This is a genomic window from Xanthomonas sp. SS (assembly GCF_014236835.1).
In the GTDB taxonomy this organism is placed as follows: domain Bacteria; phylum Pseudomonadota; class Gammaproteobacteria; order Xanthomonadales; family Xanthomonadaceae; genus Xanthomonas_A.
In genome coordinates, this window is sequence record NZ_CP051190.1 from 113,108 (window position 1) to 228,450 (window position 115,343).

Here is a 115,343-nt window from a genome sequence, read left to right on the forward strand (position 1 = left end):
GCGGCCCCACCGACCACGGCCGCCAGTCGAACAGGCCCTGGCTGGCGAACACCGCCACCAGCACCGCGATCAGGGCGAGGCTGGCGTTGAAGGCGCGCAGGATCCGGGCCCGGTCGAAGCGGTCCTGCGCCTGCGCATCGTCGGCAGGCGGGGACGGGGAGAGCGGAGAAGTGTCCATGGTCCCTGGATGGCGGCGCCCATCGCCCAAGGCAAGGCGCCGCCGGTGGGAGGGACTGGCCGCGGCCGCGGGACAATCCCGCGGCCGCGGCGCGCCTCAGTGCGCCGGCTTGGCCGGGCGCAGCAGGCTCAGCGCCACCGTCGCGCCGATGATCAGCGCCACCGCCAGCAGCGAGACCAGCACCGGGATCTTGTACAGGTCGATGATCAGCATCTTGGTGCCGATGAAGACCAGCACGATCGCGAGCCCGTACGGCAGCAGGTGGAAGCGGTCGGCCATGCCCGCCAGCAGGAAGAACATCGCGCGCAGGCCCAGCACCGCGAACACGTTGGAGGTCAGCACCAGGAACGGATCGGTGGTGATCGCGAAGATCGCCGGGATGCTGTCCACCGCGAAGATCACGTCGGTGATGGCGATCAGCATCAGCACCGCGAACAGCGGCGTGTACCAGCGCTTGCCTTCCTGGGTCACGCTCAGCGCGTTGCCGTGGTACTGCGGGGTCAGGCGCAGGTGCTTGCGCATGAAACGCAGCACCGGGTTGGCTTCCAGGTCCGGCTCCTTGCCCGCTGAGAACCACATCTTGATGCCGGTCAGCAGCAGGAACGCGCCGAACACGTACAGCAGCCAGTGGAACTTGGTCAGCAGCACCGAGCCGGCGAAGATCATGATCGCGCGCAGCACGATCGCGCCGAGTACGCCGATCACCAGCACGCGCTGGCGCTGCTCCTCCGGCACCGCGAAGTAGCTCATGATCATCAGGAACACGAAGATGTTGTCGACCGCCAGCGACTTCTCCACCAGGTAGCCGGTCAGGAACTCCAGTCCGTACTGGTTGCCGGTGGCCACGTCGATGGTCTCGCGCAGGTACCACCACAGGCCGGCATTGAACGCCAGCGCCAGCCCGATCCAGCCCAGGCTCCACCACAGCGCTTCCTTGAAGGTGACCTTGTGCGGACCGCCGTGGCGCATCAGCACCAGATCCGCCAGCAGCGCCGCGATCACCACGATCGCGAAACCGCTCCACAACCACACGTTGCCTATCGTTTGCATGGGGAATTCCCGTCAGTGAAGGTTGAACCTCGGGCCGCGGCGGCGAGGCGTCCTGGACGGAAACGATGGGGTTCGTTCCAGGGAATGCCTTCGCCACTGCGGCGAAGGTCTCGCTCGCAGCCGATGGTCTGGCTGCCGTTGCACCGGAGCCTGCTGGCTCGAATTGACGGCGACAACGTTGGGAGCTACTCCCCTTCTGCGCCCATTCTTGCGGCTGGCGGCGGTGGCGTCAATCGGGGCGGATACAATGGCGTTCATGAATACTCCCCTGCCCGTAGTCCGCCTCAAGAACGCCTGGCGCTCCAGCCATCCGTGGATCTTCCAGAAACTGGTCGAAAAACCCGCCGCCAAGCCCAAGCCGGGTAGCCTCGTCGACGTGGTCGGGGTGGACGGGGAGTGGATCGGCCGCGGTTTCTACAACGGCCATTCGCGCATCGCCGTGCGCATCCTGGAGATCGATCGCGACGTGCCCGTCGACGAAGCCTGGTTCGCCGGCAAGATCGCCGAGGCGGTGTCGCTGCGCCGCGACGTGCTGAAGCTGGACGCGGTGTCCGATGCCTGGCGCGTGGTGCATGCCGAAGGCGACGGCCTGTCCGGGCTGGTGGTGGACCGCTATGGCGATCTGCTGGTGGTGGAGTTCTTCAGCGCCGGCATGTTCCGCTACCGCGACTGGATCTACGCCGCGCTGCGCACCCAGTTCCCCGGCGCGCGCTTCTACAGCTTCGCCGAGGAGCACGTGCAGAAGCAGGAGAGCTTCGACTATCGCCCGGTATCCAGCAGCGGCGAGCGCCCGGAGCCGGCGATCATCAGCGAATACGGCGTGCGTTTCCGCGCCGATCCGGCCGGCGCGCACAAGACCGGCTTCTTCGCCGATCAGCGCGAGAACCGGCAGTGGCTGAGCCAGCAGGTGGCCGGCAAGCGCGTGCTCGACCTGTGCTGCAACACCGGCGGCTTCGCCGTCTACGCCAAGGTGCGCGGTGCCGAGGAGGTGGTCGGCGTGGACATCGACGAGGACGTGATCGAGATCGCCAAGGGCAACGCCAAGCTCAACGACGTGCGGCTCAAGTTCGTGCAGGCCGACATCTTCCCGTACCTGCGCGATGCCGCGGTGCGCGGCGACCGCTACGACGTGGTGATCCTGGACCCGGCCAAGATGACCCGCGACCGCGACCAGGTGATCCCGGCGCTGAAGAAATACCTGGACATGAACAAGTTGGCTTTGGGCGTGGTCGCGCCCGGCGGCCTGTTCGCCACGTTCTCCTGCACCGGCCTGGTCGCCGAGCAGGAGTTCCTGGACATGCTGCGCCGCGCCGCGTATTTCTCCGGCCGCACGATCCAGATCCTGAAGGTGGCCGGTGCCGGCGCCGACCACCCGTTCATGGCCCACGTGCAGGAATCGCGTTATCTGAAAGCGGTGTTCTGCCGCGTGCTGAACTGAGCCGCCGCGGCGCGCCGGCATTCGCCGCGCGCTGCGAGATCGCGTTACCACGGACATGCCGGGCGGGCTGCCGACGCAGCGCTGGCGCTGTTGCGGGCTGACCAGCGCCCGCACAGTCGCGTGCGCCGGGTCGGCCACGTATTCATGCCACTGCGCTTACCGCAGTGCATCGCATCCATCACGTCATCCCGCTTCGGCGACGCGCTGCAAGCACACGCCTGCGGCGCGCATCAACATGCGCAACGGCAACTGCGTTCGCCCATCGCACACCGCGCGAATTGCGCAACGTCGGCGCTGATAACGCTTACATCGTGGTCTGCATCTCAGCAGATGTACGCATAACGTAGCTTTGTTGCGCCGCACGGTGACAAACGCCGGCACACGGGATTAGGTTTGCGCCGTCGGGTGATAGCGCTATCACTCTCGGCCAGGTGCCGGGAAATGCGGTTGTCGCGTCACCCGCCGCGGCGCCAGCGCCGCACGGCTTTCGATTCGGGTTCGTATCGGCATTCGCTGTAGCGGGCGGCTTGGTCAGCGTCTGGGTTGGAAACGGGTGTGCGATGGCACCCGGCGCCCTTCGGGGGAAGGCGCGATCCATCCATCGATCGAGAAGTAGGGGATCACATGCAGGCATGCAGCGATGCGTGTCACGTACCAGGGACCGCTTCGACGTCGGCATTCGCCGCGTCGTACGCCGCAGACGGCGTTGCCCGTCCGACTCCAGCACCGAGGACATTCTGATGCGTCAGCAGTTGAAGAAGTTCCGCTCCAAGGCCATGTTCACCTTCGTCGGCGGGGTGCTGGTGATCAATCCGGCGTTCGCCCAGCAGGCGCCGCAGACCCAGGCGCAGGCCCAGACCAGCCAGCAGCAGTCCTCTGCCGATGCGACCACGCTGGACACGGTCAGCGTCACCGGCATCCGCAACAGCCTCAACCAGTCGATGGGGATCAAGCGCGACAACGCCGGCGTGGTCGATGCGATCAGCGCCGAGGACATCGGCAAGTTTCCCGACACCAATCTGGCCGAGTCGCTGCAGCGCATCACCGGCATCTCGATCGAGCGCCGCGACGGCGAAGGCGCGCAGGTCACCGCGCGCGGCTTCGGCCCGCAGTTCAATGCGGTCACCCTCAACGGCCGGGTGATTCCCGGCGCCGACGCATTCGGCGCGCCGGGCGCGGTACCGATCGGCGGCGTGGACGGCGGCACCCGCGCGTTCAACTTCGCCCAGCTCGCTTCCGAGGCGATCACCGGCCTGGAGGTGTACAAGACCAGCCGCGCCAATGCGCCCAGCGGCGGCATCGGCGCCACCATCAACATCGTCACCGACCGCCCGTTCAATCACAAAGGCCTGGTCGCCAGCGCCGGCGCCAAGGCCGCATACGACGACTCGCAGCCGTTCGACAACAAGGTCACGCCGGAAGTGTCCGGCATCTTCAGCTACACCAACCCGGACAAGACCTGGGGCATCGGCCTGAGCGGCAGCTACCAGAAGCGCCGCGGCGGTTCGGTGCAGGCGACCGAGAACGGCTGGAACATCCAGCGCTGGACCGGGACCGATCCGGCGCTGCGTCCGGACGCCACCGTGCAGAACGCGCCGGCGATCGGCCAGCTCTACGGCATGCCCAACGACCTGCGCTACGCCTTCGCCGATTTCGAACGCGAGCGGCTCAACGGCCAGGCGGTGGTGCAGTTCGCGCCGACCGACAGCCTGACCCTGACCCTGGACTACACCTACTCCAGCAACGAGATCCGCGAGGACCGCGGCGAGCAGGGCATCTGGCTGCAGCGCGCCAACAGCTTCACCGACCTGGTGTTCGACACCGGGCAGGCGGTGGCCACGCCGGTGTACCTGCGCGACGTGCCCAACGGCGCCAAGGACTTCGGCATGGAGCAGCAGCGCAACATGCAGAAGTACAAGCTCGGCTCGCTGGGCTTCAACGCCGACTGGCAAGCCACCGACCGCCTGCGCCTGACCTTCGATGCGCACAACTCCAAGACCCAGAGCCTGCCCAACGATCCGGTCACCGGCGGCAGCGCCACCTATTTCAGCTATGCCGGCACCAACAACTGCACCACCGGCACGCAATGCGGCGGCCAGTGGGCGCAGGAACTGTTCTTCAACAACGGCCTGCCGATCGGTGCGCGCACCTGGTATCCGACCGCGGCCGATTCGGTCGCCGGGACCAACGGCCTGGTCAACCAGGACTTCTCCCCGGCCGAAATCGGCTCGCAGGTGCTGCGCATCTATTACCAGAGCCAGGTGACGGAGGTGAAGGAAGGGCGCGTCGACGGCCAGTTCGACTTCGACAACGGCCGCTTCCAGTTCGGCGTGGACAGCGCCAAGACCACGATGCACCGGCGCATCAGCGACACCAACTCGACGCTGGGCGACTGGAGCGTGGCCAATGCCGGCAACGAGCCGGGCATGATCGATCTGCTGCAGCCGGTCAGCATCACCGGCATGTTCAACGACTTCAACGCCTCCGGCGCCGCGCCGAATGCCTGGCGCGGCAATGCCGACCAGCTGGCGCTGTGGGGAGGCAGTGCCTACGGCGCGACCACGCGCTACAACCCGCAGTTCAGCTCCGACAACTTGGTCGAGGAGAAGACCCGCGCCGCCTACATGCAGCTGGAGTTCGACGGCGAGCTCGGCGGCATGACTACCAATACCCGCATCGGCGTGCGCTACGAGAAGACCGACGTGGTCTCCACCTCGCAGGTGGCGCTCCCGACCGCGCTGGAATGGCAGGCCAACAACGACTTCCAGCTGCTGCGCTCCGCCGAGCTGCAACCGTTCAGCGAAAAGCACAGCTATAGCCACGTCCTGCCGAACCTGGATTTCAGCATCAACCTCACCGACACGCTGAAAGCCCGGGCCTCGTTCGGGCAGAGCATCGCGCGGGCGCCGTATACCAACCTGATCGCCGGGCCGACCCCGGGCACGCCGAGCGGCTCGATCCTGGTCAATCCGTCCACGCGCGCGGCCGGCAATTCGGAGAACCCGAGCCTGGATCCGCTGGAATCGAACAACCTGGACCTGGCGCTGGAGTGGTACTTCGCCGACGCCAGCTACGTGTCGCTGACGTTCTGGGACAAGCGCGTGTCCAACTTCATCGGCACCAGCGTCACCCGCGAAAACCTGTACGGCCTGCGCGATCCCACCTCCGGACCGGACGCGCAGGCGGCGCTGGCGTTCCTGCAGAGCGCGGCCTGCGCCGCGCAGGTCGGTGCCGCCGGCAACGACGTGGCGGGGGCCTGCTCGGCCAACGACACCTCGCTGTTCTCGGCGGTGGCGATGCTGCGCAACGCCGCGGCGACCGGTGGGCTGGGCGCCTACAACGGCAGCTCGGCGCAGACCCTGGCGCTGGAAAACGCCTACGACCTGGTCGGCGAGGCGGACGATCCGCTGTACGAGTTCGACGTGTCGCGTCCGATCAACCAGAACAACGCCAAGATCCACGGCTGGGAACTCGGTGGTCAGTACTTCCTCGGCGACACCGGCTTCGGCGTCTACGCCAACTACACCATCGTCAAGGGCGACGTCGGCTTCGACAACACGGTGCTGGACCGCGACCAGTTCGCGCTGCTCGGCCTCAGCGACACCGCCAACGTCATGCTGATGTACGAGAAGTACGGGTGGAGCGCGCGCCTGGCCTGGAACTGGCGCGACGAATACCTGATCGCGGCCAACCAGAACGGGGCCAGCCGCAATCCGTACTACGTCGAGCCGTACCAGCAGCTGGACCTGAGCGTGAGCTACGCCATCACCGACAACCTGTCGATCGGCTTCGAAGCGATCAACCTCACCAGCGAGGACGTGCGCTGGCACGGGCGCTCGGAGAAGCAGGTGATCAAGGTGATCGACCAGAGCCCGCGCTACACCCTGGGCGTGCGCTACAACTTCTGAGCCCGGCAGGCCGCGCGCGGCAATGGCCGCGTGCGGCAACGGCGCCCACGCCGCAGCGCGTCTTGCGGGCGCGGCGCTTTGCTGCAATGGTCGCGTGGCGTCCCACCCAGTTCCGCCACCGATCCGCTGGAGTCCAGATGGCCCGATACGAATTGCTCAACAACGTGGCCCACCAGGACCTGCGGGTGATCCTGCGCTTCGGCCCGGAGTTCGGCGACGCCGCCGGCGTGGTGCAGGCGTTCCCGACCGAATACGCCGAGTTGCAGCGCGAGTATCCGATCCTGCTGCGCAAGGACCCGGACGGCGGCGGTTTCCAGTCGGTGGCGCTGCTGGGCTTCGAGCAGCAGGAAAACCTGTTCCTGCAGGACGCGCGCTGGAATGCGGCATACCTGCCGGGCATCGTCGCCAAGGGGCCGTTCCTGATCGGGTTCCAGGAGCAGCAGGAGGACGGCGTGCTGCGCCGCGAACCGGTGATCCACGTCGATCTGGACCACCCGCGGGTGAGTTTCGACGAAGGCGAACGGGTGTTCCTGCCGCAGGGCGGGAACAGTCCGTATCTGGAGCACATCATCACCGTGCTGCGCGGCATCCGCGACGGCGTGGAAGGCGGCGACGCGATGTTCGCCGCCTTCGATGCGTTGGGCCTGATCCAGCCGCTGCGCATCGACGTGCAGCTTGGGCAGGCGCACAACGTGCATCTGGCCGGGCTGTACGGCATCGACCGCGAACGGCTGGCGGCGCTGGATGCGCCGTCGCTGCATGGGCTGCACCGCGCCGGTTACCTGGAAGGGGTCTATCTGCTGCTGGCGTCGCTGCACAACATGCGCCGGCTGATGGCCGAGAAGCAGCGCCGCCTGCAGCATGTCGGCGTGGACGCGGTCGCCTCCGGGCAGGCCGCCTGAGCGACGTGGACGCGTTGGCGGCGATTGCCGAGCGTAACGATTGCCGGGCCGGCGCATTGCCGCTGGCCGACCTGCTCGCCGCAGGCGAGCCGGTGGTGCTGCGTGGCGTGGCGCGCGACTGGGCGCTGGTCCAGGCCGGCCTGCGCGACACCCGCGAGGCGATGGACCTGTTGCGCGGGCACAGCAACGGCCGCGCGCTGCAATATTCCTACGGCGCGCCGGAGATCGCCGGCCGGCCGTTCTACAACGACGACTTCACCGCGTTGAACTTCGAGGTGCGGCGCAGCGACCTGCACGGCCTGCTGGAGGCGATCGCCACGCACCTGGACGATCCGCGGCCGCCGGCCTACTACCTGGCCTCGCTGCCGGTGGACGACAACCTGCCGGGATTCCGCGACGGCAACGATGTGGACTTCGCCGCGCATGGCCTGCAGGTGCGGCCGAGCATCTGGATCGGCAACCGCATCACCGCGTCCTGCCACTACGACGCGCCGAACAACCTGGCCTGCTGCGCGGTCGGCCGGCGCCGCTTCACCGTGTTCCCGCCGGAGCAGATCGGCAATCTCTATCCCGGTCCGCTGGAGCCGACCCCGGGCGGGCAGGCGATCAGCGTGGTGGATTTCGCCGCGCCCGACGTCGCGCGCTACCCACGCTTTGCCGAGGCGCTGGCGCACGGCCGCAGCGCGGTGCTGGAACCGGGCGATGCGCTGTTCCTGCCCAGCCTGTGGTGGCATCACGTGGAAGGGCTGGAGCCGTTCAACGTGCTGGTCAACTACTGGTGGAGCAGCGCGCCGGCCCATCTGCCGGCACCGATGCAGGCGCTGTATCACGCGCTGTGGGCGATCCGCGACCGGCCCGAGGCGGAGAAGGAGGCGTGGCGCGCCATCTTCGACTACTACGTGTTCGGCCCGGCCGAGCGCGCCGGCGCGCACCTGCCGGCGCCGGCGCGGCAACTGCTCGGGCCGATCGACGACATGCAGGCGCGGCAGCTGCGCGCGATGCTGCTGGCCAAGCTCAACCGCTGACCGCGGCCCATCCAAGGCTGCGCGCCGCCGCGCGCGCCACCATCCATCACTGCAGGAGAGACGACGCAATGGCCCAGATACGCAAGGTGGTGATCGCGGGTGGCGGCACGGCAGGCTGGATCGCCGCCTGCGCGCTGGCGCACCAGTTCCGCGACCTGCTGGACATCACCCTGATCGAATCCGAGCAGATCGGCACGGTCGGCGTCGGCGAATCCACGGTGCCGCCGATCCGCAGCTTCCATCGGTTCCTGCAGATCGACGAACAGGAGTTCCTGCGCAGCGTCGCGGGCACCTTCAAGCTCTCCATTTCCTTCGAGAACTGGCCACGGCACGGCGCGCGCTACATCCACCCGTTCGGCCTCACCGGACAAAGCACTTTGGTTTGCGCGTTCCACCATTTCTGGCTGGAGGCGCAGCGGCGCGGGATGGTCTCCGAACTGGGCGACTACTGCCTGGAAACCGTGGCCTCGCGCGTGGACCGCTTCGCGCTGCAGCAGTCGCCGCCGGTCAACTACGCCTATCACCTGGATGCCGGGTTGTACGCGCGGCTGCTGCGCCGTCACGCCGAGCGCCACGGCCTCAAGCGCGTGGAAGGCAAGATCCAGCAGGTGCGGCAGCACGCCGAGAGCGGATTCGTCGAGGCGCTGCTGCTGGAAGACGGCACGCTGGTCGAAGGCGACCTGTTCATCGACTGCACCGGGTTCCGCGGCCTGTTGATCGAGCAGACCCTGCACACCGGCTACGAAGACTGGAAGCAGTGGCTGCCATGCGATCGCGCGGTGGCGGTACAGACCGAAGCGGTGGCGGCGCCGGTGCCGTACACCCGGGCCATCGCCCACGCCGCGGGCTGGCGCTGGCATATCCCGCTGCAGCACCGCGTCGGCTGCGGGCTGGTGTTTTCCAGCGCGCATCTGTCCGACGACGAAGCGCGCGCCAAGTTGCTGCACGACGCCGCCGCGCCGCCGATCAAGGACCCGTGGCTGGTGCCGTTCCGCACCGGCCGCCGGCTCAAGGCCTGGAACAAGAACGTGGTTTCTTTGGGCCTGGCCAGCGGCTTCATCGAACCGCTGGAATCGACCAGCATCCACCTGACCATCGCCGCGGTGATGCGGCTGATCACGCTGTTCCCCACCGACGGCATCGCGCCGTCGATGGCCGACCTCTACAACGAGGTCAGCCGCGCCGAGATGGAGCACGTGCGCGATTTCATCATCCTGCACTACCACGCCAACCAGCGCGACGAACCGATGTGGCAGGCCTGCCGCGAGATGACGTTGCCCGATTCGCTGCAGCAGCGGTTGCGCGCCTGGCGCGAGCGAGCGCATGCCTGGCAAGGCAGCGACGAACTGTTCCGGGTGGATTCGTGGATCCACGTGCTGCTCGGCCAGGGCATCGTGCCGGCGCAGCACCACCTGCTGGCGCGTGCGCTGCCGGACCAGCAGCTGCAGCAGTTCCTCGACACGATCCGCCAGCCCATCGACCGCGCGGTGGCGCAGATGCCGTCGCAGCAGGACTTCATCGCGCGTTATTGCCAGGCCGGTCCGGAAGTATGGGCGGGGCAGACCCCCGTTGCGGCATCGGCATCGGCATGACGCGGAGTGGAGTGCGTAGCGGTGCGCAGGTCGCGCCGGTCGCGTCACGCAAGCGCGGGATCGATCGGTAGCGCCGTAAGCGTTGCGCGGCCTTTCCACGCAATGCACTCGCGCTCTGCCGCAGACTGGTGTGTCCGACCCGCGGGCGCTACGCTTTCGCGGCGCGCGGCAGGGCAGGGTTCGGAGTCCCTGTCCAAGCATTGTTCCCCGCTGCGGCGATCCCTGGGAGGCTGCCGTGCACACGCCAACGACTACCGCTTGTCCCGATCCGGCGTCGCCGTTGCGCTACCCGTCCAGCTATCCGCCGACCAGCGCGCGCCAGCGATTCTTCATCGGCGTCAGGTGGCTCGGCCCGGACCTGTCGTTCTTCGGGCGACTCCGCGCCCAGCAGAAGGCGCGCAGCACCGCGTTGCTGGATCTGTGGGGCGGCGGCGCGCGGCAGCGGGCGGCGCGCGTGATCGGTGCGATCCTGGCGCGGCGCCTGCGCTGGCCCGGTCCCTGTTTCCTGCCCGAGGACGCGTTCGCCGTCGTCTGCGGCGGACCGCGCTTCGGTGCGCTCGACATCGACTACGACGTCGAGGACGCTATCGGCGAAATCGAGGAGCAGCTCGGGATCGCGATGCCTGCCTGTTTCTGGGAGGGGACGGCGACGCAGACCCTGGGCGAGATGGTCGATGCGCTGCTGGCGGCGGGGGCGCTGCATGGCGAAGCATGCACGCCGCATGCATCCGGCTGACCGGCATCGCTCGCAGCAGCCCGGACCGATCTGACCGAGCGGCGGGCGCCACCACCCCGATGCGCGCACCTACCCGCCGTGGCGGGTCGCGGCAGACGCGGCATGGCTATCATCGAATCGTCGCTCTCTCCGAGAATTCCTGCGTATGAACCTGCACGCCCTATGCCTTTCCGTATCGTTGGCGCTGACCGCGGCGTTGCCGGCGCATGCCGTCGACTTCACCAAGGCGGAGCTGGCGCGCGCCACCGCGCTGCAGCAGCGCCTGCTGACGCTGGATTCGCATCTGGATACGCCGGCCAATTTCGAGCGCGGCGATTTCGACATGATGGCTGCGCATGCCGGCAATCGCCTGGCGCAGGTGGACTATCCGCGCATGCTGGACGGCGCGCTGGACGGCGGCTTCTGGGCGATCTACACCGGCCAGGGCGATCGCAGTAAGCAAGCGCACCTGGACGATCGCGACGCCGGGCTGCAGCGCCTGATGGCGATCCACGCGCTGCTCGCGGCCTATCCAAAGCAGTTCGGCTTGGCCACCACGCCGGCCGATGCGGCGCGGATCAAGGCCGCCGGCAAGCGCGTGGTGTACCTGAGCATGGAGAACGCCAGCCCGCTGGTCGCCGATCCCACGCTGCTGCGCTTCTATTACGCGCAAGGCCTGCGGCTGATGAGCACGGCGCATTTCCTCAACAACGAGTTCGCCGATTCGGCCACCGATCCGAAGGGACCGGAATGGCAGGGCTTGAGTCCCGCAGGTCGGGAGCTGGTGCAGCAGGCGCAGAAGCTGGGCATCGTCATCGACCAGTCGCATGCCTCCGATGCGGTGTTCGATCAGCTGATCGCGCTGTCGCCGGTGCCGATCCTGCTTTCGCACAGCGGCGCGCGCGCGGTGCATGCGCATCCGCGCAACATCGACGATGCGCGGCTGAAGGTGCTGGCGGCGCACGGCGGGGTGATCCAGATGAATTCCTACGGCGGCTACCTGATCGACAACGGTGCCGGCCCCGAGCGCAAGGCCGCCGAGGAAGCATTGATGGCCAAATACGGCGGCTGGGAGCATCTGCAGCTGGCCGACGGGCTCAAGCTCGGCGAAGAGATGAAGGCGCTGGACGCCAAGTATCCGGTGCGGCAGGCGACGCTGGACGACTTCTTCGCGCACCTGGAGCATGTGTTGACGCTGATCGGTCCCGAGCACGTGGGCATCGGCATGGACTGGGATGGCGGTGGCGGCGTGGTCGGCATGGAGGACGTGACCGACCTGCCCAAGATCACCGCCTGGTTGCTGCGCAAGGGCTACAGCGAGCAGCAGATCGCCGCCATCTGGGGCGGCAACGTGCTGCGGGTGATGCAGCAGGCGCAGGACTGGGCGGCGGCGCAGGCGCACGCCGGGTCTACTGGGACCTAGGCAGGCGGCCGGTTCACGCGATCGCCCCTGGTGGTGGCGCTCGCCGATGACCGAAGACCGGCTCAGGCCCGGCATCGGCGTACGCAGTGCCGCACGCGCCAAACCGTCGCCGTCGCATCGGCTAGCATCGGGGCGACCATGAAGATCGTCATCGCCCCGGATTCGTTCAAGGAAAGCCTGTCGGCGCTGGAGGCGGCCACGCAGATCGAGGCGGGGTTTCGCGAAGTGTTTCCGGCGTGGAGCTACGTCAAGGTGCCGGTCGCCGACGGCGGCGAGGGCACGGTCGCGGCGCTGGTCGCGGCCACCGGCGGCCGCGTCGTCGGGCGCACGGTGACCGGGCCGCTGGGCGCGCCGGTCGAAGCCTTCTTCGGCATCACCGGCGATGGCCGCACCGGCATCGTCGAAATGGCCGCGGCGAGCGGGCTGGCGCTGGTGCCGGCGGGCCGCCGCGACCCGCTCGCCGCCACCAGCTACGGCGTCGGCGAACTGCTCTTGGCAGCGCTGGATGCCGGCGCGCGCAAGCTCATCGTCGGTGTCGGCGGTAGCGCCAGCAACGACGGTGGCGCCGGCATGGCGCAGGCGCTGGGCGTGCGCCTGCTCGACGCGCACGGCCGTGCGCTGGACGCCGGCGTGGGCGGTGGCGCACTGGCGAGGCTGGCGCGGATCGATGCCAGCGGCCTGGATCCGCGCTTGCGACAGTGCGCGATCGAGGTCGCCTGCGATGTCGACAATCCGCTGACCGGGCCGGCGGGCGCTTCGGCGGTGTTCGGGCCGCAGAAGGGCGCCACCCCGGCGCTGGTCGCCCAGCTCGACGCCAACCTGCAGCACTACGCCACGGTGATCGAAACCGACCTCGGCATCGCGCTCGCCGGGTTGCCCGGTGGCGGGGCCGGCGGCGGTCTGGGCGCCGCGCTGGTCGCGTTTCTGGGCGCGCAGCTGCGCCCGGGCGCGGACATCGTCGCCGAGGCGCTGGGGCTGGACGCGCTGGTGGCCGATGCCGACCTTGTGATCACCGGCGAGGGCCGCCTCGACCGCCAGAGCGTCCACGGCAAGACCCCGCTCGGCGTGGCCCGCATCGCCAAACGCCACGGCAAGCCGGTGGTCGCGATCGCCGGCGGTCTGGGGGCCGGTGCCGAGCTTCTGCATGCGCACGGCATCGACGCGATGTTCGGCGCGGTGCAGCGTGCTTGCACGCTGGAGCAGGCGCTGGCCGAGGCCGCGGCGAACCTGCGCCTGGCGGCCAGGAACGTGGCCGAGGCGATCAGGATCGGGCGCGGCCTGGGACGCTGATTGGAGCTTGGCGTCGCGCGCGCCAGCGGCGCATGCATGCGGCGTCTGCGGCGTTCGCAGGCCGAGTTCCTGACGCCTATACCGCCCCGCTGTGGATCCGGTGCCTGGCTCCTATGCAGCCCACTGCATCGACGGACCATGCGCACCAGATTGGTGCCAAATCTGGGCCGCGTATGGTGCGCAGCAGCCTATTCAGCTACAATGAAAACGATTACATAAAAGGAATTGCGTCTCCATGAGTACCCAGAACCTCCCCGAGCGCGCGCCGCTCAGCCCGAAGTGGCAGTTCCGCTTCGACTTCTTCGACCGCCACGGCGGGCCTGCCTCGCCCGGCTTCAAGCCGGCGTTCAAGGCGCTGCCGTCGTTCGGCGACCGCCTGAAGATCAACATGAACTTCTTCGCGTTCTTCTTCGGCTGGATCTACTTCTTCATCCTCGGCCTGTGGCGCAAGGCGATCGTGCTGATCGGCATCTCGCTGCTGATCGGCGTGCTGTCGTTCTTCCTGCCGCGGATGGTCGTCAACGGCCTGGGCGTGGCGTATTCGGTGCTGGTCGGCATGATCGCCAACTACGCCTACTACCTGGAAGTGAAGAAGGGCAGCACCAGCTGGAACCCCTTCGAAGGCATGCGCTGGTGGTAACCCGCCGGTCGCGCCGCGCCGGCTGAGTCCGCACGGCGCGACCAGGCGTGCCGCCACTTCCCGCGCGGATCGCGCGGGGGCTGGGCACGCGGCCTAGCCACGACGCAACGCTGTGTCGTGGCGGGACGGCTTGAGTCCGCCGGCGTCGGCGCCTACCGTGGCGCCTTCGCTGCCAGGCTCCCCCATGTCCCCACACGCTTCCCAGGCCGATGCGGCACCCGCCGGTCTGTCCTCCGGCCTGATCGCGCTGTTCGCCGCCGCTTGCGGTCTGGCGGTGGCCAACATCTATTTCTCGCAACCGCTGATCGGCATCATCGCGCCGGAGCTGCGCCTGCACGCGGGCCTGGCCGGGCTGATCGTGGCGCTGACCCAACTCGGCTACGGCGCCGGCCTGTTGTTGCTGGTGCCGCTGGCCGACGTGGCCGAGAACCGGCGCCTGGCGATCCTGCTGCTGGGCGGGGTGGTGCTGGGCCTGCTCGGCATCGGCCTGTCGCAGTCGGCGGCCGGTTTCCTGATCGGCTCGTTCGTGGTCGGCGTGTGTGCGGTGGCCACGCAGATCCTGGTGCCGTTCGCCTCGCACCTGGCGCCGGAGGCCAGCCGCGGCCGCGTGGTCGGCACGGTGATGGGCGGGCTGCTGGCCGGGATCATGCTGGCGCGTCCGTTCTCCAGCTTCGTCGCCGCCAGCCTGGGCTGGCGCGCGGTGTTCTTCCTGTCCGCGGGCATGATGCTGTTGCTGATGGCGGTGCTGCGCTGGCGCCTGCCGCAGCGCCGGCCCGCGCAGCGCGCGTCCTACGCCGCGGTGCTGGCCTCGCTGCCACGGCTGTATGCCGCCACGCCGCTGCTGCGCCGGCGCGCGTTCTACCAGGGCATGATGTTCGCCGCGTTCAACGTGTTCTGGACCGGCTCGCCGCTGCTGCTGGCGCAGTCCTTCGGCATGGACCAGCGGCATATCGCGCTGTTCGCGCTGGCCGGCGCCGCCGGCGCCCTGGTCGCGCCGCTGGCCGGGCGCATGGCCGACCGCGGCTGGACCCGCCCGGCCACCGGCTGGGCGCTGGCCGCGGCGGCGTTGTCGTTCGGCATCGGCGCCTGGGCCGCGCACGCGCATGCGCTGCTGTGGCTGGTGGTCGCCGCGCTGGTGCTGGATGCGGCGGTGCAGGTATGCCAGGTGCTGAGCCTGCGCAGCATCTACATGCTGGCCCCGGAGCAGCGCGGCCGCCTCAACGGCCTGTTCATGACCTCGGTGTTCGTGTGCGGCGCCACCGGTTCGTTGCTGGCCGCGGCGGTCTTCGCCTATGCCGGCTGGCCGGGGCTGTCGTTGCTCGGCGCCGGCTTCGGCACGGCGGCGCTGCTGTTCTACTTCAGCGAATTTCGGCGGGCGGCGGTGGCGGCGCGTTGAGCGCGTCCCGGTGCGTTGCCTTCTGCTTGGATCGGGTGATGCTCGCATCCGTTTCAAGGCATGCATTTATGGCAATCGGCAGGACCCGGCGCCGCGCAATTTGTCCCTCTCCCGTTGAGAGAAGGCCACCGTAGGGCGGACGAGGGGGCGGGCGTAGCCTCGTGCATCCAAACTCGGCGAGACGCTTTCGCGCCGTACCCTCACCCCAACCCCTCTCCCGGTGGGAGAGGGGCTATGGCTGTTCCCTTCTCCCCTCGGGAGAAGGTGCCCCGTAGGGGCGGATGAGGGTACGGGCGCAGCCTCGTGTACCCAAACTCGGCGAGACGCTTTCGCGCCGTACCCTCACCCCAACTCCTCTCCCGGTGGGAGAGGGGCTAGCGGCTGTTCCTTCTCCCATCGGGAGAAGGTGGCCCGCAGGGGCGGATGAGGGTACGGGCGCAGCCTCGTGTACCCAAACTCTGCGAGACGCTTTCGCGCCTTACCCTTACCCCAACCCCTCTCCCGAGGGGAGAGGGGCTATGCGTGGCGGTCGTTACTTTTTCCAGAACTGCCACTTCGGCGCCGGCTTGCTTGCCGCTGCCGTGGGGGTCGATTGCGGCGCGAGGCTGCCTTGCAATTGGGTCAACCGATCCAGCGCATCGAAGCCAAGCGTGATCCGGCTGCCGCTGCGCGTGGCGACGGTCTGCCCGGGTTCGCGCTGCAGCGCATACCCCTGGTCGTCGAGAAAACCCTCGGTCATCGCGCGGTGGTCGAGCGGGAACTGCGCGACCAATTGTCCGAGCAGGCTGAGCACGCGCGGGTCGTCGCACGGCGCGAACACCGTGGCCGGAACGTCGTCGACCAGGAAGAACAGCGCGCCGCCGCGGTACGGGCCGCGGTAGTAGCAGCGCGCGCTCAGCGCGGCGGCGAGCAGGGCCAGCATGTGGCCGTCGTCTTCGAGCGGCAGCGACGCCGTGGCCAGTTCGGCCGGACCATCGCGCTCGCCACGCTCGCGCAGCGCAGTCGCCGCGACCAGCAGATGCTCAGGCAGGTTGCTGGCGGTGTTGGCCCAGGCCCACAGCCAGCTGGCGCTGTCCTCGGCGGCGCTGCCCAGCAATTGCACCGGGAAGTGCAGGTCGTCGCCGAAGTGCGCAACGCCCTCGGCCAGATCCAGGCGCCAGCCGCGTTCGCCGAGCAGGTCGGCCAGCGCCATCTGCCGGGCGAAGGCGCTGCCGATGTGGCGCGCCAGCAGTGTCTGGAAGGACGGCGTCACGGGCGCTGCTCCCCACGCTGCAGCAGGCTGTGGCGGCGCCCGTAGAGCAGGTAGGCGACCACGCCGATCCCGTTCCACAGCGCGAACCATTTCTGCGTGGTGTGCGGCAGGCTCCAGAACAGGTACAGGCAACCGCCGATCGCCAGCGGCGCGACCACCCACGCCAGCGGCGTGCGGAACTTGCGCACCCGGTTTGGCTCGCGCACGCGCAGTACCAGCAGGCAGGCGGCCACCGCGATGAACGCGGCCAGGGTGCCGGCGTTGGCCAGCGCGGCGATTTCGTCCAGCCGCGCCACGCCGGCCAGCGCCGCCACCAGGATCGCGGTGAACAGCGTGGTCGCCACCGGCGTGCCGGTGCGCGCGCTGACCTTGGACAGGCCACGCGGCAGCAGGCCGTCGCGCGACATCACGAAGAAGATCCGGCTCTGCCCGTACAGGAACGCCAGCAGTACCGTCGGCAGCGCGATCACCGCGGCCGCGGCGATCAGCGTCGCCGCCTTGCCCTGGCCGAGTTCGCGCAGGATCAGCGCCAGCGGTTCGGCGCTCTGGCCGAACACGGTGTAGCTCATTGCGCCGACCGCGGACAGCGCCACCAGGACGTAAATCAGGGTGCAGCCGACCATCGAGCCGAGGATGCCGATCGCCAGGTCGCGCTCGGGCTTCTTGGTTTCCTCGGCCGCGGTGGAGATCGCGTCGAAGCCGTAGAAGGCGAAGAAGATGATCGCCGCGGCCGCCATCACCCCGCGCTCGACGCCGTCGGCGCCCATCGACTTGGCGAAGCCGAACGGCATGAACGGCTCCATCCGCGCGCTGTCGAAATGCGGCAGCGCGATCACCACGAACACGGTCAGGGCGGCGATCTTCACCGCCACCAGCACCGCGTTGACCGTCGCGCTGGCCTGGGTGCCGAGCATCAGCATGCCGGCGACGACGAAGGTGATCAGCACCGCCGGCAGGTTGACGAAGCCGCCCGGCACATGCGGCCCGGCGGTCAGCCACTGCGGCAGGTCCACGCCCACGCCCTTGAGGAAGCCGACCGCATAGCCCGACCACCCCACCGCCACCGTGCTGACCACCAGCGAGTATTCCAGGATCAGGCTCCAGCCGACCACCCAGGCGATGCTTTCGCCGAGCGCGATGTAGCTGTAGGTGTAGGCGCTGCCGGCGGCCGGCATCATCGTCGCCATCTCCGCGTAGGCCAGCGCGGCGCAGGCGCAGATCGCCCCGGCCACCGCGAACGACAGCAGCACCGCGGGCCCGGCCTTGTCGGCGCCGACCCCGATCAGGGTGTAGATGCCGGTGCCGACGATCGCGCCGATGCCCAGCGCCACCAGGTGCGGCCAGCTCAGCGTGGGCACCAGCCGGCGCCCGGCCTCGTGGACGGTGACCAGATCGAGCGACTTGCGCCGGAACAGGAACGACATGCGGGCCTCGGGGAGCGACAGGACAAGCCCGCGAGTGTCGCCGAATGCGGTGCAGCAATGCTATGCCCGGCCGCCTTGTCCGCCGACGGGGCTGCGGCTAAGGAGGACGCCATCGCGCCGCGCGGCAACCGTCGCCGTCGCGCGCGTTACAGCCCGATCCGCTCGGCCAGCCGCACCAGTTCGGCGAGCGACCCGGCTTTCATCTTGCGCATCGCCTGGCCGCGCCGCACCTTGACTGTGATCTCGCTGAGCTGCAGCCGCGCGGCGACCTGCTTGTTCAACAGCCCCTGTACCACCAGCCGGGTCACCTCCTGCTCGCCCGCGGTCAGCGTCGCCCAGCGGCCGCGCAGTTCGGCCAGCGCGGCCTCGCGCTGGCGGCGCTCGCGGTCGCGGGCGATGCCGTGCTGGATCGCGTCGAGCAGGTCCTGGTCGCGGAACGGCTTGGTCAGGAATTCGATCGCGCCGTTCTTCATCGCTTCCACGCCCATCGCGATGTCGCCGTGGCCAGTGATAAAGATGGTCGGCAGGTTGAGCCCGGCCTCCAGCAGCTGCCGGTGGAATTCCATGCCGCTCTGCCCGGGCATGCGGATGTCCAGCACCATGCAGCTGGGCGCGTCGGCCAGCGCGTGCAGCAGGAACTCGCGGCTGGACCCGAACGCGTGCACCTGCAGGTCCACCGAGGCGAACAGGTCTTCCAGCGCGGCGCGGATCGAGGCGTCGTCGTCGATCAGATACACCACCGGGCGCTGTTCGGACAGCGGCAGGTTCATGGGCGTGCTCCTGGTTTTGCGATCGGCAGGCAGACGCCGAACAGCGCGCCGCAGGGGCTGCGCGGTGCAGCCCACAGACGCCCGCCGCTGGCCTCGACGATGCTGCGGCTGATGCTCAGGCCGATCCCGATGCCGTCGGGCTTGGTGGTCCAGAAAGCGTCGAACAGGCGCGCCTGCGTCTCGGTCGACAGGCCGACGCCGGCATCGGCCACGGTCAGCCGCAGCGACCCCGCATCCTCCTGCGCGGTGCCGACCCAGATCGACCGCGCATCGGCCGGCGTGTGCGCCATCGCTTCCATCGCGTTCAACAACAGATTCACCACCACCTGCTGGATCTGCACCCGATCGGCCAGCACCGGCGGCAGCGCCGGCGCCAGTTCCACCCGCACCGCGATGGCGTTGCGCTCCAGCTCGCCGCGCGACAGCGCCAGCACGTCCAGCACCGCGGCGTTGAGGTCGAACGCGCTCTTGCGCGGCGCCTCGCCCTTGCTGAGGCTGCGGATCCGCGCGATCACCTCGCTGGCGCGGTTGGCGTCGTCGAGGATCCGCTGCAATGCCGCCTGCGCCCGCTCCAGGTTCGGCGGCTGCTGGCCGAGCCAGCGCTGGCAGGCATTGCCGCTGGTGACGATCGCGGCCAGCGGCTGGTTGACCTCGTGCGCGATGGAGGCGGTCAGGCTGCCCAGGCTGCGCGCGCGCGCCAGACGCAGCAGTTGCGCCTGCGCTTCATGCGCGGCCGCCTTGGCGCGCTCCATCTGCACCGCGATGGACGTGGTCACCGCCACCACCACGATGCTGATGGCCGAGTTGATCACGCCCACCCGGTACGCGCCGGCGGAGCTGAGCTGGAAGCTGAGCACGATCAGCACGATGCAGGCGCCGGCGAGCAGCAGCATGCCCGCGCGGGTGAGCAGCCGCACCGCGAACAGGATCACCACCGTGTAGAACAACGCGGCGGCCACCCCGTAATCGGTCAGCGTATCGGCGGCGAAGATCGCGCCCAGCGCCAGCAGCAGCGCCGCCAGCGCGAGCAGGCGGCGATGCGGCGAGGGCGAAGTGAAGCAGCGGGTCATCGGCGTCATGGCGGTGGGCGATTGCTGGTGCGGGGCCGAGCGATCAGCCTTCGGCCCCGGCGTTCCAGAACGCCTGTTGTACACCGGGTTCGCCTTCCAGGTGCTGGATCACCGTATCCAGCTCTTCGGCGCGCACCGCGGTCGCGTACAGCGTCGCGGCGATCTCCACGTCGTGCTGGCCGAACGGATGCTGGTCCACCTCGCGCGCCGGGTAGTGGGCGGCTTCCAGCAGCTCGAGCAGCCGCTCGCGCACCGCGCCGTGCACGCCGCGGGCGCAGATCACGTAGAACACGTAGGTCGCCTCGATCGAGGATTCCTCCAGCGGCCGGCGGTTGATCCGGTTCACCACCGGGCGCAGCAAGGTGTTGCTGAGCAGCACGAACACCGCCGCCAGCACCGCTTCGGCGACCAGCCCGGCGCCGGCGCAGGCGCCGACCGCGCCCGACCCCCACAGCGTGGCCGCGGTGTTCAGGCCGGTGACGTTGGCGCCTTCCTTCATGATCGCGCCGGCACCGAGGAAGCCGATGCCGGAGACCACGTAGGCCACCACCTGCACCGCGCCCTGGGTGCCGCCATGGATCTCGAACAGGCGGTCGCCGAGCGAGACGAAGATGGCCGCGCCGACCGCGACCAGGGTGTTGGTGCGCAGGCCCGCGGTGCGTTGCCGCACCTGCCGTTCGAAGCCGATGAGCGCGCCCAGCGCGAAGGCGGTGGACAGGCTCACCACGGTGTCGAGCAGCGAGGCGAGATTGAACAGGCGCAGCGCTTCCATCAGCGCGGCGACCGGTGGCGGAGCGGATGGGTCATCGCAATACCTGCGGAGATGTCGGGCGACAGGGACCGGGCATGATGCGGCAGATGCGTGGCAATCGCGCGTCGCAGCGCCGCCGCCGAATCCGACCACCAGCCCAGCGCCCGCTGCCGCCAGCCCGGCACCGCCGCCATGGCGGGACCGGGCTGGCGCAGGCGCCGCCGCGCCGACCGCGACAGACGCACCAGCACGCGGATGCGGTCCTCGCCCGGCAGCAGCGACAGCGCATCGGCGAGCACGCGCGCGGGGAAGCCGGACAGGGCCTTGCCGAACGCACGCACGCCATGCGCGGCGAGCAGCTGGCACAGGATGTCGGCGCGGTGCATGGCCACCGCCGCGCGCAGGGCGCGGTGCAGGGCGCGTTGGAAACGGGACGTGTACAGCAGCATGAGAACCTCCTTCCGGCGCGCTGCCGGAAGGAACGCCTCACCCTTGCGGATGGGCGGACGTCTCCGGGGCGGGACCGGGCAAGCGTGGAAAGGACAGCGCAGGCGGGAGCGTGGCGATGGCGCCACGCGGATGCGGGTCGGGGTCCATGGCGGTCTCCTGATGAGGGCGGAACAGGCGCGGTTGCGGCGTCGGCGACGGGCGCAGGCCCCGCGGGCATGGACGCAGCGGCGGCGTCGGCGCTGCGGCAAGACATGGCATCCGCAGGCCGCCAACGCGGGCGGCAGTGGGGATGCACGGGGTCTAGCCGCGGCGGCCGGGATGCAGCTTCGCGACGCGGCAAAGCTTGGCATACGTGGCATGGCGCCGGCCACCGCGCATGCGGCGCTTTTTCATGGCCATGCGCATCGCCGGCCTATACCAACGTATCGCCGCGGGCAAAGCCAGTACCTGCTGCGGCGCGCGCTGCGCCAAGAGCGGCTACGGGATGCCGTTGCGCCCGTGCACCAGAAAGCCCGGGCGCGCCGACAGGCGTTCGTAGTACGCCGCCACCGCCGGCAACGGTGGTCGCTGCATCGGTGTGGCCATCCAGCGCTGGGTGGACAGGCCGAGCACGATGTCGGCCAGGGTGAAGTCCGCGCCCGCCGCGTAGGCACCGGTGCGCTGCAGCTGCGCGTCGAGGATGCCCATGTGCCGATGCCAGCCGGCCATGCCCTGCGCCAGCGCCTGCGCATCGCGATGCGCGGGGCTGTCGCGGACCAGCGCCATGAACGCGTAGCGCCATGCGTTGTTGAGTTCGGTGGCCTGCCAGTCCATCCACTGCTCGACCGTTGCCCGCGCCTGCGGCGCGGTCGGCAGCAGGTCCGCGCGCTGCTGGCGCGCCGCCAGGTAGCGGCAGATGCTGTTGGATTCCCACAGTACGAAGTCGCCATCGCGCAGCACCGGTACCATTGCGTTCGGGTTCAACGCGCGGAATTCCGGCGTGTCCACCTCAGCGAAGCCGGCGCCGTAGGGCAGCTGCTCGATCGCCAGGTCCAGTTCCGCGCACAGCCACAGCACCTTGCGCACGTTGATCGAAGAGGATTTGCCGTACAGGGTGAGCATGGAATCCGGCCGGGTGCGGGCGACGCAGCGTGCATCGGCGCGGGTGCCAGCGCAAGACGGCCGCGCCGGCGGTGGCTGCGCCGTGCGCTGGCCTCGGCTGCGGTTGCGTGTCCACGTGGCGCAGCGCCTGAGACGCGGCCGGCTACACTGGCGGCATGCAAACCGATCCCCATTTCCTGATCCTGGCCGGCCTGCTGTGCGCCGTCATCGTGCTGCTGCTGATGGTGCTGCTGCGCCGGACCGACCACACGGCGCTGGAGCAGGTCCTGCGCGAAGAACAGCGCAGCGGCCGCGGCGAACTGCGCGAGCAGCTCGACAGCCTGGCGCGGCAGCAGGACGCGCGCAGCGAAGGCTTCGCCCGCCATCTGTCCGACCTGTCCACCCGCACCGACCAGCGCCTGGACCTGCTGCGCGAAGCGTTGACCGAGGACGCGCGGCGCGGCCGCGCCGAGGCCGGCGAGGCGCAGCAGCGCGTCGCCGAACTGCTCAACCAACGCCTGGTCGAAATGCGCAGCCAGCTCGACGCATTCGGCCAGCAGCAGGACGCGCGCATGCTGCAGTTCGGCCAGCAGCAGAGCGAGCTGATCGCGCGCATCGACGCGCACCTGACCGGGCTGCGCGAGACTCTGGTCGAAGACGCGCGCAAGGGCCGCCTGGAAGGCGCCGAGTCGCAGCAGCGCTTCGCCGACACGCTCGGCCAGCGCCTCAACGAACTGATTCAGCGCAACGAGCAGCGCATCGGCGAGATGCGCGCCACCCTGGAAGAGCGCTTGAAGGAATTGCAGGCCGACAACGCGGCCAAGCTCGAGCAGATGCGCGGCACCGTCGACGAAAAGCTGCAGACCACCCTCAACACGCGCCTGGACGCCTCGTTCAAGCTGGTCTCCGAGCGACTCGAGCAAGTGCAGCGCGGGCTGGGCGAAATGCAGCAGCTGGCCACCGGCGTCGGCGATCTCAAGCGCGTGCTGAGCAACGTCAAGAACCGCGGCGGCTGGGGCGAAGTGCAGCTGGAGAACATCCTCGAGCAGACCCTGACCCAGGAGCAGTACGCGCGCGGCGTGCGGGTGCGCCCGGAGCGCAACGAGGCGGTCGATTTCGCGGTGCGCCTGCCCGGCCGCGGCCACGAGGACACGCCGGTATGGCTGCCGATCGATGCCAAGTTCCCACGTGAGGACTACGAGCGGCTGCTCGACGCGCAGGAACAGGGCGATGCGGAGCAGGTGCTGGCGATGGGTGCGCAGTTGGAGCGCGCGATCCGGGTGCAGGCCAAGTCGATCAGCGACAAGTACATCGCGCCACCGCACACCACCGATTTCGCGGTGATGTTCCTGCCCACCGAAGGCCTGTACGCCGAGACGCTGCGTCGACCCGGCCTGGCCGACCTGCTGCAGCGCGAGCACCGCATCGTCATCGCCGGCCCCACCACCGTCACCGCGCTGCTCAACAGCCTGCAGATGGGCTTCCGCACCCTGGCGATCGAAAAGCGCTCCAGCGAAGTGTGGGGCGTGCTGGCGGCGGTCAAGAGCGAGTTCGGCAAGTTCGCCGGCATTCTGGAAAGGGCCGAGAAGCAGATCGGCACCGTCGGTAAAAGCCTGGGGGATGCCAGCCGCAAGACCCGCACCATCGAGCGCCGCCTGCGCGGAGTGGAGACGCTGGCCGATGCGCAGTTCACCCCGCTGCTCGATCTCGAGTTGCCCATCGCCGATGCCGATACGGACGAAGATCCGGCACGCGACGAGCAGGAATAGGCAACACGGCGCACCCGTGCGCCTCGCTGTACGGACGTCAAGGCTGGCGCGTACGCAGCGCTTGCCGCTTTGAGTTGCCCATCGCGCTGCCGGCCGGCATGACGATCACGTGCGATGACCAGCAATAGGCGGCATCGCGCACGTCCATGCACCTTCTGGCGACAGGCGCATTGCGATACTGCGCGCCGGAACCGGCCGAATGGAAAGAGCGATGTCGATGCGATGGTGCATACCCCTGTTGTCCTGCCTGCTGCTGGCTGCCTGCAGTAGCGGTCCACGCCCGCAGGCGGGTCCCACGCCATCCGCGCCCCAGGCGGGCACCGATGGCGCCGCTGCGGCCGACGCCGCGGCGTGCACGGCACAAGGCGGCAGCCTGCGCCCGCTCGGCCGGCGCGGACTGCTCAAGTGCGTGATCCCGTTCGCCGATGCCGGCAAGGACTGCAGCGACAAAAGCCAGTGTCACGGCGACTGCCTGGCGGTCGCGCCGGTGCCCACCGGCACTGCCGCACAAGGCGTATGTCAGCGCGACATCAGCGAGAACTACGGCTGCCGGCAGACCGTGCAAGGCGGCGTGGGCGGATCGCAGATCTGTATCGACTGAGTGCGTGTGCTCCCGTTCCGAGCGGGGCGCACTGGGTCTGCCATCGCCAACCCGCGCCGCTCCTCCGCGTGTGCGGGACGGCGTCATGATTCGGGCATGGGCGCATGTCCGCTTTCTGCTCCGTGCACGGCCAGGAGCGGCGCGGCTTGTTCGGGATAATGGACACGCCCAGGTCGCCGCGCGATAGCCGTTGCGCGGCCATGCGCCTATGCTTGCGCTCCATCTTGTTGCAGGAGTTGCACGTGAGCCAATCGATCTACGACATCCCGTTGACCACCATCGACGGCCAGCCCGCTTCGCTGGCCGCGCATCGCGGCAAGGTGCTGCTGGTCGTCAACGTCGCCTCCAAGTGCGGTCTGACCAAGCAGTACGAAGGGCTGGAAGCGCTGTATCGCGAAAAGCAGGCCGACGGGCTGGACGTGCTCGGTTTCCCGGCCAACGACTTCAAGGCTCAGGAGCCGGGCAGCGAGGCGGAGATCCAGCAGTTCTGCCAGCTCACCTACGACGTGACGTTCCCGATGTTCGCCAAGATCGCGGTCACCGGCGAGGCCACGCATCCGCTGTACGGCGCTCTGATCGAGGCGCAGCCGAACACCGAGGGCGAAGGCCCGATGCGCGAGAAGCTGGTCGGCTATGGCATCGAACCCAATCCGGCACCGGGCGTGCTGTGGAACTTCGAGAAGTTCCTGGTCGGCCGCGACGGCCAGGTGCTGGGCCGCTTCGCTCCGGACGTGACCGCCGAGGACCCGCGCCTGCGCACGGCGATCGAGGCGGCGCTGGCGTAAACGGTTTGCGGCGTTCGCTGCCGCAAGGGATGCCTGGGTTGTCTGGATGCGTGTAGGAGGGGCTCCGCTGGCATCGAGCCATGAGCCCCGACAGGTCGCCGGAAGCTTTGGAAATCCCCGCTCCGCTCGTCGCGGCTGAAGCCGCTCCTACAGTCGCTATGCGGCTGGCTTGCTGAGCCGCGATTGCGCGAGTCCACTGCGTTGCCGTTGCCGTTGCCGTTGCTTTGGCTGTCGCTTTTGACTTACCGGGTTCCCTTCCGCAGCGGCGGATGGACCGGGGAAAAACCCGAAGGGCGGCGCACATGGATGTGCGCCGTTCGCGGCAGGGGCAGGATGCCCCTTCCGCGAATCCCCGGTGCATCCGCGGACCCGGAGCGCGCAGCGCGGAGGGCGCGAGGCAGGGCGCGCTTTCTTTTGGTTACTTTTCTTTGCGCGAGCAAAGAAAAGTGACTCGCCTTAAGGCGAAAGCCTTTGCCTTTGCCTTGGTTCTGGCATTGAGATTTTGAAGCTTGAAGCTTGAAGCTTTGAAGCAAGAGCAACAGCTTCCGCTGGCGCGGGTCACTTTTCTTTGCTTGTGCAAAGAAAAGTAACCAAAAGAAAGCACACCCCGCAGCGCGCCCTCCGCGCTGCGCGCTACGGGTCCGCAGGCACGACGGGCATTTTTCGATGGCACATCCATGTGCCAACGAAAAACGTCGCGCATCCTGCGCGACGCCCTTCGGGTTTTCGCCCGCCGAGCCTGCCGCGCTGAGGGGGCCCGGTAAATCAAAGACGAAGCAAAAGCACGAGCAACAGCAACAACAACGGCAACGGCACTAGCAATGGCAGGAGCAATGGCAGGAGCAATGGCAGGAGCAATGGCAGGAGCAATGCCTGCTGCTGGCATGTGCCTACCGGACTGCCTGCCGGACACGCCGCTGTAAGTCGCACGGCGATATTTGCTCAGAATCACGCTGCTCCCGCAGCGGTAATGGCAGAAAGGATTCACCCATAAAAAAACCCGGCCGAAGCCGGGGTTTTTGTGTGCCGCCGGAAATGCGCGCGGCTCAGCGGCTGCCGCCGCGCCACTCCGGGATCGGCATCGCGTCCACCGGTACGGTCGGATTGGTCTCTTCCTCGCGCAGATAGTCGGGCAGATCGTTGTCCTGGCGCTTGTTGTGGCTGCGCAGGTCGCCTTCGATCTGGTAACTGCGGCGCTGCATCCACGCGTCGCGGGTCAGCTGGTACTCGTCCGGCGCGTTGTCGCGCATGCTGTCCAGCGACAGCAGCTGCGCGCGCGTATCCACCAGCTGCAGGCCCTGCAGGCCGATGCGCACCGTGTCCTCCCCGATCTGCCGCAGCGGCGACAGCGGCGCGTCGCCGGCCAGGCCGAACACGTCGCGTACCGTGCGCGGCCCGAACAGCGGCAGCTCCACGTAGCGCGAACGGCGCCAGCCCCAGGCGCCCAGAGTCTGGCCGAAGTCCTCGCTGCGCCGCGGCAGCTTGGCGTCGCTGGCCGGGTCGAAGATGCCGCCGATGCCCAGCGTACTGTTCATCACGAACCGGCCCAACGTCTGCCCGGCCTGCAGCGGACGGCCCTGCAGCAACTGGTTGACCATGGTCAGCGGCGAACTGAGGTTGTCGAAGAAGTTGGTCACGCCCAGTCGCACCGGCCGCGGCACCACGTTGACGTAGGCGCGCGCCAGCGGCCGCGCCACAGTGCGGTCGACCACGTTGTTGAACTTGTGCACCTTGCGGTTGAACTTCTCCCACGGATCGTAGCTCTGCGGCACGGCGACGCCGGCCGGCAGGGTCGGATCGGCGACCGGGTTGTACGGGTCGCCGCCGTACAGCGCGGCGTAGTCGTCCTCGGCGGCGGTCGCCGCGCCCCCGGTCGGCGGCACGCTCGCCGGTGCGGCCATCGCGTCGCCGGCGACGGGGGCCGGCGCGGAGGCCTGCGCATCGGCCGCTGGCGCCGCGTCCATGGCACCGCTATCGGCAACGGCGGTGTCGGCAGGTGTCGCCTGCACCGCGGTCGCGGCTGGCGGCGGCGGGGGGCGCTTGGGGGCGCCGGCACAGGCGCCCAGGGCGGCGGCCAGGGCCAGGGAAGTGAGGATACGCAGCACGTTCATGGGGTCAGCTCGCCGCCAGGGGAGATTGGAAATCCAGGGTCGGCGCCAGCCGGTAGGCGGCGCTCAATTCGGTCAGGCCGGCCGGGGCGCCATGGATGGCGACCTCGGCCTGGCCCTGCGCACGCAGGCGTGCGGCCAGTTCGGCGAGCAGCGCCAGGCCGGCGCTGTCCACCTGCGCCACCTCGCGCAGATCCAGCGCCCGCGCGCCGGCCAGCAGCGGCAGCGCCGCCGGCCACAGCGCGGTGGCCGCGGCACGGTCGAGCACGCCGCTCAGCGCGAGCGTGTCGCCGTCGCGACGCAGGCGTGGCTCACTTGCCACTGTTGCTCGCCGGTGCCACTTGCATCGCGCCGTTGCGCAGATCGGCCGCGACCTGCGGAATCGACTTGGTGCGCAGCGGCGTGTCGAACTGGTTGCGGAAGGTCTGCACGTACGACACGCCTTCCACCATCACGTCGAAGATCTTCCAGCTGCCGCCGTTGTTGCGCAGCAGGTAGTCGACCGGGATCGGGTCGCCGCCGCTGCGCAGCAGTTCGGTGGAGACCTTGGCGCCGCGGCCGCCCGGCAGCGGGGTTTCCGACTTCACCCGTACCTGCGGCTTGCCTTCGAAGGTCAGCAGCGAGGTGCCGTAGCGCTGCATCAGGTTGTCGGCCATCGCGTCGGCGAACAGCTTGACGTCGGCATCGGAGGCACCGCGGCCGTGCACGCCGAGCACCAGGCGCGCGGCGTAGTCGCGGTCGAAGGACTTGTTCATCTCGCTGTCGATGAACTGCTTGAGCGCGGCGTTGTTGTTCTTGAACTCGGCCCGACGCTGTTCCAGCGTGGTCAGGATGCGGGTGCTGTTGTCGAGCACGACCTTGCTGGCCGAACCCTGCTGGGTGGCGGCAGCGGCAGGCGCGGCCTGGGCCAGCGCGATGGCGGGTGCGGCGGCGGCCAGGACGGCGGCGAGCGCGGCGGAAAGCAGTTTGTTGGTCATGGCTTGGGTTCCGTTTCCGTAGAGGGAGTGGCGGTGTTCGCGGAGGATGCGGCAGCGGGCGTCGCGCCGGCGTTACCGCTGCTGCTGCCGCCGCCGAACATGTACTTGCCGACCAGCTGGATCAGGTCCACCGCTGGCTGGGTGAAGGCGATCTCCTGGCCGGGCTTGAGCGTGTCGGGGTCGCCGCCGGGCTGCAGGCCGACATAGCTCTCGCCGAGCAGGCCGCTGGTCAGGATGCCGGCCGAGGTGTCCGCCGGCAGGTCCTTGTAGCGGTCGTCGATGGCCAGGGTCACCACCGAGTCGAACTTGGCCGGATCCAGCTCGATCTTCGCCACCTGGCCGATGATCACCCCGCCGATCTTCACCGGCGCCTGCTGGCGCAGCTGGCCGATCTGCGAGAAGCGCGCGGTCAGCTCGTAACGGCCGCCGCCGAAGCCCCACTGGCGGTTGGTGGAGGCGAGCGCCAGCACCAGCAGCGAGGCCAGGCCCAGCAGCAGGAAGGCGCCGACGGCGAACTCGAGACGGGGACCACGGATAGCCATAACGTGTCTACCTTGTTGATTCATCTGAGCCGCGGCGACAGTGCCGCGGCCGGTGTTGCGAAAAGCGCCCGCCGCCGAGGGCGGGCTTTGGCGCGCGGTCCCTTACTGGAACAGCAGCGCCGACAGGACGAAATTGAACATCAGCACCAGCAGCGAGGCGTTCACCACCGCGCGGGTGGTGGCCACCGAGGTGCCCTCGATGGTCGGCTCGGCGTGGAAGCCGACATACGAGGCCACCAGCGCCGCGGTGCCGCCGAACACCGCCGACTTCAGCATCGCCACGCCGAAGTCGTCCCAGAAATCCACGCTGCTCGACAGCGCCGACCAGAACGTGCCCTTGTCCAAGCCCAGCACGTGCACCGCTTCGAAGTAGCTGGCGCTGATCGCCAGCGAGCAGAAAATGCCGGTCAGCAGCGGCACGGTCAGCACCGCCGCCCAGAAGCGCGGCGCCACCGCCTTGGCCACCGGGTCGATCGCCATCAGCTCCAGCGCCTTGATCTGGTCGGTGGCGCGCATCAGCCCCAGTTCGGCGGCGATCGAGCTGCCGGCGCGGCCGATGAACAGCAGCGCGGTCAGCACCGGCGCCAGCTCGCGGTACAGCGACAGCCCCAGCAGCGTGGACAGTGCATCGGAGGCGCCGTAGGTCTGCAGCGTGCGGTAGCCCTGCAGGGTCAGCACCAGGCCGACGAAGGCGCCGCCGACGGCGATGATCGGCAGCGAGCGCGCGCCGACCTTGTAGATCTCGCGGACCAGTTCGGCCAGGAAATCGCGGGTCGGCAGCGAGCCGCGCAGCACGGTGATCGAGAACAGCCCGGCGCGGCCCAGCGCGCGGATCGAGGCGACGGCGCCCATCAGGCGGCACTCCGCGCGCGCGGCGGCGCATCGAACGGGATCGGGCCGTCCGGGCGGCCGTGCAGGAACTGCTGCAACAGCGGGTCGGCGCTGGCCTGCAGCGCGTCCGGCGTGCCGGCGAAAACCACCCCGCCGTTGGCGATCGCCACCGCCTGGTCGCAGATCGGCAGGGTCTCGTGGACGTGGTGGCTGACGATGATGCTGGTCAGGCCCAGGGTGTCGTTGAGACGCTGGATCAGGCTCATGATCACCCCGGAGGCGATCGGGTCCAGGCCGGTCAGCGGTTCGTCGTAGATCATCAGCGGCGGGTCCAGGGCCAGCGCGCGGGCCAGCGCCACGCGCCGCGCCATGCCGCCGGACAGCTCGCGCGGCCAGGCGTCGGCGGCGGCCAGCAGGCCCACCGCGTGCAGCTTCAGCGCCACCAGCCGTTGCAGCACCGGCTCGGGCAGGCGGGTGTGGGCGCGCAGCGGCAGCGCCACGTTCTCGGCCACGCTCAGGTCGGTGAGCAGGCCGTTGCCCTGCAGCAGCACGCCGATGCTCTTGCGTGTCTCGCGCAGCGCGCGGCTGCCGCGCGGCAAGGGCTGGCCGAACACCTCGACCGTGCCTGCGACCGGCACCAGTTCGCCGGTCAGCGCCGCCAACAGGGTCGATTTGCCGCTGCCCGACGGGCCGAGCACGGCGGTGATGCTGCCGCGCGGCACCGCCAGCGAGACATCGCGCAGGATCGCGCGGCCGCCACGGTCGATGCGCACGCCCGACAGCTGCACCACATTGGATTCGGAAGACGCCATCGCGGCCTTTAACGAAAAATCAACACAGGATTGAGCCAGTCCGCTGAACTTAACCGAACTGGGCCGTGCAGTATTGTCGCATCCGTGACGCCTGCGTGCGCATGTCCGGGGATGCCGTACATGCAACAGCGTGTCTTGGGCCTGGGGGCTGGCCGGTTTGCTGGTGCGGGTGACAGGTTGCCGGCTGCCTGCGGTGGGATGTCCGCGGGCCGTGCGGTCCTGCGTCGCGGCAGGAACCGCATGGCCGTCGCCGCTACTGTTGCGCGCGGTCCCGTGCCGCTAAGCGGGTCGCTGCCATCGCCGCCATCGCCAGCTCCGTGTGCCGTTGCGGTGCCGGTCTTGTATGCAGTGCCGGGTCGCGCCACGATGCAGGGCGGCGATGGCGCCGCGACAGGGAGTCGTGCATGGAATTGCTGACGTTGGAACATTTCGCCGGAAGCGTGAACGAGACCTTCGCGGCGGAGTTGAACGAGGGCGAGATCTCCTTCGTGCTGGTCGAGGCCCGGCCTCTGCCGATCAAGACCGCCGCGCCGCGCGCGCCGTTCTCGCTGCTGTTCCGCAACACCTCCTCGTTCCTGTTCCCGCAACAGATCTACCGGATGCGCCATGCGCGCCTAGGCGAGGTGGGGATCTTCCTGGTACCGGTGGCGCGCGAGCGCGACGGCTTCCTGTACCAGGCCGTCTTCAACTGACAGCCGGCGCCGTGCAGGCGGTGCGCCAGTGCATTTGCAGATGGGTGGCGCTGGCATCGCCGGCGACGAAGCCCAGGCGCGCGTACAGGCGCCGCGCTTCGGGATTGGCATGCAGCACATGCAGCGACAGCGCGCAGCCGGCGGCCTGCGCCAGTGCCTGCGCGTGCGTGATCAGCGCGGTGCCGATGCCCTGGCCGCGCAGCTCCGGCAACAGGCTGATATCCACCAGTACATGCTGCGCCGCACTGCGGTCCAGGTAGAGCCGGCCGAGCGGCGCCTGCGCGGTTTCCACGATCAGGAAGTCGGCATCGGCGAAGTGGCTCAGGTAGTGTGCGTGCTGCAGCGCGAACTGCTGGTCGAGGAACGCGCGCTTGGCGGCCTCCGGCCATGGCACCGCGGCCAGCTCTGCGCCGCGGGTGCTTGCGTACAGGTCGCGCAGCCAGGGCAGGTCGGCATCGCGTGCGGCGCGCAGGCCGATGCCGCGCGCGCGCAAGGCGCCCGGCTGGGCGACGGGCTCGCGCCCAGCCGGAAAAGTCGGCGCCGGCGTACCGGCGGCGGCGGGCATGCGGGCCGCCTCAGTCGAACGATGGGTAGACGCCCGACAGCGCGATGCAGAAGTTCACCGCCAGATAGGGCTGCTGGTTCTCGTGCGCCAGGCCGGTGCCGGTGGGCAGCAGTGCCGTCGGCGAGAATTGGGCCTCAGGCTGCGCCACCGTCGCGAACGGACGCGCCGCAGCGCTGCCCAGCGACGACAGCGCCGCGCCGTTGGCGGGCGTGCCGGTTCTCTTGGCCGGGTCCGGTTGCGAGAACGCGGTGATGCCGTGCTGGTGCGGCGGGATCTGCGTAGTCGACAGACTCACTCCGGCCGAGCCGAAGCTGTCGCCGCGCTGCCGGCTACTCAATCCCGGCCCCTGGCCCTGTTCGCAGCTGGCACGCCCGCAGAAATTCGGCAGTTGGAACGTCGTGCTGCCGTTGCCGCCGTAGGCGGTGCCGAGCAGCGAGTACAGCGTGGTGTTCTGCTGCAGCGGCAGCATGGCACCGTTGCACAGCGCCCAGCCGACGGGATTGAAGTCGAAGCCGAACAGCTGGATTTCGCCGATATAGGGTTCGGTCATGAACGCGGTCCTCCGGTGGAACGGGCAGGCACCACGGCGAGCGCGGCGCGGCGAATGGGGTCAGCTCTGCTGCGGAAAGATGCCGGCGGTGGAGATGCAGTACTGCACCGTCAACGTTGGCATGACGTTGTCGTGCGGCAGGCTGCCACCCGTGATCGTGGTCGACTGCGTCGCCATTGGCAACGCAACGACGCCGCTGATGTCGGTCGCATAGAACATGTCGCCGGCGACCGTGCCGGGCAGCAGGCCGGTCGGTGCGGTGGCAGTGGCGGCGGCGGTCGTGGCCACCAGCGTATGCGTGTGCGCGGGCATCTGCAGGCCGGTCAGCGTGACCGTCTCGGTGCCAGAGGTTTGCGCGATGACATAGTTGCTCAGGCCCGGTCCCTGTCCCTGGTGCAGCGGCAGGCGCCCACGCAGGTCCGGGACCGCGAATGTGTTCTGCCCGTCACCGCCGTAGGTGGTGCCGATCAGCATGAACAGGACTTCGTATTCGGAGATCGACAACAGGCTGCCGTCGCACGCCTGCCAGTTCTGCGGGGTGCGGCCGAAGCCGAACATGCGGATCTCGCCGATGAAGGGAGTGGCCATGGTGTCCTTCCTGGTCGTGGTGCGCCGCGCGCCGCTGTCGGCACGCCGCGTGTATGAAGTGCCGGCGCTAGCTGCGCGAGGGGAAGATGCCGTTCAGCGCGATGCAGAAATTGATCGTGGTGTACGGCTGCAGGTTTGGATGCGGCTGGCTGCCGCCGGCCGGACCCACCGTCGCCGGATTCATCGCCACCAGCGTCCCGGGCGCCGCATACAACGCGGTGGCCGGACCGGTGGTGCTGGCGTTGTTGGCGAACGAGCGGCCGGAGGGATTGCGGTTGTTGCCTGTGGTGTTCGAGCACTCCAGCAAATGATTGTGCGCGGGCAGATTGCTGGGCAGCAGCGAAACGTTCTCGGCGCCGGCGCTCTGGCCCATCGGCAGCGGCGACGGTTGCCAGGCCGGATCGGCCGATGGCGAGGAGCCGACCGGGGTGCGCCCGCGCATGTCCGGCAGCGCGAAGGTGGTGCTGCCATTACCGCCGAAACGGTTGCCGAGCAGGCTGAAAAGCACCTGGTTCTGGTTGATTGGCAGCACCTGCCCGTTGCACTGCGCAAAATACTTGGGCGCGAAAACGAAGCCGGTCATCATGATCTGACCAACGAAGAACTCGCTCATGCGGATCTCCCCCCGAATGGTTTGACGCCGACATCGTGCCTGGCGCAGCCGTACTTAAACACGTCCCTTGCGCGATACAAGTCTTGATAATGCTGAACTAGACAGTTTCAGCGCATTTGTTGCTTTACGAATATGTGAATTTACTGTTCAAATGTCGCTGCAGCGTGGAGGGGAATATGCCTTTTAAGGCCTATAACCATGCTGTCCGAGGCACCAGGAGCGTTGCCGGCGCCAGTGGGATGGCGTGATCTTCCGGGGAAGTGGAATATGTCTACGAATTGCACCGCTGCGCACGCAAGTGCGCGTGCCTTTGTGCGCTTGCCGCTGATTTTTGCGCTGCTGCTGCTGACGATGTCGTATTCCGGCCTGGCCGCCGCAGCGGCCTCGCAGTACTGCCCGACAGTAAGCAGGACCGTTGTGCAGGGCAACTCCGTCGTCATCGACGTCAGCAATTGCGACGGGCCGTCTGATCTCGGACTCGGTGAGGACAGTAGTCAGCCGACAAACGGCACCAGCGTGCTTAGTGGCCTCGGCGCAGGCGGGGCGCAGACCGTCACCTATACCCACAACGGCAATGCGGCAACTTCCGACAGCTTCTATTACTTCGACGGAGACGGCGACACCATCACCTTCAACATCACCATCACCCCGGCGCTGTCGGCCAGCATCGCCGTCTCGCCGGCCAGCCGCAACGAAGACAGCGGCGCGGCCTTCACCTACACGGTGACGTTGAGCCAGACCAGCAATTCGGCGACGACGGTGAACATCGCGTCCAGCGGCACCGCCACCAGCGGCGGGGACTACACCGGCGCGGTTGGCAGCGTCGTGGTCCCGGCCAATACCACCACCGCCACCTTCGCCATCACCCCGGTCGCCGACGGCACCGTGGAAGCGAACGAGACGGTGATCATGAGCGTGGCCAGCGGCAGCGGCTACGGCATCGGCAGCCCGTCCAGCGCCACCGCCACCATCCTTGACGACGACGTGCCCAGCGCGTCGATCGCGGTGTCCCCGGCCAGCGTGTCCGAGGACGGCGCCACCAATCTGGTCTACACCGTCACGCTCGACCAGGCACCGGTGAACGCGACATCGGTCGCCTTCAACGTCGGCGGCAGCGCGACCTCGGGCAACGACTACGCGGCCGTGAGTTCGCCGCTGGTGATCGGCGCCGGTCAGACCAGCGGCACCATCACCATCAACCCGACCGCCGACAGCACCGTCGAACCCGACGAAACCGTGGTGATCAGCCTGGCCTCGGGCAGCGGCTACAGCGTGGGTTCGCCCGATAGCGCCACCGGCACCATCGCCAACGACGATGTGCCTTCGCTAAGCATCAACAATGTGAGCCTCAACGAAGGCGATGCCGGCACCAGCAACGCGACCTTCACCGTCTCGCTGAGCCAACCGGCCGGCGCCGGTGGCGTCAGCTTCGACATCGCCACGGCCGATGGCTCCGCCACTGCGGGCGTGGACTACGTCGCCTCGAGCCTGACCGGGCAGACCATCCCCGCCGGCAGCAGCAGCGCCACCTTCACCGTGCTGGTCAACGGCGACACGCTCAACGAGGCCAACGAGAACTTCTTCGTCAACGTCAGCAACGTCAGCGGCGCCAGCGTCAGCGACCCCCAGGGCCAGGGCACCATCGTCAACGACGATGCGCAGCCGACGCTGTCGATCGACGATGTCAGCGTCAACGAAGGCAACAGCGGCACCACCACGGCCACCTTCACGGTGAGCCTGAGCGCGGCCAGCGGCCAGACCGTATCGGTCGACTACGCCACCGCCGACGGTACCGCCACCGCCGGCAGCGACTATGTCGCGCGCGTCGGTACGCTGACCTTCGCGCCGGGGACCACCGCGCAAGGCGTTGCGATCACCGTCAACGGCGATACCGCGGTCGAGCCGAACGAGACCTTCAGCGTCGATTTGTCCGGCGCCAGCAACGCGGGCATCGCCCGCGCCACCGGCACCGGCACCATCACCAACGACGACGCGGTGGTGACGGTCGGTCCGGCGTCGCTGCCATCGGCGACGGCGGGCACCGCCTACAACCAGACCCTGAGCGCCAGCGGCGGCACCGCGCCGTACACCTTCGCGGTCAGTGCCGGTACGTTGCCGACCGGTTTGACCTTGAGCGCCGCCGGCGTGCTGTCCGGCACGCCCACTGCAAGCGGCAGCTTCAACTTCATGGCGACCGCCACCGACAGCGGCGGCAGCCCCACCAGCGGCAACCGCGCCTACGCGCTGGTCGTGGCCAGCCCGACGCTCAGCCTGCCGGCCACCACCCTGGCGGGCGGTACCGCAGGCCAGGCGTACACGGCCGCCATCAACCCGGCGACCGGCGGCATCGCGCCGTACACCTATGCGCTCAGCGCCGGCGCGTTGCCGGCCGGCGTCACGGTCAACAGCGCGACCGGTGCACTCAGCGGCACGCCGACCGTGGCCGGCAATTTCAACTTCAGCCTGACCGCGACCGACAGCACCACCGGCAGCGCCGGGCAGGCGAGCCAGAGCTACAGCCTGAACATCGTGTCGCCGACGCTGACCATCGCGCCGCCGACCTTGCCGGCCGGTACGGCCGGCAGCGCCTACAGCCAGACCCTGACCGCAAGCGGCGGCACCGCACCGTACAGCTACGCGGTCAGCGCCGGCGCGTTGCCGACCGGGCTGAGCCTTGCGGCCGGTGGCGCGCTGGCGGGCACCCCGACGGTTGCCGGTAGTTTCGCCTTCACCGTGACCGTCACCGATGCAGGCGGCTTCACCGCGGCGCAGGCTTACATGCTGTCGATCGTCGCGCCGACGCTGGTCATCGCGCCGCCGACGCTGCCGTCAGGCAAGGTCGGCACCGCCTACAGCCAGACCCTGAGCGCCAGCGGCGGCACCGCGCCTTACAGCTATGCGGTCAGCGCCGGTACCTTGCCGGCCGGTCTGACCCTGGCTGCGGGCGGCGCGCTCTCGGGAACCCCGACCGCCATCGGCAGTTCCGCCTTCACCGTCAGCGTCACCGACGCGCACGGCTTCACCGCGGCACAGGCCTATACCGTGGCGATCGTCGCGGCGGTGCCGGCACCGGTGGCGGTGGACGATACCGGCGCCACGCTGGTCGAGACCGCGCTGACCCTGGCGGTGACCGGCAACGACACCGGCAGCATCGACACGATCGCGGTGACGACGGCGCCGACCCACGGCACCGCAGTGGTGACTGGCGTGCAGCTGGTGTACACGCCGGCCGCCGGCTATGTCGGCGCCGACACCCTGAGCTATACCGCCACCGGCGCCGGCGGCACCTCGGCGCCGGCCACGGTCACCCTCACCGTCAATGCGCGCCCGGTCGCGGCGTCGGTGACGATGCAGGCGGTGTCCGGCGAAGCGCAGACGGTGGACCTGACCCGCAACGCGACCGGCGGGCCGTTCGTGGCCGCCGCGCTGGTGGCGATCATGCCGGCCAATGCCGGTACCGCGACCATCACCCGCAGCGGCGGCGCAGCGGCGGCTGGTGTTCCGACCGCAGCCGCGGCCGATGGCCCCAGCTTCATGATGACCTTCACCCCGAACCCGGCCTTCTCCGGCCAGGCCACGGTGCGCTTCACCCTGTCCAACGCCTATGCGACGTCGGCCGAAGCGGCCATCGTGTTCGTGGTCGCGCCGCGTCCGGATCCGACCCTGGATGCGGAAGTGCGCGGCCTGATCGATGCGCAGGCCGAATCGACCCGGCGTTTCGCCAAGGCGCAGATCGACAACTTCCAGCGCCGGCTGGAGGCGACCCACCGCGGCGATCGCAGCTTCGACAACAGCCTGAGCTTCCAGTCCACCTCGCACTGCCGCCAGGCCGAGCGTGGCATGCCCGCGCAGCCGTGCAGCCAGGCTACCTGGGACAAGGATGCGGATCTGGATGCCGACGACGCGGCGGCGACACCGACCGCCAGGACCGCGGTCAACGGCGAACTCGGCCTGTGGGTGGGCGGTGCGATCCGCTCCGGCAGCCTGGACAAGCAGGCCCAGCGCGCCGGTGTGGACTTCCAGTCCGACGGCCTGAGCATGGGTGCCGATTACCGTGCCGCGGATGCGCTGGCGCTGGGTGCCGGTGTGGGCTGGGGCCGCGACGACAGCGACGTCGGCAACAACGGCAGCCGCAGCAAGGCGACTGCCTACACGCTGGCGGTGTATGCCAGCTTCCATCCGGGCCGGCATTTCTTCTTCGACACCCTGGTCGGCTACCAGTTGCTGTCCTACGACCTGCGCCGCTACGTGACCGGCAACGGCGAACTGGCCGAAGGCCGCCGCGACGGCAGCCAGTGGATCGCCTCGCTGTCCACCGGTGCCGACCTGCAGCACGGCGACTGGCAGATCACGCCGTACGCTCGCGTGGACATGGCCCGCGCCACGTTGGATGCTTACAGCGAAGAGGCGATGGTGCCGTACGCGCTGCACTACGCGGACATGGACGTGTCCACCACCACCGGCAACCTCGGCCTGCGCCTGGAGTGGCGCCGCGAGATGAGCTGGGGCCAGTTCACCCCGCAGCTGCGCGTGGAGTACCAGCGCGACTTCCAGGGCCGCGGCGACGCCACGCTGAGCTATGCCGACCTGACCGACGGCGGCCCGCTGTACCGCACCGGGCTGAGCGTGTTCGATCGCAACCGGCTGATGCTGGGGCTGGGCGCGGTGTTCACCACCGAGCAAGGCCTGTCCACCCGTGTCGAATACCGCGGCGTGACCGACGGCGACAGCGGCAACGACCAGACCTGGATGTTCAACGTCGAAAAGAAGTACTGACGCGATAAGCCCCTCTCCCGTCGGGAGAGGGGTTGGGCTGAGGGTCCGGCGCGAAAGCGTCTCGCGGAGTTTGGGGTGCACGAGGCTTCGTCCGGACCCTCATCCGCCCCTGCGGGGCACCTTCTCCCGATGGGAGAAGGGCACAGCCGTAGCCCCTCTCCCACCGGGAGAGGGGTTGGGGTGAGGGTACGGCGCGAAGCGTCTCGCGAAGTTTGGATGTGCGAGGCTCCGCCCGTACCCTCATCCGCCCCTTCGGGCCACCTTCTCCCGATGGGAGAAGGGAGCAGCCTAAGCCCCTCTCCCGTCGGGAGAGGGGTTGGGGTGAGGGTCCGGCGCGAAGCGTCTCGCGGAGTTTGGGTACACGAGGCTGCGCCCGTACCCTCATCCGCCCCTGCGGGGCACCTTCTCCCGACGGGAGAAGGGAGCAGCCGTAGCCCCTCTCCCCTCGGGAGAGGGGTTGGGGTGAGGGTACGGCGCGCAGCGTCTCGCGGAGTTGGGGGTGCACGAGGCGTCGCTACCCTCATCCGGCGCTACGCGCCACCTTCTCCCGACGGGAGAAGGAACAGCCACCCAGCCACCACCACCGCGCAACGCCACCGCACCCGCGCATCCGGCACAATGCCGCACGCATGTACGCCCCTTCCGCGCCCGATTTCCGCCTGTACCCGTCCAACGCGCTGGATACCCTGGCCGCCCTGCTCGCCGAGGAACTGCGCCGGCCGGTGCCGGAGCAGCCGTTGCTGGCGCCGGAGGTAGTGCTGATCCCGCAGGTGGCGATGCGGCGCTGGCTGCAGTCCACGCTGGCCGCCGCGCACGGCGTCGCCGCGAATCTGGAATTTCTCACGCCCGGCGAATTCGTCGCGCGCGCGCTGGACGCCAATCTCGGCCCGGCCGCCGACGATCTGGACATGGCCACCACCCAGTGGCGGCTGTACGCGGCGTTGCAGGCCGATCTCGGCAGCGATGCGGCCCTCGCACCGCTGGCCGGCTATCTGGCCGACGGCGATGCGCTCAAGCCCTGGGCGCTGGCCGGCGAGCTGGGCAACGTATTCGAGAAATACCAGGCCTGGCGCCGCGACTGGCTGCTGCGCTGGGAAAGCGGCGCCGACGCCGACGACCCACAGGCGCGCCTCTGGCGCCGGATCGCCAGCGGCCGCCAGTACCGCGCGCGCCGCATCGGCCAGTACCTGGACCGCTACGCGCGGCCCGACGGCCCGCTGCCGCAAGGCCTGCCGAAGCGGCTGTTCGCCTTCGCCATCCTCAACATCTCGCCCGACGTGCTGCGCGTGCTGGCCACGCAGGCGCGCGTGGGCACGCTGCACTTCTACCTGCCCACGCCGACCCAGGGCTACTGGGGCGATCTGCAGACGCTGTGGCAGCGCCGCCGCGAGGACGGCGCGGTCGACCTGTTCGCCGCGCAGGTGCAGGAAAACCCGCTGCTGCAGGCCTGGGGCGCGGCCGGGCGCGACTTCATGGCGCTGGTCGGCGACTACGAAGTGGTGCACCCGCTGGCCGAGATCGCGGTCTACGCCGATCCTTTGGCATCCGGCCATCGCCCGCTCGCCGACGGCGGCCTCGGCGACAGCCTGCTGCGGCGCATGCAGAGCGACCTGTTCCACCGCCGCGCGCCGGCCGTGCCCGCGCCGATGCCGCAGGTAGACCTGGCCGATCCCAGCCTGCAGGTGCATGCCTGCCACACCCGCCTGCGCGAACTGCAGGTGCTGCACGATCAACTGCGCGCGCTGCTCGACGACCTACGCTTCGACCCACCGCTGCAGCCGCGCGAGATCGCGGTGCTGTCGCCGGACATCGATCCCTACGTGCCGTATCTGGACGCGGTGTTCGGCGGCCACGGCCGCGACGACGCGCTGCCCTACGCGCTGGCCGACGCCAGCCCGCTGGCCAGCGAGCCGCTGGCCGAAGTGTTCCTGACCCTGCTCGGCCTGCCGCTGTCGCGCTTCGGCCTGCACGAAATCCTCGACCTGCTGGCCAGCGCGCCGATCGCCGAGGCCGCCGGGCTGGACGAGACCGGGCTGGAGCGCCTGCGCGGCTGGCTGCATGCTGCCGGCGTGCGCTGGGGCCTGGATGCGGCGCACCGGCACCGCCACCAGGCGCCGACCGACGATGCCTATACCTGGCGCTTCGCGCTGGACCGGCTGCTGCTCGGCCACGCCAGTGGGGCCGAGGACGATATCGCCGGCGTCGCGCCATGGCCGCAGCTGGAAGGCAGCGCACTGGTCGCGCTGGACACGCTGCTGCGGTTGCTGCGCGTGCTCGACCGCCACCAGGCCATGCTGGCCGAGCCGATGCCACCGGCCGACTGGCGCGAATGCCTGCTCGGCTTGCTCGATGCGCTGATCCCGCAGGCACCGTCGGCGCCGCGTGCGCAACGCGCGCTGGAACGGCTGCGCAGCGTGATCGACCAGTTCGCCCGCGACGCCGCCCGCGCCGAGTACGCCGGCAAGGTTCCGGCCGAGGTGGTGCGCGCGCATTTCGCCGCGGTGCTGGGCGAATCGGACACGCGCGCGCCGCTGCTCACCGGCGGCATCAGTTTCGGCCGCATGGTGCCGATGCGCCTGCTGCCGTTCCGCGTCATCTGCCTGCTCGGCATGAACGACGGCGACTTCCCGCGCCGCGACCCGGCCGCCGGCCTCAACCGCCTCACCGCCGAACTGGGCAGCGAGCGCCGCCGCCACGGCGACCGCTCCACCCGCGAGGACGACCGCTTCCTGTTCCTGCAGCTGTTCGCCTCGGCGCAGGACGTGTTCTACCTCAGCTACCTCGGCGCCGATGCGCGCGACGGCAGCGTGCGCGAGCCGTCGGTGCTGGTCAGCGAACTGCTGGCCAGCGCCGCGCAGTACCACGCCGAACCGAAGGCCAGCGAACACCTCGTGGTGCGCCACCCGCTGCAACCATTCGCCGCCGCCGCGTTCGGTGCGCTCGGCGAAGACGGCGCCGATCCGCGCCGCTTCAGCTATCGCCGGCAGTGGCGGCCGGCGGTGGACAGCCTGGCCGGACAGCGCCAGGCGCTGCTGCCGTGGGTCGCCGCGGCATTGCCCGCGGACGCCATGGCCGTGCCGACCAGCGTGGCGATCGACGACCTGCGCCGCCTGTTCGCCGATCCGGCCGGGCAGTTCCTACGCCATCGCTTGGGGATGCGCCTGCCCGACCCGGCCGGCGAGGACAGCGACCTGGAGCCGTTGCTGGCGCCGGGCAGCGGCCTGGACCAGTACGGCTTGCAGCAACAGGTGCTGGAGGCCGCACTGAGCGACAACACGGAGGGACTGTACGCGCGATTGCGCGCGCGCGCGCTGCTGCCGTCCGGGCCGTTGGGCCGGCGCCTGCTCGACGAGCGCCTGCGCCAGCTGCGCCCGTACGCGCAGGCGTTCGCGCAGTGGCGCGGCGAAGCGCCGGCGCAGTCGCAACGGTTGCAGGTGCAGATCGACGGCATCGAGCTGCACGGCCGCCTGCCCGGCTGGTACGCGAGCGGGGTAGGGCGGGTGCAGGTCGGTGCGCTCAGCGGCCGCGCGACGATCCGCCACGGCCTGGAATGGCTGCTGCTGCGCGCCGCCGGCGAACGCGTGCCGTTCGTGCGCTTTTTCGAAGACGACGACGGCCTCGGCCCGCATCCCATGCAGGGGGAAGCAGCCGAACCGCTGGCGCAGGCGCAGGCGCAGGCGGCGTTGGCCGAGCTGCTGCGGATGTATCGGCAGGGCCTGCAGGCGCCGCTGGCGTTCGCCCCGTACAGCGGCTGGAAATACCACCAGGCCGCGCGCAACGACGACCTCGACAAGGCGATCAAGGACGCCGCCGCGCAATGGCAGGCCAGCTTCGGCTGGAGCGAAGCGGACACGCCGGAACTGCGCCTGGTCCACCGCGGCCGCGACCCGTTCGCCGACGCGCAGCGCTTCGCCGAATTCGCCGCCACCAGCCACACGCTGTACTCCCTGCTCGAACGCGGCAGCGCCGACAGTGCGCTCGATCCAGCAAGGCTGGCCGAAAGCTGGCGGCAGTGGCGCAGCGCGCAGGAGGATGCCGAATGAGCGTCCCATCCGCCACCGACCCGTACCTGACCTTGCCGCTGCACGGCGTACGCCTGATCGAGGCCAGCGCCGGCACCGGCAAGACCTTCACCCTGGCCACGCTATTCACCCGGCTGGTGGTCGAGCGCGGCCTTCGCATCGGCCAGATCCTGGCAGTCACCTTCACCGAGGCCGCCACCCAGGAACTGCGCCGGCGCATCCGCGAGCGCCTGGCGCTGGCGGCGACGTTGGTGCCCACGGCTGCTCCTGTAGGAGCGGCTTCAGCCGCGACAGAAATCGCAGGCGACCTGGCGCCGACAGAAATCGCAGACGACCTGTCGCGGCTGAAGCCGCTCCTACAGGACGCGCCGGACGCCGCGCTCACCCGCGCCATCCTCGACGCGCACCTGGCCGCCAGCGACGAAACCCCCGCCGCCCTGCGCCGCCGCCTGCAACAAGCGGTGGAGGAAATCGACCTCGCCGCCATCTTCACCATCCACGGCTTCTGCGCGCGGGTGCTGCGCGAGCACGCGCTGGAGAGCGGCCAGACCTTCGCTGCGCCGGAACTGTTGGCCAACGACCGCGACCTGCTCGGCGAAGTCGCCGCCGACCTGTGGCGCCAGCGCGCCGCCGACGCGGCGATGGCCGATGACCTGGTCGCGCTATGGCCGGGTGGCCCCGACGCGCTGGCCAGCGACCTGCGCCAACTGGTGCGACATCCGCAACTGCTGCCGGCGGCACCGGCGTTGGCCGACGATGTTGCCGCGGCCACGCAGCAGGTGCAGGACGCGGCCGCCGCGCTCGCCGCCGCCTTCCACGCGCACGGCACCGCGTTCTTCGAAGCGATCGCCGCCGCCATCGAAGACGGCGCGCTGAGCAAGGTCAGCTACAAGCCGGAATGGCTGGCATCGCTGTGGCATTGGTGCGAAGGCTTCGCCGCCGCGCCTGCGGCCGGCCTCCCGCCGCACGCCAAGCTGATCAAGCTCACCGCGACGGAACTGACGTCCGGCACCAACAAGAAATTCGTCGGGCGCACGCCGACCTCGCCGATGAGTCACGAAGTCGACGGCTACCTGGCCGCGCTGGCGCGGTTGGAGGAAGCGCGCGCCAGGCGCCGTATCCGCCTGCTGCACGCGCTGCGCGGCGACGCGGTCGCGCGGCTGGCCCTGCTCAAGCGCCAGCGCCGCGTGCAGACCTACGACGATCTGGTCGATGGCGTCGCGCACGCATTGCGGTCCGACGGTCCGCAGGCCGAAGCGCTGGCGCGGCGGCTGCGCGCGCAATACGCCATCGCCCTGGTGGACGAATTCCAGGATACCGACGACCGCCAATGGTCGATCTTCTCCAACGTGTTCGGCGAAGGCGAGTTGGCGTGCGCGGCGGCGCTGGAACCGGCGCTGTTCGTGATCGGCGATCCCAAGCAGGCGATCTACGGCTTCCGCGGCGGCGATGTGCAGACCTACCTGGCCGCGGCCGCCGATGCCGAACCGGCGCCGCCGCTCGGCCACAACTTCCGCTCGCGCCCCGCGCTGCTGGCGGCGATCGACGCGCTGTACGCGCAGGCCGGCTACGCGCAGGCGTTCCTGACCGAGGGCATCGCCTTCCATCCGGTGCAGCCCGGCAGCAAGCGCCACGACGCGGAGCTGCAGCGCAACGGCGCCACCGCGCCGGCGCTGACCCTGTGGCGCGCGCCGGAGCCGCCACCGCCACCGGCCGCGTCTGCGGCCAAAAGCACATCCGCAGGCAAGCCCAAACCCTGGAGCGCCGGCCGCGCGCGCGCGCTGTGCACCGCCGCCTGCGTCGCCGCGATCCGCGAATGGCTGGCCGGCGGCCGCGCCGGCACCGCGACGCTTGGCGGCCGCGCGGTGCAGGCCGGCGACATCGCGGTGCTGGTGCGCAGCCATGGCGAGGCCACCCGCATCCAGCAAGCGCTCGGCGCGGTCGGCATTCCCGCGGTGGCCGCCGGCAAGCAGAGCCTGTTCGCGACCGACGAAGCGCTGGAACTGCTGACCCTGCTGCAGGCGCTGCTCGATCCGGGCGACGACAGCCGCCTGCGCGCGGCGCTGGCGACGGTGCTGATCGGCGAAGACGCCGCCGCGATCGCCGCGCTCGAACACAACGGCGATCGTCACCGCAGTTGGCAGCAACAGGCACTGGACTGGCGCGAGCGCTGGCAGCGCGGCGGGCCGCTGGCCTTGATCGGCGACCTCGGCGCCGCGCACGCGCAGCGCCTGCTGGCGCTGGTCGATGGCGAGCGCCGCCTGACCAACTACCTGCAGCTGGCCGAGGTGCTACAGGAAGCCGACACCCGCGCGCTCGGCGCACACGGACTGGTCGATTGGCTGTCGCGGCGCATCGCCAACGCAGACGACAACGACGAGACCCAGCAACTGCGCCTGGAATCGGACGCGCGCCGGGTGCAGATCGTGACCCTGCACAAGAGCAAGGGCCTGGAATATCCGCTGGTGTTCCTGCCTTACGTCGGCATCGGCCGCAGCGACCGCGGCGCCGGCCGCCACTGCGTCGTGCACGCGCCGCCGCTCGGCCGCCAGCTACACTGGAACACAGGCAAGGACGACCCGGCCTGGAGCGCCGCCGAGGCGGCATGGAAACAGGAACAGCGCGCCGAGGACGCGCGCCTGCTCTACGTCGGCCTGACCCGCGCCGAGCACGCGCTGTGGATCGCCACCGGCCCGTTCCACCAGCACGAGCGCACCGCGCTGGCGGCGATGGTCCGCGACCCGGATGCATTGCAGGCGGCCGCAGGCGAGGGCGCGATCGCCATCGATACCACGCCGCCGCCAGCCAGCCTGCCGCGCCTGCCGTTGGCCGACGAGATCCAGGTGCCGCCGGCGCGGGTGCCGCAGCGGCATGTCGTGCCGGAGTGGTGGGTGTACAGCTTCACCCAGCTGGCCAACGCCGATGCCGGCGCCGCTACCGACCCGATGGCCAGCGCCACCGTGGTCGGCAGCGGCGGCAGCGACGAACCGTCCACCAGTGAGGCGGTGGCGACGACGCTGGACGTGGAAGCCTTCGACCGCCGCTTCACCGGCAACCGCTTCGGCGTGGCCATGCACGACGTGTTCGAACGCTGCGACTTCGCCGCCTGGCGCGATTGGATCCCCGGCCAACCGACACCCGACGGGCAGACCGCGGCGATCATCGAAGCCCTGCAACGCGGCGGCTACGCCCAGGACGAACTGGAGGACGGCGCCGCCATGCTCACCGCCCTGGTCGGCCACACCCTCACCGTCGCCCTGCCCGAAGGCACCCGCCTGGCCGCGGTACCCGAACCGCAGCGCCGCAACGAAATGGAATTCCACTTCGCCATGCGGCCCACCCGCGTCGATGCGCTGCTGGCCCTGCTGCACCGTTTCGGCGTGGTCGGCGAACGCCAGGCCTTCGGCGCGCGCCAGCGCCTGGAAGGGCTGATGACCGGCCTGATCGATCTCACCTACCAGCACGACGGGCGCTGGTACGTGCTCGACTACAAATCCAACCGCCTGCCCAGCTACGACCCCGACGCGCTGGTGCGGGCGATGGCGCACAGCGAATACGAACTGCAGGCGCTGATCTATACCGTCGCGCTGCACCGCTGGCTGCGTTTCCGCCTGGGCGAAAACTACGACTACGCCCGCGACTTCGGCGGCGTGCGTTACCTGTTCTGCCGTGGCCTCGACGCCACCCGCGACCCCTCGCCCGGCGTCCACGCCTGGCGCTTCGACCCCGATCTGGTCGAGTCCGTCGACGCCCTTTTCGCCGGTGCCCCGCTTCAGCCCCTCTCCCATCGGGAGAGGGGTTGGGGTGAGGGTACGTCCACTCACGGAGCCCCCACCCCGTGAACCAGCCCAACCTCCTAGCCGCCCTCCACCGCAGCGGCGCGCTACGCACCCTGGACGACGCCTTCGACCCCGCGCTGGTCGAAGCCGTCGACGCCCTGTCCGCCGGCGCCCCACTCAAGCCCCTCTCCCCTCGGCGACCGCAGGAAGTCCCCGTGGGAGAGAAGGGTTGGGTTGAGGGTACGTCCGCCCACGGAGCCCCCACCCGGTGAACCAACCCAACCTCCTGGCCGCCCTCCACCGCAGCGGCACCCTGCGCACGCTCGACCACGCCCTTGCCCAAACCCTGAGCCGTCTGGGCCCGGACACGCCCGACCTGGTCCTGTCCGCCGCCGCCCTGGCCTCGCTCGCCGTCGCCAGCGGCCACGCCGGCCTGGATCCCGCTCGCGCCAACGTCCTGCTGGATCCACGCGACGGCCCACCGCCACAACTCCCGGACCCCACCGACTGGCAACGCGCCCTGGCCGCCTCGCGCTGGATCGCCCAGCCCGCGCCCGAAGAACCGGCGGCCGCCGATTGCCCGCTGGTGCTGGAACACGGCCTGCTCTACCTGCGTCGCTACCGCGAATACGAGCGCCGCCTGGCGCAAGGCCTGCGCCGCCTTGCCGCGCAATCGCTACCGGTCTTCGACGTCGCTACGCTCGCTCCGCTATTCGCGCAGCTGTTTCCAAACGCAGCCGCGTCCCCTCTCCCATCGGAAGAGGGTGCCCGAAGGGCGGGTGAGGGTACGTCCGCCGCCGACCACCCCACCGACCACCAAGCCCAAGCCGCCGCACTCGCCCTGCGCCGCGCCCTGCTGCTGGTCACCGGCGGTCCCGGCACCGGCAAGACCACCACCATCGCCCGCCTGCTGCTGCTGCGCATCGCGCAGGCGCAGGCCACGGGCGCCGCCGCCCCGCGCATCGCCCTGGCCGCCCCCACCGGTCGCGCCGCCGAACGCATGGCCGAGAGCCTGCGCGCGGCGGTGACACGCGCGCTCGACAACGGCATCGACCCAGCCCTGGCCGCCGCGCTACCCACAGGCGCCAGCACCCTGCACCGCCTGCTCGGCGTCATCCCCGACCTGCCGCGTTTCCGCCATGACGCCGACAACCCGCTGCCGTTCGACCTGATCGTGGTCGACGAAGCTTCGATGGTCGACCTGCCGCTGATGTGCAAACTGGTCGAAGCGGTCGCCGACGGCACCCAACTGATCCTGCTCGGCGACGCCGACCAACTGCCTTCGGTCGAAGCCGGCGACGTGCTCGCCGCGATCCTGCAGGCCGCCGGCCCCGGCGACGCCCTGCAGCCGGACGATGCGCAAGCACTGCAGCCGCTGCTCGGCCACACCCACAGCGCCACCCACGTCGGCGGCCTCGCCGGCCACCGCGTGCACCTGCTGCGCGGCTACCGCCAGGCGCAGGGCTTCGCACTGGCGCCGCTGGCCGACGCCGTGCGCGCCGGCGATGCCGACACCGCGTTGGCCCTGTTGCACAGCGGCGAGCTGGCTGGCGTGCACTTCCACGAAGACAGCGAGGACCCGCTCGCCACCCGCCGCGACGCCCTGCTCGCGCACTGGCGCGCCCTGGCCGACGCCGAAGATCCCGCGGCCGCCCTGCGCGACGCCGCCCGCCTGCGCCTGCTCACCGCCGTACGCGCCGGCGCGCAAGGCGCACGCGGCCTCAACGCCCGCATCGAACAACTGCTGGCCGACAGCGGCGCCGGCGCGCGCCGCCTGGGCGCCGCCTCGCCCTGGTTCCACGGCCGCCTGCTGCTGATCACCGAAAACAGCTACCGCCACGGCCTGTTCAACGGCGACGTCGGCATCTGCTTGCGGGATGCGCAAGGTGCCCTGGTGGCCTGGTTCGAAGGCGAGGGCGACGGCCAGGTCCGCGGCTTCCACCCCGCCGCGTTGCCCGCGCACGAAAGTGCCTTCGCCATGACCGTGCACAAGGCGCAAGGCAGCGAGTTCGACGAAGTCTGGCTGCAACTGCCCACCCGCGACGCTCGCGTGCTCAGCCGCGAGCTGGTCTACACCGGCATCACCCGCGCGCGGCAGAGCCTGCATCTGGCCGCCAGCGAAGCCGTGCTGCGTGGCGCGCTTGCACGGCATGCCGCGCGGATCTCAGGGTTGGCGTGGCGCTTGGGTGGGGTGGAACAGGTTTCTGCACCGCCGTCGTCAATACTTCAAACAGAAGGCCAGCCGTTCCCTGTCCAACGCGCATTGTTCTAACCTATTCGGGCGAGCCGCAACGTCGATCTGATCCGCGTGCCGCAAGAGTCCTGGGCCACTCTCATGGCACAGATCAGCCGGCTTCCCACGGCGGGCGGGGCATCAGCGACAGGTCGCGCGCGCCATGCACGATGGCGAGAATTTCGACAACTGCCCCGTGCGAGCGATAGATGATGTGGTAACTCTGGAAAAGCAACTCGCGTACTGCAGGATTGCCGGCCTCAGGCACTTCTCGGCCGCGCTCGGGGAACGCCTGCAGCGACTCCGCTGCGTCGATGAGGCGATTGACGAAGAGGGCGGCGTAGAAAACGCTGTCGTGGGCGACATAGTCGCGGATGGCTTGCAGGGAATCGACCGCAGGCTCGGTCCAGACGATGTTCATCGGTCGAGAGCGAAGCGCCTTCTGACTTCATCATGCGGTACTACACGACCTTCTTCGGCTGCACGCAAGCCTTGTTCGATCTTCTGGCGAACGTAGATTTCGTACATCAGGTCGTCCCAACTGGCCTGTTCTGGCAGGCTACGCACTAGCTGTTCGGCTTCGGTTTTCATGCTGTTGGGCATGGGTGTGCTCCGTTACAGGGACAGGCCTACTTTAGCGAAGAACGGGGAGGGTAGAAATGGAGCCCCGGCGCAGCTAGCTGCGTTACCCGAGGCAGGCCCGTTGCACGGCGCTCCATCGCCACGCGTGGAGACGCCGCGCCGGCCCGAGAGGCAGCGGCGCGGCGTTCCTTCCAGGCCTAGCGCCCGGGCGACGCGCTCACTTGGCCGGAACGCGCTGGTACTCGTCGCTGCCGGTGCGCAGGTGGCCATTGGCCTGGTCGATGGCGAAGTTCACCGTTTCGCCGTCGTTGGAGACCTGCAGCACGTCGTCCTTGTAGATGGCCGGGTAGCTCTCGGTCTTGGGCTTGCGGCTGAAGAACCGCGGCGTGGTGTTGCGCACCATGAAGGACTCGCCATTGCGTTCGATGTCCATCACGTCGTCCTGCGACTGCACGTTGACCCAGTGGCCGACGAACTTTTCGCCCTCCACCTTGGCGCAGCCGGCCAGCAGCATCGCCGCGGCCAGCGCGGCACCCATCCACTTCGTCATTTACAGCGCTCCGGTGTTGAAATCGCGGCAAGGATGAGGCGTTGCGGCTGTATGGAAAGTCAAGAGTGCAGGGGGGGCGTCAGGCACCCATCGTGCCGAAAGGGCAGCCCCGCCAAGGGTTCCGCTGGGCCTTGCCCGGTGCTTGCGTCTCAGAGCTATGCACGGGGCCACAGCCAGGCAGGGGATGCAGGCAGTTCCAGGAGAGCACGCTTACGGCAGCGCAGCCCGAAGACGGGCGGCCAGCGCAATGCGCTCCTCGTTGGCGTAGCGCACTTTCTGCCCCCCATACAGCCCGTCGTTCGCGTAGCGCGGGAACACGTGCAGGTGGTAGTGCCACACATCCTGATTGCCGGCCGGCCCGTTGTGTTGGCGCGTGGAGATGCCTTCGCAGCCGAAGGCCGCCAGCATCGCGTGCGCCAGGCGCCGCGTGGCGCGAAAGACCTCGCGGCCCAGCTCGTCCGGCATGTCCAATACGTTCTCGTAGTGGCCACGCGGGATCACCAGGCAGTTGCCGTGGATGCCGCCGTAGTGGTGCGTCGGCACCAAGGCGTAAACGTTGGCATCCACCAGGACAACGGCCGATTCCGGTGCAGGCGAGGGCAGCGTGGCGGCGATACCGCAGAACGGACAGTCGTACCCGGGGGGAGCGTGCTGCATGAGGCGCAACGGCGAAGAGAACCCACTGTGGGGCGGGAGCGGATTCTGTGGTGCGTTCCGGCGACTCGTCAATCGGGCAACCCGGTCGGTGGGCTGGAGCTGACATCCACGCCGTCAGGTGATGGTGGCCGGGGAGGAGTGCACACTGACCCCGGTTTCCAGTAGGAAGTGAACCTGACCCCGTTTTTCGGTATCTAGCTTGGAAACCTCAGTCCAAATAGTAAATTAAGAACTTTCTCTACAACTTTACGATAATCATTTATTTGTGTATCGGTGATCTGTTGAGTAGCTCGCTCATGGATCAGTGAGTTTCTCAAGGAGTAGTAATGATCAATTTTTGCTATTAAGGTGGGCTCTAGTGAAATGTGCGACTGCACCTCTTTTACCACCGCCTTGCGTCCTTGTTCAAATAAAGTGGCAATGTTGCTATTCTTATATTTGTTGACTGGGAAAAGATCTTGTCGTGATACGATAAATTCTTTGATCGCAATTTCAAAGTTGCTATCAAGAAGAATTAGGGCAATACGGTTGCGTGTATCTATCTTTTGGCGAGATATTAGATCGACCATCCCCATTGCTTCTATCAAGCCTATCGTCCAAGGCTGTGCATTTATTTTGCGATGGTTGCGCTCCTTAAGCTCTTGGATTCGAGGCATTTTACGAATGCGTGGCAAGTCAGGAAGCACCATGCGTCGTTTTGTAGCTACATCCTCAGGCTGTACATCTTGTACTGATCCAGTTCGATATGCGTAAACTTCTTCTTCCCATTGTTTTTTAAGGCGGCGTGAGAGCGAAGAGTAATAGCTAACTAGGTTGATTAAGGTGGGGCGTAATTGTATGAATGTTTCATGGCTATAGTTTATTCCGCTTTTACTGCTAGTCCATGGCATAAGTTCTGCAGGGCCATGAATATTAACGATAACTCGACAAAGGGACGCGTCAGGGTGAGGTACGCCAGCTTCACCAGAAACAAAGTAACCCACATCGCGGGTTTTTAAGTCCTTAACTATAAGTCTATTGTTGCAGTAAAAATAAACCCCGTAATTTTCGGTCTCTGGATCTCGGTCATGAATTAAGCCCGCCTCTATTTTAACGGCTAGCTTTTTATTTTCGACAGGATGGACGTTAAATGTTGTTCGACGAGGGCCGAACTCTGGAGGGAATGCCCAACAGTCAAAGGTAATCGGATGAATTTGATCTTCATTTAGTTCTATAGAGCATCCGTTTTGGATGAACCATCCATATGTAGCCCGTAGATAATTATGTAGTTTGCTGATATCAGTATCGCTCATCTGTTGGCGAAGCTGAGATATCGTCACGCTCGTAGTATTTGGAGTGATATCAGGAATTTCATAAGCAGCAAGAGACCAATCATCATTTGCTAACCATTCCCGTGTAATATCGAGCTGAAGGCTCTTGCCTTTCTTATGGCGAGTTTGGATTTCAACTAATTCCCCCAAAGCGACCCCCGCACGCTTGCCGCCGACGCCAAAGGTGCCAATTATATTTTTTGAAGATTTATTTCGTGAGGCGCCTGGGGCTATTAGCAGCCTCAGCTGACTTTCTTGTACACCTCCAGCATCATCTATAACTCGAATAATCTGACGTGAATCATTTAAAATCACTTTAATGTTGAGTTGTGTTTTGCATCCGTTATCGATCCATAAGTCAATGGCGTTATCAATAAGTTCGCATATTCCTGTCAGAAGATCGTAGTCGCTGATAATTGATAAAAAAAGTCGCTTTTCTGGTGTTCCATCGATGACATCGAGTTGTTGTTTATGAGATACCCCTGCCATTGTCGATTCCTGTAATATAAAATAATTTTATATTGGTCCGTTCTGGACTGAAAAGAGCTTTAGCTCATTTGTGGCCAAGAATATTTCGAAAAGTTATCGTCCCAGCCATAACGCATGGCGAAATAAGTATGAATTTACATTCACCTACCCGGTTCCTCGGCATCCCGGGAACTGACTGCAGCCAAAGAAGACTTCACGTGTGAGCCTGTTGGTCCGCTGCACCAATGTGCTCCCACACTGTCGGCACGTGGGCGATTGAGTGGCACGTCGATCCTTGGGACAAGTGCTGGCTTGATCCGGGAATTGAGAGATGCCCCAGCCGCACCGCCGCGTTGTGTCGCCTGGATCATCTCTAGCAAGCGCTCGGCACCGATCAGCTCTATTGGTTTTCCCTGTGCAAACCGTGCCGCATCTTTCGTATAGCTGCCGATGCAAACAATCTTCACCGCGTGTGCCTGGTGATGCGCCAGCAGCCCATACATCTCGCGCACGACGCTGACGCCGACCTGCTGCCGTTTCCATTGCTTGCACTGCACCAGCGTGCGGCGGCCGTCCTTGTGCAGGATCAGGTCGATGCCGCCGTCAGCGCCACCCAAACCGGTTTCTTCCACGCTGTAGCCATGGCGGCGGAAGGCTTCGCCGACCAGCAATTCGAATTGGCGCCAACCGCCGGCGGCAATGCTTTCCAGGGTAGTACGGGTATCCAGTAGGCGGCCGCGATGGCGTGCGCCGAGGAAGGAGAAGAGCGCAGCGATCCAACAGACGATCAGCACGATCCACGCAAGCGGTGCGAGCGTGCTGTCCGAGTGCTGCGCGATGCCTTGCGCCAACATGCCGCCGTGCTGGGAGAGCCACAACGCGAGTCCATAGCGCACGGCAAGAAAGCCGGCGATGCCCACCGCTAGCCCAAGCGGCCACGGCAACGCAGCCAGCGCATCAAAACCGGTATTTCCCCGTTTACGTCCCATGCGACCCCCGTCCCAGAACCAACCATAGCGCCAGAATCAGCGGTTGTCCGCTTTGTACTGGCCCCGTCTACGAATCGAGACATGAGGGCTTCAAGGTAACGGTCTAGTCCACCGTCCGAAGGATATACGGGCCAGAGGAAATATGTTCCTCAAACAGGTATTTCTTCTGGTCTCATGGATCGAGGCGATGTCTTATCCATGGCTAATGGAATAGGATTTGAGCCTGTCACTCAGCATTGGATAGAAGGCGTATGGAACCCATAAAAAGATATCTAATTGCTCCGCCGTCTGGCCACGCAATTCTGCTAAACGGCCCTTGGGGTAGCGGCAAGTCGTATCAATGGGAGCAGTTCTCGCAAACATTAGAGGAGATCGGTCGAGAGCCGATAACCTTGTCTGTTGCAGGGCTCAAATCACAAGAGCAACTCGAGTCAGCGCTTCTCCAAGCCTCTTTGAGTGGCCTGGGAAATGAAGCAATGAGGGAAGCTGTCACCGTTATCGGTCGGGCATTGCTGCGAGCGGTGAAGATTGAGCCGGATGACATCAAACTGAAGTCCGATTTCTCTTCGGGAAAAACCGTAGTCTGCCTCGATGACGTGGAGAGGTTTGCAGGAGATTTCCCAGTACTTTTTGGATTCATCATTAACTTGCTTGATAGAGCGCGGATACATTGCGTTCTATTAGCCGATGAAAAGAGGGCGGTAGAGAAATTCGGGAAGGATTTTAGAGTATCCAAAGAAAGAATAATTGGTCGCACGGTTGCTGTCACTCCAAACTTCGTTTCTTTCAGTGCGGAAGTGGTCAGGGGACTGGCGGACCAAGTGACGCGCGATTTGCTGATGCGGCATATCGACTACATCGAGATATTGCTAAGCCTCTGTGGCGCGTCAAACCTACGAACGGTGCGGTACTTCATCATTGAAGCCGCATCGATGATTACGGAGATCCGTCCTGTGGAGCAGAGCGATATCCGCCCACTTCTGAGTGCCGTGTGCTTCTGGACCTTCTCTGCAAGCCGTGACGCCGCCGAGCTTGAAGTCGCTGCCAATGTCTTCCGCATCGGTGGTATGGATGTGGCGATTCAGATGAATATGAATCGAAACAACGCATCAGACGCGGCCGATGACATCGTGACACGCGCCGCGCTCTTGCTACAGGACAGCGGGTTAGAAGGAGAGGGGGCAACGTGGCCGAAGTCGCCAGCATTCGCGGCGCTGATTGGTGGTGGTGAGGCGGACGTTGCAATGATTGCTGAGGACTTTGCTCTTCACGCCGTGGAATCCAGCTCACAGGCACGCGCGCTACAAGCGACCTTAAATGGTTATAGCCAGATGTCAGATGTGGAGCTTCAGTCGGCAATTGTAGAGGCGAGAGCTCTTATTCAACGTGGAATGGACGGCGACTTGGTCGAGCTGTTCGAACTTTACCGTACTCTCAGGCACTTTCGTGAACTGGGCTTTATTGCAGAGACGGAGGAAGATTTCGATCGGCAGATGCATGCGGCCTTCTCGAACTACGATGCCTCTCGAATCACTTGTGATGAGGCCGGTTTGGATTTCCTATTGGAGCATCAAGGTGCGAGCGGCTTGCCCGTTTGGGATGTAATCAGGACCCTTGCTGACCGAATCGAGGCGCAGAGCGTTGATGATCGAAAGCGGGAGCTGCTCGCTCAGCTAGCCGATCCATCAAAAGAGGTGCCAGGCCTGATCGAATCCGAAGGGATGTTCACAGGCTTGGACCCGAATGCGTATGCTATCGAGCTGATTGCTGGGGCTCCGATGACCACTGACCGGCTCTCCAAGGCCATCCGTAAGGCCTATCGAGTATCCAATGTCAAATCATATCTCCAGTCCGAAGCACCGTTCTACGATGCTTTGGCGTTGGCACTGGAGGCAGAGCTAAAGCTCGATACACCACGGACGATTGCTCAAGTTTCTGTGCTCGCCATAGTGGATCAGCTCACTGCCCTCGCAGACCGTGTCAGGTAAGGGCTGTAACCTGAGGAGTGGATGATCTCGCCTTGGGTAGCGCTCTGGAAGCAGGGTTGGCGGAAGTGGATGGGTCGTGTTCGCTTGTGGTCGGAAGCGAACACGTGCTGCAGAAGAACTGAAGCAGCGAATCCGTTGCGATAAATATGCGCGCTCTGGTCGTCACTTTAGTTCCCGCTCAAACTCAGCGACGAACGTAGTGAGCGTAGACCCGCAGGCATTGCAGAAATCCCGAAGCTGCAGAAGATCCATTCGGCGCTCTCCTCGCTCGACGTCACTGACATAGGATTGCGGGCGTCCTAAAGCCGCACTCAGGCCGGCTTGGGTTAGCCCAGCAGCGAGACGAAGCTCGCGTAGCTGCCGCAGCAGAATTGTGTAGTCCTTCTTGTGGATCGACTTGGTCGGCATGTCTGCAAGCTCGGAGGCCCGCAGCAAAGCTATATCCCCTTTTCAAATATCCGAAAAAGGGATATTATGAAGCTGCGGACAAGCCGTCCGCCCACGTCGAGGACGGATGCCATGACGACTTCGAAAGCCCGCACCACCGCCGCACTGCCGCAAACGGCCCCAGCGGCCACGCTGCCCACGCAGGAAGAACACTTCACCTTCGGCGTCACCCTGCAGCAACTCGATCAGTTCCACGCGCTGTTGCGCACCATCACCGCGCAGAGCGACATGGTGGCGGTGTGTAGCGGGGCGCCGCTGGACGACAAGAGCGTGTCGATCCTGGGCGAGAGCATCTTCACTGCCGCCCGCGCGGTGCGCGGGATCGTGGACGAGATCCACGCACAGCGGCTGGGCGGCGATGGCCTGGCGCCGGTGTCGCACGGGGAGCCTCGCCATGCGTAAGCCGCCTTCCCCTACCGCCGCCGCCTCGCGCAAGCGTGCGCCGCGCCATACAGCGCAATGCCGCGACTGGACCATCGTCGAGCCGACGCTCACGCCGATGCTGACGCCCGAGCAGATCGCCGCCGAACTTGCCGCCGAGGAGGCCCGCACGCCGCGCGCACCCCGCCGCCCGCGCCCGCCGCAGCGCTGCAAGATGGGCTACGGCTATTACCCGGCCAGCAACCAGGTGGTGCCGTCGCTGCGCCTGCGTGGGCGCTGGCTGGAACAGTTGGGCTTTGCCATCGGTAGCACCTTGCGGATCGAGGTGCGCGATGGCGCGTTGGTGGTGCGCATAGCCGGGGAGGAGTGACGCGCGTGCGTCCATGCGCAGGCGTGCGCATGGACGGTTGAACACCGGCCCGGCCGGCCGCTGCGGTGTGCTCCGCTGTGCGTGGGGTCGGTCCGATGATGGTCTGGCGCTGCGGCTGCCGGGTGAGCGCCGCCGTGCTAGCGTGCCGCTGCCGAGGGTTCGGCAGTGCGAAGGGGCAGGCATGGGCATTGAGTCAGTGCCAGTGGAGCGTCGCGTGGTGGCGCCGCGCACCAAGCCAGGCGTGCGCCTGGCCTGGTGGCTGTTGTGGCTGGCCTTGGCGGTGTTCGCCGGGGAGTTCGTGCACTCGGTGTACGAGAAGTACGCATCGCTGCAGTCGCCGGCCTACGCCATGTTCCTGACCCGCCGCGGCTGGCTGTGGTGCCACCTGGGTGGCGGCGCGGTCGGCCTGTTGCTCGGCGCGCTGCAGTTCGCGACGCAGCGTTGGCGGCGGTGGCCGCGGCTGCACCGCTGGGTGGGGCGGGTCTACTTCGCCGGTATGGCGGTGGCGATGGTCGGGGCGGTCGGCTTGATCGCCACGTCGCCGGCGCCGCTGTCGATCCGGCTGGCGTTTTCCGTGACGGCGCTGGTGTGGCTGGTCACCGCGTCGATGGGGTTGCTGGCGATCTTGCGCGGCCAGGTGCTGCGCCACCAGCGCTGGATGGTGCGCGCCTATCTGGCGACGCTGGCCCCTGTGCTGTTCCGGCTGGCGCTTCCCACGGCGATCGGGTTGGGCATGACGCCATCGCCTGGCCTGATCGCGCTGTTGCTGTGGGCCAGTTGGATGGTGCCGTTGCTGTTGTATGCGGTTGGTCGTGCGGTGGTGCATGCGCTGCGCGGTGGTATGCAGGCAGCGCCAGTTGCGGGAGCTGCCCGCATCGGGGGCGATGCAGGTTGATCGAGGAGCGCGTGCCGGGAGTGCGGTGCTGCGTCGCGCTTGCGCGGAAGGTCCGCGCCTTGTTGGTCCGCTTTCGCGACATGCTGGTTCGGCCACACCCGCTAGTCGCGATGCGCGATCGGCGCATTCCGCGCGGCCATTGCCCCTGACGCTGCCGCGCCGATGGTCAGGCGCGGCAGCGTTCGCTCGCTGGCGATCGCAAGGGCATGGGGGAGGAGGCTGCTCCTGCGATCCTCTGCGGCGAACTCAGCGGCGCTTGTCGAACAACTGCTGGCGCACGGCGACGGTGCAGGCTTCCTTGGTCAGCAGGTGCTCGAAGGCGCTGTTGTCGCTGGGCTTGCCGCTGCCCAGGTCGAGCACGGACGCCTGGTTGCTGCCGCGGGCCTTGAACGCGGCGACGGCGGTGGTGGCGTTCTTCAGCGGCACGGTGGCGTCGTTGTCCGAGCCGCACAGCAGGGTCGGGGTGCGCGGCGCCCAGTCGAGCAGGTCGTTGCGCTCCAGGTCGCGCAGGAACGGGTCGTTGGCGTTGCTGGCGAAGTCCTTGTAGAAGCCGGGCTGGAAGTACTGGCGGATCTTGTCGACGCCGGGCAGGGTGTCGCCGAGCACCAGGTCGGTCAGGCTGTGCGTGCCGGGGAACAGCGCTTCGACCTGTTTGGCCCACGGATCCTGGAACACCTGCGCCGGGTCGAGGTAGAGGTTGTGGTAGGTGTGCTGCATGCCGACGATGGCGTAGCTGGCCAGCACGATGCCGAAGGTGTTCTCGCCCACGACGCTGTGGCCGCTCCAGCCGTCGCGGAAGGTCTGGCTGAGCGCGTACGGGCCGGAGATCGGCGCGCTGGCGACCAGGTGGAATTCGTTGGACAGGTGCGCTTCGATCTCGCGCTGGGTGGCCATGGCGGCATGCCCGCCCTGCGAGTAGCCGGTCAGCATGACCTTGCCCGACAGGGGGGTGTTGAGCCGCTGCAGCACCTGGCGCGCGGCACGCAGGGCGTCGATGCTGGCGCTGGCCTCGGACGCGGCGTGCAGGTAGGGATGGAACGGATAGTTGGACTGGCCGATGCCGAGGTAGTCGCTGCTGACCACCACGTAGCCCTGGGTGGCGAGGTGGGTGACCATGGTGTCGTCGCCCTTGGCGTCGCGGATTTCCTTGGCCTGCTCGGCGCGGCGCAGCGACTCGGTCCCCTGGCTGTAGCTCACCAGCGGGAACGGCCCGGTGCATTGGCTGCCGCCCGGCACCAGCAGCGCTGCGGAGGCGGTGGCGGGCTCGCCGTCGACGCCGATGGTGGCGTAGGTGAACTCGGCGACGCGCACATCGCACTTGGCCTGGTCGGTGGACTGGTCGTTGGCCAGCAGGGTGCCGATCGCCTGGTGGGTGTAGCTGGTCAGCACATTGCTCTTGAGCAGCGTGCCGCGCGCCGGTGCGGCCGACGCGGCCAGGGGCAGCAGCGCGCCCGCAACGCCGATGGTGGACAGGACGCGCAGCGCCAGCCGATTCCGCAGTGTGGCCATGAAAAACGTCCTCGCAAGTAAATCCCGGTGGCACGGGAGGGTGGGGTGGGGGGCAACCCTACTACGGTGCTTCGACTGTTCTTCTGACAATTCGCGGCAATGTTTATCTGCAGTATGGATTCGCGCGGCAATCGGGCGAATATCGAGACACGCAGCGAAAATAAATCCTGTAGCGCGTCTGTGTGGCAGCGTGCGGAGCGGCACGCCGGTGCAGAAATTCGCCTGAAATCCACATGCTTTCGATGGATTTATGCCTGTTTCGCCGATAGCGAAAAATTAGATGGCGCCGCGCGTCATTCGAAAATGGATCTTTCAGTATTCGATTATCTCGCATTAAAGGTGATCGCCGCGCATTGAAAGATAATCCGGCATGCAGTGCATGTCGGGTATGGGCGATCACATCGATTGGGTGGCGCGAAGCGGCGAGGCCGCGGCGTCGGGTGGCCGCCTGGTTTCGCCGTAGGTCATGGCGCATGCCGCGCTCGCGTATGCGTCCAGCAGTGCGCGCGGCGTAGAAGACAAAAAAGCCGGCTACCCATCAGGGCATGCCGGCCGGATGTAGCTGCCTGCGCGGCTGCGCAGGCAGGACGAAGCGGATTAGCGCACCTTGTACAGCACCGCAGCACCGGGCTTCGGTTCGAACATGGGCACGGTCTGCTGCTTGAGTGCGTTGCCGTTGGCGTCCCACACCAGGGTCTCGGCGGGGTATTCCTCGTTGCGGGTCATGGCGCCGATCTGCTTGACGATCACCGTGGAGCCGGCCTTCACCTCGGGATTCCAGGCGAACACGCCGAGCCTGCCGTAGAACACGGCCGGCGCTTCGGCATCCAGGCGGCGGTCGGGGCACATGACCAGGCCGCGGTCGAGCATCACGCGCAACGCGCCGACGGGCACGGCTTTCACGGTGGGCGCGGTGCGGTCGGTGCTGTGGCCGGGGCAGACATTGGCCGAGCGGAGCAGCATGTCCTCGACCACTTGCCGGTCGGGCTGGGCGAAGGCCGGCAGGGCGGCGGCGGACAGGGCGAGCATTGCGACAGTGGACTTCCAGTGCACGTGACACCTCCTATTGATTGAATTGCTCCAAGCGTCGCGGTCGGCCACGTGGCACAAGTGGGCTGCCGCCGAGGACGCGCGGCGACTCTATCAACAAGGCCAATGGGCAATTGCAAATGAAGCGTGATGGCGCGTGAGGTTGTGCACGCTTCTATTCACGTTGGGTGTGTCGATCGATGGCGGTGGCCAGGTGATTGCACAGTGGCGGTAGGCGCGCGGGGAGTGCGGCGATGCGTTCTTGCACATTGCATGGCGCGCACTCACGTGTCGGCATCGCTGCGGAAGGTGAGCGAACATTTCTCCCGAGGGGAGAGGGGCTAGCGGCTGTTCCTTCTCCCGTCGGGAGAAGGTGCCACGCAGGGGCGGATGAGGGTACGGGCGAAGCCTCGCGCGCCCGAACTCAGCGAGACGCTTTCGCGCCGGACTCTCACCCCAACCCCTCTCCCGGGGGGAGAGGGGCTTTGGTCGATCGCGCGGACTCTTGTCCCAGCCCTCGCCCGAGGGGAGGTGGACTATTTGTACGGCCCCGGCCCGCGCCAGACCAGTTCGCCCTGCTTGTAGACCTGCAGCATGGTGATGACGTCGCGGGCGTCGCCGATGGCTTTCAGTTCCGGGGAGTCCGGCGGCAGCGCGCGGCATTTGCCGGAGCCGCGCTTCATCGCGATCTCCAGCGGGCAGGCCATGCGGTACTGGGTACCGGGCAGCAGGATGAAGAATTCCTTCATGCCCTGGTCCATCCAGGCGCGCAGCAGGGTTTCGCTGCGCAGGTCGTAATAGACCAGGTAGCCGCCCAGTTCCATGCTGGGGCCGGCGTCGCTGGGGTCGCCGCGGCGCCCGCCACGACCGCCGCCGTCGCGCACCAGCCCCGCTTCGTTGGGGCCCAGATCCTGGTCGATCGCGCCCGGCGGCCGCCCGGTCCAGGTCTCGCGGCGCTGGGTCGGTTCGGGTGCGCTGGCGGGGGCCTGGGCCTGCTGCTGGGTGGCGGGGTCCGGCTGCGGGGGCGCCGGTTGCTCGGCCGGCGTGGGCGCGGGCGGTGCCGGCGTGCTGGCGGTGGCTGCCGGATCGGGCGGCGGCACCGGGTGGTCGGACTGCGCGACCAGCGTGGACTGCACCGGCGAGGTGGCGCGCCGTTTCTTGGCCGCGACCGGCTTTTGCGCGGGGGTGGGCGAGGGCGGCGTCTTGGCTGGATGCACCGGCTGGCGCGTGGCGCCGATGAAGTCCACCTTGGTCCGGCCACCACTGGCCGCGCCTTGCGGCGTGCTCATGGTGGGCGGGTCGGCCAGCAGCAACAGCAGCAACATCAGCAGATGCAGCACTGCGCTGACGATGGCGGCAATCCAGGGGTCCAGGCGTTCGACCCAGGATTTGGCCCGGGGGTCCGCGCGATGCGACGCGTTGCTCATGCCGCCGCGGCTGCGTCGGGAGTGCGGGCCTTCATGGGGGGTCTGCAGGGTGCGGCCGTGGGGGCGCCATCGTAACGCGTGCGAGGCTCCGTTCATTTGTCGGGCCGCAGCACGCTTAGGGTCTGTTGCTGTTGGCGGGACATGGCGATCCGGCCAGGCCACGCCTGCACGTGGTCGGCGTGGGCGGCGTCCGCAACACCGCACGGCGGTCCGCGGCCAGCGCCATGAGGCGCTCCAGCGTGGGGCTGCGGGCTCCCGGCCGCTGCCAGATCACCCGCCGGCACGCAGTGCTATCTTCCGCGCCATGTCCAAGGGCAACGCCACCATTCGCTTCAAGGCGAGGCTGCTGCGGCCGGCCGCGCCGAAGGATGCGGCCTGGACCTTCCTGGTCCTGCCCGTCGAAGCCAGCGCCAGGCTGCCGACGCGCAGCATGGTCAGCGTGGACGGCACGCTCGCCGGGCAGCCGTTCCAGGCCACGCTGGAGCCGGATGGGCAGGGCAGCCATTGGCTGAAGGTCGAAGAAGCGCTGCGGGCGGCGGCCGGGGTCACCGTGGGCGAGACGGTGGCGCTGGAGATCGCGCCGGTGGCGGTGGAGCCGGAACCGGCGGTGCCGCCGGACCTGGCCGCCGCGCTCGCCGCGGAGCCGGCTGCGCGTGCGACCTGGGACGACATCACCGCGCTGGCGCGGCGCGACTGGATCTTCTGGATCGTCTCGGGCAAGAAGGCCGAGACGCGGGTCAAGCGCATCGCCAGCGCCTGCGACATGCTCGCCTCGGGCAAGCGCCGCGCCTGCTGCTTCGATCGCTCGGGCATGTACAGCAAGTCGCTCGGCGCGCCGCAGGCGGTGGAATGATGCACGGTGGCAACGCGCCGCGCGCGCGTGCCGCTCGGGTTGGCTGAGGCCGTTCGCGACAGCGCCCTCGCACATCGCCACCTATACTCCGGCGATGTCCAGCTGAAGGGTCTCATCGCATGAGCACACCCGCATCTTCGACCGCCGCCGCTTCCGGCGCCGCGCCCGGCAGCCTTCGCCGCTCGGTGTCCAATACGCTCAAGGGCTCGGCCGGCAACCTGGTCGAGTGGTACGACGTCTACGTCTATTCGGTGTTCGCCACCTATTTCGAATCGCAGTTCTTCTCCAAGGAAGACAAGAACGCCACGATGTTCGTGTGGGCGATCTTCGCGATGACCTTCCTGATGCGGCCGATCGGCGCGTGGTACTTCGGCCGCTTCGCCGACCGCTACGGCCGCCGCCTGGCGCTGACCATCTCGGTGTCGCTGATGGCGCTGTGTTCGTTCGCGATCGCGGTCACGCCGACGGTGGCCACGATCGGCATCGCCGCGCCGATCGTGCTGCTGCTGGCGCGGCTGCTGCAGGGCTTCGCCACCGGCGGCGAGTACGGCACCAGTGCCACCTACATGTCCGAGGCGGCGATCCCGGGCCGGCGCGGCTTCCTGTCCTCGTTTCACTACGTGACCCTGGTCGGCGGCCATGTGCTGGCGCAGACCACGCTGCTGCTGATGCTGCATTTCGCCGACAAGGGCTGGGTGTCAGAATGGGGCTGGCGCCTGGCGTTCGGCCTGGGCGGCATCGGCGCGCTGGTGGTGTTCTGGCTGCGCCGCACGATGGACGAGTCGTTGGGTTCGGACTCCATCGCCGAGGCCAAGAAGGGCGGGGCGCGCTCGGCCGGTTCGCTGCACGAGCTGTTCGTGCACCAGTGGCGCCCGCTGCTGCTGTGCTTCCTGGTCACCGCGGGCGGCACCATCGCCTTCTACACCTATTCGGTCACCGGGCCGAAGATGATCCAGACCGCGTTCGCCGGCGACGACGTGATGGCCGGCACCATCATCAACCTGGTGGCGCTGACCGTGCTGATGCTGATGCAGCCGGTCGGCGGCTGGCTGTCGGACATCATCGGGCGCAAGACGCTGCTGGTGTTCTTCGGCATCGGCGGCGTGCTCTACACCTGGTTCCTGGTGCTGGAGCTGCCCAAGCAGAGCGATTGGCTGACCGCGTTCGCGATCCTGACCGGCGGCTTCGTGATCCTGACCGGCTATACCTCGATCAACGCGGTGGTCAAGGCCGAACTGTTCCCCACCCACATCCGCGCGCTGGGCGTGGGCCTGGGCTATGCGCTGGCGAACTCGGCGTTCGGCGGCACCGCGCCGCTGCTGTACCAGGCCTCGCTGAAGACCGGCCACGTGACCACCTTCGTCTGGTACGCCACGGCGGTGATCGCGGTGTCGCTGGTGGTGTACATGTTCTTCCTGAGCAACAAGGGCGCGAACTGGCTGGACGACGAGCGCGCGATGCGCGAGCGCCGGGCGGCGAAGGCGGCGGCCGGACGCGGCTGAAGCCGGCGGCGGCATGGGCGCGACCACCGCGCCCGTGCCGCGGCGAGCGCCGCGATCCCGGCGGGACGTTGGCCTCCGGTTTCGGCGGCACGCGTGCGACTCGGGTACCATGCAGCCCCCCTCACGGGCGTTTTCGCTCATGGCCGATTCCAAGAAGACCCCCGACTCCCCCGTTACCCAGGACCAGGCCGAAGCCGCCGTGCGCACCTTGCTGCGCTGGGCCGGCGAGGACCCGGACCGCGAGGGCCTGCTGGACACGCCGCGGCGCGTGGCCGAGGCCTATGGCGACTGGTTCAGCGGCTACAAGGCCGACCCGCGCGAGTACATGCTGCGTACCTTCGAGGAAGTGGCCGGCTACGACGAACTGATCGTGCTGCGCGACATCGAATACGAAAGCCATTGCGAGCACCACATGGCGCCGATCATCGGCAAGGTCCATGTCGGCTATCTGCCGCGCGGCAAGGTGGTGGGCATCAGCAAGCTGGCACGCGTGGTCGAGGCCTATGCGCGGCGCTTCCAGGTGCAGGAGAAGATGACCGCGCAGATCGCGCAGTGCATCCAGGACGTGCTGCAGCCGCTGGGCGTTGGCGTGGTGGTGGAAGGCGCGCACGAGTGCATGACCACCCGCGGCATCCACAAGCGCGGCGTCAGCATGGTCACTTCGAAGATGCTCGGCACCTTCCGCGAGGACGCGCGCACCCGCGCCGAGTTCCTGCGCTTCATCGACGGCGGCGTGCGCTGAGCGTGCCGCATGCGGTGCCGCGCTAGCCTTTCCGCGTCTTCGTCACGTTCGTTGCGCCCGGCAGCATCGGCATGAAACACCGCGCCCGCATCGCCCGCTACCGCGCCATGCGCGAGCAGCCGCTGTGGAAGCTGCTCGCCGCCGACCAGGCGCCGGAAGTGATCGGCCTGCTGCAGTCGCTGCTGCTGGACAGCGAACGCCGGCTGCCGGCGGCGGTGCTGCACGAGCGCCTGCAGCGCATGCTCGACGAACTCAATGCCGACCAGCTGTCGCGCGAGTTGCCGCGCACCGCGCAAGCCTATGTCGCGCACTGGCTGGCGCAGGGCTGGCTGGAGCGGCGGCTGCCGGAAGGCGCGCAGCAGGAGGAATACGAACTCTCCACCCAGGCCACGCAGGCGATCCGTTTCGCCGACGGCCTGGAGCATGCGCGCGGCGCGGCCACCGAGAGCCGCCTGGCCTTGGTGATGCAGCAGCTGGCGCAGCTGGCGGCGCTGACCGAGACCAATCCGGACGCGCGGCTGTCGGCGCTGCGCGACGAGCGCGACCGCATCGACGCGGAGATCGCGCGGGTGTCCAAGGGCAAGGTGGCGGCGCTGGACGGCAAGCGCGCGCTGGAACGCGCGCGCCAGGTGATCGCGCTGGCCGACGAATTGACCGAGGATTTCCGCCGCGTCCGCGACGATTTCGAGCAGCTCAACCGCGATTTCCGCGAGCGCATCATCGACGACGAGGGCGAGCGCGGCGAGATCCTGGGCAAGCTGTTCGAAGGCGTGGACGTGATCGGCGACAGCGATGCCGGGCGCAGTTTCCAGGCGTTCTGGGCCTTGCTCAACGATGCCGAGCAGAGCGCGCAGCTCGACGCGGCGCTGGAGACGGTGCTGGCGCGCGGTTTCGCGCGCAAGCTCGACCGGCGCGAACGCGGCTTCCTGCGCGGGCTGACCGGCACCATGCTCGAGCGTGGCGGCCAGGTGCACGACGTGATGCAGCATTTCGCGCGCAGCCTGCGCGGTTTCGTGCAGAGCCGCGGCTATCTGGAGCAGCGCCGGCTCAACCAGCTGCTCAAGCAGGCGCAGGCCGAGGCGCTGGCCTTGCGCGACCACATTCCCGCGCAGCGCGGCATCGGCCGCGATCTCAACCTGACCACCAGCCGGCTGCGCTCGCTGGCGCAATGGCGCCTGCACGACCCGCGCCAGCAACAGGTCGAGGGCGGCATCCAGCGCAACGAGGCGGCGGCGATTTCGCTGGACAGCGTCGGCGACCTGGTGGCGCAGTCGGAAATCGACTTCCGCAGCCTGCGCCGCGATCTATTCGACTTGCTCGCCGAGCAGCCGCAACTGTCCATCGCCCAGGTGCTGACGCAGCGTGAGGCCAGCCAGGGTCTGGGCAGCGTGATCGGTTATCTGTCGCTGGGCACCCGCCATGGCGTGATCGCTGCCGGGCAGCACGAGATCGCGCAATGGCGCGGCGGCGACGGCCAGTGGCGCCGCGCGCGCATTCCGTTGGTGTGGTTCACCCAGGAGAAACGCCATGAACTGGCATGAGCACGAGTTGGATGCCGAGCAGGAACGCCTGCCGGACGCGGCCGACAGCGCGGCGCCCGACGCCGGCACCGGCCTGTTCCCCGGCGACAGCGGGCGCCTGCCGGTGGAGGCGCGGCGCGCGCTGTGCCAACTGCTCAGCGGCCCCAGCGTGGACGCGCAGCGCCACAGCAAGCTGTGGCCGGCGCTGCTGCGCAGCGAGGCGGCGATCCGCAGCGCGCTGGCCGACCTGTTCCTGGAACTGGTGCTGGACCGCGAGGCCGGCATCGCCTTCACCCGCCAGGCCGACACCGGCGAGCTGGAAGCGCCGGTGCTGCTGCGCTCCTCGCCGCTGACCTTCATCGATTCGGTGCTGCTGCTGTACCTGCGCCAGCAACTGGCCGAAGCCGATGCGCGCGGACTGCGCGCGGTGGTGGAGGACGCGCAGCTGGGCGAAGCGCTGGCGGTGTACGAGAAGAACCTGTCCACCGACCGCGCCGGCTTCCTGCGCCGGGTCGGCAATGCCGTGCAGAAGATGAAGGACAACCACATCCTGACCCGCCTGCGCGGCGAGGACGAACGCTACGAAGTCTCGCCGGCGCTGAAGCTGCTGTTCTCGGCCGAGGACGTCGCTGCGCTGGCGCAGGTGTACCGGCAGCTGCGCGAAGGCCCGGGCAGCGGTGAGGACGAGGCCGAAGCTGCGCAGGACGCCTAGGGCGCGCTTTCGCCGGCGCGGACTGCCGCGAAAGCGCCCGCGCCGGCTTGGTTCCGCGCGTCCCCGTCCCTAGACTGTGCGGATGAAATCCTCCGCTTCCACGCCTGGCCTGTTCGCCGGCGATCTGCCCGATCCGCGCCTCCAGCAGTTCCGCATGCGCCGCCTGCAGGTGCACAACTGGGGCACGTTTTCCGGCCTGACCGAGATCCCGATCGCCGCGCGCGGCTTCCTGTTCGTCGGCCGCTCCGGCTCGGGCAAGTCCACCCTGCTCGATGCGATGTCGGCGTTGCTGACGCCGCCGAGCATCGTCGATTTCAACGCCGCCGCGCGCGAAGCCGAGCGCAGTGGCCGCGACCGCAACCTGGTGTCCTACGTGCGCGGCGCCTGGGCCGACCAGCAGGACAGCGAATCCGGCGAGATCGCCACCCAGTACCTGCGCAAGGGCGCGACCTGGACCGCGCTGGTGCTGGAATACCGCAACGGCGAGGACCGCGTGGTCAGCCTGGTGCGGCTGTTCTGGATCGCCGGCAACGGCACCGCCGCGGCCGACGTGCGCAAGCACTACATGGTGGCCGAGCGCGCGTTCGACATCGCCGCCGACCTGGACGGCTTCGACCTGGACCTGCGCAAGCTCAAGCAGCGCCTGCACGACGTGCACCATTTCGACAGCTTCGCCGGCTATGCCGAACGCTTCCGCCACCAGCTCGGCATCGGCAACGAGATGGCGCTGCGGCTGCTGCACAAGACCCAGTCGGCGAAGAACCTCGGCGATCTCAATGCGTTCCTGCGCGGCTTCATGCTCGAGGAGCCGAAGACCTTCGACGCCGCCGAGCGCCTGGTCGGCGACTTCGCCGAGCTCGACGGCGCGCATCAGGCGGTGGTGACCGCACGGCGCCAGGTCGAGACCCTGCTGCCGGCGCGCGGGCACCACGCCGAGCTGATGGCGGTGCGCCGCCAGCGCAGCGAACTGGACGAACTCAAGCTCGGCATCGACAGCTACCGCGAGCAGCGCCGCCTGGCGCTGCTGGATGCGCGGCTGCAGGAACTGGACACGCAGGACCGCGGCCTGGCCGGTGAGGAAGGGCAGCGCCGCGCCGCGCTGGAGAACCATCAGCGGCGCCTGGACGACCTGGAAGCGCAGCGTCGCGCGCAGGGCGGCGAGCGCATCGATGCGCTGGAACGCGAGCGCGGCCAGCAGGAAACCGAGCGCGACCGCCGCGCCGCCAAGCGCAGCCAGGCGGAGCAGGCCTGCCGCCAGCTGGAGCAGGTGCTGGCCGGCAGCGCGCACGGTTTCGCCGAACAGGCCGCGCAGGCGCGTGCGGCGCTGGAGGACGGCACGCGCGCGGCCGCCGAACTCGACGAGGCGATCGGCCAGCGCATCGCCGGCAAGGCCGAGGACGCCAGGCGCTTTGCCGAGGTGCGCGCCGAGATCGACGCGCTCAAGCGCAACCCGTCCAATATCCCGGCGCCGATGCAGGCGCTGCGCGCGCGCCTGAGCGCCGACACCGGCGTGCCCGAGGCGGCCTTGCCGTTCGTCGGCGAGCTGCTGCAGGTGCGCAGCGAGGACGCCGACTGGCGCGGCGCCATCGAGCGCGTGCTGCACGGCTTCGCGCAATCGCTGCTGGTGGACGAGCGCCATTACGCCGACGTGGCCGACTGGGTCAACCGCACCCATCTGGGCATCCGTCTGGTCTATTACCGGGTGCGCGACAACGAACACGCCCTGCCTGGGCGCGCGCCGGCCGCCGGCTCGCTGCTGCATAAGCTGGAACTGCGCGAGCACGCCTTCGCCGGCTGGCTGCGCCGCGAACTGGGCAAGCGCTTCGACTACGACTGCGTGGACAGCGCCAAGGCGTTGCGCCATGCCGAGCGCGCGATCACCCGCGAAGGCCAGGTCAAGCATCCCGGCGAGCGCTACGAGAAGGACGACCGCCACGCGGTGAACGATCGCCGGCGCTGGCTGCTGGGCTTCGACAACCGCGACAAGCTGACCTTGTTCGAAGAAGAGGGCCTGGCGCTGGCGCAGCGCATCGCCGCCTGCGATGCCGACGTGGCCGCGCTGCGCGCGCGCCGCGAACGCGACGGCGCGCGGCGCCTTGCCCAGCACACCCTGGCCAACCTGGCCTGGGACGAGATCGACGTGGCCGCGCCGCTGCAGCGCCTGAACGACATCGCCACGGCGCTGCGCCAGTTGCGCGAGGGCGACGCCAACCTGCGCGCGCTGGGCGAGGCGATCGACCATGCGCGCGCGGACATCAAGCAGGCCGAGCGCACCTTCGAGGGCGTGCGGACGGAGCGGATCGCGCTCGGCGTCGAACGGACACGCTTGGAGAAGCAACGGCTGTCCTGCGCCGACGCGGACGCGCGCGTGGTCACGCCGCTGCAGCGGCAGGGGCTCGACGAACGTCTCGCTGGCCTGGGCGTGCTCAGCCTGGACAATCTCGAGGCGCATTTCCGCCAGATCGGCAATGCCCTCGTCGAGCAAACCAGCGCCAGCGATAAGGAACACAACCGCCTGGAGCAACTGCTGCTCGGCTGCTTCCGCCGTTACTGCCAGCAGTGGCCCGAAGACAGCGGCGATTTCACCGTCGGCCTGGGCAGCGCCGAGGATTTCCTCGCGCGCCTGCAGCGCCTGGAACGCGACGGCCTGCCGCAGCACGAGGCGCGCTTCTTCGACCTGCTGCAGAGCCAGAGCAAGAACAACCTGCTGGCCTTGCAGCGGCATACCGCCGAGGCGCGCAAATCGATCGCCCAGCGCCTGGACGAGGTCAACGCCAGCCTGGAGCAGGTGCCGTTCAACCGCGGCACCTTGCTGACCATCGAGTTGGGCGACCGCCGCCTGCCGGAGGTGATCGAGTTCCACCAGCGCCTGCGCGACGTGCTCGGCCACCACCAGACCGAGCAGCGCGAACTGGCCGAACAACAGTTCGCGGTGTTGCGCGAACTGGTGCGCCGGCTCGGCTCGCAGGACGGCGAGGACAAGCGCTGGCGCGAGCTGGTGCTGGACGTGCGCCTGCACGTGGAATTCGTCGGCGTGGAGCTGGATGCCGCCACCCGCCAGCAGGTGGAGATCTACCGCAGCGGCGCCGGCAAGTCCGGCGGCCAACGGCAGAAGCTGGCCACCACCTGCCTGGCCGCGGCGCTGCGCTACCAGCTCGGCGGCGAGGACGGCGAACTGCCGCGTTACTGCGCGGTGGTGCTGGACGAAGCCTTCGACAAGGCCGACAACGAGTTCACCGCGCTGGCGATGAACATCTTCGAGAACTTCGGTTTCCAGATGGTGGTGGCCACGCCGCTGAAATCGGTGATGACCCTGGAGCCGTTCATCGGCGGCGCCTGTTTCGTCGAGATCAGCGGTCGCCACGACTCGGGCGTACTGCTGATCGAATACGACGAGCAGGCGCGCCGGCTCAAGCTGCCAGAGCGCACGCGTGGCGCGAATGCGGCGGACGCCACCGCGGCCGCGCCGGACGAACAGGAAGCGCCGGAGGCGGAGCAGGCGCAGCCGGCGCCGCAGCGTCTGCGCGCTGGCGCCGTGGCGGTGGTACGCAGCGCTGTGGCTGACCCTGCGCTTTCAGATGCTGCCGCCGCCACGGCAGCCACGCCGCAGCGCACGCCGCCCAAGTCCAAGCCGACGTCCAAGACGAAGCCCAAACCCAAATCCAAGCCGAAGGCCTGACGTGGATGGCGCGCGCTAACGCGATGCTGTTGCCCGACGCCGCGCTGGCCGCGCTGCGCGGGCAATGGCGGCTGCACCGCGGCGCCTGGCTGCTGGGCGAGGCCGTGCCGCAACTGGTCGCGCTGCGCATGCCGACCCAGGCCCAGGCCAGCGCCGGATTCGAGGCGTTCGGCGCCTGGCTGCGCGCCTGGCGCACCACGCCGTTGCCGGGGCACGTGGAATGGCGCGATGTGAAATGGCCGCAGCTCGGCCCGCAATGTCTGCCGCAGGCCTGGCAGCCGAACGCCGACGAGGCCGCGCTGGCGCTTGGCGAACACGCGCGCTGGCAGCGCGCACGCCAGCGCTGCGCGGCGCTGGTCGCGCGCTGGCCGCAGGCACTGGGGTTTGCCGCGCGTCTGCGCCGGCAGTTCGACCTGCTCGCCGATGCGCCGGAAGCGGACTTCGTGCGCTTGCTCGCGGTCGTCGAGTGGCTGCACGCGCATCGCGACAGCGGCCTGTTCCTGCGCCAGTTGCCGATCGCCGGCATCGACAGCAAATGGATCGAGCCGCGCCGCGGAATCATCGCCGACTGGCTGGCCGGGCTGCGCGGCATCGCCGAACCGCGCGGCTTCGACAGCCTGTCCGGACTGCGCCACGCGCCCGACCGGGTCCGCCTGCGCCTGCTCGATCCGGACCTGCGCGTGCGGCTCGGCGGGCTGGACGACATCCAGGCGCCGATCGGGGAGGTCGCCGCGCTGCAGCTGCCGGTGCGGCAGGTGCTGATCGTGGAGAACCGCGAGACCGGCCTGGCCTGCGAGGACCTGCCCGGCACGCTGCTGCTGATGGCGCGCGGTTACGCGGTGTCCTATGTCGAGCAGATGCCGTGGCTGCAGCAGTGCCCCTTGTACTACTGGGGCGATATCGATACCCATGGCCTGGCCATCCTGGACCGGCTACGCCGACATGCGCGGCATGTCGCCTCGGTGCTGATGGACGAACCGACCCTGCATGCGACGCCACGCGAGCTCTGGGGCCACGAGCCCGCACCGCATCCCGCCGAGGCTGGAGAACTCGTTGCGCTGACGGATGCCGAGCGCGGCTTCTACGCACGCCTGCGCGGCGGCGAGTTCGGCCCTGCCCCGCGCCTGGAGCAGGAGCGCATCGCCTGGAACTACGCGTGGCCGCGCCTGCGCGCCGCAATGGCCGGCTAGCGCGACGACCGATCTGCGATCGCGCCGATACGGCCGCGCCTCAGCGCAGCAGATCCCACCCCATCTTGCCGATCAGCACCACCACCAGCACCAGGAACAGTTGCCGGATCAGCGGCGTGCCGCCGCGCAGCGCCAGCCGCGTGCCGGCCACCGCGCCGGCGATGTTGGCCACGGCCATCGGCACCGCCACCGCCAGCAGCACCTGCCCGCTGGGCACGAAGAAGCACAGCGCGGCCAGGTTGGTGGCCAGGTTGACCACCTTGGAGGCGGCCGAGGCGCGCAGGAAGTCCAGGCCGAAGAAGCGGATGAACAGGAAGATCAGGAAGCTGCCGGTGCCGGGGCCGAAGAAGCCGTCGTAGAAGCCGATCGCCGCGCCCATCGCCAGCGCGATGGCCAGTTCGCGGCGGCCGATGTGGCGCGGCCGGTGCAGCGCGCCGAAGTCCTTCTTGACCAGCGTGTAGGCCAGCATCGCGATCAGCAGCGCGAGGATCAGCGGCCGCACCGCCTGTTTCGGCAGCAGGCTGACCGCGGTGGCGCCGAGGAAGGAGAACGCGAACGCGGCCGCGGTGGCGTACAGCACCGGCCGCCACGGGAAGCGCACGTTGCGCGCATAGCGCCAGGCCGATGCGCCGGTGCCGGCCATCGCGCTGAACTTGTTGGTGCCCAGCAGCACCGCCGGCGCCTGCTGCGGCAGGGTCGCGAACAGCCCCGGCAACTGGATCAGGCCGCCGCCGCCCACCGCCGCATCCACCAGCCCGGCGACGAAGGCGATGCACAGCAGCCACGGCAGCTCGGTCGGGATCAGTTCCAGCAAGGCGGCGCTCCGTGCGATGGGGGGCGCAAGCATAGCCGGGGGCCGCCGCGCACGGCAGCGCAGGCGTGCGCCGCGCCGTCACAGCCGGCACAATCGGCGCATGTCTCCGTCCGCCCCGCGCCTTGCCGATCCCTGTCCCTGCGGCCGCCCGCGCGAGTACGCGCAGTGCTGCGGGCTCTACCATGCCGGCGCCGGCGCGCCCGACGCCGAAACGCTGATGCGTTCGCGCTACAGCGCCTACGTGCGCCGCGACGCCGACTATCTGCGCGCCAGCTGGCACCCGTCCACGCGCCCGGCGGAATTGGAGTTGGATACGCACACCACTTGGCTCGGCCTGACCGTGCAGCGGGTCGTCGTCAGCGGCGCCGACCGCGCCGAGGTCGCGTTCCTGGCGCGTTACCGCATCGGCGGCGGCAGCGCCGTGCGCATGACCGAGCACAGCCGTTTCGTGCGCGAGGACGGCCGTTGGTATTACCTGGACGCGCTGGACTGACCCATGGCTGGGCGCGGCATCAGGTTTGCGCGTGGCTGGCCGATGATGTTGCAGTGTCCGCCGTTCCTGCAGCCGTGATGTCTTTCCTGTGCACCGCGCTCTTCGCCCGGTTGCGCCGCTGGCGCAGCCATGGCCGCGCGTTGCTGTGCTGCTGCCTGCTGCTCGCCTGCCACGGCGCCGTGGCGGCGCCCGCGCCAATGCCGGCGCTGGAAGGCGCCTGGCGCCCGGTCGCCGCCGCCGACCGCGGAGTGCCGCCCTCGCGCGCCGATTCCGCCCTGCAGCGTTTCGACCCGAACCGGATGACCCAGCTGCACGGCGGCGATGCCGGCGCCTGGGTGCTGCTGTGGCCGGCGCAGGGGCCGTGGCCGCCGGCGCCGTGGGTGCTGGAAGTGCCCAGTCCTGCGTTGCAGCGGGTCACCCTGCTGGCGCCGGTCGCCGGCGCGGCGCCGCAGCAGCGCGGGTTGATGCGCGACGACCCGCAGGCGCTGCCCGGCAACGGCCGGCTCGGCTTCCGCATCGACGCCGCGCCGGCCGCCGGACAACCGCTGCGGCTGTGGGTGGACCAGCACGGGGTCATGGCCGCGTCGCTGCGCTTCCATTTGCGCAGCGAGTCCGACTACCTGCGCCAGGACAGCCGCTGGCTGGTGGTCGCCAGCCTGAGCTTCGCGATCATGCTGAGCATGGCGGCGATGGCGCTGGTGTTCGCCTGGCGCCTGCGCGAGGCGACGTTCCTGTATTACGCCGTCTACGTGCTGAGCTATGGCCTGGTGATGGCGCTGGAAACCGGCTACGTGGTGCATCCGCTGGGGCTGGAGGCGATCGGCCAGGCCGCACGGTTCTGGGGGCGCCTGGGCGTCACCACGTCGATCGTCGCCGCGGTGCTGTTCCTGGAACGCTTCGCCGACCTGGCGCAGTACCTGCCGCGCGCGCGGCGCTGGCTGCGCGGCTATGCGCTGCTGGTGGCGTTGATCGGATTGCCGGCGCTGCTGCCGCTGCCGTGGCTGGACGCGCTCGGCCGGGCGCTGGTCAACCCGCTGCTGATCCTCGGCGGGCCGCTGCTGATCGGCATCGCCGTGGCGGCGGCGTGGCGCGGCTCGCGCTATGCCGGGCTGTTCCTGCTCGGCTGGACGCCGCTGCTGCTGGTCACCGCGCTCAGCAGCCTGCAGGGCTTCGGCATGGCGGCGCACTGGACGTGGAGCGAAGAGGCGGCACTGGCCGCCGGCGCGTTCGAGGCGCTGGTGCTGTCGCTGGGCCTGGCCGAGCGCAGCACCTCGCTGCGCCGCGACCGCGACCAGGCGCGCCAGCTGGCCGACCTGGATCCGCTGACCGGCCTGCTCAACCGCCGCGCCTGGCACGAGCGCCTGACCGCGCTGAAGCAGGTCGCCCGGCGCCGGCGGCGACCGTTGGCGCTGATGTTCCTGGACGTGGACCACTTCAAGCGGCTCAACGACCGCTACGGCCACCGCGCCGGCGACGACGGCCTGCGCGCGCTGGCCCAGGCGCTGCGCGAGGAACTGCGCGGCGACGACCTGATCGGCCGCTATGGCGGCGAGGAATTCGTGATCGCGCTGCCCGGCATCGACGCGGCGCAGGCCACGCCGATCGCCGAACGCATCCGCGAACGCTTCTGCACGCAGGCCGCGCTGGCCTTTCCCGAGCTGCAGCCGACGGTGAGCATCGGCGTGGTCCAGCTGCGCCCTGGCGACGACGCCAACGGCCTGGTGCAGCGCGCCGACGAGGCGCTGTACACGGCCAAGAGCGGTGGCCGCAACCGCGTGGTCGCCGTGCACTGAGCCGGCGCGGGACCCCTGTAGGAGCGGCTTCAGCCGCGACAGGATCTATCGGTGAAGCCCGTCGCGGCTGAAGCCGCTCCTACAAAAGCGCACGTGAGCAGCCATTCCCCACGGTTGTTTATGATGTCCGGCCTGCTGTTGGCGAGGAATTCCGATGATGCGTTTCGCCTGGGCCCTGCTACTGGCCGCGCCCTGCGCCGCCGCGCAGACCCTGCCCGCGCCGCCCGTGGCGCCGGACCCCGCGTTCGTCGGTTGCCTGTCCACGCTGCGCACCGCCGCCGCCAAGACCGGCGTGGCCGCCACCGCGTTCGACCGCTTCACCGCCGGCGTGCAGCCGGACATGAGCGTGCTGCCGTTGCTCGACGCGCAGCCCGAATTCACCACGCCGATCTGGGATTACCTGGCCGGGCTGGTGGACACCCAGCGCGTCGCCGACGGCCGCGCGATGCTGACCACGCACCGCGACCTGATCGCGCGGGTGGCGCAGCAGTACGGCGTGGACGCGCAGACGGTGGTCGCGGTATGGGGCGTGGAGAGCGACTACGGCCGTGTTTCCGGCAAGCGGCCGCTGCTGGTGTCGCTGCTGACCCTGTCGTGCAACGGCCGCCGCCAGCCGTTCTTCCGCGGCGAACTGTTCGCGCTGCTGAAACTGCTGCAGGCCGGCGACCTGCAGCCCGACGGCCTGAGCGGCTCCTGGGCCGGCGCGTTCGGGCACACCCAGTTCATGCCCAGCACCTATGCCCGCGTCGCCGTGGACGGCGATGGCGACGGCCGCCGCGACCTGGTCGCCAGCATTCCCGATGCGCTGGCCTCCACCGCCAACTACCTGAAGCTGGCCGGCTGGCAGAGCGGGCAGCCGTGGGGCATGGAGGTCAAATTGCCGGCCGGGTTCGACCCGGCCCTGGCCGGGCGCACCCAGCGCCGGCCGCTGTCCGACTGGCGCACGCGCGGCGTGACCGCCATCGACGGCAGCGCGCTCGAGTTGCCCACGCTGGCGCCGCAGACGCCGGCCGCGGTGCTGATTCCGGCCGGCACGAAGGGCCCGGCGTTCCTGGTGTTCCGCAATTACGACGCGATCTACGCCTACAACGCCGCCGAAAGCTATGCGCTGGCGATCGCGCTGCTGTCCGACCAACTGCGCGGCAAGCCCGGCCTGGCCACCGCCTGGCCCACCGACGATCCCGGCCTGGGCCGTCCCGAGCGGCGCGAACTGCAGACCTTGCTGCTGGCGCGCGGCCACGACATCGGCCAGGCCGACGGCATGATCGGCAGCGCCAGCCGCCGCGCGATCCAGGCCGAGCAGCTGCGCCTGGGCCTGCAGCCGGCCGACGGTCGCGCCGGGCAACGCATCCTCGACGCGCTGCGTCGTGAGGCGCCCGGCGCACCCGCCACTGCGCCTGCTGCACCGACCACGCCAACGCCAGCACCCGCGCCATCCAGGCCGTTCGGCGGCAAGCCCGCCACCGCCTTCCGCATGCCGGCGCGCTACCCGGCCTTCGTCCAATCCCCCGCGCCACGGAGCATCACCCCCATGTCCGAGATCCCCGGCCTGAGCACAGGCGATTTCCACGGCTACCCCTCGCTGCTGGTGGAGACCCCGCACTCCACCGCCGCGATCAGCCTGTTCGGCGGCCAGCTGCTGTCGTTCGTGCCCAAGGGCGGCACCGAGGTGATGTGGTTGTCGCCGAGCGCACAGCCCACGCCCACACCGATCCGCGGCGGCACCCCGGTGTGCTGGCCGTACTTCGGCCGCCAGGACCAGAGCGCCGACGTGCCGGCGCACGGTTTCGTGCGCACCGTGCCGTGGCAGCTGCAGGACGCGCGCCGCGAGGCCGACGGCAGCATGCTGCTGACCCTGGCGCCGCCCGACTTCGACGACCTGCCGCTGCGCCTGCGCATGCAGCTGCGCATCGGCGCGACCCTGGAGCAGCGCCTGATCACCGACAACGTCGGCCGCGAACCGGCGCGCTTCACCCAGGCGCTGCACAACTATTTCCACGTCGCCGACGCCACCCAGGTGCGGGTGCAGGGCCTGGACGGGCTCGACTACCTGGACAAGTTCGAAAACTACGCCACGCCGCACCGCCAGCAAGGCGACTGGAGCCTGCAGGACCCGCGCGATCCGGGCCGCAGCGACCGCATCTACACCGGCGCCGGCGGCCGCTACACGCTGCTCGACCCGGGCCTGCAGCGCCGCATCGAGATCGCCACCGCCGGCAGCCGCACCCTGGTGGCCTGGAACCCAGGCGAAGCCGGCGCACAGAAGATGGCCGACGTCGGCGCCCACTGGCGCCAGTTCGTGTGCCTGGAAGCGGCCAACGCCGGCCCCGAGGTCATCGAACTGGCCGCGGGCGCGCAGCACGTGCTGCAGCAGACCATCGCGGTCGCGCCGCTGTGACGGCGCGCGCTTGCGCAGGCGTTCGCGCCGGATAGGCCGTGGCGGCGGGGCGGCCTCGCGCCCCAAGCCGCAACGGCGTGAGCGACCTGCACCAGGCGGATCGACCGGCGTCAGGCCCGCGCGATCCCTGTGGGAGGGACGTCAGTCCCGACGCGCGCTACCGACGCGATGTCGGGACCGAACCTCGCCGCCGCGCTCGCACCTGCGCAGATGCCGGCGGACGCGGTGTTCACTGGCGGCGACGACGGTGTGACTCCAGTCGACACATCGACGCGACGTACTGACGCGATCAATGAAACCAACCCAAGGAACGCACACCCGCATGGCTTCCACATTCCTCAGATCTGCCTTCCTGGCGCTGGCCATTGCCGGATCGCCACTGTGCGCAAGTGCATCGGTGCGAACGGCGGCCGACAGTCCGGGCAACGCGACGCAGCAGGAACATGCGTCGCTGCTGAACGGAAAAATCAAGTTTGACGTGCCGCCCGGTTTCGTCGGCATGGCGCTGCCCCCCGAGCCACCCCAGAACGGGGCTGCGGGCGTCACCGCCATGGCCTACTCAAACCGTGCGCGGCAACAGATGATCCTCGCCAGCGAGGAGGAACCGATGCCAGACGGTGTGCGCGTCCAGGACAACGACGCAACGTTCCTGGATGGTGTCGTGGCCAGCTTCATGGAACAGCAGCAGGCAAGGTGGCAGCAGTATCGACGGTTGGGTGAAACATCCATCGCCATCGAGGGCTTGGGCCTGCGCCGAGTGGACGCGATCGCCAGTTTCGATGGCATTCCCATGCGCGTGACCATGCTGTTCGCGGGCTCGGGCACTGCCTTGGCGCTCATCCGCATCACCTCGAAAGCCGACGATGCCGACGGCCACGACACCCTGGTGTCCACTGTGCTGGATGGGATTCGGGCCGGGCGCTGACGCGACAGCCGGTGTGCGGCCGATTTCCGGATCAAGCCGACGCCGCTGGCCATCGATGCCGGGATGACGAAGCCGCTCCTGCGCGCGGGAATGACCACGGCGTATCGCCTGGCGTAGCGCGCCCTGGGCCATGACCCCGCCCAGGGCGCTGGCGGCGGACCGCCAACCGCTCCCCTATCGCCCCTCCACCCCCGCCGCCCGCCCGAAACCTCACGCCTGCCGCTTACACTGCCGCCTCCATCGGGAGACCATGCCGTGCATTCCTCGCCCCCTGCCGCGCGCACGCGCCGCGCTGCCCTGGTCTTCATCTTCATCACCCTGCTGATCGACGTGCTGGCCTTCGGCGTCATCATTCCGGTGCTGCCGGGGCTGGTGCGCGGCTTCACCGGCGGCGATTTCGCTGCCGCGGCGAAGTGGGTCGGCTGGTTCGGCTTCCTGTTCGCCGCGCTGCAGTTCGTCAGCTCGCCGCTGCAGGGCGCGCTGTCCGACCGCTACGGCCGGCGCCCGGTGATCCTGGCCTCGTGCTTGGGACTGGGCGTGGATTTCGTGGTGATGGCGCTGGCGCAGAGCCTACCGTTGCTGCTGCTGGCGCGGGTGGTGTCGGGCGTGTTCTCGGCCAGCTTCACCACCGCCAACGCCTACATCGCCGACATCACCACGCCGGACAAGCGCGCCCAGGCCTACGGCATGATCGGCGCCGCGTTCGGGCTCGGCTTCGTGATCGGGCCGCTGCTCGGCGGCTGGCTCGGCAGCTACCACCTGCGCGCGCCGTTCTGGTTTGCCGCGGCGCTGGCGCTGCTCAATTTCCTGTACGGCCTGTGGGTGCTGCCCGAATCGCTGGCGCCGGAGCGGCGCACCCCGCGCCTGGACTGGAAGCACGCCAATCCGTTCGGCGCGCTGCGGCTGCTGCGCAGCTATCCGCAGGTGTTCGCGCTGGCCGCGGTGATCTTCCTGGCCAACCTGGCGCACTACGTGTATCCGAGCGTCTTCGTGCTGTTCGCCGAGTACCAGTACCAGTGGGGACCGAAGCAGGTCAGCTGGGTGCTGGCGCTGGTCGGGGTGTGCAGCATCGTGGTCAATGCCTTGTTGGTCGCGCGCGTGGTGCGGCGGCTGGGCGAACGTGGGGCGCTGCTGTTCGGGCTGGGTTGCGGCGTGGCCGGCTTCGCCATCTACAGCGTCGCCGGCAGCGGCGCGATGTTCCTGCTCGGGGTGCCGGTGAGCGCGCTGTGGGCGGTGGCGTCGCCGTCCGCGCAGGCCATCGTCACCCGCCACGTCGGCGCCGATGCGCAAGGCCGCGTGCAGGGCGCGCTGATGAGCCTGGTCAGTCTGGCCGGGATCGTCGGGCCGCTGCTGTACACCTGGGTGTTCGCGCTGTTCATCGGCAAGCACGCACCGGCACACCTGCCCGGCGCGCCGTGGCTGCTGGCCGCGCTGTTGCTGGCCGCCGGCTGGGTCGTGGCCTGGCGCCGTGCGCGCGTGCCCGACAGCGCCACCGCTTAGCACGCCGAACCGCGCTGCGGCGGACCGTTGCGCGCATGGCTGGCGTGGTGCCGTTGGCGGCGGATGAACTGCTCAGCTTTCAGCCGTCGCGGCGTGCGGTGCGGCCGCCGCAGCGCCGGGTGCGCTGCATCCACGATGCTACGCTGTGCGGCCTCTCCGCCGTCGCGGCCGGTTCGGCTGCTGTAGACCGCACGCCCTCCATGATGTCGCCCCCCGACGGTTCCGCCGTGCCCCTCATCGCCTCGCGCCTGTTGCGCGAAGCCACTGCGCAACAGCATCTGGCCGTCGAACAATTGCCGGCGATGCGCGCGCTGATGCGCGATTCCCTATCCGTGCCCGACTACGTCCAGGTGCTGCGCCGCCATCACGCCGCGCTGGCCGGCTGGGAGCAGCGCGAGTCGGCCTGGCTGCACGCCAGCGGCGATGCCGCCTGGAGCTATCAGCCGCGCAGTCCGCTGCTGGAGCAGGATCTGGCCGCACTGCAGGCCACGCCGCCACTGCCGGCACCCGCGCCGCCAGCGCCCGACGCCGGCAGCCGCTGGGGCATGCTGTACGTGGTCGAAGGCTCGCGCCTGGGCGGGCGCCTGATCGCCCGGCAGCTGCGGCAGAGCCTGCCCGACGCCGCCTCGGCACTGAGCTATTTCGAACTCGGCCATGCCGATCCGGCCTGCTGGCGGCGTTTCCAGCAACGCCTGGAGCAGGCCCTGCCGACGCCGCAATCGCGGCAGGCCGCGGTCGCTGGCGCACGCGCGATGTTCGCGCACTTCCACACCCACTTCGCCCTGGAGACCGTCGCATGAGCGAGACCGCCGCGCCCTTGGACATGGACGCCTGCGCGCGCGAGCCGATCCATATTCCCGGATCCATCCAGCCGCACGGCGCGCTGCTGGTGATCGAACCCGGCGACGGCCGCATCGTGCAGGCCAGCACCAGCGCCGCCGACCTGCTCGGCGTGCCGCTGGAGGAATTGCTCGGACAGCGCTACGACACGCTGTTGACGCTGCAGGAACCACGCATGTCGGCGGACGCCTCCGAACGCACCCAGCTCGCGTACGTCGACGTCGGTTTCCCGCGCCGCACCACCGCCCCGCGCCAGCGCTGGGTCGGCGCCTGGCATCTGTACCCCGAGCAATGGCTGCTGGAACTGGAGCCGCGCGATGCGCCGCTCGCCGACGCCACCTTGCGCGAGGCCTTGCCGTTGCTGCGCCGGCTCGAGACCGACAGCAGCATCGACGAAGCCTGCCAGCGTGCGGCTAAGAGCCTGCGCACGCTGATCGGCTACGACCGGGTGATGATCTACCGCTTCGACGACGAGTGGAACGGCGACGTCGTGGCCGAAGCGCGCACGCCCGAGCTGGAGTCCTATCTCGGCCTGCACTATCCGGCCAGCGACATCCCGGCGCAGGCGCGCACCCTGTACCTGCGCAACCGCGTGCGCCAGATCGCCAATGTCGGCTACATCCCCTCGCCGATCCAGCCGACCCTGCATCCGCGGCTGCACGCGCCGGTGGACCTGAGTGACGTCAGCCTGCGCAGCGTCTCCCCGGTGCACCTGGAATACCTGGCCAACATGGGCGTCACCGCCACCCTGGTGGCCTCGATCGTGGTCAACGATGCGCTGTGGGGGCTGATCGCCTGCCACCACTACCGCCCGTACTTCTGCAACCACGAGATGCGCGACGTCACCGACGCGGTCAGCCGCGCCCTGGCCGGGCGCATCGGCGCGCTGACCGCGGTGTCGCGCGCGCGCGTGGAAACGGTGCTGCTGACCGTGCGCGAGAAGCTGATCACCAACTTCAACGAAGCCGAGACGCTGACCGGGGACATGCTCGACGACATGGCCTCGCACCTGCTCGACGTGGTCGATGCCGACGGCGTGGCGGTGTTCCACGGCGACCACGTCACCCGCCACGGCATGGTGCCGAGCGCCGCCGAGCTTGCGCGGATCCGCGAGCAGATCGAAGCCAGCCACCACGAGGCGCTGCGCCACGACGCGGTCGGCGCGCTGCATACCGAGCAGATCGGCGCGACCTTCCCGGAGCTGGCCGACCTGGCGCCGCTGGCCGCCGGCTTCATCTTCGTACCGCTGATGCCGCAGGCGCGCAGCGCGCTGCTGTGGACGCGGCGCGAGCAGGTGCGCACGGTCAACTGGGCCGGCAACCCGCAGCTGTCCAAGCTGCAGGACATTCCCAACTCGCGCCTGTCGCCGCGCAAGAGCTTCGACCTGTGGCAGGAAACCGTGCGCGGCCGCGCGCGGCCATGGTCGCCGCTGAGCCTGGAGTCGGCGCGCAGCCTGCGGGTGCTGATCGAGCTGATGGAGCGCAAGCGCTTCCAGCAGGATTTCGCGCTGCTGGAGGCCTCGCTGTCGCGGCTGCGCGAACCGGTGGCGATCATCGAGCGCGGCAGTGACGGCCGGCCCAACCGGCTGGCGTTCGTCAACGAGGCCTTCGCCGTGCTGTACCAACGCGAGGTCGCCGAGCTGATCGGCTGCGAACTGGACCAGCTGTACGCCACCGACGCCGCGCCGGTGGAAACCCAGCGCATCGCCACCTTGCTGCGCCAGGGACGCGCCGCCTACGTGACCTTGCCGCTGCGCATCGAAGCCGCCGCACCAGTACATCGCCAATTCGATTTCGAACCCTTGCCCAGCCCGTCCGGCGTTTCCACGCACTGGCTGCTGCAGTTGCGCGATCCGCGCTGAGCGAATCCGTGGCGGCGCACCTTCAGCGCGTGCGCCGCCACAGCAGCGACGTCGCCGCACCGGCCAGCAGGCCCCAGAACGCGGCACCGATGCCGAACAGCGACAGCCCCGAGGCGGTGACCAGGAAGGTGATCAGCGCCGGTTCGCGTTCGCCCTCGTCCTTCAGCGCCATCGCCAGGCTGTTGCCGATGGTGCCGAACAGTGCGATACCGGCGATCGCCATCACCAGTTCCTTCGGGAACGCGGCGAACAGCGCGGCCACGGTCGCGCCGAACAGGCCGATCAGCAGGTAGAACAGGCCGGCGAACACCGCGGCCATGTAGCGCCGCTGCGGATCTTCCTGCGCTTCGCGGCCCATGCAGATCGCCGCGGTGATCGCCGCCAGGTTCAGCCCATAGGCCCCGAACGGCGCCAGCAGCGTATTGACCACGCCGATCCAGCCGATCGTCGGCGAGATCGGCACCGCATAGCCGGAGGCGCGGATCACCGCTACCCCAGGCAGGTTCTGCGAGGCCATCGTCACCACGAACAACGGCAAGGCGATGCCGAACAGCGCCTGCCACGACAGCGTCGGCCACACGAATACCGGTCGCGCCAGGCTCAGCTGCGCGGTTTCCAGATGCAACGTGCCGCTGCCGGCGGCGATCGCGATGCCCACCGCCAGCGTCGCGATCACCGCGTAGCGCGGGAACGCGCGGCGCCCCAGCAGATAGACCGCGAACATCGCCAGTGCCATGCCCAGCCGGCTCTGCATCGCCACGAACACGTCCAGGCCGAAGCGCAGCAGCACCCCGGCCAGCATCGCCGAGGCCAGTGACACCGGGATGCGCCGGATCATCCGCTCGAAGACGCCGGAGAATCCCGCCGCCGTGCCGAGCAGCGCCGCCACCACGAACGCGCCGATCGCATCGGACAGCGGCAAGCCGCCCCCGCTGCTGATCAGCATCGCCGCGCCGGGCGTGGACCAGGCCGTCACCACCGGCATCCGGTAGCGCAGCGACAGGCCGATGCAGGTGATGCCCATGCCCAGCCCCAGCGCCCACATCCACGAGGCGATCTCCGCCTGCGAGGCGCCCAGCGTGCGCGCGGCCTGAAACACGATCACCGCCGAACTGGCGAAGCCGACCAGGACAGTGACGAAGCCGGCGACCAGCGCCGGCAGCGAGGCGTCGCGCCATAGGGAGCGTCCGGCAGTGGAGGGCATTGCGAGATCCTGCGGGGGTGAACCCGCATTCTCGGCCAAGCGCGCCGCCAACGGCAGCACTGGCGTGAGGCGGCCGCCGCCGCGCGCGGACGCGGCGCGTGCGCGTTCTACTAATGGGATCGCTGCCGGGAAGCGCCTGCGATGGCCGCAGACACACCGAGCGCAAGAAAGCGGTTGACGTTTTTTCCTGGCCCGGTAGACTGCGCGGCCCGCTACGCAGATGCCGATCTTCGGCTCGACGGAAGCGACGCGGGGCCGGAAACACCTAGCGAACATCGGGTGTTGACGGCGTGAAAAAAACGGCTAATATGGCCGGCTCGCTTCAACGAAAAGACCTCCGGGTCCTCATCAAGAAGCGGCGTCAACCTCCTGATAAATCAGGGTATTGACGGCAACAAAAAAGCCGCTATGATGGGCGGCTCGGTTCAGCGGAAAGCCTTCGGGTTTGAAGCGAAGCCGGCGTCGAAACCTCCGAAACGAGGTGTTGACGGAAAGAAAAAGTCCGCTATAATGGGCGGCTCGCTACGACGGAAACGTCGCGGTGAAACGGGAAAGGCGCTGAGGCCGGCCCCAAAGTTCTTTGACAGTGTGCGCAGGTAACTTGTGAGGGCGCCTGCAGGTGGAAGTATGTCCATCTTGCAGACGTTCGAATCAAGAGCAACAAATCAATTGCTAAGCAAGCGATACGTAAGCTTGGTTTGAACTCTGCATATTCAAAGTATTGACCTTCGGGTCTGTAATTTTAAGTGAAGAGTTTGATCCTGGCTCAGAGTGAACGCTGGCGGCAGGCCTAACACATGCAAGTCGAACGGCAGCACAGTGGTAGCAATACCATGGGTGGCGAGTGGCGGACGGGTGAGGAATACATCGGAATCTACCTTTTCGTGGGGGATAACGTAGGGAAACTTACGCTAATACCGCATACGACCTTAGGGTGAAAGCGGAGGACCTTCGGGCTTCGCGCGGATAGATGAGCCGATGTCGGATTAGCTAGTTGGCGGGGTAAAGGCCCACCAAGGCGACGATCCGTAGCTGGTCTGAGAGGATGATCAGCCACACTGGAACTGAGACACGGTCCAGACTCCTACGGGAGGCAGCAGTGGGGAATATTGGACAATGGGCGCAAGCCTGATCCAGCCATGCCGCGTGGGTGAAGAAGGCCTTCGGGTTGTAAAGCCCTTTTGTTGGGAAAGAAAAGCAGTCGGTTAATACCCGATTGTTCTGACGGTACCCAAAGAATAAGCACCGGCTAACTTCGTGCCAGCAGCCGCGGTAATACGAAGGGTGCAAGCGTTACTCGGAATTACTGGGCGTAAAGCGTGCGTAGGTGGTTGTTTAAGTCCGTTGTGAAAGCCCTGGGCTCAACCTGGGAATTGCAGTGGATACTGGGCAACTAGAGTGTGGTAGAGGATGGCGGAATTCCCGGTGTAGCAGTGAAATGCGTAGAGATCGGGAGGAACATCTGTGGCGAAGGCGGCCATCTGGACCAACACTGACACTGAGGCACGAAAGCGTGGGGAGCAAACAGGATTAGATACCCTGGTAGTCCACGCCCTAAACGATGCGAACTGGATGTTGGGTGCAACTTGGCACGCAGTATCGAAGCTAACGCGTTAAGTTCGCCGCCTGGGGAGTACGGTCGCAAGACTGAAACTCAAAGGAATTGACGGGGGCCCGCACAAGCGGTGGAGTATGTGGTTTAATTCGATGCAACGCGAAGAACCTTACCTGGTCTTGACATCCACGGAACTTTCCAGAGATGGATTGGTGCCTTCGGGAACCGTGAGACAGGTGCTGCATGGCTGTCGTCAGCTCGTGTCGTGAGATGTTGGGTTAAGTCCCGCAACGAGCGCAACCCTTGTCCTTAGTTGCCAGCACGTAATGGTGGGAACTCTAAGGAGACCGCCGGTGACAAACCGGAGGAAGGTGGGGATGACGTCAAGTCATCATGGCCCTTACGACCAGGGCTACACACGTACTACAATGGTTAGGACAGAGGGCTGCAAACTCGCGAGAGTAAGCCAATCCCAGAAACCTAATCTCAGTCCGGATTGGAGTCTGCAACTCGACTCCATGAAGTCGGAATCGCTAGTAATCGCAGATCAGCATTGCTGCGGTGAATACGTTCCCGGGCCTTGTACACACCGCCCGTCACACCATGGGAGTTTGTTGCACCAGAAGCAGGTAGCTTAACCTTCGGGAGGGCGCTTGCCACGGTGTGGCCGATGACTGGGGTGAAGTCGTAACAAGGTAGCCGTATCGGAAGGTGCGGCTGGATCACCTCCTTTTGAGCAAGACAACTACGCCTACAGGCGTCCTCACAAGTAACCTGCATTCAGAGAGTTCCGCCACAGGGCGGGGCACCCCGATTTCGGGGCCATAGCTCAGCTGGGAGAGCACCTGCTTTGCAAGCAGGGGGTCGTCGGTTCGATCCCGACTGGCTCCACCAGATTTGCAGATCCCTCTGCAAACGCCCGCACATCCATGTGCGGACTGTCTAGGGGAACTGCAGGAGCAAAGACTTTGGGTCTGTAGCTCAGGTGGTTAGAGCGCACCCCTGATAAGGGTGAGGTCGGTGGTTCGAGTCCTCCCAGACCCACCACTCTGAATGTATAAGCACACTAAGAATTTAAGATGCGCCAGCATTGAGGCTGGGGTATGTTCTTTTAAAATTTGTGACGTAGCGAGCGTTTGAGATCAAACTATCTTGACGTGTCGTTGTGGCTAAGGCGGGGACCTCGAGTCCCTAGAAATTGAGTCGTTATAGTTCGCGTCCGGGCTTTGTACCCCCGGACTCAGCATAGCTTGGAGGCAACTTCAGGTTATATGGTCAAGCGAATAAGCGCACACGGTGGATGCCTTGGCGGTCAGAGGCGATGAAGGACGTGGCAGCCTGCGAAAAGTGTCGGGGAGCTGGCAACAAGCTTTGATCCGGCAATGTCCGAATGGGGAAACCCACTGCTTCGGCAGTATCCTGCAGTGAATACATAGCTGCTGGAAGCGAACCCGGTGAACTGAAATATCTAAGTAACCGGAGGAAAAGAAATCAACCGAGATTCCCTAAGTAGTGACGAGCGAACGGGGACTAGCCCTTAAGCTGGTATGGTTCTAGAAAAACAACCTGGAAAGGTTGGCCATAGAAGGTGATAGCCCTGTATTTAAAAGGGCCATTCCAGTGAAGACGAGTAGGGCGGGGCACGTGAAACCCTGTCTGAATATGGGGGGACCATCCTCCAAGGCTAAATACTCCTGACCGACCGATAGTGAACCAGTACCGTGAGGGAAAGGCGAAAAGAACCCCGGAGAGGGGAGTGAAATAGATCCTGAAACCGTGTGCGTACAAGCAGTAGGAGCTCGCAAGAGTGACTGCGTACCTTTTGTATAATGGGTCAGCGACTTACTGTTCGTGGCAAGCTTAACCGTATAGGGGAGGCGAAGGGAAACCGAGTCTGATAAGGGCGCATAGTCGCGGGCAGTAGACCCGAAACCGGGTGATCTAGTCATGCCCAGGGTGAAGGTCAGGTAACACTGACTGGAGGCCCGAACCCACTCCCGTTGCAAAGGTAGGGGATGAGGTGTGATTAGGAGTGAAAAGCTAATCGAACCCGGAGATAGCTGGTTCTCCTCGAAAGCTATTTAGGTAGCGCCTCGGACGAATACTGCTGGGGGTAGAGCACTGTTATGGCTAGGGGGTCATCGCGACTTACCAAACCATTGCAAACTCCGAATACCAGTACGTACTATCCGGGAGACACACGGCGGGTGCTAACGTCCGTCGTGAAAAGGGAAACAACCCAGACCCACAGCTAAGGTCCCAAATTCACTGCTAAGTGGAAAACGATGTGGAAAGGCACAGACAGCCAGGAGGTTGGCTTAGAAGCAGCCACCCTTTAAAGAAAGCGTAATAGCTCACTGGTCGAGTCGGTCTGCGCGGAAGATTTAACGGGGCTAAGCAGTGAACCGAAGCTTGGGGTGCATCGCGATAAGCGATGCGCGGTAGAGGAGCGTTCCGTAAGCCGTTGAAGGTGGATTGAGAAGTCTGCTGGAGGTATCGGAAGTGCGAATGCTGACATGAGTAACGATAATGCGGGTGAAAAACCCGCACGCCGAAAGCCCAAGGTTTCCTTGCGCAACGTTAATCGGCGCAGGGTGAGTCGGCCCCTAAGGCGAGGGCGAAAGCCGTAGTCGATGGGAAGCAGGTTAATATTCCTGCACCTCGCGTAAGTGCGATGGAGGGACGGAGAAGGTTAGGTGTACCGGGCGTTGGTTGTCCCGGGGAAAGGCGGTAGGTTTGGATCTTTGGCAAATCCGGGATCCTTTAAGACCGAGCACCGAGACGAGTCTTTTAGACGAAGTCACTGATACCACGCTTCCAGGAAAAGCTCCTAAGCTTCAGCTTACGCAGACCGTACCGTAAACCGACACAGGTGGGTAGGATGAGAATTCTCAGGCGCTTGAGAGAACTCGGGTGAAGGAACTAGGCAACATGGCACCGTAACTTCGGGAGAAGGTGCACCCTTTTTGGTGGCTCATGCGAGCTATAGCTGAAGAGGGTCGCAGAAACCAGGCCGCTGCGACTGTTTATCAAAAACACAGCACTCTGCAAACACGAAAGTGGACGTATAGGGTGTGACGCCTGCCCGGTGCTGGAAGGTTAATTGATGGGGTCAGCCGCAAGGCGAAGCTCTTGATCGAAGCCCCAGTAAACGGCGGCCGTAACTATAACGGTCCTAAGGTAGCGAAATTCCTTGTCGGGTAAGTTCCGACCTGCACGAATGGCGTAACGACAGCGGCGCTGTCTCCACCCGAGACTCAGTGAAATTGAAATCGCTGTGAAGATGCAGCGTTCCCGTGGCAAGACGGAAAGACCCCGTGAACCTTTACTATAGCTTTACACTGAACGTTGAGTTCGTCTGTGTAGGATAGGTGGGAGGCTATGAAACTGTGGCGCTAGCTGCAGTGGAGCCATCCTTGAAATACCACCCTGTCGTGCTTGACGTTCTAACCTAGGTCCGTAATCCGGATCGGGGACCGTGTATGGTGGGTAGTTTGACTGGGGCGGTCTCCTCCTAAAGAGTAACGGAGGAGCACGAAGGTACGCTCAGCGCGGTCGGACATCGCGCACTGTGTGCAAAGGCATAAGCGTGCTTGACTGCAAGATCGACGGATCAAGCAGGTACGAAAGTAGGTCTTAGTGATCCGGTGGTTCTGTATGGAAGGGCCATCGCTCAACGGATAAAAGGTACTCCGGGGATAACAGGCTGATACCGCCCAAGAGTTCATATCGACGGCGGTGTTTGGCACCTCGATGTCGGCTCATCACATCCTGGGGCTGTAGTCGGTCCCAAGGGTATGGCTGTTCGCCATTTAAAGTGGTACGCGAGCTGGGTTCAGAACGTCGTGAGACAGTTCGGTCCCTATCTGCCATGGGCGTTGGAAGTTTGAGAGGGGCTGCTCCTAGTACGAGAGGACCGGAGTGGACGAACCTCTGGTGTTCCGGTTGTCACGCCAGTGGCATTGCCGGGTAGCTATGTTCGGAAGCGATAACCGCTGAAAGCATCTAAGCGGGAAGCGCGCCTCAAGATGAGACTTCCCGGGGCACAAGCCCCCTTAAGGAACCATGTAGACTACGTGGTTGATAGGTCAGGTGTGTAAGTGCAGCAATGCATTGAGCTAACTGATACTAATGATCCGTGCGGCTTGACCATATAACCTCAAGTTGCTTCCTCAAAAAGCAACCCTTAGCGCGACAACACGTCGATAGCTATCCAAATGCTCGCTACGTCACACCCTATGAGAGGCTGGCGCCATCTGCCGTCCCTTCTAATCCTGCTCAATGCAGGTCCATGAAGCGACCGATGATCGGCGACACTCCAACCGTCTCCCTGGTGAAATTAGCGCTGTGGAACCACCCGATCCCATCCCGAACTCGGAAGTGAAACGCAGCTGCGCCGATGGTAGTGTGGCTCAAGCCATGCGAGAGTAGGTCATCGCCAGGGGCTTTACCCCAAATCCCCGTCCCACAAGGACGGGGATTTTTTATTGGGCGCAAAAAAGCAACACCTCAGTCGCGCTCCGCGCTCACTACGCTCCCATCCGTCGGGTCCGCGTACACCTCCATCCGCTCGCCCGCCGCGCTGTGCGCCTGCGCTTGCCACAAACCGTCGTCGTACTTCACGTCGTGTACCTGCGTGTAACCCGCCGTCGTCAATGCCGCACGCACCTCCGCTTCGCTCAGCTTCGACGGCACACCTTCCGCGTAAATGCGACCGCCACGTGCGCCGACCCGCACATCGCCGCGCTTGCCGTCGCCGCTGGTGGCTTCGGTCTTCCAGAGGCCGTCTTCGAATTTCAGCTTGTCCAGCTTGGTGTAACCCTGCTCGCTCAGCAGGGCCTTTACCTGCGCCTGGGTCAGTGCCGGGCCGGCCGGCGCCGGTGCTTGTGCATGGGCACTGCCGACGGCCAGCGCGAGCGAAAGCGACATCGCCAGCAGCGGCCGCGACAGGATCTTGTTGGTGTCGTTCATGACGTTCTCCGTTTGACCAGAATCGTCATGCTCCCAACCGGGAGTTCTGCAGCGAGTGAATATGCGGGCGCTGCGTTCAGCTTGTGCCGTAGCGGTCAGCGCCCGGCATCCAGCAGCCAGATCTCGACCCGCTCGTTGCGCGCCTTGGCCGCCGCATCCTCGCCGCCGACCAGGGGACGTGCCGCGCCCAGTCCACGCGCGCGTTTGACCACGATGCCGCGCTGGGACAGATAGGCCGCGACTACGTCGGCGCGGTCGTTGCTGGCGATGGTCGGATACAGGCGGTTGGCCGTATCCGGCGTGGCGAAGCCGATGACGCCCAAGGCGCGGCCGCGCATGGCCGGCTGCTGCATGTAGGCGATCAAGCGATCCAGGTCCTGCGCGCTGCGCGCCTCGAACATCGAGTTCAACGACTGCAGGCTGAAACGCAGGGTCGTGGTCAGGCGCTGCCCACCGGCGCCGGCCTGCAGGTAGGCATCGGTCTGACGTGTGTCGGGGCCTGCCTGAGCCGTTTGGGTTGGATCGGACGCGATGCTCATCGGGATCGGCCCGATCCGGCGCACGACCTGCTGCGCCTGCGCGCCGACCGCATACAGCGCCAGGCTGCGGCCGAGTGCCGACATCATCTGCCCGCCGTACAGGCTGTAGCGCTGCACCAGCGGATAGTCCTCGCCACGGATGCTGGCCGGCGTGGGCAGCACGGCGATGCCGCCGTCGGCGATGGCGAGCGCACGGGTGCCGGCCGGTAGCGGCGTGGTCAGCGCGATGATCGCCAGCGCCTCCGGGTGTCCGGCCACGGCCTGTGCCGCTTCGGCCAGGCTGGGATGGATGTGTTGCGAGGCGGCCCGTGCGGTTGCCGGCAGCGGCAGGCGTTCGCGCAGGAAATCTCCCAATCCGCTGTGCTCCGCATTGCGCTGCACTTCGATCGGCAGATCGGCGCCACCGAGTTGCGACCAGCGCGTCAGTCGCCCGCTGAGGATGTCGCGCAATTGCGCGACGCTGAGCGAGGCCAGCGGATTGTCGGCGGCTACCAGCACGCGCGCGCCGTCCAGGGCGAGGACGAAGTTCTGGTCCGGCGAGGCCAGGTCGCCAAGCTGCCAGGCGGCATCGCGTTCGCGCGCATCGGGAACCCGCGCCAGCATCGCCAGCTCGGCGTCGCCGCGGACCAGGTCAGCGAAGCCGGCGGCCGAACCGGCGCTGCCTATCTCCACTACCAGCGGTGCGTCGTCGCGCAGTGCGGAGATTTCCAGCGTTGCCGCATCGACACGGCGGCGCTGGATCTGCCGATAGCCGATGCTGTGCAACCAGGATTCGACCAGTGCCGGCATCAGCTGCGCGCCGACACTGTTGGAGCCATGCACGCGCAGGCGTTCGGCCTGCTGCGCGGCGGCGGACGGAATGGAGCACAGCACTGCGGCACCCAGCAACAGCAGGTGCAAGATGAAACGCGACATCGGATCCCCCCAGGATCTGGACAGGCGGCAGTGTTGGCGACAGGCGTGACATGGCAGTGACTGTGAGCGCGGTCACGCGATGTGTGCGGGGCACATGAAGTGTGGCGATCGCGAGTGCGTATCTTTTCGCGGCTAGGGCTGACGTTGCCGGCTGCGGCGGCCTAGCGGGGGGAACGGAGCATGCAGGCGCGTCATCCAGCCTGCGCAGGCCTGCTGCTATCGCGTGTGATCGAGAGCGAAGCGAGGGGGCACGAAGAAGCGGCCAGGCCAGTGCGATGAAAAATGCGCTTGAATAATTTCACTTCGAATGGCAGAACCCAGCGCGGCACAGCTGGTCCCTTTCTGGAACCGTGCGTCCGGCCCAGTCTGGCGGCGTCCGGAAACCGCCGGGAGCATTCGAATTGGAGACGACACTAGGACACTAGTTGGGAGCGACTGCAGATGGCTTCGCGCCAAAATCGCGACGGGCATGTTTCTCGGTAATGCGCGTCGCGACTGAAGTCGCTCCTACAGGGAGCGAATGGCCTGGAGAAACGCTCGCAGCGTCGCTCAGGCCGACGGCAGCGCCCGCTTCGCCGCTGCCTGCGCCCAGCGAGCGGCGACCAAGGGCGAGGTGATGCAGACCGCGCTGTCGGTCACCGTGGTCACCGCGCGCTCCAGCAGCTGGATGTCGGCCTCGTGCTGGCGCGCCACGTGCGGATCCTCGAAGAAGATCGCGCGTTGGCAGCGCCGTTCCAGCACGCGGTCGGCGATCTGCGCATCGCCGCCCATCGGCCCGCTCTGGTAGCGATGCACCCAGTCCTGGCCCTGCGGCCAGCCGCGGCTCCAGGCCAGTTCGTTGAGGCGCTGGCCGGTGGTGCCGGTGGCCACGCGCTCGGCGAAGCGCGACAGCAGGTCGAAATGTTCGCTGGCGAAGGCCAGCATCTGCGGCTTCATCGCATCGTGCGCGATCAGCGCCAGGGTGTGACGTTCCAGCGCGTGCAGGTCGTCGGCGCCGGCGTCGGCCGCCAGCCCGGCGTGCACGCGCTCCATCTCGATCCAGTCGCGGGCGCTGGCCACGGTGGAGATGAAGGGCTTGCCGTGGATCACGCATTGGCGCTTGAGCGCGATGGCTTCGGGAAAGATCGACGAGGGATCGACCGGATCGATGAAGTAGATCGCACCGTCGAGGGTGCGTTCGGCGCCTTCCAGGCCTACCACTTCGGCGACCAGTTTCATCAGCCCGCCTTCTCGGCCGAACGGATAGCGCTTGAGTTCCGTGTAGCCCGTCAGCCAGCCGGCGCGCGCGATCGCCTCGTGGGTGCGGCCGACCGCGTGCAGGCCGAGCTGCAGTTCGCGGATGCCGGCCTCGCAGGCGCGCAGCCAGCGGAACAGGGCGGCGTCCTTGCCCTGGTGGTGCAGTCGGTTGGCGGCCAGGCCCAGGCGCATATGTCGATCCGTGCGGAAGTGGAACGACAGTCTGCGCCGGATCGCGGTATGGACTCAATCGCCCGTTGTCGCCACCGAGCGCAGGTCCACACCGCCAAACCCACCCGCCCCGCGCTCCACCAATCCCGACATCCCCAATCCCCGATCCCGGCTACTGAACGATCTCCCGCGCCCGCGCCGTCAGCACGCGCATCTGCGGCTTGTCGCTGCCGTCCTGGTTGGGTTGCAGGTTGAACGCGTAATCGGTTTTCCACCAGGCGCCGGCGGCCCAGGCGGTCCAGCCCAGCCACACGTCGGCGTTGTCGTGCACGTAGCCGAGCATGTCGTCGAGCGCGGCCATGCAGGTGGCGTTGCCGCTGGCGCCGAATTCGCCGAGGAAGCCCTTGTAGCCGTTGGCGCGCAGCCACTGGGTAAAGCCCTGCAGTTTTTCCGAGCCGATCGTGGCGCTGACGCAGTCGGCGCTGGTGCCGCTGTAGTCCTGGTCCAGGTACTGGTGGACCTCGAACACCAGGTTTTCGACGGGGTCCTCGATCGACACCAGGGATGTCGCGTTGGACACGCCGTACCAGGTGCTGTTCCAGCTGTGCGCGCCGGTGTACGCGGTGCCCGGCACCATGATCAGGTTGTAGGCGCCGGTGCCGCGGATCGCATCGATCGCCAGTTGCGCGGCGGCGGTCCAGTCGCCGGAGGAGATGCCGTTGGGCTCGTTCATCAGCCCGAAGATCACCGCGTCGTCGTTGCCGAACACGATCGCCAGACGCCGCCACAGGTCGGCCAGCACGCTGGCGGGCGTGCCGTCGCTGCCGATCCGCGCGCCGTTGTACTTGGCGTAGTTGTGCAGGTCCAGGATCACGCGCAGGTTGTGGCTCTTGGCACGGCTCACCGCGGTATGCAGATAGCCGAGCTGGGCGGCGTCCAGCTCGCCGTTGGCGGTGGGCTGCAGGCGTTCCCACAGGAACGGCAGGCGCACGATGTTCATGCCTTGCGCGGCGACGTAGGCGTAGTCGCTGTCGCGCGGATACAGGTAGTCCTTGAAGACCACGCCCGGTTTCTTGGCCGAATTGAATTCTGCGCCGGCCAAGTTGAGGCCGGCGTAGTGCGCGCCGTTCTGGGCGAGCGCGGTGGACGTACTGGTGGCCAGCAGCAGGCACAGCGCTGCGTGCAGCAGCCAGCGTGAGGGAGTGGGGAGGTTGGGATGGCGTTGCATGGGATTGCCTTCTTCGTGGGGGGAAGAGCGAATGGGCGCCGCCGCGCACCAGGTGTGTGGCGCGGGCTGTCCCCATCCGTTGCAATCGGCATGCCAGCGGTGCGCGTGCGTAGCGTCGGCGTGTCGGTAAGACGCACGCCGTCGCCGACGCTCAGGCCTCGCTCGGCTGCGCTGCGATGTTCTCTCTCGCAGGAAACGCTATGTCAGCGCGCGATGCGCTTCGCCCTGGGCGACAGGATCGACATCTGCGGTTTGTCGCGGCCGTCCGCGCCGGGTTGCACGTTGAATGGATAGTTCGCGTTCCACCAGGCGCCCCCGGCCCAATAGCTCCAGCCCAGCCACACCGCGCGGTGCTGTTCGATGTAGCCGAGCATGCCGTCCAGCGCCTGCCGGCAAACGGCATTGTCGGCGGCGCCGAACTCGCCCAGGAAGCCGATGTGTCCGGTCTTGCGCAGCCAGTCGGTGAAGCCGACCAGGCGTTCGGCACCGATGCTGCCGCTCACGCACGTGGCGCTGGTGCCGCTGGAATCGATGTCCAGATACTGGTGCACCTCGATTGCGCTGCGCCGCAGCGGGTCGTACAGCGACGCCAGCGCGGTGGCATTGGATTCGCCGCCGACGGTCGAATACCAGCTGTGCGCGCCGCTCCACAGCGCGCCCGGCACCAGGATCAGATTGCGCGCGCCGGTGACGCGGATCGCATCGACCGCCGCCTGCGCGGCAGACGCCCACAGCCCGGGTGCGATGTTGTTCGGCTCGTTCATCAGGCCGAAGACCACGGCGTTGTCGTCCTTGAACTCCAGCGCCAGGCGTTGCCACAGATCGCTGAAGGTCTTGATCGGCACGTTCGCGCTGCCGATCTTGTTGCCGTAGTAGCTGGCGTAGTTGTGGATGTCCACGATCAGGTGCATGCGCTGTGCTTTGGCCTGCTTGGCCGCGGCCTTGATCAACGCCAGCTGAGCGGCGTCCAGCCGGCCCTGCGGCGTGGGCTGCAGGCGTTCCCACAACACCGGCAGGCGCACGATGTTCATGCCCTTGCCGGCGAAATAGGCGTAATCGGCATCGCGCGGATAGAAGTAGTCGACGTTGACCACGCCGGGCTTCTTGCTGGAGCTGATCTCCGCGCCGGACAGATTGACGCCGGCGAATTTCAGCACGCCTTGCGCGTGCAATGGCGGCAGCACGGCGAGCAGGGACAACAACAGTGCCAGGCGCAGTGCGCGCAGGCACGGCGACGAATGGACCATGGGGAGCCTCCTTCTGCATCAGCGGGGGGAGACTCGGCCAGGCGGATGGTGGGCTGGCCGAGCTGATGACAAACGGTGTGCTTGCTCGCACCGTAATGCATTCCCGCTTCCGCCACTACGACCGGCATGCGTGCATGCGCGGATCTGTGCAGGGCTTGGCATGGCCAACACGCACTGGTTCTCTGTCGGCCATCGCCGCCGCAATGCATGCGGCGGCGTACGTACGCGATGTTGTCCGAGAGCTTCTGCGCTTCTTTCGCAACGGCGCGCCGGACGATCGCCCGGCGCGCCTGCGCGACTACTTTCCGGTCACCTTGTGCGCGTGCTTGGACAGGATCGACATCTGCGGCTTGTCGCTGCCGTCCTTGTTCGGTTGCACGTTGAACGGATAGTCGTTCTTCCACCACGCGCCGGCCGCCCACCAGGTCCAGCCGACGATCACGTCGTTGTTCTGCTCGATGTAGCTGAGCAGGCCTTCCAGGGCCTGGTTGCAGACGGGGGTATCGGCGGTGGCGAATTCGCCGATGAAGCCGACCTTCTTGTTCTCGCGCAACCAGCTGACGAAGCCGGCCAGTTTCTCGGCGCCGGCGGTGGCGCTGACGCATTCGCCCTTGGTGCCGCTGTTGTCCTTGTCGAAGTACTGGTGCGCTTCGAAGGCGATGCGGTTGCCCGGATCGGTCAGCGGCTGCAGCGCCACTGCGTTGGAGGTGCCGTAGTAGGTGCTGCGCCAGCTGTGCGCGCCGGTGTAGGCGGTGCCGGGGACCAGCACCAGGTTCTTGGCGCCGGTCTTGCGAATGGCGTTGATCGCCGCTTGCGCGGCCGCGGCCCAGTCGGTGGAGGACACCGCGTTGGGCTCGTTCATCAGGCCGAAGATCACCGTGTCGTCGTCCTTGAATTCGGTCGCCAGGCGCCGCCACAGGTCGGCGAACACCTCGGCCGGCGCACCGTCGCTGCCGATCAGCGCGCCGTTGTACTTGGCGTAGTTGTGCGGGTCCAGGATCAGATGCAGGTGGTTGGCCTTGGCCTGCGCCACCGCCTTCTTGATCTGCGCCAGCTGCGCCGGATCGAACTCGCCTTTGGCGGTGGGCTGCAGGCGTTCCCACAGGAACGGCAGGCGCACGATGTTCATGCCCTTGCCGGCGAAGTAGCTGTAGTCCGCCGGACCCGGATAGGTGTAGTCCTTGTACAGCGTGCCCGGCTTCTTGCCGGAATTGAATTCGGCGCCGGACAGGTTGACGCCGGCGTACTTGAGCACGCTCTTGCCGTCCTGGGCGGACACGCTGAAGGCGGCGGCGAGCAGGAACACGGCGGGCGCGACGGGGCGCAACCGCGACGACCAGAGAGAGGAAAGCGACATGGGGGAGCGTCCTTGGGGGAGGGGAGGATGCCGTTTTGCCATCGGGGGGAAGCAGCCGGCGGTGCAAGGGTGCGCGGATCGCACCCGCGCGGCCAGCCTAGGCGCTCGTGCGTTAGCGCCTCATTCACTCGCGCGAAAAACGGTGTTGCGCGCGTGGTGATTCAGGGGCGATCGCCGTTCTGTGGCGCATGGGTGGTTGGTGTGGTCCGGGTTGCCTGCGTGGGCGCCGCAGCCCGCTCACTGGCGCTTTTGTAGGAGGGGCTTCAGCCCCGACAGATAGCCGAAACCAAGCGGGTTTCGACTTCGCTCGTCGCGACTGAAGTCGCTCCCACAGGGATCTTCTGCGCCCGGTGAGTGCACTTGTGAGATGAGAATTCAGCCCTCACAGATGGCCGAGCCGCAGGGTCTCCGGCTCCGCTCGTCGCGGCTGAAGCCGCTCCTACAGGGGGCTGCGGTGCCTGTAGGGTGCACTTGTAGGAGGGGCTTCAGCCCCGACAGGTAGCCGAAACCAGGCGGGTTCCGACTCCGCTCGTCGCGACTGAAGTCGCTCCCACAGGGGATCTTCTGCGCCCGGTGAGTGCGCTTGTGTGTGGAAGGGGATTTCAGCCCTGACAATTGCCGAGCGGCATGGTTTTCCGACTTCGCTCGTCGCGGCTGAAGCCGCTCCTACAGGGGGCTGGGGTGCCTGATGGGGGCACTTGTGGGAGGGGCTTCAGCCCCGACCCGACCATGCGGGCGCCGCTGAGTTCGACGGACGCTGTTCCCATGGGCGAATGCCGCTGTATTGCGGTCAATCCGCAAACCCGCTGCCCACCCGCTCGCCGCCGGGCATGCAACGCCGTTGCCTGGATGCGGTAGAGCTCGCTCAGGCCGCGGCCTGGGTGGTCACCGGCAGGCGGTTGCCGATCCATTCGGCGATGCTGGCGGCTGCGTCGCGGCCTTCGGCCACCGCCGTCACCACCAGGTCCGCGCCGCGCACCGCGTCGCCGCCGGCGAACAGCTTCGGGTTGGTGGTCTGGTACGGCAGGCGGCCGCTGCCATCGGGGTCGCTGCCGCCGGCCAGGATGCGGCCATTTGCGGTGCCTTCCACGCCCTGCGCGGCCAGCCATTCCGGCACGCTCGGCGAGAAGCCGAAGGCGATGATCACCACGTCCGCGTCCAGCAGCGATTCGCTGCCCTCGACCGGCACCGCGGCCTGGCGGCCGCGCGCATCGGGTTCGCCCAGGCGGGTCTGCACCACGCGCACGCCGGCCAGCTTGCCGCTGGCATCGGCTTCCACCGCCAGCGGTTGGCGATTGAACAGGAAGCGCACGCCTTCCTCGCGCGCGTTGGCCACTTCGCGCGCCGAGCCGGGCATGTTGGCTTCGTCGCGGCGATAGGCGCAGGTGACCTTGGCCGCGCCCAGGCGGATCGCGCTGCGCACGCAGTCCATGCCGGTGTCGCCGCCGCCGAGCACCACCACGCGCTTGCCGCTCAGGTCCGGCAGCGCAATCTTGTCTTCCCAGCCGGCGATCGGCCGGCCCCAGGGATCGTTGCCGCTGACGATGCGACTGTTCTGCACCAGGAACGGCAGCGCCGGCAGCACGCCGGGCAGATCCTGGCCGGTCAGGCCGCCGTCGGTGTAGCGGTAGGCACCGGTGCCGAGGAACACCGCATCGTATTCGCCGAGCAACTGCTCCAGGCTGACGTCGCGGCCGATCTCTACACCCAGGCGGAACTCCACGCCCATGCCTTCGAGCACCTCGCGGCGCTTGCCGATCACGCTCTTGTCGAGCTTGAAGCTGGGGATGCCGAACTGCAGCAGGCCGCCGATCTGCTCATAGCGGTCGTAGACCACGGCATGGATGCCGGCGCGGACCAGGCGGTCGGCGCAGCTGAGCCCGGCCGGGCCGGCGCCGATCACCGCCACGCGCTTGCCGGTGGCCTGGACCTGGCTCAGGTCCGGGCGCCAGCCGTTGCTGAGCGCGGTATCGACGATGTACTTCTCCACCGCGCCGATGGTGACCGCGCCGAATTCCTCCAGCGTGCAGCTGCCTTCGCACAGGCGGTCCTGCGGGCACACCCGGCCGCACACTTCCGGCAGCGGATTGGTGCTGTGGCACAGCGCCGCGGCTTCCTCGATGCGGTTCTCCTGCACCAGCTGCAGCCACTGCGGGATCGCGTTGTGCACCGGGCATTTCCAGCTGCAGTACGGATTGCCGCAATCCAGGCAACGCCCGGCCTGATACTGCGCGTCGGCCTTGTCGAACTTGCCGTACAGCTCGTTCCAGTCGCCGGACGTACGCAGCTCCACCGGGATGCGCTGCGGCATCTGCCGGGGCAGGTCGAGGAACTGGAAGGCTTGTTTGCGGCTCATAAAAAATTCCGTGGCATATTCCCTTCTCCCCTCGGGAGAAGGTGCCCCGAAGGGGCGGATGAGGGTACGGGGGCGCGCAGCGCCTTCGCGATCCCCTCTCCCCAAAAGCAGGAGAGGGGATACATCGATCAAGCAGCTCGCCGCAACGACTCGGTCAACGACTCGATACTCGCCGCCTTCGGCTTGACCAGCCAGAACTTGCCGACGTAGTCGCGGAATTCGTCGAGGATCTGCTGCGCCCAGATGCTGCCGGTCAGTTCGCGGTGGCGGCTGATCAGCTTGTGCAGGTGCTGGCGGTGGCTCTCGAAGCCTTCGGCGGAGATGCGATGGATGTCGATCAGCTCGTGGTTGTAGCGGTCGACGAAATCGCGGTCCACGTCGAGCACGTAGGCCAGGCCGCCGGTAAAGCCGGCGCCGAAGTTCAGCCCGACCTTGCCCAGCACCAGCACGATGCCGTCGGTCATGTATTCGCAGCAGTGGTCGCCGGCGCCTTCGATCACCGCCAGCGCGCCGGAATTGCGCACGCCGAAGCGCTCGCCGGCGCGGCCGGCGGCGTACAGCTCGCCGCCGGTGGCGCCGTACAGGCAGGTGTTGCCGATGATCGCGGTACTGCGCGCCTCGAAGCGCGCGCCGCGCGGCGGACGCACCACCAGGCGGCCGCCGGCCATGCCCTTGCCGACGTAGTCGTTGGCCTCGCCTTCCAGCTCCAGCTGCAGGCCGCCGGCGTTGAACGCGCCGAAGCTCTGCCCGGCCGAGCCGCGGAAGCGCAGGGTCAGCGGCGCGTCGTCCATGCCGTGGTTGCCGTGCACGCGGGCGATGGCGCCGGACAGGCGCGCGCCGATCGAGCGGTCGGTGTTGTGGATCAGGAAGCGATGGTCGCCGCCGGTCTTGTTGGCGATCGCATCGGCGAGCAGGCCGTCCATCTGCGTGGCCAGGCTGTCCGGCGATTCGTACAGGCGCTGCGCGGCGCAGTGGCCGCCGTCGTAGCGCACGTCCTTGAGCAGCCGCGACAGGTCCACCCGCACGCCTTCGCGCGGCGACACGTCCAGCTGCTGCAGCAGCTCGGTGCGGCCGATGATCTCGTCCAGCGAGCGCGCGCCCAGGTACGACAGCCACTGCCGCACTTCTTCGGACAGCAGCTTGAAGAAGTTCTCCACGCGCTCGGGCAGGCCGGTGAAGTAGTTGGCGCGCAGCCGTTCGTCCTGCGTGGCCACGCCGGTGGCGCAGTTGTTGAGGTGGCAGATGCGCAGGTACTTGCAGCCGAGCACGATCATCGGGCCGGTGCCGAAGCCGAAGCTGTCGGCGCCCAGGATCGCGGCCTTGATCACGTCCAGGCCGGTCTTCAGCCCGCCGTCGGTCTGCAGGATGGTGCGGTCGCGCAGGTTGTTGGCGACCAGCGCCTGGTGCGACTCGGCCAGGCCCAGTTCCCACGGCACGCCGGCATAGCGGATCGAACTGACCGGGCTGGCGCCGGTGCCGCCGTCGTGGCCGGACACGGTGATCAGGTCGGCGCCGGCCTTGACCACGCCGGCGGCGATGGTGCCCACGCCGGCATGGCTGACCAGTTTCACCGACACCAATGCGGTCGGATTGACCTGCTTGAGGTCGTAGATCAGCTGCGCCAGGTCCTCGATCGAATAGATGTCGTGGTGCGGCGGCGGCGAGATCAGGCCGATGCCCGGCTTGGCGTAGCGCAGCCGCGCGATCAGTTCGTTGACCTTGTGCCCGGGCAGCTGGCCGCCTTCGCCGGGCTTGGCGCCCTGCGCGACCTTGATCTGCAGCACTTCGGCGTTGACCAGGTACTCGGGGGTGACGCCGAAGCGGCCGGAGGCCACCTGCTTGATCTTGGAGCGCTTCTCGGTGCCGTAGCGCGCCGGGTCTTCGCCGCCTTCGCCGGAGTTGCTGCGTCCGCCGAGGCGGTTCATCGCGATCGCCAGCGCCTCGTGCGCCTCGGGCGACAGCGCGCCCAGGCTGATCGCGGCGGTGTCGAAGCGGCGCAGCAGGTCGGCGGCCGGGGCGACTTCGTCCAGCGGGGTCGGCACCTCGGCGCGCTTGAGCTGCAGCAGGTCGCGCAACGCCGACGGCGGACGCGAGTGCACCGCGTCGGCGTATGCGGCCCAGTCGGCCTGCTCGCCGCTGCGCGTGGCGCGCTGCAGGGTCATGACCACGTCCGGGTTGTACATGTGGTACTCGCCGCCGTGCACGTACTTCAGCAGCCCGCCCACTTCCGGCTTGAGCAGGTCGTTCCAGGCGCGCGCGGTCAGCTGCCGCGCCTCGGTGTCCAGCCGCGCCAGGTTGACCCCGCCGATGCGCGAGGCGGTGTCCGGGAAGCACAGCTGCACCACGTCCGGATCCAGCCCGACGATCTCGAACAGCTGCGCGCCGCGGTAGCTGGCGATGGTGCAGATGCCCATCTTGGAGATGATCTTGGACAGGCCCTTGTAGATGCCCTTGCGGTACTTGCGGCCGATCTGCGCCTGTTCGCCGCCCTTCTTCAGCAGCAGGATGCCGCGCCGGCCCAGGTCGAACAGGGTCTGGTAGGCCAGGTACGGATACACCGCGGTGGCGCCGAAACCGAGCAGGCAGGCCATGTGGTGCGGATCGCGCGCGGTGCCGGTCTCGATGATCAGGTTGGCGTCGCAGCGCAGGCCGGCGCGCGACAGATGGTGGTGCACCGCGCCGGTGGCCAGCAGCGCATGCGCCATCGGCCGTTCCGGCACCGGGTAGCGGTCGGTCAGCAGCAGCATGACCTTGCCGTCGCGCACCGCCTGCTCGGCCTGCGCGCAGATCCGTTCCAGGCCGGCCTTGAGGCCTTCCTCGACGCTGTAGGACAGGTCGATCTGCGCGTTGCGGGTCTGGTACTGCTCCATCTTCAGCAGCTGGCGCAGCTTGCGCTGGCTGAGCACCGGCGAATTGAGGATGACGTGGTTCACCGTCTCCGGGCCGGCATGGAAGATGTTGGTCTCCTTGCCGAGCTGGGTGGTCAGCGACATCACGCAGTCTTCCCGCAGCGGATCGATCGGCGGGTTGGTGACCTGCGCGAACGCCTGGCGGAAGTAGTCGTACAGCGGCCGGGTGTGGCGGCTGAGCACCGCCATCGGGGTGTCGTCGCCCATCGAGCCGGTGGCTTCCTGCTCGGTCTCGGCCAGCGGCCGCAGCACCTGCTCCACTTCCTCGGTGCTGAGCTGGAACAGCTTGTGGTAGCTGCGCAGGGTGCTCTCGTCGAACGGCTCCTCGACCAGCGAGGGGTCGATCAGCTCGGTCTGCAGGTAGGTCACGCCCTGCTGCAGCCACTGCTTGTACGGGGCGCGGCCGCGGTTGATGCGGTCGATCGCGTCCGAGTCGAGCAGGTCGCCGCGCTTGAGGTCGATGGCCATCATCTCGCCCGGGCCGAGCTTGCCCTTGCGGGTCACGCGCTCGGCCGGCAGTTCCCACACGCCGGCTTCGGAGGCGACCAGGAAATGGCGGTCGGAGGTCAGCATCCAGCGCGCCGGGCGCAGGCCGTTGCGGTCGAGCATGCACGCCGCGTAGCGGCCGTCGCAGGCGACGATGCCGGCCGGGCCGTCCCACGGCTCGGTGTTGAGCCCGTAGAACTCGTAGAACGCGGCCAGGTCGGCGTCCTTGAACTCCAGCGACTGGGTCGCCGGCGGCACCAGGATGCGCAGCGCCTGCAGCAGGTCCATGCCGCCGGCGACCAGCAGCTCGAGCATGTTGTCCAGGCTCTGCGAATCGGAGCCGTGCATCGAGATCACCGGGTCGAACTCGGCGATGTCGAAGCGCGGGGTCTTCCACACCTTGCTGCGCGCCTGCGCCCAGTGCCGGTTGCCCTCGATGGTGTTGATCTCGCCGTTGTGCGCGAGCAGCCGGAACGGGTGCGCCAGCGGCCAGCGCGGCAGCGTGTTGGTCGAGAAGCGCTGATGGAACACGATGGCGCTGGAGGCCAGGTCGCTGCGCTGCAGGTCCGGGTAGAAGGTGCTGAGCTTGTCCGGCAGCACCATGCCCTTGTAGCTGATGCCGTTGGGCGAGAGCGTGGTGACGTAGAAGTCGGCGACGTCGCGCAGGCGCTGCTCGGCGCGGCGGCGCGCCAGGAACAGGGCCAGGGCGAAGCCGTCCTCGCTGTGTTCGGCGCCGGCATCGACGAACACCTGCTCGATGTGGGGCAAGGTGTCCTTGGCCAGCTGCCCGCACACCGAATCGTCGGTGGGAGTAACCCGCCAGCCGCGTGGCTGGGTGCCGGCGCGGAGCAGTTCCTCTTCCAGCACCTGGCGGCAGCGTGCGGCGCCATCCGCGTCGTCGCGCGGCATGAACACCTGGCCGGCGGCGAAGCGCGCGCCGACCGCGATGCCGGCGTCGCGCGCCAGCGCGCGCAGGAACGCATCGGGTTTGCGGATCAGCAGGCCGCAGCCGTCGCCGGTCAGGCCGTCGGCGGCGACGCCGCCACGGTGGGTCATCCGCGACAGCGCGGCAATGGCGGTATCCACCAAGGCCCGCGAGGGTTGGTCATCGAGTTGCGCGACCATGCCGAAACCACAGGCATCGCGCTCATCTTGGGGGTCGTAGAGCCCGTGGCGGTTGCGGGGGGCCATGTCTGCCTCTGAAAAGCGATCCGAAGGAACGCGGCGACACTCGCCCCCGCTCTATCCTGGAGCGCATCTTGAGGTCACCGGAACATCGACTAAAGCACATGTTGGTGCGGTGCCGCAATACACGGTTGCAGCTGCAACCGTAGTGGCGGCGACCGCCTTGCCGTCGCAACCATGCGCGGCGCCTGCAGGTACCGCCGCACGGGCCTCAGCCGCAGCGCACGCCGGTGATCAGGTTCTTGGCATCGACCTCGATGTTGAGCCGTTCGCCGTCGAACTCCATGGTCACCGCCTGGTTCGGCTTGAGCACGCGCACGCTCTTGGCGCCGGTGTCGCTGCGCGCCTGGTCCAGCAAGGCCTGTTCGGCGGCCTGGCCGACCAGGCCCTGCGCCTGCGAGGCGTCGCAGGTGCCCACCGGCGGCGGCTGCGGGGCGCTGGCCGGATCCGGCGCGGCGGCCTGCTGCGCGGCGGCCTGGGCCTTGGCCCCCACTTGTTCCTGCTCGTCCGGCGGCGGCGCGGTACACGCGGCCAATGCCAGCGCCAGGCACGCCGTGCCGAACAGGCCGGCACGCGCGGACGCACGAGAAGAAAGGAAAGTGCTCATCGAGGCTCCTGGTGGGTGGAGGGAAGACAGGTCCAGCATACGTGCAGAAGAATCGGACAAGTCGCGTTCGCCGCACGTTAACCGGTCCGCTGTTGACGCGGCCTAGGCGGCGCGCTGCCGACAATCCGGGCTCCCCAACTGCTGGCGTCCCGATGTCCAACGCGTCCCGCACCACCGCCGCCACCGAGGCGGCCCGCGCGCTGCAGGCCAGGCAGGCCGCCAGCAGCGCCGGTTTGGTCTATGTCAGCGACGAAGCGCCTGGCATCGTCCGCCGCCGCGCCGGCAAGGGCTTCAGCTATCGGCTGCCGGACGGCCGCCCGGTGCGCGATGCGCAGACCCTGCAACGCATCCGCCAGCTGGCGATCCCGCCGGCCTACACCGAGGTGTGGATCTGCACCAAGCCCAACGGCCACGTGCAGGCCACCGGCCGCGATGCGCGGCGGCGCAAGCAGTACCGCTACCACGCCGACTGGGCGCAGGTGCGAGGCGACGGCAAGTTCGAACGGATCATGGCCTTCGGCCAGGCCTTGCCGCGGCTGCGCCTGCGCCTGCGCCGCGACCTGGCGCTGCCCGGCTACCCGCGCGACAAGGTGCTGGCGATGGTGGTGGCGCTGATGGCCGAGACTCTGGTCCGCGTCGGCAACGCCGAATACGCGCGCAGCAACCGTTCCTACGGGCTGACCACGCTGCGCAACCGGCACCTGGAGTTCGTCAAGGGTGGCCGCGCGCGGCTGAAGTTCCGCGGCAAGGGCGGGCAGGAGCACGACATCGAGGTCGACGACGCGCGCCTGGTCAAGCTGATCCGCGGCTGCCAGCAATTGCCCGGGCAGGCGCTGTTCCAGTACCGCGACGACGACGGCCAGCTGCAGCCGGTGGATTCGGGCGAGGTCAACGACTACCTGCGCGAGGCGATGGGCGAAAGCTTCACCGCCAAGGACTTCCGCACCTGGGGTGGCACCCGCGCCGCGCTGCAGCGGCTGGCGCAGCTGCCCTTGCCCGACCCCAGCAGCGAGCGCGCGCTGAAGCTGGCGCAGAACGCGGTGATCCGCGAGGTGGCCGACGCGCTGGGCAATACCCCGGCGGTGTGCCGCAAGGCCTACATCGACCCGTGCGTGTTCGACGGCTGGCGCGGCGGCGAATTGCACGGCCTGTGCGAGCGCGTGCGCGGCGAGCGGCAGTGGGACCTGGCCACGCTGAAGTACCTGGCGCGGGCGCGCGCCGCGACCCGCAAGGCGGCCAAGGCCTCGGGGGCCAAGAAGACCGGATCCAAGGCGGCCGGTGTCAAGCCGACGAAGTCCACGGTGCCGCGTCGGGCAGGCAGCAGTGTTGCGGCCGGGAACGCTACGCGCTCACGCGGCCGCGCCTGATCGGAGCACTGGCGCGGTTGCACCATCAGCGCACGTCGCGACGCGGTCGCGGCAAGACCGCGCCGCGTCCTTACGCTCAACCTGCGGCGCGCGCCATCAACCGCAATATAGCGTGGTGATGTTGTTGTACGGGCCGACCTCGATGGTCAGGCGATCGCCGCCGCTTTCGCCGGCACCGCGCGACGCGCTGTCCACGCCGCTGGAGGTGGCGCCGCTGTGGCCGACGCTGCTGTTCACCACCTGCACCTTCAGGCTGTCGCTGTCGACGCGGGCGCGTTCGACGGTGGTCTGCGCAGCGGCCAGGCCCGCCGCGCCGCGGACCTTGTCGATGTGGCACTGGCCGGAGATGACGCCGTCGATCGGCTGCACCTCGGCGACCTGGGTGGTGCTGCAGGCGCCGAGCAGCAGGCTGGCGGCGAGGGAAACGGCGAGGGAAACGGCGAGGGCGAGCGGGTGGCGGATCATGGACGGGTTCCTTGTGCGGATAGCGCGAGCGTGTCGCGGCGGATGTTTGCGCTGCATGAAGAGATCGGCGGCCGGCTTCACCCGACGTGGCCGCGGGCTTGGCCAGACTGTGGCTTCCCAGCCAACCGGAGCCTGACCATGGCCACCTGCGATGTCTGCGGCAACGACTACGACAAGGCCTTTACCCTGACCCAGGGCGCCCGCAGCGGCACCTTCGATTCGTTCGAATGCGCGATCCACGCCTTCGCCCCGCACTGCAGCCACTGCGACTGCCGCATCGTCGGCCACGGCGTGGAAGCCGGCGGCCGCATGTTCTGCTGTGCGCATTGCGCCCAGCATGCCGGCGTCGAAGGCGTCGCCGACCGCGCCTAGCGCGCTCGCGCCCGATCGCCCACGTCTGTCCATTTCCCGATGCGGCGTCCTGCAGCGCCGCGTCCCGTATTCCGGAGCAATGCCGATGGCTTCCAGCAACAAGCGTCCTGCCGCATCCACCAAGACCGCTTCCTCCAAGCCGGCGTCGTCCCGATCCAGCTCGGCAGCCGCCAAGACCGCACGCCAACAGCGCGTCCTGCAGCGCGCGACCGATGCCGACGAGGCGCAGTCGAAAGCCAAGGCCAAGAAGTCCGCGCCGACCCAGGCCGGGGTACGCAAGCAGCCGGAGAAGATGCCCAGGCAGCACTTGCGTAAACCTGGCAAGGAGCAGGACCTGGCGCTGCAACCGCGCTTCGAGGCGCCCGAGTACGTCGGCAGCGGCAAGCTGCGCGGCATGAGCGCGATCGTCACCGGCGCCGACTCGGGCATCGGCCGCGCGGTGGCGGTGCTGTTCGCGCGCGAAGGCGCCGACGTGGCGGTGCTGTACCTGGACGAGCACGAGGACGCGCAGCTGACCCGCGCGCATGTGGAGAAGGAAGGCCGGCGCTGCCTGACCATCGCCGGCGACGTGAAGGATCCCCAGTTCTGCGAAGACGCGGTGGCGCAGACCGTGCGCGCCTTCGGCGGACTCGACGTGCTGGTCAACAACGCCGCCTTCCAGTTGCACTGCCACGCCCTGGAAGACCTCAGCGAGGAACACCTGCAGGAAACCCTGCAGACCAACATCGGTGGCTACTTCCACATGGCGCGCGCGGCCTTGCCGCATCTCAAGCGCGGTGCGGCGATCATCAACAGCGGCTCGGAGACCGGCCTGTTCGGCAGCAAGTCGCTGCTCGACTACTCGGCCACCAAGGGCGCGATCCACGCCTTCACCATGGCCCTGGCCAGCCAGCTGCAGCCGCGCGGGATCCGCGTCAACGCGGTCGCGCCGGGGCCGGTGTGGACCCCACTGAACCCGGCCGACAAATCCGCCGAGGACGTCGCCGAGTTCGGCAAGAGCAGCGCGATGGGCCGCCCGGCGCAGCCGGAGGAACTGTCGCCGGCCTACGTGTTCCTGGCCTCGCCGATCACCGCCAGCTACATCAGCGGCGCGATCCTGCCGGTGATGGGCGGGCCGCAGGGCTGAGGCGCGGTCTGCACAGAAAGTGGGGGGGCAGTAGGTTCCGGCTGTGCCGATAGCGAAACGCTCCGAACGGTGGCGCTGGCGAAGCCACGCTTGTCGCAATGGAGATTCGCGACTGGGCGCCGCATGCCGGATATGGTGCGCTGACCGCTTCATCGCCCCAACTGCAACGGCAGGCTCTGCCTCGATCTTGAGTAAGCGGCGCACCTGTGGAGCCACGGCTTCCGCCGCGGGCGCCGCACTTCTCTTACAGCGTAGCCAATGACCGACGGCCTATTGACTACACGTGTCGCCACCGGTACGTTGGCGACACGTGTAGTCAATAGGGCGGGCGGATGCGACGCAAATCGATCGGGGACCAGGAGCTGGCCCTGCTGCAATACATTGGCGAACAGGGCGAGGCCAGCGTCGGCGAGGTCGCCGCCGGTTTCGGCGAGACCCGCGGGCTGGCCCGCTCCACCGTGCTGACGATGATGGAGCGGCTGCGCGCCAAGGCCTATCTGCGCCGGCGCCAAGTGCAGGGCGTGTACCGCTACGCCGCCACCAGCGGCCAGGACGACGTGGTGCGCAGCGCGGTCGGCAGCTTCGTCGAGAAGACACTGCAAGGCTCGGTGTCGCCGTTCGTGGCGTGGATGTCGCAGCGCGCCGAGGTCAGCGACGACGAACTGGCCGAACTCGAGGCATTGGTCGCCAAACTGCAATCGCAGCGGCGGGAGGACTGAGGCATGGACACGATCTTCGGCACGACGTTGTTCGAGACCCTGCTGTCGCGGCTGCTGGCGACCAGCGTGCAGGCGGCGATCCTGGTCGCGGCGATCTGGGCGCTGTGCCGCTGGCTGCCGGCATTGCCGGCGGCCACGCGCTGCCGGCTGTGGTGGCTGGTCGGCGCGCAGACCGTGCTCGGCCTGCTGTGGGCCGGTGCGCTGCACCTGCCGGTGTTGCCCGCTGCGCCGGCACAGACCGCCGTTGCCGCGACCGCATTGCCTGCCGCATCGCTGCAGGATGCGGGCGCTGCGACTGCCGCATCGCCGCGTGCTGCCACGCCGCAGGCCGCTGCTGCCGCGCCGCTGTCCTGGGCGCAGGCGCTGGTCGCGCTGTGGGTGGCAGGCGTGCTGCTCGGCGCGCTGCGCAGCGGCCATGCCTACCGCACCAGCCGGCGCCTGGTGCGCGCCAGCACGCCGTGCACCGATGCCGCCTTGCTCGGCGCCTTGCGCCTGGCCGCCGAAGCGCATGGCCTGCGCCAGCCGCCGCAGCTGCGGCTGTCCGCGCAGATCGATTCGCCGCAGCTGATCGGCCCGTGGCGGCCGGTGCTGCTGCTGCCGGCGCGGCGCCTGCCGGCGATGCACGCCGACGATCTGGATATGGCATTGACCCACGAACTGGTGCATCTGCAGCGCCGCGACCTGTGGTGGGGCCTGTTGCCGGCGCTGGCGCAGAACCTGTTCTTCTTCCATCCGCTGGTGCACCTGGCGGTGCGCGAATACGCACTGGCCCGCGAAGCGGCCTGCGACGCGGCGGTGGTCGCCGGGCACCGGCACTGCCGGCACAACTACGCTCGGCTGCTGGTGCAGTTGGGCGTGGCGCCGCGGCCGGCGGCCGGCGTGGCCAGCGCCTCGCCCAGCTTCGTCAGCCTGAAGCGGCGGCTGTTGATGCTGCAGAGCACCGCCTCCTTTTCGCGCCTGGGCGCCGGGTTGATCACCGCCGCGATCGCGCTGGCCGGAGTGATGCCGTTGCGCCTGGTGGCCAAGCCGGCACCGGCGAACGCGGCAGCGGTGGCTGCGCCGGCCACCGCGCCGGTTGCACCGGCCACACCCGCCGCTGCCGCGCCTGCGGCGCAGACGACCTCGATCGTGGCCAGCGTGCTGGCACGGCCCGCACCCGCATCGCCGGCAAGCCCCCCGGAACCGCCGACGGCGCCGGTGCCTCCGACCCCACCCGCTGCGCCGCCGGAAACCGATGCGCCGCTGCTTACCCAAGGCCGCATTTCGCTCTCGCCGCACAACGAGCAGGACGCCTACGTGTTGGTGCAGGACGGACACAATCTGATGGACGCCTCGCTGGACGACCTGCGCGAAGCGCGTCGCCTGGCCGGCAACGATGGCGAGATCCTGTGGTTGCGCCATGCTGGCCATCGTTACGTGGTCCGCGATCCGGCGGCGCTGGCGCGCTTCCAGGAACTGCACGCGCAGACCCTGGAGCTGGCCGATGCGCAGGCCGAACTGGGCGACCAGCAAGGCGATCTCGGCGAGCGCCAGGGCGACCTGGGCGAACGCATGGGGGAACTGAGCGCGCAGATGGCCGAGAGCGCCGCGCGCCAGGCCGAGACGGCGGTCGCCGCAAGCCGTGGCACCGCCAGCCAGGCGCAGATCGAGCGCATGGCGGCGCAGCGGGCGACCGAGCAATTGCGCCGGCAGGACCTGGGCAAGAAGATCCAGGAGCTGGCCAGGCAACAGGCGCAACTCGGCCTGCAACAGTCCCGGCTGGGCAAGCAGCAGGCCGATGCCAGCGTGCGCGCGCGGCAGCAGGCCGAGCAGCTGATCCGCGAGGCCATCGCGCAAGGGCTGGCCACGCCGATCGACGGCTGAGCAATGCCCCGCAGGCGGCGCCCGCGCGGATAATCGCCGCGGACGCCGACAGGAGGGGGCAAGGGCAATGGCTGTTTGCAAGGTGGTGGTGCTGGGCGGCTACGGCCATTTCGGCGCGCGGATCGTGCGCGCGCTGGCGGCGACGCCGACGCTGCAGGTGATCGCGGCCGGACGCCATCCTGGCGCTGCCGCCACCAATCTCGCCGGCGCGGACCTGGGCGGCGTCGCTGTGTGCCGCCTGGACACTGCGGCGGCGGATTTTCCGGCGCAGCTGGCCGCTACCGGCGCGGACATCGTGGTGCACACCGCTGGGCCGTTCCAGGGCCAGGACTACGCGGTCGCGCATGCCTGCCTGCAGGCCGGCATGCACTACATCGACCTGGCCGACGGCCGCGCGTTCGTGCGCGACTTTCCCGCCGCGCTGGACGCGCTGGCGCGGCAGGCCGGGCGCACCGCGATCAGCGGCGCCAGCACGCTGCCGGCGTTGTCCAGCGCGGTGGTCGATGCCTTGCGCCCGCGCTTCTCGCAATTGCACGACATCGACCTGGTCATCGCGCCGGCGCAGGCCACGCCGTTGGGCATGGCCACGGTGCGCGCAGTGCTGTCGTATTGCGGCCTGCCCTTCGACTGGTGGCGCGATGGGCGCTGGCAGCGCACGCAGGGCTGGGCCGCACCGCAGCCGGTGACGTTCGCGCGGCTCGCGCCGCGTCTGGCTGCGCCCTGCGACGTGCCCGATCACGACTTGCTGGTGGCGCGCTATCCCGGCGTGCGCAACGTGCGCTTCCGCGCGGCGCTGGAACTGCCGTTCCTGCAGCGCTGCCTGGCCGCGCTCGCGCGCCTGCGCGGACTCGGCGTGCCGCTGCCGATGCGCTCGCTGGCGGCGGTGTTCGCGCGCGCCGGGCGCTGGTTCGATCGCTTCGGTAGCGACCTGGGCGGCATGTCGGTGCAGTTGCGTGGACTGCGCGATGGTCGCCCGCACGCGCTGTGCTGGGAACTGACCGCACCGACCCTGCATGGCCCGGAGATTCCCTGCCTGGCCGCGATCCTGCTGGTACGCAAGCTGGCCAGCGGCGCGCCGCTGCCGGTGGGCGCGCATGCGTGCATGGGTCTGCTGAGTTTGGCCGAGTTCGAAGGCGAGTTCGCGGCCTGGCGGATCGAGACGGAGGTGCGGGAGGTTTAGGGCTGTTGTCGGGAATCCATCAGCGTTGAGAGGTGGGGCTACAACACAGTGCGGCTATTCCCTTCTCCCACCGCGACCATGGCCCCCTTTTCGGGGGAAGGTGGCGCGAAGCGCCGGATGAGGGTACGGGCGCAGCCTCGTGCATCCAATCGAGCACCGCGCCTGGGCCGTACCCTCACCCCAACCCCTCTCCCGGTGGGAGAGGGGCTAAAGCGCGGCGTTACGGCGCTTCCACGAACGGCACGACCTCGCGCTCTTCGGCCTCGGCGTCGACCAGGCGTTGCAGCAGCAGCGCCAGCGTCACCACGTCCTGGTGGTTGTGCGCGGCGACGCGGCGCAGGTTGCGCGCGCTGCCGCCACGCAAATAGCTCAGCCATGCGGCCGGCGCTTCGGAGCCGGGCAGGTCGTCCTCGCGCACGATACGCAGCAGCTGGCGTTCGATCGTGGACAGCTTGCAGTTCTCCCAGGTGCCGCGGTAACGGCGGCGGGTGGGATGCAGCAGGTCCACGTGGTCCAGCGCCGACAGCGGATCGGCGCAGCGCGCCAGCCGGTAGCGGGTCTTGAGCAGCGGTGCGTCGTAGCAGCGGCCGTTGTAGCTGGACAGCACGGTGGTCGGTGCCAGCCACGCGCGGAACGCTTCGAGCATGGCCTTTTCCGCGCCCATCGTGGCCATCATCAGCTGGCGGATGCGCAGGCCCGGACCTTCGACCGGATGCAGGTACCAGTCGGCCGCACCGATCATGAAGGCGCGGGTGCCGGTGCCGCCGGCCAGACCGGTGGTCTCGGTGTCGAAGAACAGCAGGTCCGATGGCTGAACCGCGTCCTCGCGGCGGGCGAAGGCCAGCGACAGCGCGGCGGCGGGGATCGGCTGCGGCAGGAATGCTTCGATCAGGTGCAGGCCGGGCGCGATTTCCACCCCGGGCAGGTGGCGGTCGGCCGCCTGCGGCTTGCGCGCCGCGGCGGCCGGCGCCACCGCGCGCTCGCGCATGCCGAGCAGGCGCCGCAGCGAGGCGACGTCGGCGCCACGCCGGTCGAACGGTTCGATCGCGATCGGCGGCGCCACGGCGACGGCGGTGTCGCCGCTGCGCGCAGGCAACGGCGTGGGTGACGTAGGTGGGGCGGGCGCCGCATCGGTATCGCGCGGTGGCTTGCGCAGCAGCGTGGACTCGCTGGCGGACGCGGCTGCCCTTGCAGGCGCCGGTGCCGACGCTTTGGCATCTACGGCGCCGGCAGGGCTGTTTGGCCGCACGCCCGGCGTCGACGGACGCGGCGCGTCCACACTCGCATCGCCGGCCTGCTTACGCAGCGCGCGCAGGCGTTCGAGGCTGATGCTCATGCGTGCGACACCGGCAAGGCTGCGGGACCGGCATGGACCGCGATCGATGCGTCGTCCAACACTCCCCCTTCCAGCAGAAAACGCGATCCGCACCGACGTTCCAGGCTACCGCTCATATGCGCGACCCTGGCAACACGGTGGGATCGGTGAATCGGTTCGATGTTGTCGCGCGCCGATCGTTCCGCCAGCAAACGCAACCTGCACGGATGTCCGAAGCCGACGACACTCATGCGCTCCGCTCCGTCAGCGTGTGGAGATCGACGTCGACTGCGCTCGACGCGCCATCCAGCACCATGCCTTGCGGCAACAGGCGCAACGCCCGCGCCCGCTCTGGGCCGACGCTCATGCGCTCCACTCCGGCAGTGCATCCAGTTCGCTGTCGATCGTGGTGGTTTCCTCGTCCAGCGCCGCGCCACCGTCCAGCAACAGGCGCAGCACCTGCAGCGCCAGCGCCTTCGGTGTGGTCGCGCTGTCTTCCTGTGCGGCCAGCACCGGGCCGACGCAGGCCGGGCAGCCGGCCACGCAGTCGCAGCGCTGCACCAGTTCGCGTGCGCGCTGCACCAGCTCGGCCTGGCGCTGCCACAGGGGTTCGCTCAGGCCCACGCCGCCGGGGAAGTTGTCGTACAGGTACACGGTGGGCACGAACTGCTGCAGCTCCACGCCGACCGGCTCGCCGTTGTCGCCGCCGCGCAGCTGGCCGCGGCCCTTGGCGTCGGCCATCGCGAACCAGGCGCCGTCGCCGTCGCCCACCGCTTTCTGCAGGTCGCGCGCGTCGGCCATCACCGCCACCGTCGCCACCACGTGCAGCGCGTAGGCCGCGCCGAGGAAGCCGTCCAGCGCGTCCTGCTTGGCCGCGAACGCCTTCAGCAGCGTGGCCTGCGGCAGCTGCCACCACACCGCGGTGGTATGCAGTTCCTGGTCGGGCAGGGTGACCGGGCCGTAGCCGATGTTCTCGTGGGTGTAGTAGCGGATCTTCTTGTAGCCGGCCACGCGCCGCACCACGTGCACCTCGCCGTGGTGGCTGTCGCCGCGCCCGGCTGTGCCGCCGTCGAAGCGGTCCAGCACCTTGAGCTTGGTGAAGTCGATGCTGTCGGTGTAGTAGTCCACGTGGGTGCGGGTGACGTAGGCCTTGCGCCCTTCCCAGTCCAGTTTCTCCACCTGGTACGGGGTGCTCTGCACCATGTGGATCGCGCCTTCGTACAGCGTGAGCGCGGCGGCGGAATAGTCCACTTCAGCGATGATCTGCTGCTTGCCGTCGGTCTTGTCCACCACCACGAAATTGCCGTCGGCCACCGAGCGCAGGCTCACCGCGTTGGCCGGATAGCTGTCGGCGATCCACTCCCAGCGGTCGCCTTCCTGATGCACCACCTCGCTTTCGGCCAGCGCTTCCAGGAACACCGCCGGATCGACCGGGCCAAACGCCTCGCCGGCGACGAAGGTCAGTTCGAACGCGGCGCAGCGGATGTGGTCGAACAGGATCAGCGGCTGGTCCGGGGCGATGCGCGCGTGTTCGGGCGATGCGTCGGCGAAGAAGTCCGGATGCCGCACCACGTACTGGTCCAGCGGCTGCGAGCTGGCCACCAATACGCCCAGCGACGGCTGCTGGCGGCGCCCGGCGCGGCCGAAGCGCTGCCAGGTCGCGGCCACGCTGCCGGGGTAGCCGTTGAGCACCACTACGTCCAGCGAGCCGATGTCCACGCCCAGTTCCAGCGCCGAAGTGGAGACGATGCCGTCGATGCTGCCGGCGCGCATTGCGCGCTCGGCCTCGCGGCGTTCGGTGGGCAGGTAGCCGCCGCGGTAGGCGCGGATGCGCGGCGGCTTGCGCGGGTCGTGGTCGAAGATGTCCTTCAGGTACTTGGTCAGCACTTCCACCATCAGCCGGGTCTGTGCGAACACCAGGGTCTTCAGTCCGCTCTTGATCGCGATGCGCGCAATGCGATTGCTCTGCGAGCGCGCCGACGCGCGCAGGCCCAGGTCGGCGTTGACCACCGGCGGGTTCCACAGCAGCACGTGCTTGTCGCCGGACGGCGCGCCGGACTCGGTGATCGCATGCACGCGCTGCTCGATCAGCGCCTCGGCGTGCGCGCGCGGATTGCCGATGGTGGCCGAGCACAGGATGAACTGCGGGTTCACCCCGTAGAACGCGCAGATGCGCTTGAGCCGGCGCAGCACGTTGGTGACGTGGCTGCCGAACACGCCGCGGTAGGTATGGATCTCGTCGATCACCACGTAGCGCAGGTTCTCGAAGAACTGCGCCCACTTGGTGTGATGCGGCAGGATCGCCTGGTGCAGCATGTCCGGGTTGCTGACTACGATGTCGCCATGCAAGCGGATCGCCTGGCGCGCATCGCCCGGGGTGTCGCCGTCGAAGGTGAAGGCCTTCACTCCCAGCTCGCCGGCGCGGTTGAGCTCCAGCAGCTCGGCCACCTGGTCCTGCGCCAGCGCCTTGGTCGGGAACAGGTACAGCGCCTTGGCCTGCGCGGTCATCGCCGCGGCCACCACCGGCAGCGTGTAGCACAGCGACTTGCCCGAGGCGGTGGGAGTGACGATGGCCACGTGTTCGCCGCGCTGCGCCGCGTCCCAGGCCTCGGCCTGGTGGCTGTACAACTGCTCGATGCCGCGCGCCTTCAGCGCCGCGACCAGCGCCGCCGGTACATCGTTTGGGATCGGCGCATAGCGGCCTTCGCGCCCGGGGATCATGAAGCTGCCGGTGATGCGGTCGTGGTAGCGCCGCTCCAGCCGCTCGGTCAGCAGCGCACCGTCGCGGGAGGGCTCGCCGCCGGTGGTGGACAGGGCGCGCTCGGCGTCCTCGGTGCGGCGGGCTAGGGCGTGGGCGGGCATCGGGACGGCTCTCAAAGCGGGACAGGGAAGCGGAACAGCGTCTCAGGGTATGAGACAGCAGCCAACCGGGCGAGGGCCGCTGGCTGA

Annotated in this window: 87 protein-coding genes, 2 tRNA genes, 3 rRNA genes and 1 pseudogene (1 of these 93 cut by a window edge); 48 read left to right on the forward strand and 45 right to left on the reverse strand. The window is 68.1% G+C overall.

Features of this window, described 5'->3' with window-relative positions:
• A protein-coding gene (locus HEP74_RS00545) for a rhomboid family intramembrane serine protease (RefSeq protein ID WP_185814730.1) crosses the window boundary here: on the reverse strand, positions 1–178 show its start. Its footprint begins 608 nt before the window's first position; 178 of the gene's 786 nt are visible here — the first part of the coding sequence; it begins with the start codon at positions 176–178; its stop codon lies off the left edge, out of view.
• A gap of 96 nt (positions 179–274) precedes the next feature.
• On the reverse strand, positions 275–1,228 hold the full coding sequence (locus tag HEP74_RS00550; RefSeq protein ID WP_179570442.1) for a TerC family protein: 954 nt from the start codon (positions 1,226–1,228) through the stop codon (positions 275–277).
• Positions 1,229–1,484: 256 nt separating this feature from the next.
• On the opposite strand from HEP74_RS00550, the gene HEP74_RS00555 reads away from it, so the two are divergent.
• From HEP74_RS00555 to HEP74_RS00600, 10 genes are all read left to right on the forward strand, one after another.
• Positions 1,485–2,666: a class I SAM-dependent rRNA methyltransferase gene (locus tag HEP74_RS00555; protein WP_185814731.1), complete on the forward strand. Its 1,182-nt coding sequence runs from the start codon at positions 1,485–1,487 to the stop codon at positions 2,664–2,666.
• A gap of 740 nt (positions 2,667–3,406) precedes the next feature.
• Positions 3,407–6,574, forward strand: coding sequence for a TonB-dependent receptor (locus HEP74_RS00560; protein ID WP_185814732.1), 3,168 nt, complete (start codon positions 3,407–3,409; stop codon positions 6,572–6,574).
• 137 nt (positions 6,575–6,711) lie between these two features.
• A complete protein-coding gene (locus HEP74_RS00565; RefSeq protein ID WP_185814733.1) occupies positions 6,712–7,476 on the forward strand; it encodes a SapC family protein in 765 nt (254 codons plus the stop codon).
• Between the two features lie 5 nt (positions 7,477–7,481).
• Positions 7,482–8,501 carry a cupin-like domain-containing protein gene (locus tag HEP74_RS00570; RefSeq protein ID WP_185814734.1) on the forward strand — a complete coding sequence of 340 codons (1,020 nt, stop codon included), beginning with the start codon at positions 7,482–7,484 and terminating at the stop codon, positions 8,499–8,501.
• 68 nt (positions 8,502–8,569) lie between these two features.
• Positions 8,570–10,093, forward strand: a complete 1,524-nt coding sequence (locus HEP74_RS00575; RefSeq protein WP_185814735.1) for a tryptophan halogenase family protein — start codon at positions 8,570–8,572, stop codon at positions 10,091–10,093.
• 280 nt (positions 10,094–10,373) lie between these two features.
• Positions 10,374–10,829, forward strand: coding sequence for a hypothetical protein (locus HEP74_RS00580; protein ID WP_185814736.1), 456 nt, complete (start codon positions 10,374–10,376; stop codon positions 10,827–10,829).
• Between the two features lie 145 nt (positions 10,830–10,974).
• Positions 10,975–12,231, forward strand: a complete 1,257-nt coding sequence (locus HEP74_RS00585; RefSeq protein ID WP_185814737.1) for a dipeptidase — start codon at positions 10,975–10,977, stop codon at positions 12,229–12,231.
• 138 nt (positions 12,232–12,369) lie between these two features.
• Positions 12,370–13,521: a glycerate kinase gene (locus HEP74_RS00590; RefSeq protein WP_185814738.1), complete on the forward strand. Its 1,152-nt coding sequence runs from the start codon at positions 12,370–12,372 to the stop codon at positions 13,519–13,521.
• A gap of 235 nt (positions 13,522–13,756) precedes the next feature.
• The gene (locus tag HEP74_RS00595) at positions 13,757–14,161 is read left to right on the forward strand and encodes a DUF2628 domain-containing protein (RefSeq protein ID WP_185814739.1); all 405 of its coding nucleotides are present in this window, start codon (positions 13,757–13,759) and stop codon (positions 14,159–14,161) included.
• A 184-nt stretch (positions 14,162–14,345) separates the two neighbouring features.
• The gene (locus tag HEP74_RS00600; protein ID WP_185814740.1) at positions 14,346–15,557 is read left to right on the forward strand and encodes an MFS transporter; all 1,212 of its coding nucleotides are present in this window, start codon (positions 14,346–14,348) and stop codon (positions 15,555–15,557) included.
• A 532-nt stretch (positions 15,558–16,089) separates the two neighbouring features.
• On the opposite strand, the gene HEP74_RS00605 is transcribed toward HEP74_RS00600, so the two are convergent.
• The 7 genes from HEP74_RS00605 to HEP74_RS00635 all read right to left on the reverse strand — a co-directional run bounded on the left by HEP74_RS00605 (position 16,090) and on the right by HEP74_RS00635 (position 22,375).
• Positions 16,090–16,809, reverse strand: coding sequence for a DUF6882 domain-containing protein (locus HEP74_RS00605; protein ID WP_185814741.1), 720 nt, complete (start codon positions 16,807–16,809; stop codon positions 16,090–16,092).
• Positions 16,806–18,233 (reverse strand): amino acid permease, encoded by a 1,428-nt coding sequence (locus tag HEP74_RS00610; protein WP_185814742.1) that lies wholly within the window; start codon positions 18,231–18,233, stop codon positions 16,806–16,808. The genes HEP74_RS00605 and HEP74_RS00610 overlap by 4 nt, the downstream gene beginning before the upstream one ends.
• A gap of 146 nt (positions 18,234–18,379) precedes the next feature.
• Positions 18,380–18,991: a response regulator transcription factor gene (locus tag HEP74_RS00615; protein ID WP_185816433.1), complete on the reverse strand. Its 612-nt coding sequence runs from the start codon at positions 18,989–18,991 to the stop codon at positions 18,380–18,382.
• Positions 18,992–18,999: 8 nt separating this feature from the next.
• Positions 19,000–20,073, reverse strand: a complete 1,074-nt coding sequence (locus HEP74_RS00620) for a sensor histidine kinase (RefSeq protein ID WP_524540813.1) — start codon at positions 20,071–20,073, stop codon at positions 19,000–19,002.
• A 43-nt stretch (positions 20,074–20,116) separates the two neighbouring features.
• Positions 20,117–20,845, reverse strand: a complete 729-nt coding sequence (locus HEP74_RS00625) for an MgtC/SapB family protein (RefSeq protein WP_185814744.1) — start codon at positions 20,843–20,845, stop codon at positions 20,117–20,119.
• Positions 20,845–21,273 (reverse strand): hypothetical protein, encoded by a 429-nt coding sequence (locus tag HEP74_RS00630; RefSeq protein ID WP_185814745.1) that lies wholly within the window; start codon positions 21,271–21,273, stop codon positions 20,845–20,847. The genes HEP74_RS00625 and HEP74_RS00630 overlap by 1 nt, the downstream gene beginning before the upstream one ends.
• A 478-nt stretch (positions 21,274–21,751) precedes the next feature.
• Entirely contained in the window at positions 21,752–22,375 is a 624-nt protein-coding gene (locus tag HEP74_RS00635; RefSeq protein ID WP_185814746.1) for a glutathione S-transferase family protein, read from the reverse strand.
• 155 nt (positions 22,376–22,530) lie between these two features.
• On the opposite strand from HEP74_RS00635, the gene HEP74_RS00640 reads away from it, so the two are divergent.
• The 3 genes from HEP74_RS00640 to HEP74_RS00650 all read left to right on the forward strand — a co-directional run bounded on the left by HEP74_RS00640 (position 22,531) and on the right by HEP74_RS00650 (position 25,509).
• Positions 22,531–24,123, forward strand: coding sequence for a DNA recombination protein RmuC (locus HEP74_RS00640; protein ID WP_185814747.1), 1,593 nt, complete (start codon positions 22,531–22,533; stop codon positions 24,121–24,123).
• A gap of 211 nt (positions 24,124–24,334) precedes the next feature.
• On the forward strand, positions 24,335–24,724 hold the full coding sequence (locus HEP74_RS00645) for a hypothetical protein (protein WP_185814748.1): 390 nt from the start codon (positions 24,335–24,337) through the stop codon (positions 24,722–24,724).
• A 242-nt stretch (positions 24,725–24,966) separates the two neighbouring features.
• Positions 24,967–25,509, forward strand: a complete 543-nt coding sequence (locus HEP74_RS00650) for a glutathione peroxidase (RefSeq protein ID WP_185814749.1) — start codon at positions 24,967–24,969, stop codon at positions 25,507–25,509.
• A 418-nt stretch (positions 25,510–25,927) separates the two neighbouring features.
• Here HEP74_RS00650 and HEP74_RS00655 read toward each other — a convergent pair whose 3' ends face one another.
• The 7 genes from HEP74_RS00655 to HEP74_RS00685 all read right to left on the reverse strand — a co-directional run bounded on the left by HEP74_RS00655 (position 25,928) and on the right by HEP74_RS00685 (position 30,779).
• A complete protein-coding gene (locus HEP74_RS00655; protein ID WP_185814750.1) occupies positions 25,928–26,461 on the reverse strand; it encodes a hypothetical protein in 534 nt (177 codons plus the stop codon).
• A 94-nt stretch (positions 26,462–26,555) separates the two neighbouring features.
• Positions 26,556–27,620 (reverse strand): MlaA family lipoprotein, encoded by a 1,065-nt coding sequence (locus HEP74_RS00660; RefSeq protein WP_185814751.1) that lies wholly within the window; start codon positions 27,618–27,620, stop codon positions 26,556–26,558.
• A 4-nt stretch (positions 27,621–27,624) separates the two neighbouring features.
• Positions 27,625–27,939, reverse strand: a complete 315-nt coding sequence (locus HEP74_RS00665) for an STAS domain-containing protein (protein ID WP_179570474.1) — start codon at positions 27,937–27,939, stop codon at positions 27,625–27,627.
• Positions 27,929–28,594 (reverse strand): MlaC/ttg2D family ABC transporter substrate-binding protein, encoded by a 666-nt coding sequence (locus tag HEP74_RS00670; RefSeq protein WP_185814752.1) that lies wholly within the window; start codon positions 28,592–28,594, stop codon positions 27,929–27,931. The genes HEP74_RS00665 and HEP74_RS00670 overlap by 11 nt, the downstream gene beginning before the upstream one ends.
• Positions 28,591–29,136 (reverse strand): outer membrane lipid asymmetry maintenance protein MlaD, encoded by a 546-nt coding sequence (gene mlaD, locus HEP74_RS00675; RefSeq protein WP_185814753.1) that lies wholly within the window; start codon positions 29,134–29,136, stop codon positions 28,591–28,593. The genes HEP74_RS00670 and mlaD overlap by 4 nt, the downstream gene beginning before the upstream one ends.
• Before the next feature lie 102 nt (positions 29,137–29,238).
• Complete coding sequence (locus HEP74_RS00680) at positions 29,239–29,988, reverse strand: MlaE family lipid ABC transporter permease subunit (RefSeq protein ID WP_003466288.1); 750 nt, start codon at positions 29,986–29,988, stop codon at positions 29,239–29,241.
• The gene (locus tag HEP74_RS00685; protein ID WP_185814754.1) at positions 29,988–30,779 is read right to left on the reverse strand and encodes an ABC transporter ATP-binding protein; all 792 of its coding nucleotides are present in this window, start codon (positions 30,777–30,779) and stop codon (positions 29,988–29,990) included. The genes HEP74_RS00680 and HEP74_RS00685 overlap by 1 nt, the downstream gene beginning before the upstream one ends.
• Positions 30,780–31,183: 404 nt before the next feature.
• On the opposite strand from HEP74_RS00685, the gene HEP74_RS00690 reads away from it, so the two are divergent.
• Positions 31,184–31,471 carry a DUF6916 family protein gene (locus HEP74_RS00690; protein WP_185814755.1) on the forward strand — a complete coding sequence of 96 codons (288 nt, stop codon included), beginning with the start codon at positions 31,184–31,186 and terminating at the stop codon, positions 31,469–31,471.
• Here HEP74_RS00690 and HEP74_RS00695 read toward each other — a convergent pair.
• From HEP74_RS00695 to HEP74_RS00710, 4 genes are all read right to left on the reverse strand, one after another.
• Positions 31,464–32,036, reverse strand: a complete 573-nt coding sequence (locus HEP74_RS00695) for a GNAT family N-acetyltransferase (RefSeq protein WP_185814756.1) — start codon at positions 32,034–32,036, stop codon at positions 31,464–31,466. The two genes, HEP74_RS00690 and HEP74_RS00695, sit on opposite strands and share 8 nt — an antisense overlap.
• A gap of 10 nt (positions 32,037–32,046) precedes the next feature.
• Positions 32,047–32,586 carry a phage tail protein gene (locus HEP74_RS00700; protein ID WP_185814757.1) on the reverse strand — a complete coding sequence of 180 codons (540 nt, stop codon included), beginning with the start codon at positions 32,584–32,586 and terminating at the stop codon, positions 32,047–32,049.
• Positions 32,587–32,646: 60 nt separating this feature from the next.
• Complete coding sequence (locus HEP74_RS00705; protein WP_185814758.1) at positions 32,647–33,174, reverse strand: phage tail protein; 528 nt, start codon at positions 33,172–33,174, stop codon at positions 32,647–32,649.
• 67 nt (positions 33,175–33,241) lie between these two features.
• Positions 33,242–33,787 (reverse strand): phage tail protein, encoded by a 546-nt coding sequence (locus HEP74_RS00710; protein WP_185814759.1) that lies wholly within the window; start codon positions 33,785–33,787, stop codon positions 33,242–33,244.
• 267 nt (positions 33,788–34,054) lie between these two features.
• Between HEP74_RS00710 and HEP74_RS00715 the strand changes: the two genes are divergently transcribed.
• From HEP74_RS00715 to recD, 4 genes are all read left to right on the forward strand, one after another.
• Positions 34,055–38,563 (forward strand): putative Ig domain-containing protein, encoded by a 4,509-nt coding sequence (locus HEP74_RS00715; RefSeq protein ID WP_524540759.1) that lies wholly within the window; start codon positions 34,055–34,057, stop codon positions 38,561–38,563.
• A gap of 629 nt (positions 38,564–39,192) precedes the next feature.
• Positions 39,193–42,606, forward strand: coding sequence for an exodeoxyribonuclease V subunit gamma (gene recC / locus HEP74_RS00720; RefSeq protein WP_185814761.1), 3,414 nt, complete (start codon positions 39,193–39,195; stop codon positions 42,604–42,606).
• On the forward strand, positions 42,603–46,427 hold the full coding sequence (recB, locus tag HEP74_RS00725; RefSeq protein ID WP_185814762.1) for an exodeoxyribonuclease V subunit beta: 3,825 nt from the start codon (positions 42,603–42,605) through the stop codon (positions 46,425–46,427). The genes recC and recB overlap by 4 nt, the downstream gene beginning before the upstream one ends.
• 205 nt (positions 46,428–46,632) lie before the next feature.
• Positions 46,633–48,636: an exodeoxyribonuclease V subunit alpha gene (recD, locus tag HEP74_RS00730; RefSeq protein ID WP_185814763.1), complete on the forward strand. Its 2,004-nt coding sequence runs from the start codon at positions 46,633–46,635 to the stop codon at positions 48,634–48,636.
• A gap of 73 nt (positions 48,637–48,709) precedes the next feature.
• Here the strand turns inward: recD and HEP74_RS00735 are convergent, their stop codons facing one another.
• The 6 genes and pseudogenes from HEP74_RS00735 to HEP74_RS00760 all read right to left on the reverse strand — a co-directional run bounded on the left by HEP74_RS00735 (position 48,710) and on the right by HEP74_RS00760 (position 53,153).
• Positions 48,710–49,018 carry a type II toxin-antitoxin system RelE/ParE family toxin gene (locus HEP74_RS00735; protein WP_185814764.1) on the reverse strand — a complete coding sequence of 103 codons (309 nt, stop codon included), beginning with the start codon at positions 49,016–49,018 and terminating at the stop codon, positions 48,710–48,712.
• Positions 49,015–49,200, reverse strand: coding sequence for a hypothetical protein (locus HEP74_RS00740; protein ID WP_080627620.1), 186 nt, complete (start codon positions 49,198–49,200; stop codon positions 49,015–49,017). Before HEP74_RS00740 ends, HEP74_RS00735 begins: the two co-directional genes overlap by 4 nt.
• Positions 49,201–49,396: 196 nt before the next feature.
• The gene (locus tag HEP74_RS00745) at positions 49,397–49,729 is read right to left on the reverse strand and encodes a hypothetical protein (RefSeq protein WP_185814765.1); all 333 of its coding nucleotides are present in this window, start codon (positions 49,727–49,729) and stop codon (positions 49,397–49,399) included.
• 210 nt (positions 49,730–49,939) lie between these two features.
• Positions 49,940–50,386 (reverse strand): HIT family protein, encoded by a 447-nt coding sequence (locus HEP74_RS00750; RefSeq protein ID WP_255427834.1) that lies wholly within the window; start codon positions 50,384–50,386, stop codon positions 49,940–49,942.
• Positions 50,387–50,580: 194 nt separating this feature from the next.
• Positions 50,581–52,185: an ATP-binding protein gene (locus HEP74_RS00755; RefSeq protein WP_185814766.1), complete on the reverse strand. Its 1,605-nt coding sequence runs from the start codon at positions 52,183–52,185 to the stop codon at positions 50,581–50,583.
• Between the two features lie 144 nt (positions 52,186–52,329).
• Positions 52,330–53,153, reverse strand: a pseudogene (locus HEP74_RS00760) (restriction endonuclease).
• A gap of 251 nt (positions 53,154–53,404) precedes the next feature.
• On the opposite strand from HEP74_RS00760, the gene HEP74_RS00765 reads away from it, so the two are divergent.
• Positions 53,405–55,141 (forward strand): P-loop NTPase fold protein, encoded by a 1,737-nt coding sequence (locus HEP74_RS00765; RefSeq protein ID WP_185814767.1) that lies wholly within the window; start codon positions 53,405–53,407, stop codon positions 55,139–55,141.
• A 162-nt stretch (positions 55,142–55,303) separates the two neighbouring features.
• Here HEP74_RS00765 and relB read toward each other — a convergent pair whose 3' ends face one another.
• Entirely contained in the window at positions 55,304–55,549 is a 246-nt protein-coding gene (gene relB / locus HEP74_RS00770) for a type II toxin-antitoxin system RelB family anti-toxin (RefSeq protein ID WP_185814768.1), read from the reverse strand.
• Positions 55,550–55,660: 111 nt separating this feature from the next.
• Between relB and HEP74_RS00775 the strand changes: the two genes are divergently transcribed.
• From HEP74_RS00775 to HEP74_RS22025, 3 genes are all read left to right on the forward strand, one after another.
• The gene (locus HEP74_RS00775) at positions 55,661–55,990 is read left to right on the forward strand and encodes a hypothetical protein (protein ID WP_185814769.1); all 330 of its coding nucleotides are present in this window, start codon (positions 55,661–55,663) and stop codon (positions 55,988–55,990) included.
• Complete coding sequence (locus HEP74_RS00780) at positions 55,983–56,339, forward strand: SymE family type I addiction module toxin (RefSeq protein ID WP_185814770.1); 357 nt, start codon at positions 55,983–55,985, stop codon at positions 56,337–56,339. Before HEP74_RS00775 ends, HEP74_RS00780 begins: the two co-directional genes overlap by 8 nt.
• Positions 56,340–56,520: 181 nt before the next feature.
• A complete protein-coding gene (locus HEP74_RS22025) occupies positions 56,521–57,234 on the forward strand; it encodes a DUF2306 domain-containing protein (RefSeq protein ID WP_185814771.1) in 714 nt (237 codons plus the stop codon).
• A gap of 246 nt (positions 57,235–57,480) precedes the next feature.
• On the opposite strand, the gene HEP74_RS00790 is transcribed toward HEP74_RS22025, so the two are convergent.
• The gene (locus HEP74_RS00790; protein ID WP_185814772.1) at positions 57,481–58,743 is read right to left on the reverse strand and encodes a lipase family protein; all 1,263 of its coding nucleotides are present in this window, start codon (positions 58,741–58,743) and stop codon (positions 57,481–57,483) included.
• 99 nt (positions 58,744–58,842) lie between these two features.
• On the opposite strand from HEP74_RS00790, the gene HEP74_RS00795 reads away from it, so the two are divergent.
• Positions 58,843–59,100, forward strand: a complete 258-nt coding sequence (locus tag HEP74_RS00795) for a hypothetical protein (protein WP_221893148.1) — start codon at positions 58,843–58,845, stop codon at positions 59,098–59,100.
• A gap of 240 nt (positions 59,101–59,340) precedes the next feature.
• Here the strand turns inward: HEP74_RS00795 and HEP74_RS00800 are convergent, their stop codons facing one another.
• Together HEP74_RS00800 and HEP74_RS00805 are read right to left on the reverse strand one after the other, a co-directional pair.
• Positions 59,341–59,772 carry a hypothetical protein gene (locus HEP74_RS00800; protein ID WP_185816435.1) on the reverse strand — a complete coding sequence of 144 codons (432 nt, stop codon included), beginning with the start codon at positions 59,770–59,772 and terminating at the stop codon, positions 59,341–59,343.
• A 536-nt stretch (positions 59,773–60,308) separates the two neighbouring features.
• Positions 60,309–61,199, reverse strand: a complete 891-nt coding sequence (locus HEP74_RS00805; protein WP_185814774.1) for a type II toxin-antitoxin system RelE/ParE family toxin — start codon at positions 61,197–61,199, stop codon at positions 60,309–60,311.
• Between the two features lie 304 nt (positions 61,200–61,503).
• On the opposite strand from HEP74_RS00805, the gene HEP74_RS00810 reads away from it, so the two are divergent.
• The 7 genes from HEP74_RS00810 (at position 61,504) to HEP74_RS00840 (ending at position 71,397) form a co-directional block, all read left to right on the forward strand.
• Positions 61,504–62,052, forward strand: a complete 549-nt coding sequence (locus HEP74_RS00810) for a YdeI/OmpD-associated family protein (protein ID WP_185814775.1) — start codon at positions 61,504–61,506, stop codon at positions 62,050–62,052.
• 119 nt (positions 62,053–62,171) lie between these two features.
• Positions 62,172–63,554 carry an MFS transporter gene (locus HEP74_RS00815; RefSeq protein ID WP_185814776.1) on the forward strand — a complete coding sequence of 461 codons (1,383 nt, stop codon included), beginning with the start codon at positions 62,172–62,174 and terminating at the stop codon, positions 63,552–63,554.
• 139 nt (positions 63,555–63,693) lie between these two features.
• Positions 63,694–64,296, forward strand: a complete 603-nt coding sequence (gene folE, locus HEP74_RS00820) for a GTP cyclohydrolase I FolE (protein ID WP_179570518.1) — start codon at positions 63,694–63,696, stop codon at positions 64,294–64,296.
• Positions 64,297–64,367: 71 nt separating this feature from the next.
• Positions 64,368–65,837 (forward strand): DUF3375 domain-containing protein, encoded by a 1,470-nt coding sequence (locus HEP74_RS00825; RefSeq protein ID WP_185814777.1) that lies wholly within the window; start codon positions 64,368–64,370, stop codon positions 65,835–65,837.
• Entirely contained in the window at positions 65,824–66,528 is a 705-nt protein-coding gene (locus tag HEP74_RS00830) for a DUF4194 domain-containing protein (protein WP_185814778.1), read from the forward strand. The genes HEP74_RS00825 and HEP74_RS00830 overlap by 14 nt, the downstream gene beginning before the upstream one ends.
• 82 nt (positions 66,529–66,610) lie before the next feature.
• Positions 66,611–70,207 carry an ATP-binding protein gene (locus HEP74_RS00835; RefSeq protein WP_185814779.1) on the forward strand — a complete coding sequence of 1,199 codons (3,597 nt, stop codon included), beginning with the start codon at positions 66,611–66,613 and terminating at the stop codon, positions 70,205–70,207.
• Between the two features lie 5 nt (positions 70,208–70,212).
• Entirely contained in the window at positions 70,213–71,397 is a 1,185-nt protein-coding gene (locus HEP74_RS00840; protein WP_185814780.1) for a Wadjet anti-phage system protein JetD domain-containing protein, read from the forward strand.
• A 40-nt stretch (positions 71,398–71,437) separates the two neighbouring features.
• Here HEP74_RS00840 and HEP74_RS00845 read toward each other — a convergent pair whose 3' ends face one another.
• Positions 71,438–72,211: a sulfite exporter TauE/SafE family protein gene (locus HEP74_RS00845; RefSeq protein ID WP_185814781.1), complete on the reverse strand. Its 774-nt coding sequence runs from the start codon at positions 72,209–72,211 to the stop codon at positions 71,438–71,440.
• 100 nt (positions 72,212–72,311) lie between these two features.
• Between HEP74_RS00845 and HEP74_RS00850 the strand changes: the two genes are divergently transcribed.
• From HEP74_RS00850 to bphP, 7 genes are all read left to right on the forward strand, one after another.
• Positions 72,312–72,704, forward strand: a complete 393-nt coding sequence (locus tag HEP74_RS00850; protein WP_185814782.1) for a YchJ family metal-binding protein — start codon at positions 72,312–72,314, stop codon at positions 72,702–72,704.
• 77 nt (positions 72,705–72,781) lie between these two features.
• On the forward strand, positions 72,782–74,497 hold the full coding sequence (locus HEP74_RS00855; protein ID WP_185814783.1) for a GGDEF domain-containing protein: 1,716 nt from the start codon (positions 72,782–72,784) through the stop codon (positions 74,495–74,497).
• 157 nt (positions 74,498–74,654) lie between these two features.
• Positions 74,655–76,895 (forward strand): lytic murein transglycosylase, encoded by a 2,241-nt coding sequence (locus HEP74_RS00860; RefSeq protein WP_255427995.1) that lies wholly within the window; start codon positions 74,655–74,657, stop codon positions 76,893–76,895.
• Between the two features lie 322 nt (positions 76,896–77,217).
• Complete coding sequence (locus HEP74_RS00865; protein WP_185814784.1) at positions 77,218–77,820, forward strand: DcrB/PsbP domain-containing protein; 603 nt, start codon at positions 77,218–77,220, stop codon at positions 77,818–77,820.
• Positions 77,821–78,075: 255 nt separating this feature from the next.
• Positions 78,076–79,320 carry a TCR/Tet family MFS transporter gene (locus HEP74_RS00870; protein ID WP_255427835.1) on the forward strand — a complete coding sequence of 415 codons (1,245 nt, stop codon included), beginning with the start codon at positions 78,076–78,078 and terminating at the stop codon, positions 79,318–79,320.
• Positions 79,321–79,520: 200 nt separating this feature from the next.
• A complete protein-coding gene (locus HEP74_RS00875) occupies positions 79,521–80,120 on the forward strand; it encodes a biliverdin-producing heme oxygenase (RefSeq protein ID WP_185814785.1) in 600 nt (199 codons plus the stop codon).
• The gene (gene bphP, locus HEP74_RS00880; RefSeq protein WP_185814786.1) at positions 80,117–82,021 is read left to right on the forward strand and encodes a bacteriophytochrome BphP; all 1,905 of its coding nucleotides are present in this window, start codon (positions 80,117–80,119) and stop codon (positions 82,019–82,021) included. Before HEP74_RS00875 ends, bphP begins: the two co-directional genes overlap by 4 nt.
• 22 nt (positions 82,022–82,043) lie before the next feature.
• Here the strand turns inward: bphP and HEP74_RS00885 are convergent, their stop codons facing one another.
• Positions 82,044–83,225, reverse strand: coding sequence for a benzoate/H(+) symporter BenE family transporter (locus HEP74_RS00885; protein WP_185814787.1), 1,182 nt, complete (start codon positions 83,223–83,225; stop codon positions 82,044–82,046).
• 743 nt (positions 83,226–83,968) lie between these two features.
• On the opposite strand from HEP74_RS00885, the gene HEP74_RS00890 reads away from it, so the two are divergent.
• The 5 genes from HEP74_RS00890 (at position 83,969) to rrf (ending at position 89,224) form a co-directional block, all read left to right on the forward strand.
• Positions 83,969–85,513, forward strand: a 16S ribosomal RNA gene (locus tag HEP74_RS00890).
• Between the two features lie 85 nt (positions 85,514–85,598).
• Positions 85,599–85,674, forward strand: a tRNA-Ala gene (locus HEP74_RS00895).
• A gap of 76 nt (positions 85,675–85,750) precedes the next feature.
• Positions 85,751–85,827, forward strand: a tRNA-Ile gene (locus HEP74_RS00900).
• A gap of 226 nt (positions 85,828–86,053) precedes the next feature.
• Positions 86,054–88,933: ribosomal RNA gene (locus HEP74_RS00905) — 23S ribosomal RNA — on the forward strand.
• Positions 88,934–89,109: 176 nt separating this feature from the next.
• Positions 89,110–89,224, forward strand: a 5S ribosomal RNA gene (gene rrf / locus HEP74_RS00910).
• The 16S, 23S and 5S rRNA genes sit together here with 2 tRNA genes alongside, the layout of an rRNA operon.
• Positions 89,225–89,289: 65 nt before the next feature.
• Here the strand turns inward: rrf and HEP74_RS00915 are convergent.
• The 9 genes from HEP74_RS00915 to HEP74_RS00955 form a co-directional block, all read right to left on the reverse strand.
• Positions 89,290–89,751 (reverse strand): PepSY domain-containing protein, encoded by a 462-nt coding sequence (locus HEP74_RS00915; protein WP_185814788.1) that lies wholly within the window; start codon positions 89,749–89,751, stop codon positions 89,290–89,292.
• 95 nt (positions 89,752–89,846) lie between these two features.
• Positions 89,847–91,205, reverse strand: a complete 1,359-nt coding sequence (locus tag HEP74_RS00920; protein WP_185814789.1) for a substrate-binding domain-containing protein — start codon at positions 91,203–91,205, stop codon at positions 89,847–89,849.
• 549 nt (positions 91,206–91,754) lie between these two features.
• Entirely contained in the window at positions 91,755–92,633 is an 879-nt protein-coding gene (locus HEP74_RS00925) for a methylglyoxal synthase (RefSeq protein WP_185814790.1), read from the reverse strand.
• Between the two features lie 151 nt (positions 92,634–92,784).
• On the reverse strand, positions 92,785–93,840 hold the full coding sequence (locus HEP74_RS00930; protein ID WP_185814791.1) for a glycoside hydrolase family 5 protein: 1,056 nt from the start codon (positions 93,838–93,840) through the stop codon (positions 92,785–92,787).
• 203 nt (positions 93,841–94,043) lie between these two features.
• Positions 94,044–95,087: a glycoside hydrolase family 5 protein gene (locus HEP74_RS00935; protein ID WP_185814792.1), complete on the reverse strand. Its 1,044-nt coding sequence runs from the start codon at positions 95,085–95,087 to the stop codon at positions 94,044–94,046.
• A gap of 298 nt (positions 95,088–95,385) precedes the next feature.
• Complete coding sequence (locus tag HEP74_RS00940; RefSeq protein ID WP_185814793.1) at positions 95,386–96,444, reverse strand: glycoside hydrolase family 5 protein; 1,059 nt, start codon at positions 96,442–96,444, stop codon at positions 95,386–95,388.
• An 865-nt stretch (positions 96,445–97,309) separates the two neighbouring features.
• Positions 97,310–98,800 (reverse strand): glutamate synthase small subunit GltD family protein, encoded by a 1,491-nt coding sequence (locus HEP74_RS00945; protein ID WP_185814794.1) that lies wholly within the window; start codon positions 98,798–98,800, stop codon positions 97,310–97,312.
• Positions 98,801–98,928: 128 nt separating this feature from the next.
• Positions 98,929–103,386: a glutamate synthase large subunit gene (gene gltB, locus HEP74_RS00950; protein WP_185814795.1), complete on the reverse strand. Its 4,458-nt coding sequence runs from the start codon at positions 103,384–103,386 to the stop codon at positions 98,929–98,931.
• A 205-nt stretch (positions 103,387–103,591) separates the two neighbouring features.
• Complete coding sequence (locus tag HEP74_RS00955) at positions 103,592–103,987, reverse strand: I78 family peptidase inhibitor (RefSeq protein ID WP_255427836.1); 396 nt, start codon at positions 103,985–103,987, stop codon at positions 103,592–103,594.
• Positions 103,988–104,139: 152 nt separating this feature from the next.
• Here HEP74_RS00955 and HEP74_RS00960 point away from each other — a divergent pair, with 152 nt between their 5' ends.
• Positions 104,140–105,354 carry a DNA topoisomerase IB gene (locus tag HEP74_RS00960; RefSeq protein ID WP_255427837.1) on the forward strand — a complete coding sequence of 405 codons (1,215 nt, stop codon included), beginning with the start codon at positions 104,140–104,142 and terminating at the stop codon, positions 105,352–105,354.
• Positions 105,355–105,450: 96 nt separating this feature from the next.
• Here HEP74_RS00960 and HEP74_RS00965 read toward each other — a convergent pair whose 3' ends face one another.
• A complete protein-coding gene (locus HEP74_RS00965; RefSeq protein ID WP_185814796.1) occupies positions 105,451–105,819 on the reverse strand; it encodes a hypothetical protein in 369 nt (122 codons plus the stop codon).
• A gap of 138 nt (positions 105,820–105,957) precedes the next feature.
• On the opposite strand from HEP74_RS00965, the gene HEP74_RS00970 reads away from it, so the two are divergent.
• The 5 genes from HEP74_RS00970 to HEP74_RS00990 all read left to right on the forward strand — a co-directional run bounded on the left by HEP74_RS00970 (position 105,958) and on the right by HEP74_RS00990 (position 111,079).
• Complete coding sequence (locus HEP74_RS00970) at positions 105,958–106,191, forward strand: metallothionein (RefSeq protein WP_185814797.1); 234 nt, start codon at positions 105,958–105,960, stop codon at positions 106,189–106,191.
• A gap of 85 nt (positions 106,192–106,276) precedes the next feature.
• Positions 106,277–107,317: an SDR family oxidoreductase gene (locus HEP74_RS00975; protein ID WP_255427838.1), complete on the forward strand. Its 1,041-nt coding sequence runs from the start codon at positions 106,277–106,279 to the stop codon at positions 107,315–107,317.
• Positions 107,318–107,649: 332 nt separating this feature from the next.
• The gene (locus HEP74_RS00980; RefSeq protein WP_053836589.1) at positions 107,650–108,036 is read left to right on the forward strand and encodes a BlaI/MecI/CopY family transcriptional regulator; all 387 of its coding nucleotides are present in this window, start codon (positions 107,650–107,652) and stop codon (positions 108,034–108,036) included.
• Between the two features lie 3 nt (positions 108,037–108,039).
• A complete protein-coding gene (locus tag HEP74_RS00985; protein ID WP_185814799.1) occupies positions 108,040–109,899 on the forward strand; it encodes a M56 family metallopeptidase in 1,860 nt (619 codons plus the stop codon).
• 67 nt (positions 109,900–109,966) lie between these two features.
• Positions 109,967–111,079 carry a saccharopine dehydrogenase family protein gene (locus HEP74_RS00990; protein WP_185814800.1) on the forward strand — a complete coding sequence of 371 codons (1,113 nt, stop codon included), beginning with the start codon at positions 109,967–109,969 and terminating at the stop codon, positions 111,077–111,079.
• A 220-nt stretch (positions 111,080–111,299) separates the two neighbouring features.
• On the opposite strand, the gene HEP74_RS21810 is transcribed toward HEP74_RS00990, so the two are convergent.
• The 3 genes from HEP74_RS21810 to HEP74_RS01005 form a co-directional block, all read right to left on the reverse strand.
• Positions 111,300–112,415, reverse strand: coding sequence for a ribonuclease H-like domain-containing protein (locus HEP74_RS21810; protein WP_255427839.1), 1,116 nt, complete (start codon positions 112,413–112,415; stop codon positions 111,300–111,302).
• A complete protein-coding gene (locus HEP74_RS01000; protein WP_185814801.1) occupies positions 112,412–112,645 on the reverse strand; it encodes a hypothetical protein in 234 nt (77 codons plus the stop codon). Before HEP74_RS01000 ends, HEP74_RS21810 begins: the two co-directional genes overlap by 4 nt.
• Positions 112,646–112,757: 112 nt before the next feature.
• Entirely contained in the window at positions 112,758–115,256 is a 2,499-nt protein-coding gene (locus HEP74_RS01005; RefSeq protein WP_185814802.1) for a DEAD/DEAH box helicase, read from the reverse strand.
• Positions 115,257–115,343: the final 87 nt, after the last annotated feature.

Excerpts from the sequence above, each read along its gene's own strand:
- HEP74_RS00660 (WP_185814751.1), bottom strand. The coding sequence starts at position 27,620 with ATGAACGTGCTGCGTATCCTCACTTCCCTGGCCCTGGCCGCCGCCCTG.
- HEP74_RS00640 (WP_185814747.1), top strand. The coding sequence starts at position 22,531 with ATGCAAACCGATCCCCATTTCCTGATCCTGGCCGGCCTGCTGTGCGCC.
- folE (WP_179570518.1), top strand. The coding sequence starts at position 63,694 with ATGGCCGATTCCAAGAAGACCCCCGACTCCCCCGTTACCCAGGACCAG.
- HEP74_RS00920 (WP_185814789.1), bottom strand. The coding sequence starts at position 91,205 with ATGTCGCGTTTCATCTTGCACCTGCTGTTGCTGGGTGCCGCAGTGCTG.
- HEP74_RS00780 (WP_185814770.1), top strand. The coding sequence starts at position 55,983 with ATGCGTAAGCCGCCTTCCCCTACCGCCGCCGCCTCGCGCAAGCGTGCG.
- HEP74_RS00595 (WP_185814739.1), top strand. The coding sequence starts at position 13,757 with ATGAGTACCCAGAACCTCCCCGAGCGCGCGCCGCTCAGCCCGAAGTGG.
- HEP74_RS00985 (WP_185814799.1), top strand. The coding sequence starts at position 108,040 with ATGGACACGATCTTCGGCACGACGTTGTTCGAGACCCTGCTGTCGCGG.
- HEP74_RS00630 (WP_185814745.1), bottom strand. The coding sequence starts at position 21,273 with ATGCTGCTGTACACGTCCCGTTTCCAACGCGCCCTGCACCGCGCCCTG.
- HEP74_RS00600 (WP_185814740.1), top strand. The coding sequence starts at position 14,346 with ATGTCCCCACACGCTTCCCAGGCCGATGCGGCACCCGCCGGTCTGTCC.
- HEP74_RS00800 (WP_185816435.1), bottom strand. The coding sequence starts at position 59,772 with ATGCTCGCCCTGTCCGCCGCCGCCCTGCCGGCCTTCGCCCAGCCCGAC.
- HEP74_RS00935 (WP_185814792.1), bottom strand. The coding sequence starts at position 95,087 with ATGGTCCATTCGTCGCCGTGCCTGCGCGCACTGCGCCTGGCACTGTTG.
- HEP74_RS00805 (WP_185814774.1), bottom strand. The coding sequence starts at position 61,199 with ATGAGCAACGCGTCGCATCGCGCGGACCCCCGGGCCAAATCCTGGGTC.
- HEP74_RS00955 (WP_255427836.1), bottom strand. The coding sequence starts at position 103,987 with ATGAGCACTTTCCTTTCTTCTCGTGCGTCCGCGCGTGCCGGCCTGTTC.
- HEP74_RS00555 (WP_185814731.1), top strand. The coding sequence starts at position 1,485 with ATGAATACTCCCCTGCCCGTAGTCCGCCTCAAGAACGCCTGGCGCTCC.
- HEP74_RS00755 (WP_185814766.1), bottom strand. The coding sequence starts at position 52,185 with ATGGCAGGGGTATCTCATAAACAACAACTCGATGTCATCGATGGAACA.
- bphP (WP_185814786.1), top strand. The coding sequence starts at position 80,117 with ATGAGCGAGACCGCCGCGCCCTTGGACATGGACGCCTGCGCGCGCGAG.
- HEP74_RS00775 (WP_185814769.1), top strand. The coding sequence starts at position 55,661 with ATGACGACTTCGAAAGCCCGCACCACCGCCGCACTGCCGCAAACGGCC.
- HEP74_RS00990 (WP_185814800.1), top strand. The coding sequence starts at position 109,967 with ATGGCTGTTTGCAAGGTGGTGGTGCTGGGCGGCTACGGCCATTTCGGC.
- HEP74_RS00745 (WP_185814765.1), bottom strand. The coding sequence starts at position 49,729 with ATGACGAAGTGGATGGGTGCCGCGCTGGCCGCGGCGATGCTGCTGGCC.
- HEP74_RS00885 (WP_185814787.1), bottom strand. The coding sequence starts at position 83,225 with ATGCCCTCCACTGCCGGACGCTCCCTATGGCGCGACGCCTCGCTGCCG.
- HEP74_RS00945 (WP_185814794.1), bottom strand. The coding sequence starts at position 98,800 with ATGAGCCGCAAACAAGCCTTCCAGTTCCTCGACCTGCCCCGGCAGATG.
- HEP74_RS00620 (WP_524540813.1), bottom strand. The coding sequence starts at position 20,073 with ATGACCCGCTGCTTCACTTCGCCCTCGCCGCATCGCCGCCTGCTCGCG.
- HEP74_RS00680 (WP_003466288.1), bottom strand. The coding sequence starts at position 29,988 with ATGGGCGCCGTCGCCTCGATCCGCGCGCTGGGCCGCGCCGGGCTGTTC.
- HEP74_RS00795 (WP_221893148.1), top strand. The coding sequence starts at position 58,843 with ATGTTTATCTGCAGTATGGATTCGCGCGGCAATCGGGCGAATATCGAG.
- HEP74_RS01005 (WP_185814802.1), bottom strand. The coding sequence starts at position 115,256 with ATGCCCGCCCACGCCCTAGCCCGCCGCACCGAGGACGCCGAGCGCGCC.
- HEP74_RS00685 (WP_185814754.1), bottom strand. The coding sequence starts at position 30,779 with ATGGCGTCTTCCGAATCCAATGTGGTGCAGCTGTCGGGCGTGCGCATC.
- HEP74_RS21810 (WP_255427839.1), bottom strand. The coding sequence starts at position 112,415 with ATGAGCATCAGCCTCGAACGCCTGCGCGCGCTGCGTAAGCAGGCCGGC.
- HEP74_RS00690 (WP_185814755.1), top strand. The coding sequence starts at position 31,184 with ATGGAATTGCTGACGTTGGAACATTTCGCCGGAAGCGTGAACGAGACC.
- HEP74_RS00565 (WP_185814733.1), top strand. The coding sequence starts at position 6,712 with ATGGCCCGATACGAATTGCTCAACAACGTGGCCCACCAGGACCTGCGG.
- HEP74_RS22025 (WP_185814771.1), top strand. The coding sequence starts at position 56,521 with ATGGGCATTGAGTCAGTGCCAGTGGAGCGTCGCGTGGTGGCGCCGCGC.
- HEP74_RS00790 (WP_185814772.1), bottom strand. The coding sequence starts at position 58,743 with ATGGCCACACTGCGGAATCGGCTGGCGCTGCGCGTCCTGTCCACCATC.
- HEP74_RS00575 (WP_185814735.1), top strand. The coding sequence starts at position 8,570 with ATGGCCCAGATACGCAAGGTGGTGATCGCGGGTGGCGGCACGGCAGGC.
- recB (WP_185814762.1), top strand. The coding sequence starts at position 42,603 with ATGAGCGTCCCATCCGCCACCGACCCGTACCTGACCTTGCCGCTGCAC.
- HEP74_RS00590 (WP_185814738.1), top strand. The coding sequence starts at position 12,370 with ATGAAGATCGTCATCGCCCCGGATTCGTTCAAGGAAAGCCTGTCGGCG.
- HEP74_RS00865 (WP_185814784.1), top strand. The coding sequence starts at position 77,218 with ATGGCTTCCACATTCCTCAGATCTGCCTTCCTGGCGCTGGCCATTGCC.
- HEP74_RS00930 (WP_185814791.1), bottom strand. The coding sequence starts at position 93,840 with ATGCAACGCCATCCCAACCTCCCCACTCCCTCACGCTGGCTGCTGCAC.
- HEP74_RS00840 (WP_185814780.1), top strand. The coding sequence starts at position 70,213 with ATGGCGCGCGCTAACGCGATGCTGTTGCCCGACGCCGCGCTGGCCGCG.
- HEP74_RS00740 (WP_080627620.1), bottom strand. The coding sequence starts at position 49,200 with ATGCCCAACAGCATGAAAACCGAAGCCGAACAGCTAGTGCGTAGCCTG.
- HEP74_RS00925 (WP_185814790.1), bottom strand. The coding sequence starts at position 92,633 with ATGCGCCTGGGCCTGGCCGCCAACCGACTGCACCACCAGGGCAAGGAC.
- HEP74_RS00710 (WP_185814759.1), bottom strand. The coding sequence starts at position 33,787 with ATGAGCGAGTTCTTCGTTGGTCAGATCATGATGACCGGCTTCGTTTTC.
- HEP74_RS00670 (WP_185814752.1), bottom strand. The coding sequence starts at position 28,594 with ATGACCAACAAACTGCTTTCCGCCGCGCTCGCCGCCGTCCTGGCCGCC.
- HEP74_RS00560 (WP_185814732.1), top strand. The coding sequence starts at position 3,407 with ATGCGTCAGCAGTTGAAGAAGTTCCGCTCCAAGGCCATGTTCACCTTC.
- HEP74_RS00825 (WP_185814777.1), top strand. The coding sequence starts at position 64,368 with ATGAAACACCGCGCCCGCATCGCCCGCTACCGCGCCATGCGCGAGCAG.
- HEP74_RS00960 (WP_255427837.1), top strand. The coding sequence starts at position 104,140 with ATGTCCAACGCGTCCCGCACCACCGCCGCCACCGAGGCGGCCCGCGCG.
- HEP74_RS00645 (WP_185814748.1), top strand. The coding sequence starts at position 24,335 with ATGTCGATGCGATGGTGCATACCCCTGTTGTCCTGCCTGCTGCTGGCT.
- HEP74_RS00980 (WP_053836589.1), top strand. The coding sequence starts at position 107,650 with ATGCGACGCAAATCGATCGGGGACCAGGAGCTGGCCCTGCTGCAATAC.
- relB (WP_185814768.1), bottom strand. The coding sequence starts at position 55,549 with ATGCCGACCAAGTCGATCCACAAGAAGGACTACACAATTCTGCTGCGG.
- HEP74_RS00875 (WP_185814785.1), top strand. The coding sequence starts at position 79,521 with ATGATGTCGCCCCCCGACGGTTCCGCCGTGCCCCTCATCGCCTCGCGC.
- HEP74_RS00610 (WP_185814742.1), bottom strand. The coding sequence starts at position 18,233 with ATGTCGTTCCTGTTCCGGCGCAAGTCGCTCGATCTGGTCACCGTCCAC.
- HEP74_RS00695 (WP_185814756.1), bottom strand. The coding sequence starts at position 32,036 with ATGCCCGCCGCCGCCGGTACGCCGGCGCCGACTTTTCCGGCTGGGCGC.
- recC (WP_185814761.1), top strand. The coding sequence starts at position 39,193 with ATGTACGCCCCTTCCGCGCCCGATTTCCGCCTGTACCCGTCCAACGCG.
- HEP74_RS00975 (WP_255427838.1), top strand. The coding sequence starts at position 106,277 with ATGGCTTCCAGCAACAAGCGTCCTGCCGCATCCACCAAGACCGCTTCC.
- HEP74_RS00550 (WP_179570442.1), bottom strand. The coding sequence starts at position 1,228 with ATGCAAACGATAGGCAACGTGTGGTTGTGGAGCGGTTTCGCGATCGTG.
- HEP74_RS00860 (WP_255427995.1), top strand. The coding sequence starts at position 74,655 with ATGCGTTTCGCCTGGGCCCTGCTACTGGCCGCGCCCTGCGCCGCCGCG.
- HEP74_RS00705 (WP_185814758.1), bottom strand. The coding sequence starts at position 33,174 with ATGGCCACTCCCTTCATCGGCGAGATCCGCATGTTCGGCTTCGGCCGC.
- HEP74_RS00835 (WP_185814779.1), top strand. The coding sequence starts at position 66,611 with ATGAAATCCTCCGCTTCCACGCCTGGCCTGTTCGCCGGCGATCTGCCC.
- mlaD (WP_185814753.1), bottom strand. The coding sequence starts at position 29,136 with ATGGCTATCCGTGGTCCCCGTCTCGAGTTCGCCGTCGGCGCCTTCCTG.
- HEP74_RS00815 (WP_185814776.1), top strand. The coding sequence starts at position 62,172 with ATGAGCACACCCGCATCTTCGACCGCCGCCGCTTCCGGCGCCGCGCCC.
- HEP74_RS00915 (WP_185814788.1), bottom strand. The coding sequence starts at position 89,751 with ATGAACGACACCAACAAGATCCTGTCGCGGCCGCTGCTGGCGATGTCG.
- HEP74_RS00855 (WP_185814783.1), top strand. The coding sequence starts at position 72,782 with ATGTCTTTCCTGTGCACCGCGCTCTTCGCCCGGTTGCGCCGCTGGCGC.
- HEP74_RS00635 (WP_185814746.1), bottom strand. The coding sequence starts at position 22,375 with ATGCTCACCCTGTACGGCAAATCCTCTTCGATCAACGTGCGCAAGGTG.
- gltB (WP_185814795.1), bottom strand. The coding sequence starts at position 103,386 with ATGGCCCCCCGCAACCGCCACGGGCTCTACGACCCCCAAGATGAGCGC.
- HEP74_RS00970 (WP_185814797.1), top strand. The coding sequence starts at position 105,958 with ATGGCCACCTGCGATGTCTGCGGCAACGACTACGACAAGGCCTTTACC.
- HEP74_RS00810 (WP_185814775.1), top strand. The coding sequence starts at position 61,504 with ATGTCCAAGGGCAACGCCACCATTCGCTTCAAGGCGAGGCTGCTGCGG.
- HEP74_RS00735 (WP_185814764.1), bottom strand. The coding sequence starts at position 49,018 with ATGAACATCGTCTGGACCGAGCCTGCGGTCGATTCCCTGCAAGCCATC.
- HEP74_RS00965 (WP_185814796.1), bottom strand. The coding sequence starts at position 105,819 with ATGATCCGCCACCCGCTCGCCCTCGCCGTTTCCCTCGCCGTTTCCCTC.
- HEP74_RS00700 (WP_185814757.1), bottom strand. The coding sequence starts at position 32,586 with ATGACCGAACCCTATATCGGCGAAATCCAGCTGTTCGGCTTCGACTTC.
- HEP74_RS00585 (WP_185814737.1), top strand. The coding sequence starts at position 10,975 with ATGAACCTGCACGCCCTATGCCTTTCCGTATCGTTGGCGCTGACCGCG.
- HEP74_RS00625 (WP_185814744.1), bottom strand. The coding sequence starts at position 20,845 with ATGGAAGCGCTGCGCCTGTTCAATCTCGCCTCGCTGCTCGACACCGTG.
- HEP74_RS00750 (WP_255427834.1), bottom strand. The coding sequence starts at position 50,386 with ATGCAGCACGCTCCCCCCGGGTACGACTGTCCGTTCTGCGGTATCGCC.
- HEP74_RS00765 (WP_185814767.1), top strand. The coding sequence starts at position 53,405 with ATGGAACCCATAAAAAGATATCTAATTGCTCCGCCGTCTGGCCACGCA.
- HEP74_RS01000 (WP_185814801.1), bottom strand. The coding sequence starts at position 112,645 with ATGAGTGTCGTCGGCTTCGGACATCCGTGCAGGTTGCGTTTGCTGGCG.
- HEP74_RS00850 (WP_185814782.1), top strand. The coding sequence starts at position 72,312 with ATGTCTCCGTCCGCCCCGCGCCTTGCCGATCCCTGTCCCTGCGGCCGC.
- HEP74_RS00940 (WP_185814793.1), bottom strand. The coding sequence starts at position 96,444 with ATGTCGCTTTCCTCTCTCTGGTCGTCGCGGTTGCGCCCCGTCGCGCCC.
- HEP74_RS00715 (WP_524540759.1), top strand. The coding sequence starts at position 34,055 with ATGTCTACGAATTGCACCGCTGCGCACGCAAGTGCGCGTGCCTTTGTG.
- HEP74_RS00830 (WP_185814778.1), top strand. The coding sequence starts at position 65,824 with ATGAACTGGCATGAGCACGAGTTGGATGCCGAGCAGGAACGCCTGCCG.